This is a genomic window from Streptomyces sp. ME02-8801-2C (assembly GCF_033793965.1).
Classification (GTDB): Bacteria; Actinomycetota; Actinomycetes; order Streptomycetales; family Streptomycetaceae; genus Streptomyces.
In genome coordinates, this window is record NZ_JARAXP010000003.1 from 895,097 (window position 1) to 1,003,114 (window position 108,018).

100 protein-coding genes and 3 pseudogenes (1 of these 103 running past the window's edge) are annotated in these 108,018 nt (G+C 70.5%); 56 read left to right on the forward strand and 47 right to left on the reverse strand.

The window, feature by feature from the left end:
• Positions 1-424, forward strand: partial view of a C40 family peptidase gene (locus tag PV396_RS12940; RefSeq protein ID WP_319203844.1) — the 3' portion only. The gene continues 50 nt to the left of window position 1, outside the view; 424 of the gene's 474 nt are visible here — the last part of the coding sequence; the start codon falls outside the window, past its left edge; its stop codon occupies positions 422-424.
• Between the two features lie 114 nt (positions 425-538).
• Here the strand turns inward: PV396_RS12940 and PV396_RS12945 are convergent, their stop codons facing one another.
• On the reverse strand, positions 539-1,000 hold the full coding sequence (locus tag PV396_RS12945; protein WP_319203846.1) for an ATP-binding protein: 462 nt from the start codon (positions 998-1,000) through the stop codon (positions 539-541).
• 212 nt (positions 1,001-1,212) lie between these two features.
• Between PV396_RS12945 and PV396_RS12950 the strand changes: the two genes are divergently transcribed.
• Together PV396_RS12950 and PV396_RS12955 are read left to right on the forward strand one after the other, a co-directional pair.
• Positions 1,213-2,070 (forward strand): helix-turn-helix transcriptional regulator, encoded by an 858-nt coding sequence (locus tag PV396_RS12950; RefSeq protein WP_319203847.1) that lies wholly within the window; start codon positions 1,213-1,215, stop codon positions 2,068-2,070.
• A 9-nt stretch (positions 2,071-2,079) separates the two neighbouring features.
• Positions 2,080-2,304: a DUF397 domain-containing protein gene (locus PV396_RS12955; protein ID WP_319203848.1), complete on the forward strand. Its 225-nt coding sequence runs from the start codon at positions 2,080-2,082 to the stop codon at positions 2,302-2,304.
• 78 nt (positions 2,305-2,382) lie between these two features.
• Here PV396_RS12955 and PV396_RS12960 read toward each other — a convergent pair whose 3' ends face one another.
• From PV396_RS12960 to PV396_RS12970, 3 genes are all read right to left on the reverse strand, one after another.
• Positions 2,383-3,510 (reverse strand): 8-amino-7-oxononanoate synthase, encoded by a 1,128-nt coding sequence (locus PV396_RS12960; protein WP_319203850.1) that lies wholly within the window; start codon positions 3,508-3,510, stop codon positions 2,383-2,385.
• A gap of 586 nt (positions 3,511-4,096) precedes the next feature.
• On the reverse strand, positions 4,097-4,222 hold the full coding sequence (locus PV396_RS12965; protein WP_319203852.1) for a hypothetical protein: 126 nt from the start codon (positions 4,220-4,222) through the stop codon (positions 4,097-4,099).
• A 517-nt stretch (positions 4,223-4,739) separates the two neighbouring features.
• Positions 4,740-4,934, reverse strand: a complete 195-nt coding sequence (locus tag PV396_RS12970; RefSeq protein ID WP_319203854.1) for a hypothetical protein — start codon at positions 4,932-4,934, stop codon at positions 4,740-4,742.
• Here PV396_RS12970 and PV396_RS12975 point away from each other — a divergent pair.
• Positions 4,933-5,565 carry a LamG domain-containing protein gene (locus PV396_RS12975; protein WP_319203856.1) on the forward strand — a complete coding sequence of 211 codons (633 nt, stop codon included), beginning with the start codon at positions 4,933-4,935 and terminating at the stop codon, positions 5,563-5,565. The genes PV396_RS12970 and PV396_RS12975 overlap by 2 nt on opposite strands.
• Before the next feature lie 413 nt (positions 5,566-5,978).
• On the opposite strand, the gene PV396_RS12980 is transcribed toward PV396_RS12975, so the two are convergent.
• The gene (locus PV396_RS12980) at positions 5,979-6,200 is read right to left on the reverse strand and encodes a hypothetical protein (RefSeq protein ID WP_319203858.1); all 222 of its coding nucleotides are present in this window, start codon (positions 6,198-6,200) and stop codon (positions 5,979-5,981) included.
• Between the two features lie 77 nt (positions 6,201-6,277).
• Here PV396_RS12980 and PV396_RS45100 point away from each other — a divergent pair, with 77 nt between their 5' ends.
• Positions 6,278-6,550, forward strand: a complete 273-nt coding sequence (locus PV396_RS45100; protein WP_416071395.1) for a flavin reductase family protein — start codon at positions 6,278-6,280, stop codon at positions 6,548-6,550.
• 162 nt (positions 6,551-6,712) lie between these two features.
• Here PV396_RS45100 and PV396_RS12985 read toward each other — a convergent pair whose 3' ends face one another.
• On the reverse strand, positions 6,713-7,801 hold the full coding sequence (locus PV396_RS12985) for an alkene reductase (RefSeq protein ID WP_319203861.1): 1,089 nt from the start codon (positions 7,799-7,801) through the stop codon (positions 6,713-6,715).
• Positions 7,802-8,029: 228 nt separating this feature from the next.
• On the opposite strand from PV396_RS12985, the gene PV396_RS12990 reads away from it, so the two are divergent.
• The 7 genes and pseudogenes from PV396_RS12990 to PV396_RS13020 all read left to right on the forward strand — a co-directional run bounded on the left by PV396_RS12990 (position 8,030) and on the right by PV396_RS13020 (position 16,455).
• The gene (locus tag PV396_RS12990; protein ID WP_319203863.1) at positions 8,030-8,653 is read left to right on the forward strand and encodes a TetR/AcrR family transcriptional regulator; all 624 of its coding nucleotides are present in this window, start codon (positions 8,030-8,032) and stop codon (positions 8,651-8,653) included.
• Between the two features lie 1,031 nt (positions 8,654-9,684).
• Positions 9,685-9,933 (forward strand): annotated as a pseudogene (locus PV396_RS12995) (alkene reductase); the annotation flags it as partial.
• A 219-nt stretch (positions 9,934-10,152) separates the two neighbouring features.
• The gene (locus tag PV396_RS13000; RefSeq protein WP_319203865.1) at positions 10,153-10,638 is read left to right on the forward strand and encodes a (2Fe-2S)-binding protein; all 486 of its coding nucleotides are present in this window, start codon (positions 10,153-10,155) and stop codon (positions 10,636-10,638) included.
• Positions 10,635-11,630 carry a xanthine dehydrogenase family protein subunit M gene (locus PV396_RS13005; RefSeq protein WP_319203867.1) on the forward strand — a complete coding sequence of 332 codons (996 nt, stop codon included), beginning with the start codon at positions 10,635-10,637 and terminating at the stop codon, positions 11,628-11,630. The genes PV396_RS13000 and PV396_RS13005 overlap by 4 nt, the downstream gene beginning before the upstream one ends.
• 115 nt (positions 11,631-11,745) lie before the next feature.
• On the forward strand, positions 11,746-13,929 hold the full coding sequence (locus tag PV396_RS13010) for a xanthine dehydrogenase family protein molybdopterin-binding subunit (protein WP_319203869.1): 2,184 nt from the start codon (positions 11,746-11,748) through the stop codon (positions 13,927-13,929).
• A gap of 126 nt (positions 13,930-14,055) precedes the next feature.
• The gene (locus tag PV396_RS13015; protein ID WP_319203871.1) at positions 14,056-15,246 is read left to right on the forward strand and encodes an XdhC/CoxI family protein; all 1,191 of its coding nucleotides are present in this window, start codon (positions 14,056-14,058) and stop codon (positions 15,244-15,246) included.
• A gap of 144 nt (positions 15,247-15,390) precedes the next feature.
• The gene (locus tag PV396_RS13020) at positions 15,391-16,455 is read left to right on the forward strand and encodes an ABC transporter permease (RefSeq protein ID WP_319203873.1); all 1,065 of its coding nucleotides are present in this window, start codon (positions 15,391-15,393) and stop codon (positions 16,453-16,455) included.
• 139 nt (positions 16,456-16,594) lie between these two features.
• Here PV396_RS13020 and PV396_RS13025 read toward each other — a convergent pair.
• Together PV396_RS13025 and PV396_RS13030 are read right to left on the reverse strand one after the other, a co-directional pair.
• Positions 16,595-17,097: pseudogene (locus PV396_RS13025) on the reverse strand (enoyl-CoA hydratase/isomerase family protein); the annotation flags it as partial.
• Positions 17,098-17,686: 589 nt separating this feature from the next.
• Positions 17,687-18,310 carry a transposase gene (locus PV396_RS13030; protein WP_319204102.1) on the reverse strand — a complete coding sequence of 208 codons (624 nt, stop codon included), beginning with the start codon at positions 18,308-18,310 and terminating at the stop codon, positions 17,687-17,689.
• A 105-nt stretch (positions 18,311-18,415) separates the two neighbouring features.
• On the opposite strand from PV396_RS13030, the gene bioB reads away from it, so the two are divergent.
• From bioB to bioD, 3 genes are read left to right on the forward strand one after another with little or no spacing between them, the layout of a single operon-like run.
• Positions 18,416-19,627 (forward strand): biotin synthase BioB, encoded by a 1,212-nt coding sequence (gene bioB, locus PV396_RS13035; protein ID WP_319203875.1) that lies wholly within the window; start codon positions 18,416-18,418, stop codon positions 19,625-19,627.
• Positions 19,620-20,909 carry an adenosylmethionine--8-amino-7-oxononanoate transaminase gene (locus PV396_RS13040; protein ID WP_319203877.1) on the forward strand — a complete coding sequence of 430 codons (1,290 nt, stop codon included), beginning with the start codon at positions 19,620-19,622 and terminating at the stop codon, positions 20,907-20,909. The genes bioB and PV396_RS13040 overlap by 8 nt, the downstream gene beginning before the upstream one ends.
• 2 nt (positions 20,910-20,911) lie before the next feature.
• Entirely contained in the window at positions 20,912-21,625 is a 714-nt protein-coding gene (bioD, locus tag PV396_RS13045; protein ID WP_319204104.1) for a dethiobiotin synthase, read from the forward strand.
• 60 nt (positions 21,626-21,685) lie between these two features.
• On the opposite strand, the gene PV396_RS13050 is transcribed toward bioD, so the two are convergent.
• Positions 21,686-24,061 (reverse strand): helix-turn-helix transcriptional regulator, encoded by a 2,376-nt coding sequence (locus PV396_RS13050; RefSeq protein WP_319203879.1) that lies wholly within the window; start codon positions 24,059-24,061, stop codon positions 21,686-21,688.
• A gap of 116 nt (positions 24,062-24,177) precedes the next feature.
• On the opposite strand from PV396_RS13050, the gene PV396_RS13055 reads away from it, so the two are divergent.
• Together PV396_RS13055 and PV396_RS13060 are read left to right on the forward strand one after the other, a co-directional pair.
• A complete protein-coding gene (locus PV396_RS13055; protein ID WP_319203881.1) occupies positions 24,178-24,864 on the forward strand; it encodes an esterase/lipase family protein in 687 nt (228 codons plus the stop codon).
• 78 nt (positions 24,865-24,942) lie between these two features.
• A complete protein-coding gene (locus tag PV396_RS13060) occupies positions 24,943-25,638 on the forward strand; it encodes a class I SAM-dependent methyltransferase (protein WP_319203884.1) in 696 nt (231 codons plus the stop codon).
• On the opposite strand, the gene PV396_RS13065 is transcribed toward PV396_RS13060, so the two are convergent.
• Positions 25,633-25,971: a fic family toxin-antitoxin system, toxin component gene (locus PV396_RS13065; RefSeq protein WP_319204106.1), complete on the reverse strand. Its 339-nt coding sequence runs from the start codon at positions 25,969-25,971 to the stop codon at positions 25,633-25,635. The two genes, PV396_RS13060 and PV396_RS13065, sit on opposite strands and share 6 nt — an antisense overlap.
• A gap of 49 nt (positions 25,972-26,020) precedes the next feature.
• Positions 26,021-26,260: a toxin-antitoxin system HicB family antitoxin gene (locus PV396_RS13070; protein ID WP_319203886.1), complete on the reverse strand. Its 240-nt coding sequence runs from the start codon at positions 26,258-26,260 to the stop codon at positions 26,021-26,023.
• Positions 26,261-26,429: 169 nt separating this feature from the next.
• Between PV396_RS13070 and PV396_RS13075 the strand changes: the two genes are divergently transcribed.
• The 6 genes from PV396_RS13075 to PV396_RS13100 all read left to right on the forward strand — a co-directional run bounded on the left by PV396_RS13075 (position 26,430) and on the right by PV396_RS13100 (position 33,840).
• Positions 26,430-27,266, forward strand: coding sequence for an ABC transporter ATP-binding protein (locus tag PV396_RS13075; RefSeq protein WP_319203888.1), 837 nt, complete (start codon positions 26,430-26,432; stop codon positions 27,264-27,266).
• A gap of 6 nt (positions 27,267-27,272) precedes the next feature.
• Positions 27,273-29,840, forward strand: a complete 2,568-nt coding sequence (locus tag PV396_RS13080; RefSeq protein WP_319203891.1) for an ABC transporter permease — start codon at positions 27,273-27,275, stop codon at positions 29,838-29,840.
• A gap of 356 nt (positions 29,841-30,196) precedes the next feature.
• Positions 30,197-30,703, forward strand: coding sequence for a hypothetical protein (locus PV396_RS13085; protein ID WP_319203893.1), 507 nt, complete (start codon positions 30,197-30,199; stop codon positions 30,701-30,703).
• 126 nt (positions 30,704-30,829) lie between these two features.
• Entirely contained in the window at positions 30,830-31,513 is a 684-nt protein-coding gene (locus PV396_RS13090; RefSeq protein ID WP_319203895.1) for a class F sortase, read from the forward strand.
• A gap of 96 nt (positions 31,514-31,609) precedes the next feature.
• A complete protein-coding gene (locus PV396_RS13095) occupies positions 31,610-32,689 on the forward strand; it encodes a nitrous oxide reductase family maturation protein NosD (RefSeq protein WP_319203897.1) in 1,080 nt (359 codons plus the stop codon).
• Positions 32,690-32,763: 74 nt separating this feature from the next.
• The gene (locus tag PV396_RS13100; RefSeq protein WP_319203899.1) at positions 32,764-33,840 is read left to right on the forward strand and encodes a methyltransferase; all 1,077 of its coding nucleotides are present in this window, start codon (positions 32,764-32,766) and stop codon (positions 33,838-33,840) included.
• A 66-nt stretch (positions 33,841-33,906) separates the two neighbouring features.
• On the opposite strand, the gene PV396_RS13105 is transcribed toward PV396_RS13100, so the two are convergent.
• The 7 genes from PV396_RS13105 to PV396_RS13135 form a co-directional block, all read right to left on the reverse strand.
• Positions 33,907-34,239 (reverse strand): TcmI family type II polyketide cyclase, encoded by a 333-nt coding sequence (locus PV396_RS13105; RefSeq protein WP_319203901.1) that lies wholly within the window; start codon positions 34,237-34,239, stop codon positions 33,907-33,909.
• 25 nt (positions 34,240-34,264) lie between these two features.
• Positions 34,265-34,741 (reverse strand): SRPBCC family protein, encoded by a 477-nt coding sequence (locus PV396_RS13110; protein ID WP_319203903.1) that lies wholly within the window; start codon positions 34,739-34,741, stop codon positions 34,265-34,267.
• Positions 34,742-34,743: 2 nt separating this feature from the next.
• Positions 34,744-35,004 (reverse strand): phosphopantetheine-binding protein, encoded by a 261-nt coding sequence (locus PV396_RS13115; RefSeq protein WP_319203905.1) that lies wholly within the window; start codon positions 35,002-35,004, stop codon positions 34,744-34,746.
• A 35-nt stretch (positions 35,005-35,039) separates the two neighbouring features.
• Positions 35,040-36,296 (reverse strand): ketosynthase chain-length factor, encoded by a 1,257-nt coding sequence (locus PV396_RS13120; RefSeq protein ID WP_319203907.1) that lies wholly within the window; start codon positions 36,294-36,296, stop codon positions 35,040-35,042.
• A complete protein-coding gene (locus PV396_RS13125) occupies positions 36,293-37,561 on the reverse strand; it encodes a beta-ketoacyl-[acyl-carrier-protein] synthase family protein (protein WP_319203909.1) in 1,269 nt (422 codons plus the stop codon). The genes PV396_RS13120 and PV396_RS13125 overlap by 4 nt, the downstream gene beginning before the upstream one ends.
• The gene (locus PV396_RS13130; RefSeq protein WP_319203911.1) at positions 37,558-38,040 is read right to left on the reverse strand and encodes a cupin domain-containing protein; all 483 of its coding nucleotides are present in this window, start codon (positions 38,038-38,040) and stop codon (positions 37,558-37,560) included. Before PV396_RS13130 ends, PV396_RS13125 begins: the two co-directional genes overlap by 4 nt.
• 76 nt (positions 38,041-38,116) lie before the next feature.
• Entirely contained in the window at positions 38,117-39,241 is a 1,125-nt protein-coding gene (locus tag PV396_RS13135) for a SchA/CurD-like domain-containing protein (protein ID WP_319203914.1), read from the reverse strand.
• A 304-nt stretch (positions 39,242-39,545) separates the two neighbouring features.
• Here PV396_RS13135 and PV396_RS13140 point away from each other — a divergent pair, with 304 nt between their 5' ends.
• The 5 genes from PV396_RS13140 to PV396_RS13160 all read left to right on the forward strand — a co-directional run bounded on the left by PV396_RS13140 (position 39,546) and on the right by PV396_RS13160 (position 45,336).
• Complete coding sequence (locus tag PV396_RS13140) at positions 39,546-41,207, forward strand: FAD-dependent monooxygenase (RefSeq protein WP_319203916.1); 1,662 nt, start codon at positions 39,546-39,548, stop codon at positions 41,205-41,207.
• A 315-nt stretch (positions 41,208-41,522) separates the two neighbouring features.
• Complete coding sequence (locus PV396_RS13145; RefSeq protein ID WP_319203918.1) at positions 41,523-41,948, forward strand: GNAT family N-acetyltransferase; 426 nt, start codon at positions 41,523-41,525, stop codon at positions 41,946-41,948.
• Between the two features lie 154 nt (positions 41,949-42,102).
• Positions 42,103-43,467 carry a hemolysin family protein gene (locus tag PV396_RS13150; protein WP_319203920.1) on the forward strand — a complete coding sequence of 455 codons (1,365 nt, stop codon included), beginning with the start codon at positions 42,103-42,105 and terminating at the stop codon, positions 43,465-43,467.
• On the forward strand, positions 43,464-44,501 hold the full coding sequence (locus PV396_RS13155; protein WP_319203922.1) for a hemolysin family protein: 1,038 nt from the start codon (positions 43,464-43,466) through the stop codon (positions 44,499-44,501). Before PV396_RS13150 ends, PV396_RS13155 begins: the two co-directional genes overlap by 4 nt.
• Before the next feature lie 61 nt (positions 44,502-44,562).
• Positions 44,563-45,336, forward strand: coding sequence for an SGNH/GDSL hydrolase family protein (locus tag PV396_RS13160; RefSeq protein WP_319203924.1), 774 nt, complete (start codon positions 44,563-44,565; stop codon positions 45,334-45,336).
• Positions 45,337-45,625: 289 nt separating this feature from the next.
• On the opposite strand, the gene PV396_RS13165 is transcribed toward PV396_RS13160, so the two are convergent.
• Positions 45,626-46,912 (reverse strand): transposase, encoded by a 1,287-nt coding sequence (locus PV396_RS13165; protein ID WP_319203927.1) that lies wholly within the window; start codon positions 46,910-46,912, stop codon positions 45,626-45,628.
• A 23-nt stretch (positions 46,913-46,935) separates the two neighbouring features.
• On the opposite strand from PV396_RS13165, the gene tnpA reads away from it, so the two are divergent.
• From tnpA to PV396_RS13190, 6 genes and pseudogenes are all read left to right on the forward strand, one after another.
• Positions 46,936-47,364 (forward strand): IS200/IS605 family transposase, encoded by a 429-nt coding sequence (gene tnpA / locus PV396_RS13170; protein ID WP_319203929.1) that lies wholly within the window; start codon positions 46,936-46,938, stop codon positions 47,362-47,364.
• A gap of 116 nt (positions 47,365-47,480) precedes the next feature.
• Positions 47,481-48,923: an adenylosuccinate lyase gene (gene purB, locus PV396_RS13175; protein WP_319203931.1), complete on the forward strand. Its 1,443-nt coding sequence runs from the start codon at positions 47,481-47,483 to the stop codon at positions 48,921-48,923.
• Entirely contained in the window at positions 48,920-49,468 is a 549-nt protein-coding gene (gene mug / locus PV396_RS13180) for a G/U mismatch-specific DNA glycosylase (RefSeq protein ID WP_319204108.1), read from the forward strand. Before purB ends, mug begins: the two co-directional genes overlap by 4 nt.
• A 161-nt stretch (positions 49,469-49,629) precedes the next feature.
• Positions 49,630-49,756, forward strand: a pseudogene (locus PV396_RS45105) (alpha/beta hydrolase); the annotation flags it as partial.
• Positions 49,757-49,962: 206 nt separating this feature from the next.
• Positions 49,963-51,558, forward strand: coding sequence for a hypothetical protein (locus tag PV396_RS13185; protein ID WP_319203933.1), 1,596 nt, complete (start codon positions 49,963-49,965; stop codon positions 51,556-51,558).
• Positions 51,559-51,581: 23 nt separating this feature from the next.
• The gene (locus tag PV396_RS13190) at positions 51,582-52,520 is read left to right on the forward strand and encodes a hypothetical protein (protein WP_319203935.1); all 939 of its coding nucleotides are present in this window, start codon (positions 51,582-51,584) and stop codon (positions 52,518-52,520) included.
• Between the two features lie 310 nt (positions 52,521-52,830).
• On the opposite strand, the gene PV396_RS13195 is transcribed toward PV396_RS13190, so the two are convergent.
• Both PV396_RS13195 and PV396_RS13200 read right to left on the reverse strand, forming a co-directional pair.
• Positions 52,831-53,556 carry an ABC transporter permease gene (locus PV396_RS13195; RefSeq protein WP_319203937.1) on the reverse strand — a complete coding sequence of 242 codons (726 nt, stop codon included), beginning with the start codon at positions 53,554-53,556 and terminating at the stop codon, positions 52,831-52,833.
• Between the two features lie 2 nt (positions 53,557-53,558).
• Complete coding sequence (locus PV396_RS13200; protein ID WP_319203939.1) at positions 53,559-54,506, reverse strand: ABC transporter ATP-binding protein; 948 nt, start codon at positions 54,504-54,506, stop codon at positions 53,559-53,561.
• Between the two features lie 107 nt (positions 54,507-54,613).
• On the opposite strand from PV396_RS13200, the gene PV396_RS13205 reads away from it, so the two are divergent.
• From PV396_RS13205 to PV396_RS13215, 3 genes are all read left to right on the forward strand, one after another.
• On the forward strand, positions 54,614-55,780 hold the full coding sequence (locus tag PV396_RS13205) for a histidine kinase (protein ID WP_319203941.1): 1,167 nt from the start codon (positions 54,614-54,616) through the stop codon (positions 55,778-55,780).
• Between the two features lie 4 nt (positions 55,781-55,784).
• A complete protein-coding gene (locus PV396_RS13210; RefSeq protein ID WP_319203943.1) occupies positions 55,785-56,459 on the forward strand; it encodes a response regulator transcription factor in 675 nt (224 codons plus the stop codon).
• A 214-nt stretch (positions 56,460-56,673) separates the two neighbouring features.
• Positions 56,674-57,831, forward strand: a complete 1,158-nt coding sequence (locus PV396_RS13215; RefSeq protein ID WP_319203945.1) for an ROK family transcriptional regulator — start codon at positions 56,674-56,676, stop codon at positions 57,829-57,831.
• A gap of 105 nt (positions 57,832-57,936) precedes the next feature.
• Here the strand turns inward: PV396_RS13215 and PV396_RS13220 are convergent, their stop codons facing one another.
• Together PV396_RS13220 and PV396_RS13225 are read right to left on the reverse strand one after the other, a co-directional pair.
• Positions 57,937-58,698, reverse strand: a complete 762-nt coding sequence (locus PV396_RS13220) for a GntR family transcriptional regulator (RefSeq protein ID WP_319203947.1) — start codon at positions 58,696-58,698, stop codon at positions 57,937-57,939.
• A gap of 110 nt (positions 58,699-58,808) precedes the next feature.
• The gene (locus tag PV396_RS13225; RefSeq protein WP_319203949.1) at positions 58,809-59,711 is read right to left on the reverse strand and encodes an RNA polymerase sigma-70 factor; all 903 of its coding nucleotides are present in this window, start codon (positions 59,709-59,711) and stop codon (positions 58,809-58,811) included.
• A 143-nt stretch (positions 59,712-59,854) separates the two neighbouring features.
• On the opposite strand from PV396_RS13225, the gene PV396_RS13230 reads away from it, so the two are divergent.
• The 4 genes from PV396_RS13230 (at position 59,855) to PV396_RS13245 (ending at position 65,673) form a co-directional block, all read left to right on the forward strand.
• Complete coding sequence (locus tag PV396_RS13230) at positions 59,855-60,697, forward strand: alpha/beta fold hydrolase (protein ID WP_319203951.1); 843 nt, start codon at positions 59,855-59,857, stop codon at positions 60,695-60,697.
• Between the two features lie 268 nt (positions 60,698-60,965).
• Positions 60,966-62,555 carry an alkaline phosphatase D family protein gene (locus tag PV396_RS13235; protein ID WP_319203953.1) on the forward strand — a complete coding sequence of 530 codons (1,590 nt, stop codon included), beginning with the start codon at positions 60,966-60,968 and terminating at the stop codon, positions 62,553-62,555.
• 113 nt (positions 62,556-62,668) lie between these two features.
• The gene (locus PV396_RS13240) at positions 62,669-63,949 is read left to right on the forward strand and encodes a GNAT family N-acetyltransferase (protein WP_319203955.1); all 1,281 of its coding nucleotides are present in this window, start codon (positions 62,669-62,671) and stop codon (positions 63,947-63,949) included.
• 32 nt (positions 63,950-63,981) lie between these two features.
• Positions 63,982-65,673 carry a DUF885 domain-containing protein gene (locus PV396_RS13245; protein WP_319203957.1) on the forward strand — a complete coding sequence of 564 codons (1,692 nt, stop codon included), beginning with the start codon at positions 63,982-63,984 and terminating at the stop codon, positions 65,671-65,673.
• Positions 65,674-65,771: 98 nt separating this feature from the next.
• Here PV396_RS13245 and PV396_RS13250 read toward each other — a convergent pair whose 3' ends face one another.
• On the reverse strand, positions 65,772-66,266 hold the full coding sequence (locus PV396_RS13250) for an immunity 21 family protein (RefSeq protein WP_319203959.1): 495 nt from the start codon (positions 66,264-66,266) through the stop codon (positions 65,772-65,774).
• A 76-nt stretch (positions 66,267-66,342) separates the two neighbouring features.
• On the opposite strand from PV396_RS13250, the gene PV396_RS13255 reads away from it, so the two are divergent.
• Complete coding sequence (locus tag PV396_RS13255) at positions 66,343-67,137, forward strand: ATP-grasp domain-containing protein (RefSeq protein ID WP_319203961.1); 795 nt, start codon at positions 66,343-66,345, stop codon at positions 67,135-67,137.
• Positions 67,138-67,178: 41 nt separating this feature from the next.
• On the opposite strand, the gene PV396_RS13260 is transcribed toward PV396_RS13255, so the two are convergent.
• Positions 67,179-67,661 carry a rhodanese-like domain-containing protein gene (locus tag PV396_RS13260; protein WP_319203963.1) on the reverse strand — a complete coding sequence of 161 codons (483 nt, stop codon included), beginning with the start codon at positions 67,659-67,661 and terminating at the stop codon, positions 67,179-67,181.
• A 138-nt stretch (positions 67,662-67,799) separates the two neighbouring features.
• Here PV396_RS13260 and PV396_RS13265 point away from each other — a divergent pair, with 138 nt between their 5' ends.
• Positions 67,800-68,246, forward strand: a complete 447-nt coding sequence (locus PV396_RS13265) for an Lrp/AsnC family transcriptional regulator (protein ID WP_319203965.1) — start codon at positions 67,800-67,802, stop codon at positions 68,244-68,246.
• A gap of 39 nt (positions 68,247-68,285) precedes the next feature.
• Here PV396_RS13265 and PV396_RS13270 read toward each other — a convergent pair whose 3' ends face one another.
• Both PV396_RS13270 and PV396_RS13275 read right to left on the reverse strand, forming a co-directional pair.
• Entirely contained in the window at positions 68,286-71,270 is a 2,985-nt protein-coding gene (locus PV396_RS13270; RefSeq protein ID WP_319203967.1) for an SMC family ATPase, read from the reverse strand.
• 40 nt (positions 71,271-71,310) lie between these two features.
• Positions 71,311-72,474: an exonuclease SbcCD subunit D gene (locus tag PV396_RS13275; RefSeq protein WP_319203969.1), complete on the reverse strand. Its 1,164-nt coding sequence runs from the start codon at positions 72,472-72,474 to the stop codon at positions 71,311-71,313.
• A gap of 289 nt (positions 72,475-72,763) precedes the next feature.
• On the opposite strand from PV396_RS13275, the gene PV396_RS13280 reads away from it, so the two are divergent.
• The 4 genes from PV396_RS13280 to PV396_RS13295 are packed head-to-tail and all read left to right on the forward strand — an operon-like array spanning position 72,764 to position 76,266.
• Complete coding sequence (locus PV396_RS13280) at positions 72,764-73,741, forward strand: ABC transporter substrate-binding protein (protein ID WP_319203971.1); 978 nt, start codon at positions 72,764-72,766, stop codon at positions 73,739-73,741.
• Positions 73,738-74,610 (forward strand): ABC transporter permease, encoded by an 873-nt coding sequence (locus PV396_RS13285; protein ID WP_319203973.1) that lies wholly within the window; start codon positions 73,738-73,740, stop codon positions 74,608-74,610. Before PV396_RS13280 ends, PV396_RS13285 begins: the two co-directional genes overlap by 4 nt.
• Positions 74,611-74,614: 4 nt before the next feature.
• The gene (locus tag PV396_RS13290; protein ID WP_319203975.1) at positions 74,615-75,406 is read left to right on the forward strand and encodes an ABC transporter permease; all 792 of its coding nucleotides are present in this window, start codon (positions 74,615-74,617) and stop codon (positions 75,404-75,406) included.
• Between the two features lie 14 nt (positions 75,407-75,420).
• Complete coding sequence (locus tag PV396_RS13295; protein ID WP_319203977.1) at positions 75,421-76,266, forward strand: ABC transporter ATP-binding protein; 846 nt, start codon at positions 75,421-75,423, stop codon at positions 76,264-76,266.
• 84 nt (positions 76,267-76,350) lie between these two features.
• Here the strand turns inward: PV396_RS13295 and PV396_RS13300 are convergent, their stop codons facing one another.
• From PV396_RS13300 to PV396_RS13315, 4 genes are all read right to left on the reverse strand, one after another.
• Positions 76,351-77,349 (reverse strand): alpha/beta hydrolase, encoded by a 999-nt coding sequence (locus PV396_RS13300; protein ID WP_319203979.1) that lies wholly within the window; start codon positions 77,347-77,349, stop codon positions 76,351-76,353.
• 318 nt (positions 77,350-77,667) lie between these two features.
• Positions 77,668-79,323: an IclR family transcriptional regulator domain-containing protein gene (locus tag PV396_RS13305; RefSeq protein WP_319203981.1), complete on the reverse strand. Its 1,656-nt coding sequence runs from the start codon at positions 79,321-79,323 to the stop codon at positions 77,668-77,670.
• Between the two features lie 111 nt (positions 79,324-79,434).
• Positions 79,435-80,217 (reverse strand): phosphotransferase enzyme family protein, encoded by a 783-nt coding sequence (locus tag PV396_RS13310; RefSeq protein WP_319203983.1) that lies wholly within the window; start codon positions 80,215-80,217, stop codon positions 79,435-79,437.
• Positions 80,218-80,312: 95 nt separating this feature from the next.
• Positions 80,313-80,942 (reverse strand): YigZ family protein, encoded by a 630-nt coding sequence (locus PV396_RS13315; protein ID WP_319203985.1) that lies wholly within the window; start codon positions 80,940-80,942, stop codon positions 80,313-80,315.
• Positions 80,943-81,107: 165 nt separating this feature from the next.
• Here PV396_RS13315 and PV396_RS13320 point away from each other — a divergent pair, with 165 nt between their 5' ends.
• On the forward strand, positions 81,108-83,108 hold the full coding sequence (locus PV396_RS13320) for an amino acid transporter (protein ID WP_319203987.1): 2,001 nt from the start codon (positions 81,108-81,110) through the stop codon (positions 83,106-83,108).
• Between the two features lie 10 nt (positions 83,109-83,118).
• Here the strand turns inward: PV396_RS13320 and PV396_RS13325 are convergent, their stop codons facing one another.
• Positions 83,119-83,619, reverse strand: a complete 501-nt coding sequence (locus PV396_RS13325) for a histidine phosphatase family protein (RefSeq protein ID WP_319204110.1) — start codon at positions 83,617-83,619, stop codon at positions 83,119-83,121.
• A gap of 236 nt (positions 83,620-83,855) precedes the next feature.
• Complete coding sequence (locus PV396_RS13330; protein WP_319203989.1) at positions 83,856-84,617, reverse strand: hypothetical protein; 762 nt, start codon at positions 84,615-84,617, stop codon at positions 83,856-83,858.
• Positions 84,618-84,989: 372 nt separating this feature from the next.
• On the opposite strand from PV396_RS13330, the gene PV396_RS13335 reads away from it, so the two are divergent.
• Positions 84,990-85,397, forward strand: coding sequence for a CoA-binding protein (locus PV396_RS13335; RefSeq protein WP_319203991.1), 408 nt, complete (start codon positions 84,990-84,992; stop codon positions 85,395-85,397).
• A 27-nt stretch (positions 85,398-85,424) separates the two neighbouring features.
• Here the strand turns inward: PV396_RS13335 and PV396_RS13340 are convergent, their stop codons facing one another.
• On the reverse strand, positions 85,425-86,924 hold the full coding sequence (locus PV396_RS13340) for an alginate lyase family protein (protein ID WP_319203994.1): 1,500 nt from the start codon (positions 86,922-86,924) through the stop codon (positions 85,425-85,427).
• Between the two features lie 178 nt (positions 86,925-87,102).
• On the opposite strand from PV396_RS13340, the gene PV396_RS13345 reads away from it, so the two are divergent.
• Positions 87,103-88,275 carry a 4-hydroxybenzoate 3-monooxygenase gene (locus PV396_RS13345; RefSeq protein WP_319203996.1) on the forward strand — a complete coding sequence of 391 codons (1,173 nt, stop codon included), beginning with the start codon at positions 87,103-87,105 and terminating at the stop codon, positions 88,273-88,275.
• Positions 88,276-88,303: 28 nt separating this feature from the next.
• Here the strand turns inward: PV396_RS13345 and PV396_RS13350 are convergent, their stop codons facing one another.
• Positions 88,304-88,858, reverse strand: coding sequence for a YbaK/EbsC family protein (locus tag PV396_RS13350; RefSeq protein WP_319203998.1), 555 nt, complete (start codon positions 88,856-88,858; stop codon positions 88,304-88,306).
• Between the two features lie 44 nt (positions 88,859-88,902).
• Entirely contained in the window at positions 88,903-89,475 is a 573-nt protein-coding gene (locus tag PV396_RS13355; RefSeq protein ID WP_319204112.1) for a helix-turn-helix domain-containing protein, read from the reverse strand.
• A 163-nt stretch (positions 89,476-89,638) separates the two neighbouring features.
• Here PV396_RS13355 and PV396_RS13360 point away from each other — a divergent pair, with 163 nt between their 5' ends.
• The gene (locus tag PV396_RS13360; protein WP_319204001.1) at positions 89,639-90,496 is read left to right on the forward strand and encodes an EamA family transporter; all 858 of its coding nucleotides are present in this window, start codon (positions 89,639-89,641) and stop codon (positions 90,494-90,496) included.
• Positions 90,497-90,521: 25 nt separating this feature from the next.
• Here PV396_RS13360 and PV396_RS13365 read toward each other — a convergent pair whose 3' ends face one another.
• The gene (locus tag PV396_RS13365) at positions 90,522-91,313 is read right to left on the reverse strand and encodes an acyltransferase (protein ID WP_319204002.1); all 792 of its coding nucleotides are present in this window, start codon (positions 91,311-91,313) and stop codon (positions 90,522-90,524) included.
• A gap of 107 nt (positions 91,314-91,420) precedes the next feature.
• Between PV396_RS13365 and PV396_RS13370 the strand changes: the two genes are divergently transcribed.
• Positions 91,421-91,948 carry a gamma carbonic anhydrase family protein gene (locus tag PV396_RS13370; RefSeq protein ID WP_319204004.1) on the forward strand — a complete coding sequence of 176 codons (528 nt, stop codon included), beginning with the start codon at positions 91,421-91,423 and terminating at the stop codon, positions 91,946-91,948.
• Between the two features lie 192 nt (positions 91,949-92,140).
• Here the strand turns inward: PV396_RS13370 and PV396_RS13375 are convergent, their stop codons facing one another.
• The 3 genes from PV396_RS13375 to PV396_RS13385 all read right to left on the reverse strand — a co-directional run bounded on the left by PV396_RS13375 (position 92,141) and on the right by PV396_RS13385 (position 95,945).
• Positions 92,141-92,785: a DedA family protein gene (locus PV396_RS13375; RefSeq protein WP_319204006.1), complete on the reverse strand. Its 645-nt coding sequence runs from the start codon at positions 92,783-92,785 to the stop codon at positions 92,141-92,143.
• Between the two features lie 129 nt (positions 92,786-92,914).
• Complete coding sequence (locus tag PV396_RS13380; RefSeq protein WP_319204008.1) at positions 92,915-94,882, reverse strand: RICIN domain-containing protein; 1,968 nt, start codon at positions 94,880-94,882, stop codon at positions 92,915-92,917.
• 625 nt (positions 94,883-95,507) lie between these two features.
• A complete protein-coding gene (locus PV396_RS13385; protein WP_319204114.1) occupies positions 95,508-95,945 on the reverse strand; it encodes a DUF4442 domain-containing protein in 438 nt (145 codons plus the stop codon).
• An 85-nt stretch (positions 95,946-96,030) separates the two neighbouring features.
• On the opposite strand from PV396_RS13385, the gene PV396_RS13390 reads away from it, so the two are divergent.
• Positions 96,031-97,146 (forward strand): hypothetical protein, encoded by a 1,116-nt coding sequence (locus PV396_RS13390; RefSeq protein ID WP_319204010.1) that lies wholly within the window; start codon positions 96,031-96,033, stop codon positions 97,144-97,146.
• Positions 97,147-97,295: 149 nt separating this feature from the next.
• On the forward strand, positions 97,296-98,597 hold the full coding sequence (locus tag PV396_RS13395; protein WP_319204012.1) for an MFS transporter: 1,302 nt from the start codon (positions 97,296-97,298) through the stop codon (positions 98,595-98,597).
• A 216-nt stretch (positions 98,598-98,813) separates the two neighbouring features.
• Here the strand turns inward: PV396_RS13395 and PV396_RS13400 are convergent, their stop codons facing one another.
• Together PV396_RS13400 and tuf are read right to left on the reverse strand one after the other, a co-directional pair.
• A complete protein-coding gene (locus tag PV396_RS13400; protein ID WP_319204116.1) occupies positions 98,814-99,605 on the reverse strand; it encodes a fused MFS/spermidine synthase in 792 nt (263 codons plus the stop codon).
• 154 nt (positions 99,606-99,759) lie between these two features.
• Positions 99,760-100,929, reverse strand: coding sequence for an elongation factor Tu (tuf, locus tag PV396_RS13405; RefSeq protein WP_319204014.1), 1,170 nt, complete (start codon positions 100,927-100,929; stop codon positions 99,760-99,762).
• Between the two features lie 455 nt (positions 100,930-101,384).
• Between tuf and PV396_RS13410 the strand changes: the two genes are divergently transcribed.
• Positions 101,385-102,170: a TVP38/TMEM64 family protein gene (locus PV396_RS13410; RefSeq protein WP_319204016.1), complete on the forward strand. Its 786-nt coding sequence runs from the start codon at positions 101,385-101,387 to the stop codon at positions 102,168-102,170.
• Between the two features lie 174 nt (positions 102,171-102,344).
• On the opposite strand, the gene PV396_RS13415 is transcribed toward PV396_RS13410, so the two are convergent.
• The 3 genes from PV396_RS13415 to PV396_RS13425 all read right to left on the reverse strand — a co-directional run bounded on the left by PV396_RS13415 (position 102,345) and on the right by PV396_RS13425 (position 105,276).
• On the reverse strand, positions 102,345-102,959 hold the full coding sequence (locus PV396_RS13415; protein WP_416071396.1) for a cupin domain-containing protein: 615 nt from the start codon (positions 102,957-102,959) through the stop codon (positions 102,345-102,347).
• Positions 102,960-103,072: 113 nt separating this feature from the next.
• Positions 103,073-104,008, reverse strand: a complete 936-nt coding sequence (locus tag PV396_RS13420; protein ID WP_319204021.1) for a PmoA family protein — start codon at positions 104,006-104,008, stop codon at positions 103,073-103,075.
• Entirely contained in the window at positions 104,005-105,276 is a 1,272-nt protein-coding gene (locus PV396_RS13425; protein WP_319204022.1) for a Gfo/Idh/MocA family oxidoreductase, read from the reverse strand. The genes PV396_RS13420 and PV396_RS13425 overlap by 4 nt, the downstream gene beginning before the upstream one ends.
• A gap of 348 nt (positions 105,277-105,624) precedes the next feature.
• Between PV396_RS13425 and PV396_RS13430 the strand changes: the two genes are divergently transcribed.
• The gene (locus PV396_RS13430; protein ID WP_319204024.1) at positions 105,625-106,500 is read left to right on the forward strand and encodes an undecaprenyl-diphosphate phosphatase; all 876 of its coding nucleotides are present in this window, start codon (positions 105,625-105,627) and stop codon (positions 106,498-106,500) included.
• Between the two features lie 310 nt (positions 106,501-106,810).
• Here the strand turns inward: PV396_RS13430 and PV396_RS13435 are convergent, their stop codons facing one another.
• Together PV396_RS13435 and PV396_RS13440 are read right to left on the reverse strand one after the other, a co-directional pair.
• Complete coding sequence (locus PV396_RS13435) at positions 106,811-107,002, reverse strand: carbamoyltransferase N-terminal domain-containing protein (RefSeq protein WP_319204026.1); 192 nt, start codon at positions 107,000-107,002, stop codon at positions 106,811-106,813.
• A gap of 611 nt (positions 107,003-107,613) precedes the next feature.
• The gene (locus PV396_RS13440; RefSeq protein WP_416071388.1) at positions 107,614-107,943 is read right to left on the reverse strand and encodes an integrase core domain-containing protein; all 330 of its coding nucleotides are present in this window, start codon (positions 107,941-107,943) and stop codon (positions 107,614-107,616) included.
• Between the last annotated feature and the right edge of the window lie 75 nt (positions 107,944-108,018).

A 108,018-nucleotide genomic window follows, 5' to 3' on the forward strand; every position in this document is an offset into this window, starting at 1 on the left:
CTCGGCTCTCACCCTCGCCGCTGTGGGCGGCGGTCTGGTGCTCCCAGGCGTCAACACGGACGCCGCGGCGGTCACACCACAGACGAAGGCACTTCAGATCGCGGCCTCCAAGAAGGGCTCCCCGTACAAGTACGGGGCCGCGGGACCGAAGAAGTTCGACTGCTCCGGTCTCACGCAGTATTCGTTCAAGAAGGCGGGCAAGTCCCTGCCGCGTACGGCGGCCGCCCAGTACAACAGGACCAAGCACATCTCCGCCAAGAGCCGCAAAAGCGGGGACCTGGTCTTCTTCCACTCGGGCAAGAACGTGTACCACGTGGGCATCTACGCCGGGAAGGGAAAGATCTGGCACTCCCCGAAGACCGGGGATGTCGTGAAGCTCCAGAAGATCTGGACGAAGAGCGTCTGGTACGGCCGGGTCAGCTGACCTGCGCGGGGCGGGAGCGGCGGCCTGGCCTGGACCCGCCGCTCCCGTCCCGTTGCCGTTTCATCAGGCCGGGCTGCGCAGCGGACGCAGTACGTGTGCAGTGCCGCCGAACCGTTACGGCTCCTGCTGGCCCGACGCCGTTACCGGGGGCCGGACGGGGGCCGTCCACGGGAGTTCGATCGATACCGTCTTTCCGCCCTCCCGGGTGGGCCGCACGCACAGTCTGCCGCCCGCCTCCGCGGTCAGCCAGCGGATGATGACCATCCCGCGGCCGTTGTCCTGCTGGACCGCTGCGGGCAGCCGCTTGGGGAAGCGCGGGTGACTGTCCGTGACGCCGATGCGCAGGTTCTCGTCACGGTCGAGGGCGATGTCCACCGTGAAGGCGGGTGACAACCCGAAGGTGTGCTGTACGGCGTTGGTGGCGAGTTCCGAGACGATCAGACGGATGGTGTCGGCGGCTTCGGTGTCACCCCGCAGGCCCCATTCCGCCAGCACATCGGCCACATACGCGCGGGCGGCGGAGACCGAGGCGGGATCGCTCGGCAGAGTGACGGATGCTTCCAGATGGTCTGCCATGGCGAGGTCGTCCCTTTCCCACGGAACCGGAGCCCGACACGGAGCGGCTGGTTCGAGTACGGTCCCGGACTGGTGCTTCGCGCCAGACTGCCATTCCCGCGCCGGTCACGGGGTGCGATCCACCAAGATGTGCATATATCTGTCGCTCGAAGCGGTGAACTCTGCGACCCCAGAGCGTATTTGCGCGGCTCATAAGGAGTAAGGAGTGGCCCATGCAGTACGGTCCCGCGGTGCGCCGCCGAAAGCTGGGTGACGAACTGCGCGCACTGCGCTCCAGGGCCGGCCTCACAAGCGGTGAGGCGGCGCGTCTGATGGGCTGGCACCAGTCGAAGGTGAGCCGCATCGAGACCGGCGCGAGCGGGGTGAAGCCGGCCGACGTACGGTTACTTCTGGACGCGTACCGGGTTCCGGAGGGCGAGTCGCGTGAACTGATACTCGTGCTGGCGGGCGGCGAGGACGGCGGCCGGCACCACTGGTGGCATGCCTACCGGGGCGTGCTGCCGCCCACCTACCGGGACTTCATCAGCCTGGAGTCGCAGGCCAGCACGATGCGCACGCTGGAGACCTCGGTGGTGCCGGGGCTGCTGCAGACCCCGGAGTACGCGCGCGCGATGACCCGGGCCGCCGTGGACGGCGTGGAGGAGACCCGGCTCGACGCACTGGTCGAGGTGCGGCTGGCCCGGCAGGACGTACTGCGTTCGGATCCGCCGCTGGCGCTGAGCGCGGTCCTCGACGAGGCGGTGCTGCGCCGTGAAGTGGGCGGTCCTGAGGTGATGACACGTCAGCTGGGGCGCCTCATGGAAGCGGCCAGACTGCCCCAAGTGCGGTTGCAGATCCTGCCGTTCACCGCGGGGGCATACATCGGCATCACCGGCCCTTTCGTTATCTTCTCCTTTCCGAGCACTTCTGACTTGGATGTGGTTGTTCTCGACCAGATGATGAGTAGCCTCTACCTCGAACGGAAAGAAGACCTCCGGGCCTACAGCGAGGCCTTCAACACCCTTCAGATCCACGCCCTTTCGCCCGAGGATTCGTTGGATTTCATCGCCGGTCTGAATCACGGCGGGTAAGGAGGCGCCATGTCCGCAATGCCTCGAAACGTACCGTCCGTCGTCGAACCGCCCGGTGTTCAATGGCTGCGCAGCAGCTACAGCACCGGCGCGAACAACTGTGTGGAGACGGCCCGTCCGGACACCGGAGTCCGGGCAGGTCGGCTCGCCGTACGCGACTCCAAGAACGTGGCGGGGCCCGTCCTGCTCTTCTTCCCCGAGAGCTGGAAGGGCTTCCTCACCGCGTTGAGGTGATCGCCCAAGGACGCACGGCCGCGGTTCGCCGACTCATGGTCGCGTGTCACTGATCAACGACCCTGTGGATCTACACGTCTACGGTCGGTTCTCGCCGATCACCTGTACCGCACGCGCGATCTGTTCCTCGGCCAGGTCCGCGCGGGCGGTCAGCCGCAGCCGGGACACTCCGTCGGGCACGGACGGCGGACGGAAGCAGCCCACGCCCACGCCGGCGGCCCGGCAGTCGGCCGCCCATCGCACGGCCCCCTCCGGGGAGGGTGCGCGCACGGAGACGACGGCCGCGTCCGGCCGTACCGCCGACAGCCCTTGTGCGCTCAGCCTGGTGTGCAGCTCACGCGCCACCGCACGCGCCCGTGCGGCCCGTTCGGGCTCGCGGCGCAGCAGGGTGAGGGCCGCGAGGGCCGCGCCCGCCGCCGCCGGGGCGAGGCCGGTGTCGAAGATGAACGTACGGGCCGCGTTCACAAGGTGCTCGATCACCCGAGCGGGGCCCAGCACGGCGCCCCCCTGGCTGCCGAGCGACTTGGACAGCGTGACCGTCACGACGACGTCCGGCGCGCCCGCGAGCCCGGCCGCGAACGCCGACCCCTGCCCGCCCTCGCCCAGGACTCCCAGCCCGTGCGCGTCGTCGACCACCATCCCCGCGCCGAACTCCCGGCAGGCGGCGGCGAGTTCGGCGAGTGGTGCCGCGTCCCCGTCGACCGAGAAGACCGTGTCGGACACGGCGACGGCCGACCCGCTGTGGGTGCCGAGCGCCTTGCGGAAGGCGTCCGGGTCGGCGTGGCCGACGACCTGGGTCGTGCCCCGGGCCAGTCGGCAGCCGTCGATGAGCGAGGCGTGGTTGCCCGCGTCCGAGACGACGAGGGAGCCGTGCGGTGCGAGCGCGGTGACCGCGGCGAGGTTGGCCGCGTATCCGGAGGAGAAGACCAGCGCGGCCTCGAATCCGCAGAAGTCGGCCAGTTCGCGTTCGAGTTCCGCGTGCAGTTCGGTGCTGCCGGTGACGAGCCGCGAGCCGGTGGCACCGCCGCCCCAGCGCCGGGCGGCCCGGGCCGCGCCCTCGGTGACCTCGGGGTGGCGGGCCAGGCCCAGATAGTCGTTGCTGGCGAGGTCGAGGAGCGGCGAGTCGGCGGGACGCGGGCGCAGGGTCCGTACGAGTCCGGCGCGGCGGCGCGCCTCGGCCTGCTCGTCGATCCAGCCGAACGCCATGAGTCCTCCGCGCAGCTACGTGTTGTAGGCAGTGAACAGACCCTAACCTCACCCTCTGACACCCATGATGTGGCAATACCCACATCCGGTTTTGTCAAGCAAGGAAAACGCCCAGGTCAGATGCTATATCACGTCCTCTCGGGGTGATCGTCTCTCACTGCACGGACCGGCCGCGCGCCCAGGCGGAGCCGACGCGAGTCAGTGGCTGCTGCTGCGCGACCGCACAGCGAAGCGCCTGTAACCGGCGCACCACCAGCAGCCTCACTTCAGGAACGCGTCAGTCGCCCAGGTCGCCGTCGAGGCAGTCCTGCACCGGCCCGTACAGGCCGCGAGGAACGAGCCTGTGGCCCTCTGACGGCGCTTGGGTTCTAACGGTCCTCGCAACACCCCAGACGAAGCGGTGCGATCGGCTTCGAGACCCGGAAGAACCGCGAGGCCAGTGACGGGAAGAGGCCGGTTCCGGGAGCGGGCCGCATACTCCCATCTCATGGAGCAGGGCTACAGCACTCGGGAGGCCGCACGGATCGTCGGTACCAGCCTGCGCACGCACTCTCCTGGGCGGGCATCGTCGCCGGCCTTCTCGACCTCACCGGCACCGCGCCGACAGGCCGCCATCGACGGGGAGGCAGACTCCGTTGACGTAGGCCGCCGCGGTCACCGGCATCGGGTTCATCGGGTCGCCGTAGACCGCCGTCCTGTGCGTGGTCGTCACGATGTGTCAACCAGAAACTGCCGCGACATCTCCATGTCAGGAACCGGAGCAGCCGCTCGTTGAAGAGGTCGGGCTTGTTCATGTGCGGCTCGTGACCGCTGTTCTCGAACATCGAGTAGCTGCCGCGCTGGACCTGCTGGGCGAACCACTCCATTCCCTCATCGCATCGGCCGGCGCAGAAAACCGGTGCTCCGCACGACTGTTGGCAGACGAGAAGTACCGGTGAATCCCGCTCGGAGAGAGGTCTGATGAGCATCGTTGGTTGGACATACACATCTTTTGACTTCGAGGTGCTGTTCCCTGAGACGGACCGCATCGAGGCGCCGCTGGCCGAATGCGGTCCGGTCGGAGTCGCCGTGGTTTCGCTGATCGATGTTGATCACGCGGTACCGAGCGGAGCCTGTGGGAAGGGGTCCGCTGAGCGAGGCGCACCCGCACCCGGCGGCCGAACCGGCGGACGAATTACGTGTATGTGCCTTGCAGTTGTTCGCACCGGTTCGCCGTGACAAGGGCAGAGTCACGGGTGGCGAAGCCGTCCGCCGGGAAAGGGGCCACGGACGCACCGCGCCGAGGCCATCAGCAGGTCGTGGTCCAGCTCGACGACGAGCATCTCGTCACCCTCGGTCGAGCGGGTGATGCCCATGATGCCGTCGTTGCGTCCCACCGTTTCGTCGACGGGTCCGGTGACAAGAGCCTGGCCAACGGCATACATGGGCGCGGGCCGGGTTCTCGATCGCCCGGGAAACCGGCTTCGGCCAGTACCAACTGACCCTCAGCGTCACGGATCGACATTCCCACCTGGGTCGTCACTGGCCGGCGCAACCCGTACTACCACGCTCGAGAGCGACCACACCGCGGTCGACACCCTCGCCGACTACACGGTCTCCGCCTGGATGAAGCTCGACTCGGCGGACAACCCCGCCACCGCCATCTGCGAGGGGACCAGCCAGCACCAGGCGTTCTACCTCGGCTACGACCGGGGCAACCAGGGCTGGATGTTCCAGACCACGACCACCAACGACGAGAACTCCGACTTCCCCACCGCCGAAGGAGACAACAACACCGGCCCCGTCAACACCTGGACCCATCTCGTCGCGACCTACAAGGCACCCGTCGCCGGTGACTCCACCACCGGTGTCATGGCCCTGTACCAGAACGGCACCCTGATGGGGACGGCCGCCAACCTCAGCCCCCAGTACGACTCCTCACTCCCCCTGACCGTCGGCGGCTGCGTCAACAGTGCGGCGGCCACGACCCCGTACATGGTGTTCCCCGGTTCCGTGGCCGACGTCCACGTCTACCCGCGCAAGCTGTCGTCGACGGAGGCCATCGCACTGCACTGACCGACACAGCCATCCTTGGCCCCCGCCGCTCGCACCAGGAGCGGCGGGGGCCGAGTGGTTCCGGTCGGCCGGTGGGGGGAGTTGTCCGGTACAGGAAGCCGGACGGAGTGTCATGACGCCGGGCGGGAACACGGTTCTGGGGCTCGCCCAGCAGCCCATGACGTTCCGTCTGCTTCACGGCCCGGTGGGAGATTCCGCGTGGCACGCGGCGCCACGCAAGCGGCGTCCGCGCCGTCGCCTGGAGCAGCTGATCGGCGTGGCCGCCACCGAAGGCAACGACCGGGCGTCATATCTGCCCGCTCCTGTACGGCGGAGGCGTCGCGGTGGGCCGCCTCCGCCGTACGTCGTCGTGAGCGTGCCGGGCGCGGTACGCCGCCCGGTGCGGGGTCGGCCCCCGTGGGCGGAAGCGGCGGTCAGCCCATGTGGACGGGCGCCGTGCCCTCGGTGTGCTCCTGCTTGCCCGTGTTGCCGAGCCCGACCGCGGTGACGAACATCGCCGGCAGCAGATGTCCGGCGTAGGAGGAGTCCGGCTCCAGGCCGGCGAACCAGAGCATGCCGCCCGCGCCGACCAGCAGGCCCGGTCCGGCGATCAGCCGGGGAGACAGGCGGGTGACCAACTTCAAGGACGTGCTCACTCAGCCCGTCGAGCCCGGCCGGTTCGGCGGGCTCCCTTCGGCCGGAGCACCGCGGGTCCTTCCCCTCCGGCGTCACCATCGTCACCACCGCCGACGAGGCCGGACAGTGGCGCGGGTTCACGGCGACCTCCTTCTGCTCGGTCTCGATCGGCCCGGGCGCGCAGAGCTGCAAGGAAGGCGAGTTCGGTCTCGTCGAAGTCCCAGAGCTCCTCGTCGCACTCCTCCGGGTCCTCAGCCTGAAACCAGGTGCTGTTGTCCACAGGGAGTCTAAAACCGGGGAGTGTCCCGGGAATCAGGGGCGGAGCCATCATCGAATCGCCGCGGTCGTGACGGTGCCATGGGAGACGTAGGCCCTCTGTCGTAGCGGGTGGCCACGGCCCGGCAGTGACGCCGGCCCAGTGTCGCCCTTTGCTGACGGCTCGTCAGCGAAGGGGGGTAAGGCGTTCCACGGATGGTGTCCGTCAAAGCGGGACAAGCTCACCTTGTCCCAACGGTGGTGACTTCTTTTCAGGTCACGCGCTGTCGGTGGGGAGTGTGGGGTAGTCGGTGTAGCCGCGGTGGTCGCCGCCGTAGAAGGTGGCCGGGTCGGGGGTGTTGTAGGGGCCGCCGGCGGCGAGGCGGGCGGGCAGGTCCGGGTTGGCCAGGAACAGCGCGCCGAAGGCGATGATGTCGGCGGTGCCGTCCTCGATGTGGGCGAGGGCGTCGGGACCGGTGGTCTCGGGGTGGGTGAAGGGGTTGAGGATGAACGCCGTCGGCCAGTCCTTGCGCAGCCGGTTGGTCAGGTCGCGGTCCGGGCTCTCGAGCAGGTGCAGGTAGGCGAGGTCCAGCCGGGCGAGACCGGCGATCAGGGTGGTGTAGGTCTCCAGAACGTCCGCCGGGTCGGTCTCGGCGATGTCGTTGTAGGGGTTGCCGGGCGAGATGCGGAAGCCGGTCCGGTGGCCGCCGATCGCCTCCGCGACGGCCCTGGCGACCTCGATGCCGAAGCGGACCCGGTCCGCAGGCCCGCCTCCCCAACTGTCGGTGCGCAGATTGGTGTTGGGGGCGAGGAACTGGTGGATCAGGTAGCCGTTCGCCCCGTGGAGCTCCACGCCGTCGAAGCCGGCGGCGATCGCGTTGCGCGCCGCTGCGGCGAAGTCGGCGATCGTCCGGGTGATGTCGTCCTGGTCCAGCTCCTTCGGCGTGACGAAGTCCTGGAGGCCCTGGTAGGTGAACACCTGGCCCGCCGCCGCGACGGGAGAAGGGGCGACGGGGGTGAGGCCGTCGGGCAGCAGGCTGGGGTGGCCGAGCCGGCCGGCGTGCATCAACTGGGCGAAGATCGTGCCGCCCTGGGCGTGGACGGCGTCGGTCACCTTCCGCCAGGCGTCGACCTGCTCGGTGGTGTGCAGACCGGCGGTGTTGGTGTAGCCCTGGCCGGCGACCGACGGCTGGATGCCCTCGGTGATGATCAGGCCGGCGCTCGCGCGCTGGGCGTAGTAGGTGGCCATCAGGTCTGTCGCCGTGGCTGCGGGGGCGTCGGCGCGACTGCGGGTCATGGGCGCCATCGCGATGCGGTTGGCCAGCGCCTTGCCGCTCAGGTCGATCGGGTCGAACACGGTGGTCATAACAGCTTCCTTCACAGCATGGATCGGGTGGGAGAGGCGGCGGGCGACAGCCTGGCGGGGTGCCGGTTCCCAGCACTCCGTCGGAAACGAAGCCTCCGAAAGGAGACTATACATCTATTTGAGACTAAGTCTCAAGATGGCTTTCCGCCCGGCTGTGCGGCATGGGTGAGATGCTGCTCTCGATCGAGACTACGTCTCAGGTTGAGTCGTAGCGGTAGCATGGCTCCTATGACTGACTCCGCCGGCACCGCCAAGCACACTCCGACGAAGCCGCCCGGTCTGCGTGAACGCATGCGGGCGACGGTCCGGGCGGAAGTCACCGAAGTAGCGCTTCGGCTCTTCACCGATCAGGGCTTCGGCCGGACGACCGCCGACCAGATCGCCGCCGAAGCGGGGCTCTCGCGCGCCAGCCTGTTCCGGTACTTCGGAACCAAGGAAGACATCGTGCTGGTCGGTCTGGAGGGCAATGGCCAGCAGGTCACGGAAGCGCTCGCCGCCCGCCCCGACGAGGAGCGGCCCTGGGTGGCGCTGCGCCGGGCCTTCGACGTCCTGGTGCGGGTGAACAAGGAATCACCCGAGCGGGCGCTGAGCCTTCTGAGCCTGCTGCACGAGACGCCGTCACTGCGCGCCCGGCACCTCGAGAAGCAGCTGACGTGGCAGGAACAGATGGTGCCCGAGATCGCCAGGCGACTGGACGTCAGACCTGAACGGCCGGAGGATCCCAGGGCGGCCGCACTGGTCGCAGCCGCCCTCGCCTGCCTGGACGCGGCCGCGAGAGGATGGGTCGCCAGCGAGGGCACGGTCCCCCTCGCCGACCTGCTCGATCAGGCCATGGGCGCACTGACGGAGTAACCACCCGCCCAAGACCGACGACCTGCGTTCACCAACCGGGACGGCGAGCCACGGCTGTCCCGTGCCACGTCGCACAGCGCCAGGGGGTTCGGCCGAAGCGGGTAGCCGACCGATAACCGGGAAGAGATCGTCCAGCTCGGCGACAGCAGGCACCGCGGCTCTCATGCCGGCCGCACCTCCCCCGGCCACCCCGACATGGACGACCCTGCCCACGCGCCGAAGTCGGGCGGGCCCGACACCGGGTCGCGCTCGGGCATGTCGACCGACAGCCCGGGCGACTCGGTGGGGACAACGAAACAGGAGACGCCGCCGCGGGTCCGATCATCTGAGGTGCGGGCCATCAGCTGGTAGTAGTCCGAGTGACCGCCATGGGCGGTCGACGCCTGCAACCGTGCAGGACGTAGACGTCGCTGTCCCGCCGGGCACGGGTGCGCATCGCGGCCGGGTCGGCGCCGACATGCGACCCCGACAGGCAGGGGCGCCGAGCAGCAGGTGCCCGAGGTGACCTGCGCGGTCGACTGCTCGACATGGCCGGGCGGCCGGCCCGGCCATTACCCGCCCGGTGCCGGGCCCGCCCCTGACGCCGCGGGAACTCGACGTCCTGGCACAGGTGGCGCTTGTCTGCAGCGGGCTCCAGGTCGCCGCTTCCCGGGCACGCGGCGACAGTCACGTGGCCAGGTGGACCGCGCCAGGCAGGGGCTCCGGCGTGGGACCGCCATGCGGACTTCTGCGCGCACGCGTTCACACAGGCCCGGAGGTCTCGCCGGGGTGTGGCCGGCGGAGTCGGCGGAGTCGGCCATACAGGGAACATACCTATGCAGCTCGATTTGCGACTCAGCCTCGATCGAGAACTACATCTCACCTGCACACATTGCCGCAAGCCGGACAGCAAATCAATTACGAGACTTAGTCTCATGCGGGTGTAGAGTCTCCTGTCGGAGGCTTCATTTCCGACGGAGTGCTGGGAACCGGTACGCCGCGAGGTCGCCGCCTGCGTCTTTCACCCGACCCGTTATGTGAAGGAAGCCGCTATGACTACCGCGTTCGACCCGATCGACCTGAGCGGCAAGGCGCTGGCGAACCACCTCGCGATGGCGCCGTTAACCCCCAGCCGCTAACCCCCCGTCCGTGCCGATGCTCCCGCAGTCACGGCGACAGAGCTGATGGCCACGTACTACGCCCAGCGCGCGAGCGCCGGCCTGATCATCACCGAGGGCATCCAGCCGTCGGCGGGTCGGCCTGGGCCGGCGCAACACCCCCACGGCTTGCACACCGCCCAGTAGGTCGACGCCTGGCGGAAGGTGACCCACGGCTCTGCTCGTCAACTGCGGGTGACCTGAGCAGAGATCACCATTCGCGAGCACGACCAGAAAGAACGCGGCGTTCCAGGCCGCGCGGAGTTCCAGGCCGCAGGCCAGAGACTTCTGATCCAGCCCTTTGTGCCTGATGGCGCCCCCCTCAAGAGAACGAGCCCTCGGGCGAACTGGAGGAATGACACGGTGGAGATAGAGCTGCGGATCAACGGGTCCGCCCGAAGACTGGACGTCTCACCGCAGGTGAGTCTGCTCGACGCGCTGCGCGAGTACCTGGGCCTGACCGGTACCAAGAAGGGCTGCGACCAGGGCGCGTGCGGTGCCTGCACGGTGCTGGTGGACGGCAGGCGGATCAACTCGTGCCTGGCGCTGGCGGTGCAGTACGAGGGCCGTGAGATCACGACCATCGAAGGCGTCGACCATCCGCTGCAGGCGGCGTTCGTCCGTACGGACGGGTTCCAGTGCGGGTACTGCACGCCGGGCCAGATCTGCTCGGCGATCGGCATGCTCGCCGAGCACAAGGACGGCGCGCCCAGCGCGGCGACCGAGCATCTCGCCGACGGCGGCGGGGAGTTGGACGAGGCGGAGATCCGGGAGCGGATGAGCGGCAACCTGTGCCGCTGCGGCGCCTACAACGGCATCGTCTCGGCGATCAGGGAGGTCGCGAAGTGAAGTCGTTCTCCTACCTCAGCGCCCCGGACACGGCCACCGCACTGCGCACCATCGCGGACAGCGAGGACGTGAAGTTCCTCGCGGGCGGCACGAACCTCGTCGACCTCATGCGCGAGGGCATCGAGCACCCGGCGACGGTCGTGGACATCACCCGCCTGCCGCTGACCGGGATCGAGGAGCTCCCCGACGGCAGTCTGCGTGTCGGGGCGCTGGTGAGCAACAGCCGGCTGGCGGCGGACCCCCTGGTCGGGGCCCGCTATCCGGTGCTGGCGCAGGCGATCCTGCTGGGGGCGTCCGCCCAGCTGAGGAACATGGCGACCGTGGGCGGGAACCTGCTGCAGCGCACCCGCTGCATGTACTTCTACGACGAGACCTCCGCCTGCAACAAACGCGAACCCGGCAGTGGCTGCGACGCGATCGCCGGGTTCTCCCGGGGCAGTGCGGTGCTGGGGGCGAGCGAACACTGCAACGCGACGCACCCCTCCGACATGGCGGTGGCGCTGGTGATGCTCGACGCGGTCGTCGAGGTCGAGAGCGTACGCGGCATCCGGCGTATCCCGGTCGCCGACTTCCACCAACTGCCCGGCGACACCCCGCACATCGAGACAGTGCTCGCCGCCGACGAGCTGATCACGGCCGTCGAGCTGCCCCCGGTGCCGGTCGCGGCGAACTCGCGCTACCGCAAGGTCCGCGACCGCGCGTCCTACGCGTTCGCCCTGGTCTCCGTCGCCGCCGCGCTGGCCGTCGAAGACGGCGTGATCACCGAGGTCAGGCTCGCGCTGGGCGGCGTCGGCACCAAACCCTGGCGCGCCACCGAGGCCGAACGCGCGCTGCTTGGCCGGCCGGCGACCGAGGAAGCCTTCCGGCTGGCGGCGGAGGCCGAACTCGCCGCCGCTGAGGGGGGACCGCAGAACGCTTTCAAGATCGAGCTCGCGCGGCGCACGATCGTGGCCACCCTGCGGCAGCTGCTGACCGACGGGAGCGGCGCCTGATGTCGAGGTCAAAGGCAACCGGTTCACGCCCGGTCAGTGTGACAACCATCCCTGCCCGGCCTGCGCGGCTTTCGCGTGATGTGCGCTCGGGCCGTACTGAGGAAGGCGGGGCGGAATGACTACGATCGGACAACCGCTCGACCGTATCGACGGCGGCGTCAAGACGACGGGTGCGGCGAAGTTCGCCGCCGAGCATTCCTATACCGGCCTCACGCACGCCGTGCTCGTGCACGCCACCATCAGCCGCGGCCGGGTCACCGCCCTGCACACCGACGAGGCGAGCGCGGTGCCGGGTGTGATCGCCGTCCTCACCCACCTCAACGCACCCCCCATGAAACCGGCGCAGCTGCCCGGAACATTCAACTTCGCCGGTTTGTTCTCCGGGACCTCGGTGAACTACTTGCAGACCGACGAGGTGCACTGGGAGGGGCAGCCGATCGCGGTGGTGGTCGCGGAGACCTCCGCCGCCGCCCGGGAGGCAGCCGCGCTGGTGCGCGCCGAGTACACGGTGACGAAGTCCGTCGTGGACTTCGAGGGGGCCGAACAGGACGCACAGCCGCAACAGAACGACTCGTTCTTCCCCCGGGGAGCAACCAGGGGTGATGCGGAGGCGGCGCTGGTTACCGCGCAGGTGTCGCTGGACCTGCGGTACACCACCCCGCCGCACAGCCAGAACGCGCTGGAGCTGCACGCCACCACCGCCGTCTGGGACGGCGACCGGCTGACCGTCCACGACGCGACGCAGTCGATCGACTGGCTCCGCACCCACCTCGCGCTGCGGTTCTCCGTGCCCAGGACGAAGGTACGGGTGCTGGCGCCCTTCGTCGGCGGCGCTTTCGGCGGCAAGGTCTCGATGTGGCCCGGCACCATCCTCGCGGTGCTGGCGGCCCGGGCGACCAAGAGGCCGGTGCGGCTGGTGCTGTCGCGGGAGGCGGTCTACCGCACGGTGGGCGGACGCACCCCGTCCATCCAGCGGGTCGCGCTGGGAGCGGACCGCGACGGGAAGCTGACCTCGCTGCTGCACACCAGCGTCACCCGCGCCAGCGAGATCGGAGGTACCTTCGAGCAGGTCACCTCTGCGTCCCAGCATCTGTACGCGTCCGAGAACATCCTCGCGCGGCATGACCGCGTCCAACTCGACCTGGTGCCCAGCACCTTCATGCGGGCGCCGGGCGAGGCCGTCGGCACGTTCGCGCTGGAGTCCGCGATCGACGAACTGGCGTACGAGCTGGGTATGGACCCGATCGAGCTGCGCCTGCGCAATGACACCGAGGTCGACCCGATCGACGGCAAGAAGAAGTTCTCCCACCGCAAGCTGCCCGAGCTGTACGCGCTGGGCGCGGAGCGGTTCGGCTGGCACGAGCGCAACCCCGAGCCGCGTTCGACGCGCGAGGGGCGGTGGCTGGTCGGGACGGGTGTGGCCACGGCGTTCCACCCGGCACTGTCGATGCCGGTCAACGTCATGGTCCGGCTGTCGGCGGACGGAAGTGTCCTGGTGCGCTGCGCCTTCCACGAGATGGGCATGGGCGCGGCCACGGCCCAGGCCCAGATCACGGCCGACGCATTGGGTGTGCCGTTCGGCGCCGTGCGTGTGGAGTACGGCGATTCCGATCTGCCGATGGGGCCGGCCGCCGCTTCCTCGGTCCAGACAGCGAGCACCGCCGCCAGTGTGCTGGAGGCGTGCGAGGAGCTGAAGCAGACGCTGAAGTCCATGGCCCGCAAGACCGGCGGCGACAGCCACGAGGAGATACTCCGGCGCGCGAAGGTGCCGCACATCGAAGCCAAAATCGGATCCGAGACGCGGCTGGGCCGCATCGCCGGGCGGGCACGTTTCCTCCCGGGCTTCCTGCTCGGCGCCCAGCGGTTGATCAAGGCTGCCTCCGGTGTGCAGTTCTGCGAGGTGCGCGTGGATGCGGAAACCGGCGAGACGCGGGTGTCGCGGTGGGTCGGCGTGTTCGACATCGGCAGGGTGATCAACGCGAAGACGGCGGCCAGCCAGGTGCGCGGCGGCATCGTGATGGGCCTGGGCCTGGCGATGGCCGAGGAGACCCTCGTCGAGCCGAGCACCGGACGCATCATGAACCCCAGCCTGGCCGAATACCACGTCCCGGTGCACGCGGATGTCCCGCCGATCGACGTGTCCTTCCTCGACGACCCGGATCCGAACACGCCCCTCGGCATCCTCGGCGCGGGCGAGGTGGGCATCACGGGTGTCGGAGCGGCCGTCGCGAACGCCGTGTATCACGCGACCGGCAAGCGGGTGCGGGACCTGCCGATCACGCTGGACAAGCTGCTCTGAGGCGACAGCGGTCCAAAAGCCCTCGTCGCGGCGTGCCCGTTCGGGCGGCTGCGGCGCGACGAGGGCTGAGCCGCCTCATGGCAGATCCGCGCCATCCGACTCCGACCACCACGAGAAAGAAACAGCATGCTGGACATCGCGCGCGAGCTGAGCCGGTGGCTCGATGAGGGACGCGATTTCGCCGTGGCCACTGTCGTGGGCGTCAGCGGCAGCGCGCCGCGTGGGCCGGGCGCCGCGCTGGCCGTCGACGCCGACGGCACGGCCATCGGCTCGGTCTCCGGCGGCTGCGTGGAAGGCGCCGTCTACGACCTGTGCACTCAGGCGCTCGCCGACGGCGAGACGGTGCGCGAGCGGTTCGGCTACAGCGACGAGGACGCCTTCGCCGTCGGCCTGACCTGCGGCGGCGTCCTCGACATCCTGGTCACCCCGATGCCCGCCGACGGACCGGGCAGGAAGGTGCTCCAGGTGGCGCTGTCGGCAGCCGCCCGGGGTGGGGCGGTGGCGCTCGCCCGCGTGACCCGCGGCCCAGCAGAGCTGCTCGGGCGGCCGCTGGCAGTGCGCCAGGACGGCTCCTACGACGGTGAGCTCGGCGGGCATCCCGACCTGGACCGCACCGTTGTGCAGGAAGCGCGCTCCCTGCTGAACGCCGGCCGCACCGGCACCTTCGACATAGCGCAGGACGGCTCCCACTGCGAGCCGGACCTGACCGTGTTCGTCGAGTCGAGCGTGCCGCCGCCGCGCATGCTCGTCTTCGGCGCCATCGACTTCGCCGCCGCCCTCGTACGCGTGGGCAAGTTCCTCGGCTACCACGTCACCGTGTGCGACGCCCGCCCCGTCTTCGCCACCCGCACACGCTTCCCCGAGGCCGACGACATCGTGGTCGACTGGCCCCACCGCTACCTGCAACACACCCCGACCGACGACCGCACGGTGATCTGCGTCCTCACCCACGACGCCAAGTTCGACGTACCCCTCCTTCAAGCGGCCCTGCGCCTGCCGGCCGCCTACATCGGTGCGATGGGCTCCCGCCGCACCCACGAGGACCGTGATCGCAGACTCCGCGAAGTCGGCCTCACCGAAGCCGAACTGACCCGCCTGCACTCACCCATCGGCCTCGACCTCGGCGCCCGCACCCCCGAGGAAACCGCCCTGTCCATCGCAGCCGAGATCATCGCCTCCCGCCAGGGCGGAACAGGCCTGCCCCTGAGCGACTCACACACCCCGATCCACCATGACCGAACCGACCGCCAAGTCCACGGGAACACCTCACCCGCCCCGACTGCAGGCGTCACATCTGCCGGGGTGCTCACAGTCTGAGGGCCCGGTCGGAACAACCCCCAGGGCTCTCGTTCGCACCGCCGATCCCATGAATGCGGTGCCGATCACCGACCGGAAGCACACATCACCGGCAGCTACTCACTCGTACGCCTCGTTGACCCCACATCGAACGGACAGGCCCCAGTGTCCACCAGATCAACACCCCTGCCGTCAACAGCGCGCTCCAGGCATCATGATCATGTCCTGGACGCCGTCCCGCCGCAGCGCCCTGCCGACGGGCTGAAGGGCGTGCTGCTGCCCGTTGCCATCGTGCTGCTCATCGGCTCCATCTTCGTCAGCGTGTACCTCGCGGCTTTCCACGCACCCGAGCCGCACGACCTGCCGGTGGCCGTCGTCGGCACCGCGCAGCAGGCCCGGCAGACAGCCGACGGCCTGGAGCGCGGCCTACCGGGTGGCTTCGAAGTGAAGCGGTATACCGACGAGAGCGCGGCCCGTCACGCCGTGCAGGACCGGACGGCGTACGCCGCGTACGTCACCGGCGCTGACGGCCCGCCCGAGCTGCTGTATGCCGGTGCCAACGGGCCGTCGGTCACCTCCACGGTCAGCAGTGCTTTCTCGGCGCTCGCCCAGTCGAGCGGGCGCACGCTGGTCGTGAAGGATGTCGTGCCGGCGGCGGACGGCGACACTCGCAGCATGTCGGTGTTCTACGCCGCCTTCGGTCTCGTCCTGGCCGGCTTCCTGTTCGGCATGATGACCTACCAGATGGCTCCCCGCCTGGAGTTCCGCCGACGCATGTTGAGCCTGGCCTCCTTCAGTGTGCTCGGAGGCGTGATCGTGGCCCTGCTGACGGGCAGTCTCGGCTTCGGTGCTCTGCCCGGTCCCTTCCTCGGAATCGCGGGGCTCGTCGCTCTGATGGGTGCCGCGGTCGGCAGTGCGACGATGGCGATCATGCGGCTGTTCGGCCGGGCCGGCCTGCCCTTGGCCTCCGTCATCCTGCTCACCCTGGGCAACAGCACGAGCGGCGGCACCCTGCCGGCCGCCTACCTGCCGGGCTGGCTGCGCCCGCTGTCAGAGATTCTCCCGGTGGGTGTCGGAGTGCGCGCCGTCCAGGGCCTGTCCCACTTCGACAACGACGGCCTCGTGCAGGGCATCACCATCCTGGCCGGGTGGACCGTGCTCTGCGCCGGTCTCGTCTTCTGGCGGGACGCCCCGGCGCGGCGCCCCACGGCGACAACCCAACAGGCCTGACAAGGTGTGGGGAGGGTGTCACCGCGGACGAGGTTGCTGTGGCGCGCGGCGAGACACCTCCTTGAGCCTCTGGAGCACCTTCTGCCCAGCAACATGACTCCACCGGAGCCGGGGGCACCTCACTCACAGGAATGTCGCCTTCGAGGGTGAGACCGGTGTCGATGTGGGCCTCAAGGCCCTCATCGATCGACTCCTTGGCGGCCCGCAGCGCGAGGGCCGGGCCCTTGGCCAGCCGGGCGGCCCAGGCGTGCGCTGTTCGTACACCTCGGCGGCCGGGACGACACGGTCGACCAGGCCGATGCGGCAGGCTTCGTCGGACTTGACCATCCGGCCGGTGAAGATGAGGTCCTTGGCCCTGGACGGCCCGATGAGCCGGGACAGGCGCTGGGTGCCGCCCGCACCGGGGATCAGCCCGAGCAGGATCTCGGGCTGGCCGATCCTGGCATCGTCCGCGGCGATCCGGTAATCGGCGCACAGGGCGAGCTCGCAGCCGCCACCGAGCGCGTACCCGGTGATGGCGGCGACGAGGGGCTTGGGGATGCGGGCCACGGCCGTGAAGGAGTCCTGGAGCGGGCACGAGCGCTTGATCACCGCGACCATGCACGCCCGAACGTCCGCGGACGTCGTGGTAACGGCTCTGCCCACTCCGTGTCTACGGCAACGTGGTGATCAACACAACGGAAACGTTCCTGACAGGCGGCACCGTGGTGCTGATGGAGTGGGTCGCCCCGGCTGAGGCGCTGTGGCTGATCGGGAGAGCCGCCGATACATGGTGTGCAGCGTGACGTCGCCGAAGTGGGCAGCGATCTCCGCGGGTCTCCACCGGCGGGTCGGGTCGTCCTGCAGCAGGGCGAGAGTGCGATGCCGTCGGCGCTGGGCTGGGCGGTGTGGCGGTCATCGCGGGAGGCTGTAGGCAAAGACGGCTGTTGGGGGCCGGGTTCGAGAACGGTGACGGTGAGGTGGGTAACGATGCGGCTGCGATCGGGACGGCCATCGTCGCGTCGCTCGCTGTAGCGGGACATCGGGGACTTGACCTTGCGGGTGCCGGTCCGGTGACGGCGAGGCGCAAGGAGTCGGTCCAGCACCCGCCGGCCGATCAGTCCGAGAGGGCCGGGCTCGTCGGGGACGATCCCGGTGGCCTGGACGACCTGGTCACGGGCGGTCTGCAGTGCCACGGTGAAACTGCAGCGGTCGGGGTCGGGGTCGGGGAGGGACTCGGCGGCCTCGACCATCACGATGCGTAGGGCCTGGTAAAGGGCGAGCAGGGCCCACATCTCCTGTTCGAGGCCGACCGCGTCGCCCGAGCGGAGGTGCCGGCCGGCGAGGAGCGTGGGGCGGAGCGCGTAGTACGCGCTCTCACGTCCCAGCGCTCGTGGTAGAGGCCGATCAGCGTCCTGGCCGGGTGCCGGCGGTGGTCGGTCACAGTGGTGGCCAGCCGGTAGGAGCCGGTGAAGACGGTGCCATCAGCGTAGGCCACCGTGATCTCGGCGTCGATGATCCGGACTGCGACAGTGCCGATCACCGACAGGTAGGAGCCGTCGTCGAGACGGGCCAGGACCGGGGTGCGCCGGTTGCTGCGGAGCCGGCCCAGCACTTTTGCGCCGGTCGTGGTCACCTGGGCAAGGAAGTCGTTGGCGTCGAAGCCCTTGTCCCACAGCACCAGCATGTCCGGCCCGAGCAGGTGCAACAGGCGACGGGCATAGGCAGTCTCACCCTCGTCGGTAGGGCCGAACACCGCGCCGATCAACGCTCTCGTCCCGGTCTCGACCAGCGTCATCAGGTCCGGCGTGGGATAGCCGTGATGGGCCGTCCGCCCGAGCCAGGCCCGGTTACGAGTCGAATCGGGTACACGCAGCTAACTGCAGCCGTCGATCATGTTACATACCCCACACATCGAAGCGCCTCTGTTGTACCAACCCTCCTTTCGCTCGGCCCGTCGGATACGTCAGGATCGGCTCCCATGGACCTGCTGACGACGCTGGTGGACAAGGGGCTGCGGCGCGAGTTGCCGACCCGTGAAGAGGCGCTGGCCGTACTGGCCACCTCCGACGACGATCTCCTCGATGTGGTGGCCGCCGCCGGGAAGGTGCGCCGGCACTGGTTCGGGCGGCGGGTGAAGCTCAACTACCTGGTGAACCTGAAGTCGGGCCTGTGCCCCGAGGACTGCTCCTACTGCTCGCAGCGCCTCGGCTCGACCACCGGCATCCTGAAGTACACCTGGCTCAAGCCCGACGAGGCATCGAAGGCTGCGGCGGCCGGGCTGGCCGGGGGCGCCAAGCGGGTCTGCCTGGTGGCGTCCGGGCGCGGCCCGACGGACCGTGACGTGGACCGGGTCGCCGGCACCATCAAGGCGATCAAGGACCAGAACGAGGGCGTCGAGGTGTGCGCGTGTCTCGGCCTGCTCTCCGACGGCCAGGCGGAGCGGCTGCGCGAGGCGGGGGCGGACGCCTACAACCACAACCTGAACACGTCCGAGGCCACGTACGGCGACATCACCACCACCCACACCTACGAGGACCGCGTCGACACGGTCCAGAAGGCGCACGCGGCCGGGCTGTCCGCCTGCTCGGGCCTGATCGCGGGCATGGGCGAGAGCGACGCCGACCTCGTCGACGTCGTCTTCTCCCTCCGTGACCTCGACCCGGACTCGGTTCCGGTCAACTTCCTCATCCCGGTCGAGGGCACCCCGCTGGCCAAGGAGTGGAACCTCACCCCGCAGCGCTGTCTGCGCATCCTGGCGATGGTCCGGTTCGTGTGCCCGGACGCGGAGGTACGGATCGCGGGCGGCCGTGAGGTCCATCTGCGCTCGATGCAGCCGCTCGCCCTGCACCTGGCCAACTCGATCTTCCTCGGCGACTATCTCACCACCGAGGGCCAGGCGGGCAAGGCCGACCTCGACATGATCGCCGACGCCGGTTTCGAGGTCGAGGGCGCCGACCAGGTGACGCTGCCCGAGCACCGGGCGGCGGTGGGCGGGGGATGCGGGTCCCACGCGTCCACGGGTGGTGAGTGCGGGTCCCACGAATCCACGGGTGGTGGGTGCGGCTCACACGAGGGCGGTGGCGTCTGCGGTACGGCCGCCCCCGCCACTCCGACGGTGAGCGAGCCCCGTACGGACCTGGTGACCGTACGCCGTCGAGGTGCCGGAACGGACCTCGCGCCCAATGCCTGACCTGGCTGACCTGCCTCTGTCCCAGCTGCTCGACCTGGACCGGCGGCACGTCTGGCATCCGTACGGGCCCATGCCGGGCCGGGTCGAACCGCTCGTCGTGGAGTCGGCGAGCGGCGTGCGGCTCCGCATGGCGGACGGCTCGGGCGAGCTGGTCGACGGGATGTCGTCCTGGTGGTCGGCGATCCACGGCTACAACCACCCGGTGCTCAACGAGGCGGCGCGCGAGCAGCTCTCGCGGATGAGCCATGTCATGTTCGGCGGGCTCACCCACGAGCCCGCCGTGCGGCTGGCGAAGCTCCTTGTCGACTTGTCGCCTGATGGACTCGAGCATGTCTTCCTCGCCGACTCCGGTTCGGTGTCGGTCGAGGTCGCGGTCAAGATGTGTCTGCAGTACTGGCGTTCGGTGGGCCGCCCGGCGAAGCAGCGTCTGCTGACCTGGCGCGGCGGCTACCACGGCGACACCTGGCAGCCGATGTCCGTGTGCGACCCCGAGGGCGGCATGCACGAGCTGTGGCAGGGCGTCCTGCCCCGCCAGGTCTTCGCGGACGTGCCCCCCACGGAATACGACGAGTCGTACGCCGACCATCTGCGCTCGACGATCGAGCGGCACGCCGACGAACTGGCCGCCGTGATCGTCGAACCGGTGGTGCAGGGCGCGGGCGGGATGCGGTTCCACTCCCCCGCGTATCTGCGGGTTCTGCGCGAGGCGTGCGACGCGTACGGCGTACTGCTCGTGTTCGACGAGATCGCGACCGGGTTCGGCCGCACGGGCACGCTGTTCGCGGCGGAGCACGCGGCGGTGACCCCGGATGTGATGTGCGTGGGCAAGGCGCTGACCGGCGGTTATCTGACGATGGCGGCGACGCTGTGCACGGCACGGGTGGCGCACGGCATCTCGCGCGGCGAGGTCCCGGTACTCGCCCACGGCCCGACCTTCATGGGCAACCCGCTGGCGGCGGCTGTCGCCTGCGCCTCGATCGGCCTGCTGCTCGACCAGGACTGGCAGGCGGAGGTCAAGAGGCTCGAGGCCGGACTGCGCGACGGACTGGCCGACGCGGCACAGCTCCCCGGAGTCCGGGACGTACGTGTGCTGGGCGCGATCGGGGTGGTCCAGCTCGACCACGAGGTGGACATGGCGGCTGCCACCGCGGCGGCGGTGCGCGAGGGCGTGTGGCTGCGGCCGTTCCGCGACCTCGTGTACACCATGCCGCCGTACGTCACCGGCGACGCGGACGTGGCCCGGATCGCGCGCGCGGTGTGCGCGGCGGCCGAGGAGGGATGAACATGCCGATCCTGGTGATCACGGGGACGGGCACGGAGGTCGGCAAGACGGTCACGACGGCCGCCGTCGCCGCCACGGCCCTCGCGGCGGGCCACACGGTGGCCGTGCTCAAACCGGCGCAGACGGGAGTACGCCCCGACGAGCCCGGTGACGCCGACGAGGTCGCGCGGCTCGCGGGCCCGGTACACGCGGTCGAACTCGCCCGCTATCCGGACCCGTTGGCCCCCGCGACAGCCGCCCGCAGGGCCTCGCTCCCGCCGGTGCGACCGGCCGAGGTGGCGGAGGCCGCCGCGAAACTGGCCGCCGAGTACGACCTGGTACTGGTGGAGGGCGCCGGCGGACTCCTCGTACGGTTCGACGACGAGGGCAAAACCCTGGCGGACGCGGCGGAGTTGATGAACGCGCCCGTACTGGTCGTCGCTTCGGCGGGCCTGGGCACCCTGAACACGACAGAACTGACGGCCCGTGAACTCTCCCGCAGAAACATCGACTTGACAGGCATCGTCATCGGCAGCTGGCCCGACGAGCCGGATCTGGCGTCCCGTTGCAACGTGGCCGACCTGCCGGTGGTCGCCGGGGCACCTCTACTCGGAGCACTACCTGCGGGGGTGGGAACCCTCCCTCCGGCCAACTTCCGCACGATGGCAGGCAGTTGGCTGGCCCCACCGTTGGGCGGAACATGGAACGCGGCGCAATTCGACGCCGGGCGTTTTTAGGGGCGCGGGGAACTGCGCGACAAGCCCCCACCGGCCCGCAGCCAACTCACAACTGACAACTCACAACCCCTCCTCCCCCAACAACCGCACCAACTCAACCCGAGACCGAATCCCCAACCGCGAGAAAACCCCCCGCAGATGATGATCAATCGTCCGCGGACTCAAAGCCAGCCGCACGGCGATCTCCCGGTTCGTCGCCCCCTCCGCCACCATCCGCGCCACCATCAACTGCTGCGCCGTAAGCCGCGCAGCGACCTTCACCGGCCCCGACACCACAGTCACCGGCGCCCCCAGCGCCCGAAGCTCCGCCCGTGCCTGCGTCGCACAGTGCGGCGCACCGAACGTCTCGAACGCCTCCAGCGCACTGTGCAGCCGGTCCCGCGCCTCGGTGCGTTGCCGCAGCCTGCGCAACGCGCTGCCGAACAGCAGCTCGGTACGGGCGCGTTCGAAGTCGCGTGTGCCGTGTGCGTGCAGGTCGAGGGCGGTGCGGTAGTGATCGACCGCTTCGGCGCCGGGGGCGAGCAGGGCGCGGCAGCGGGCGCTGAGGGCCAGGTCGTCGGGGCTGCGGACGGCGGTGGCCCAGCGGTCGTAGTCGGCGTGGGCGGCCCGTGCGACGCGGGTGTCGCCGGTGCGGACGGCGGCCTCGACATAGTGCGGGGTGGCCAGGTGCCGGATGGCCCGGTGGCCGTGGCCGGGGCCGAATCCGGCGAGGGCGCGCAGCCGGGCGGCGGCGCTCTCGAAGCGGCCCGTGGACAGATCGAGGAAGGCGAGCGCCCACAGGGCGAGGGCGGCGGGCAGTCCCAGACCGTGGGCGCGGGCGTGGGTACGGGCGGCCTCGGCGCGGTCCCGGCAGACCTCGCCGTCTCCGGTCACCGCGGCGAACATGGCGAGGGCGGCCTGAAGATGACAGGCGCCGTTGTCCTGGCCGGTGGCGTACGCCTGCCAGAGTGCGTCGGCCGCGGCGGTCTCGGCGGCGCGTGGGCGGCCGGTCCAGAAGTCGGCGTAGGCCCGGAACTCCATGGCCTGCGGGACGGTCACCGTCTCCCCTCGGGCGCGGGCGGAGGCGGCGGCCCGGACGGTGGCGCGTTCGGCGCCGGGGTGGTCGCCGAGGAGCAGTGCGGCGATGCCCGAGTGGATGAGCAGGGTGGGGTCGCCACCGGGGCCGCAGCGCCCGGCGGCGGCCTTGAGGAGGTTGCGGGCGTCCTCGTACCGGCCCTCGACGGCGGCGGCGAGTCCCGCGAGGGTGCCGGGCGGGATGATGCCGAGCCGTGCGGACACGGTGGCCGCCTCCCGGCAGCGGCGCAGGTCACCGGTGTACATGGCGGCCTCGGTGGCACGTGCCAGCAGGTGCACGGCGACGTCCAGGGCGGGGTTCGGGACGCGCTGCGACGACTGAGAGTCCGGGTGCGGGTACGGGGGTCCGTAGGGGTACGGATACGGGCCGTCCGGCAGATCGGAGCCCGGCTGTCCCTGATCTCCGGCGGAACGATTCAGCGCGCTGCCCCGCTCAGGCATGCGCCCCTGATCAGGCGTTCGCCCCTGCTCCAGCGCGGCTCGCGCGTGCCGGACCGCGGCCGTCAGCAGCCCGTCGAAGGCCTCGGTCGCGTTGCCCGAGCGCAGGGCGAGCATGCCGCTCAGCGCGCTCTCGTCCGAGGACGCCACCAGTACCAGTCCGCGGGCCCGGTCGCCGTCACCCCGGTGCCAGGCGTCGGCGGCTGCCCGGGAGAGCAGCCGGGACCGGTCTCGCGGGTCGGGCGAGAGGGCGGCGGCGCGTTCGGCGAGGGCGCCGGCCAGGAGGTGGTCGCCGAACTCACGCGCCTCGTGCGCGGAGGCGCCGAGTTCGCCGGCGAGCCGTGCGCTGGGGCCGAGGGCGCCGGCGCCCCGGTGCCAGGACCGCCGGGGTGTCTCGCCGTCGCCGTGCAGGACACGGGCCAGCAGTCGGTGTGTGTCGCGGCGGTCCGCCGAGGATCCGGACTCGTAGGCCGCGACGCGCGTCCACGCGTCGCGGAAGACGACTCCGTTCGCCGTCGCTTGGGCGATTCCGGCCGCCTCGGCTGCTTCGATGGCCCGGGTGTCGAGGTGGCCGGCGGCGACCGCGCGCAGAAAGGCGCAGGTCGGTACCGGGTGCTGGTCGGCGGCGGCGAGGAGGAGCAGCAGCCGGGTGTCGTCGGGCAGGGCGCGGATCTCCCGGCGGTGCGCCCGCAGCAGTTCGGGGGCGAGTTCGGCGGGATCCGACGGGAGCGGGTCGAGGCCCGCCGCCTGCCGTTCGGTGAGGCGCGGTACGAGTTCGGCGGCGGCGCACGGATCGCCGTACGCGGCGCGCAGGACGCGCACGCGGACGCCTTCGGGGAGCGGGGGGCCGAGCTGCTGCCACGCGTCCGTGAGCTGCGGTGGCGAAATACGCGGGAGAGGCGGGGGATTCACCGAGGTCACCACACCACTCACGTTACTGGCGAGTTAGAAGGTGCGTAAAGACCGGCGATTTCACCGATGCGGCGCGCGTAGACCCGGCCTGACACTCCAGCCAACCCCGCCCCATATCAGGAGGCACCATGCAGCGCCGTATGCGACGCATCACAGCAGCCTTCTCGGCCGTCGTGTCCTCGATGCTTCTGTCCCTCTCGCTCACCGCGACACCCGCCCACGCCGCCACTCACAATCCGATCGTCTTCGTGCACGGCCTCAGCAGCTCGTCGAGCAGCTGGGACGACTGGGTCGCCGACTTCAAGGCCGACGGCTACACGGCCTCCGAGCTGGACGCCTGGTCGTACTCGTGGTCCCAGTCCAACGTCACGACGGCCCAGCAACTGGCCACCGAGGTCAAGAGAGTTCTGGCCGCGACCGGCGCCTCGAAGGTGGACCTCGTCGTCCACTCGATGGGCGCGCTGAGCGCTCGCTACTACCTCAAGAACCTCGGCGGAACCGCCTACGTCGACGACTTCGTCTCCGCGGCCGGCGTCAACCACGGCACCACGGTCGCCTCCTGGTGCTCGTGGCTGTACACCTCGTGTGCCGAGATGTACACCGGAAGTTCGTTCCTGACCTCGCTGAACTCGGGCGACGAGACGCCGGGCAGTGTGTCGTACGCCAGTTACTGGTCGAACTGCGACGACGCGCTCACCCCGGACACCACCGCGATCCTCAGCGGCGCCACGAACGTCGAGGTCGGCTGTATCTCGCACGACGAGATGAACAACGACTACGGCGTCTACCAGCAGGTGCGCAACTTCATCGCCTGATCCCGCCGACAGCGAGGGTGCGCGGGTCCCGCGAGAGGGGACAATCGCGGTAAGGCCAGTCCTCCCCGGGAGGTCCCCATGCCGCTACGGTCCGCCCCCGGCTCCGTGAAGGTGCCGCGGGATCCCGTGCACCATCCGCTGTTCGCCCGTTACTACGCCCGGCTCAGCGCCGCCGCCGAGACCGGCATGGGGCTCGGCGCCCTGCGGCACCGGCTGCTCGCCGGGCTCTCCGGCCGGGTGATCGAGATCGGCGCCGGCAACGGACTGAACTTCGCGCGTTATCCGGGCACCGTCTCAGAGGTCGTCGCGATCGAACCCGAGCGCCTGCTGCGGCAGTTGGCCGTGGAGGCGGCGATGCGCTGCGAAGTGCCCGTCGATGTCGTGCCGGGCGTGGCGGAGGCGCTGCCTGTGAAGGCGGAGGCCTTCGACGCGGTGGTGCTCTCGCTGGTGCTGTGCGGTGTCCGGGACGTCTCCCGCGCGCTCGCGGAGGTACGGCGGGTGCTGCGGCCCGGTGGCGAGGTGCGGTTCTTCGAGCACGGCGTCGGCGGCGGGCCCGCGATGCGCTTCACCCAGCGCGCCCTCGACCGCACGGTGTGGCCGGCGCTCGCCGGCGGCTGTCATCTGTCCCGGGACCCGGTCGCCGCGTTGCGGGACGCCGGGTTCGAACTCGGCCCGTACCGGCGGCTGTTGCTCGCCAAGAAGGTGCCGCGGCTGCCCATCTCGTACTGCGTGATGGGCAGCGCGTGGCGTCCCCCGGAGCCGGATGCCTCATAGGCTCCACTGGCGAAGCTCGTGCGCGATGTCCTGCACCGAGGCGTCGCCCGTCTTCACCAGCCGGGCGAGCTCACGCACCTGCTCGGGCGAGGTGACGACCTTGACCCCGCTGGCGATCAGGTAGGCGTAGGCGACCGCGGAGGCGAACAGCGCGTTGGAGCGCTCCAACGCGGGCACGTGCAGGAGGAGTTGAAGCAGGGCGGCGGCCCTGGCGTGCGGGTTGTCGTAGACGGGGATGTCGAATATCTCGGCCTCGTGGCGGGCGACGGCGGCGACCAGAGCGCCCCAGTCGGAGACCTGGGGGTCTCCGGGCGTCTTCCGTTCGGCGATCATGAGGAGCCAGGCGAGGTCGATCCTGAGGTTGCCGGAGTTGTCCAAGGGGTCAGTGACGACCTTCGCGCTTGCCTTCACGGTCCGTGCCGAACTCCTCGGCGAAGACGGACTCGTACTGCTTCATGAAGTCGGCGGCGGCCTCCACGAAGGTGTGGCCCGCCTCGCCGGTGTCATGTCTGACCAGCTCTTCGATATAGCGGTTGACGCTCATCCCACGGGCGAGGGCCTGTTCGCGCGCTGCCCGGGCGGTGCCCTCGTCCACCCGGACGTTCAGCTGAGTCTTGGGCATACCTCGAAGCTAGCGCGTGAGTGCTAGCACCGGCAAGAGGGCCCCCGGGGAGTGAAAAGGGATACCGGGTGTGCGCCTCGTCACACTACGCTCGGCCGGGACAAGGAACGAGGGACGTCGGTACGACATCGGGCCGGCCACGACCAGCAAGCCACTGAAGGAGGCAGCCTTGTCCACACCTGCTGCGGAGCACGCCCCCGGGCACGCGGAGGCGGACGGGACCGCGGCCCGCGCCCGTGCCCTGACCAAGGCGTATGGCTCGGGCGAGACCACCGTGCTCGCCCTCGACTCGGTCGACGTGGACATCGCGCGCGGGCGCTTCACCGCGGTCATGGGACCGTCGGGGTCGGGCAAGTCCACGTTGATGCACTGTCTGGCCGGGCTCGACACCGTGTCGGCGGGGCAGGTGTGGCTCGGCGACACGGAGATCACGGGGCTGAAGGAGCGCGATCTGACCCGGCTGCGGCGTGACCGGATCGGGTTCATGTTCCAGTCGTTCAATCTCATCCCGACCCTGAACGCGGTCGAGAACATCACCCTTCCCATGGACATCGCGGGCCAGAAACCCGACCAGAAGTGGCTGGACCAGGTCATCGACGCGCTGGGGCTGCGGGACCGGCTGAAACACCGCCCGGCGCAGCTGTCCGGCGGGCAGCAGCAGCGCGTGGCCTGTGCCCGGGCGCTCGCCTCGCGGCCCGAGCTGATCTTCGCGGACGAGCCGACCGGCAATCTCGACTCCCGCGCGGGCCTCGAGGTCCTCGGCTTCCTGCGCGACGCCGTCGACGATCTCGGCCAGACGGTCGTCATGGTGACCCACGACCCGGGCGCCGCCGCCCACTCCGACCTGGTGCTCTTCCTCGCCGACGGACGGATCGTCGACGAGATGGCGCGGCCCACGGCGGAAGCGGTCCTGGAGCGTATGCGCCTCTTCTCCGGCGGACAGGGCCAATCTCAGCCGGCCGACCCCGAAGCCCCGTCCCTCACCAAGCCCACCGACGAGGACTGACGCCCCGTGCTGAAGGCAACGCTCCGGAGTTTCCTCGCCCACAAGGGCAGACTGCTGCTCTCCGCGCTGGCCGTGGTCCTGTCCGTGGCGTTCGTCGCGGGCAGCCTGATCTTCTCCGACACGGTCACCCGTACCTTCGACCGGCTCTTCGCCTCCACCTCCGCCGATGTCACCGTGAACCCCCGGAAGGACTTCGAGTCGTCGGTGCCCTCCGGCGAGGTCCTGACCCTGCCCGCCTCGCTGGCCAAGCAGGTCGCCGGTGTCGCCGGTGTCGCGGACGCCCACGCGGACGCGTCGGTCGACAACCTCACCGTCGTCGACGACCGGAACAAGTCGGTCTCACCGACCTCGGGCGCCCCCACCATCGCCACCGACTGGTACCTCACCGACCGCAGCCCCGTGAAACTCACCTCCGGCCACGTCCCCCGGGGCGACGACGAGGCGCTGCTCGACGCGGACACCGCCGACAGCAAGGACGTCGGCATCGGCGACACACTCACCGTCCACGCGCAGCCGGGGTCGTTCAAGGTCAAAATCGTCGGGATCGCCACCTTCACCACCACCAACCCGGGCGCGGCGCTGCTCTTCCTGGACACGAAGACCGCGCAGACCCGGCTGCTCGGGGCGCCGGACCGGGCCACGAGCATCTCGGTGACCGCCGCGAGCGGGGTGAGCGACGCCGAGCTGAAGAGCCGTATCGCGAAGCGGATCGGCACCACGGACTACGAGTTGCAGACGGCCTCCGAGCAGGCCGAGTCCGCCGCGGAACAACTCGGCGGATTCCTCGATGTGATCAAGTACGTGATGCTGGGCTTCGCCGGGATCGCGGTGCTCGTCGGGGTCTTCCTGATCGTCAACACCTTCTCCATGCTGATCGCCCAACGCACCCGCGAACTGGGCCTGTTGCGGGCGCTCGGCGCCGACCGGCGGCAGGTGCGCCGGTCCGTGCTGACCGAGGCGGTGCTGCTCGGCCTGGTCGGTTCGACGCTCGGCCTCGCCGCCGGGATCGGTCTCGCGGCCGGGCTGATCCAGCTGATGAGCGCGTTCGGCATGAACCTCACGTCGGCCGACATGGTGGTGGGTTGGGCCACGCCCGTGTCCTCGTACGCCGTCGGGCTCGGGGTGACCTTCGTGGCGGCCTATCTGCCGGCCCGGCGGGCCGCGGTGGTCTCCCCCATGGCCGCGCTCTCGGACGCCGAGATCGCCGGGGTGGGCAAGCCCTTGCGGGTACGGGCGGTGGTCGGCGCGATCTTCGGGGCGCTCGGGGCCGCCGCGCTCGTGGGCTGCGCCACGGCCGACGAGACGTCGACGTCCGCTTCCCTGCTGGGACTCGGGGTCGTCCTCACACTCATCGCCACGGTCATCGCGGGCCCGCTGCTGGTCCGGCCGGTCATCCGGGTGCTGGGCGGCGCGTTCCCCGCGCTCTTCGGGCCGGTCGGCCGGATGAGCCAGCGCAACGCCCTGCGCAATCCCCGCCGTACGGGGGCCACGGCCGCCGCGCTGATGGTGGGCCTCGCCCTGGTGGGCGGGATGTCGGTGGCCAGCGCCTCGATGACCAAGTCCTTCGACCAGCAGATCGACAAGACGCTCGGCGCCGACTTCGTCGTGCAGAACGACAACTTCGTGCCGTTCCCGCAGGAGCTCACCGACAAGGTGCGGGACACGAAGGGGGTCGGTCTCGTCGTACGGCAGCGGTTCGTGCCGGTCGCGGTGCGCTTCCCGGACGGCAAGCGTCTGGAGACCACGGCCGCCGGGTACGACGCGCGGCTCGACGACGTCGCCCATGTCACCTACGCGCAGGGCGACACGTCCGCCGCGCTCGCGGACGGCCATCTGGCGCTGTCCGCCGACTACGCCAAGGACCACGGCGCCCGCGTCGGCACCGTGCTGCCGGTGCAGTTCCCCGACGGCGGACGGACCGAGCTGACGGTCGCCGCCCTCACCGACCAGGACAGCGCCGAGGGGTTCGGCACGCAGGGCGGGATCTACTTCGGGATCGCCGTCGCCGAGCGGTTCGTGCCCGGCGGTCAGGAGTCCGCGCTGTACGTCAACGCGTCCGACGGCACGAGCGTGGACCAGCTGCGTCCCGCGCTGGAGCGGACCCTCGAGCCGTATCCCCAGGTCAAGGTGCGTGACCAGGCCGACTACAAGGAGCTGATCCGCAACCAGATCGCCGTGCTGCTCTACCTGGTGTACGCGCTGCTGGGCCTCGCGATCGTCATCGCGGTGCTCGGGGTGGTCAACACCCTCGCCCTGTCGGTCGTGGAGCGCACCCGGGAGATCGGGCTGCTGCGGGCGATCGGGCTGTCACGGCGTCAGCTACGCCGGATGATCCGGCTGGAGTCGGTGGTCATCGCCGTGTTCGGTGCGGTGCTGGGGCTCGGGCTGGGGCTGGTGTGGGGCGTGTGCATACAGCGGGTGCTGGCGCTGCAGGGCATGGAGGCACTGGCGATTCCCTGGGGCACGATCGTCCTGGTGGTGGTCGGCTCGGCGGTCGTCGGGATCGTCGCGGCGCTGCTGCCCGCGCTGCGCGCGTCCCGGATGAACGTACTGGCGGCGATCGCGCACGAGTGAGGGGAAGCGCGGCGCCGGGTGCCTCCGCTCCCGGCGCCGGGCTTCGCGTACCGCTGTCGCTCGGCCAAGTCCCCTGGCGATGCGTGCAGTCGTGTCACCGCCGATCGGGTTGTACGTACGGCGGCGCGCAGGACGGGAAGTGACTGCAGGTCAGCCCATCAAATGCCTGGTCAGAGCTCTGTCGCCGACGCCGGAAGAGGGTGGGCGGCCGGTCCCCGTGCCGCCGTACGGGTCAGCCGGGCGGGCGGCTCGAGTGGTGGGTCCGGCGGGTCTGGCTGACGGTGGATCACGTCGAGGTCGGGTCTCGTCAGCTGACATCACGTCAGCGCCCCGGCCGCGGCGGAAGGACTTCGATCATGCGCTCTGCCCGCCTGCTCCTCGCTACCGCGACGGCCACGGCCGCTCTCGCGATCGCCGCACCCGGCGCCCTCGCCGCCGACGGCGGCGACTGGGACCACGGTGACTCTTCCTACAGCAAGGAGCACGACAAGGACAGCAAGCACGACAAGCCGAACGGTGGCATGCACACGGGCGGCGGTGCGCTCACCGCGGTGAACGAGGGCGACTGGAGCAAGGGCGACAGCGCGGACGAGAGCAAGAAGGGCGACTGGGAGGCCGACAAGGAGGAGGGCGGCAAGGGTTCCTGGAACTCCGCGGACAAGGAGGAGAGCGGCAGCAAGGGTGACTGGGGCGGCAAGGGCGAGTGGGGCGGCAAGCACGAGAAGCCCAGCGGCGGCATGCACACCGGTGGCGGCGCGCTCGCGTCCCCGGGTGTCACGGCCGGCGGGCTGGCGGCCCTGGCGGTCGTCGGCGCGGGTGCGTTCGCGATGCGTCGCAGGAACGCGGCCGACGGGGTGTCCTGACCGTTGCCTGACATAGCAGCCGGGGCCGTCGCGTGCGCACATCCGCCTGTGCGCACTGCGGCGGCCCGGCCGGTTTTGTCCCCCTCCCCTCCGTACCGTGCCCGTGTTCCAGTGAGGTGGTTCCCGATGGCAACCCGGTTGTCCTCCCCTGTCGAATCCCCGTCGGCGCCGCCCAGGCGGCGCCTTGTCGTACGTCTGATCGCGTGGTCCGTGGTCCTCCTGATCCCGGTGCTCTTCCTCTTCTCCGGGAACGACGAGCCGTCCGACGACGCCCGCGCGCCCCGGGTGGCCGTCGCGCACGCCCCGTCCGTGTCGGCCACCCCGAAGGCCTCGGTCGCCCCGAAGGGCGGAAAGCATCTGCCGCGGGCGCAGCCGACGCGGCTGCGGATCCCGGCCATCGGCGTGGACGCCCCCTTCGTCGGCCTCGCCATCGGCGCCTCGGGCCAGCTCGAGCCCCCGCCCGCCGACGACGTGAACCTGGTCGGCTGGCAGGCCAACGGCGTGTCGCCGGGTGAGGCGGGGACCGCGATCATCGCCGGGCACGTCGACACGGCGACCTCCCCCGCCGTCTTCGCCGGGCTCAGCGAAGTGGAGAAGGGCACCCGCTTCTCCGTCAACCGGTCCGACGGTCGCACGGCCGTCTTCGTGGTCGACAGCGTGGAGACGTTCGCGAAGGACGCCTTCCCCGACGACCGGGTGTACGCCGACACCCCGCAGGCCCAGGTCCGGCTGATCACCTGCGCCGGTGACTACGACCACTCGGTGAAGGACTACACCGACAATCTCGTGGTCTTCGCCCACCTCGTCTGACCCCGCGCGGCCCGTCCCGGCCCGTCGGGGTCCCCCGGGAGCCCACCTGGGCGATCAGCGGTGGCGGGCCGGAACACCCGCTCCTAGCTTCGGCATATGACCAGACGACAGATCACCCACCTCGTATGTACGGCGGCTGTTGTGGCCTCAGGGCTGGGAGCGGCCGCTCCGACCGACCACCGCACTGCGCAGCAGCTGCTCCGTGTCCACCGGGTGCAGCCCGGCGAATCGATCCAGCGGGCGGTGAACGCCGCACTGCCGGGGGACACCGTTGTCCTCTCCCCCGGCACCTACCACGAGAGCGTCAGCATCACCGTGCCCGACCTGACCCTGCGGGGCTCCCTCGCCGGGCACGCCGTCATCGTCCCCGGCCCGGCCTCCGCCGACGGCACCTGCGCCAAGGCGGGCAACGGCATCTGTGTGACCGGCACCAAGAGCAGTCCCGTCAAGGGCGTCACCCTGCGCTCGCTGACGATCCGGAACTTCACCAAGAACGGCCTGTGGGCCTCGTGGACCGACAAGCTGAAGGTCCAGAACGTGACCGCCGAGAAGAACGGGCAGTGGGGCCTCGCCCAGGAGAGGTCCGTACGCGGCGTGTTCAGCCGCAACCTCGCCCAGCACAACGGTGACGCCGGGCTCTTCGTCGCCAACACCGTCGACCGGGAGGACGGCGCCCAGGACTCCAAGGGCACCGTCGTCAGCCACAACCGTCTGGTCGGCAACCGCATCGGCCTCACAGTGCGGCGGCTGCGGAATCTGACCGTCGAACGCAACGAGGCGACCGGCAACTGCGCCGGGGTGTTCGTCGTCGGCGACGAGGGCACACCGCGCGCCGGGGCGATGACCGTACGCCGCAACCACGTCCACACCAACAACAAGCTGTGCCCGAAGACCCCTCGCCTGCCCTTCCTGCAGGGCTCGGGCATCGTCCTCACCGGCACCGAGAAGACGCTGGTGACGAAGAACCGGGTCGAGGACAACGTGGGCGCCTCCCCGCTGTCGGGCGGCATCGTGCTGTTCAAGAGCTTCGTGGGCGCCCCCAGCGAGAGCAACGAGATCGTCGACAACGTGGTGCGGCGCAACAGCACCGCGGATCTCGCCAACCGGGACACCGGCAAGAACAACACCTTCCGCGGCAACAAGTGCGGGGTCTCCGAACCCGCGGGAATGTGCTGACGCCGACCCGACTCGAACGACTCCCTCACCCACTCCCCCACACGCACGGCACGACGACAGAGGCGAGGCAACAGATGACGACCGTTGATCCGGCTCCGCCGGCTTCCCCCACTCCCTCCGCTCCCTCCTCTCCCCCAGCCCCTCCGGCGCCCATGCGTCTGAGGGAACTCGTCTTCGGGGCGGCCTGTGCCGCCGCCGTACGCGCCGCCGCCCGCCTGGGCGTCGCAGACGCCCTGGACGACTCCCCCAGGAGTGCGGAGGACCTGGCGGCGGCGGTGAAGACCCGGCCCCACACCCTCAGGCGGCTGCTGCGCGCGCTGACCTGCCAGGGCGTGTTCGAGGAGCGCCCCGACGGCACCTTCGTCCACACCGAGATGTCCCGGCTGCTGCGCGAGGACGATCCGCACAGCCTGCGGTACATCGCCCTGTGGTGCACCGAGCCGTGGACGTGGAGCGTCTGGCCGCAGCTGGACGAGGCGGTGCGCTCGGGCCGGAACGTCTTCGAGGACATGTACGACCGGGAGTTCTTCTCGTACCTCAACGAGGAGGCCCCCGAGTCGGCCTACGTCTTCAACCGGGCCATGACGACGTCCAGCGAGCAGTCGGCGCGGGACGTCGCGAACCTGCTGGACCTGACCGGGGTGTCCTCGGTCGCGGACATCGGCGGCGGCCAGGGCCGGGTGGTGGCGAGCCTGCTGGAGAAGCACCCCGCGATGCACGGCACGCTGCTCGACCTGCCCGGCGTGGTGGAGAACGCCGACCCCCGGCTGCGCGACGGCGGTTCGCTGGCCGCGCGGGTGAGCATCGTGGCCGGGGACTGCCGGGAGGACATCCCCGTACAGGCGGATGTGTACATCATCAAGAACATCCTGGAGTGGGACGACGACAGCACCCGCAGGGCGCTGGCGAACGTCCGGAAGGCGGCGCGGCCCGGTGCTCGGGTCGTGGTCATCGAGAACCTCGTGGACGACACGCCCTCGATGAAGTTCACCACCGCCATGGACCTGCTGCTGCTCCTCAATGTCGGCGGTGCCAAGCACACCCGGCAGAGCATGGTCGACCGGCTGACCGAGGCAGGTCTGGTCATCGGTGAGATCCGTCCGGTCAACGCGTATCTGCACGCCTTCGAGTGCACCGTCCCCGACAACTGACCGACCGCCACAAACCCCGAGGCCGGTACCGCGAGTGACGCGGTACCGGCCTCGGGGTTTCGGCGCTCAGGAGCGGGCGTCCCGCTCCCACTGGTAGAAGCAGTGCGCCATGGCGTCCTTGGGGCTGCGCCAGGTCTGCGGGTCGTACGCGGAGACGTACGCCGACAGCTTGTCGCTGATGCCCCGGAACTCGGGGTGTCCGGCGACCTTCGCGATGGCGGGCGCCGGGTCCTGGTCGGCCTCGATGAAGTGCAGGTACACGTCGCCGTACTGGAAGAGGCTGCGGCGGGTGACACCGACGAGGTGCGGGAGTTCACCGCTGTCGGAGGCGGCGAACAGGTCGGCGATCGCCGGCGCCGAACCGGGTGCCATCCGGGCGACGATCAGGGCGTGGTGCATCGGGTGTCCTTCCTGGGCCGGTGGGTCAGCGGGGCAGGGGCGCGTTCTGGCGTTCCCGGGCGACCTGCTCGATGCGGTCCCGGATGAGCGCCATCTGCGTACGGGAGTTGCGGTTGATGTTGTCCGTCATCCACTCGTCGTCGACGGGGGCGTCGGGCTTCATCGCGAAGTCCTGCGTCCAGCGCATCTGGGTGCCGCCCGGCAGCTCCGTGTACTCCCACAGGATGTTCATGTGGGCGAAGGGGCCCGTCTCGATCCGGCGGGCCCGGACGATCCGGTTGGCGCGGTCGACGGTCCGTTCCGAGATCCAGCTCCAGACCTTGCCGTTGTCGTCCGGGTACATGGTGAGGCGGAACGCCGTGGTGTCGCCCTCGCGGGAGAGCACCTCGAGGGAGGAGTACTCGGTGAAGAGCTGCGGCCAGTTCTCGATGTCGTTGGTGATGTCCCAGACGAGGTCGAGGGGGGCGTCGACGGTGACGGTGTTCTCGGTGTGTCCTGACACTTTCAGGCTCCAGCCTTGAGGGTGCTGTTGACGAGGTCGAGGAACTCCTGGGGCGTCTTGCAGCGCTCGGAGTCGGGGGGCAGCGAGCGGCCGTACTGGTTCTCCAGTTCGCCGACGATGCCGAGCAGGCCGAGCGAGTCGAGGCCGAGGATCCCGAAGGGGGTGTCCGAGGCCCGTTCCAGCTCCCGGGGGTCGACGGTGACTCCGGCGCCCCTCTTCATGAGGGTGGCCAGTTCGTCGTAGGTCACTTGGGTGGTGAGCATGCGGGTGTTCTCCTTACCGCCCGGTGCTGTCGGGCTCAGGCGTCTGCGCGGCGCACGATCAGCGCCGCGTTGGAACCCATCAGTCCCCGGCTGAGGACCAGGGCCGTGCGCGGCTCGGCGGGGCGAGCGCGGGACATCACCAGGTCGAGGTCGTGGCAGATGTCGAACACGTTGGGGGTGGGTGGGATCAGGCGGTGCTCCATGGCGAGCACCGCGGCGGCGATGTCCAGCACGGGCGCCCCGCAGTAGGCGCGCCCGATACCGGTCTTGGGCGCGGTGACGGGGACCTTGACGCCGTGCTCCCCGAGCGCGTCGGCGATGGCGCCGGCCTCGGCGCGGTCCGCCTCCGGCACTCCGAGGGCGTCCGCGAACACGACGTCGATCTCCTCGGGGGCGCAGCCGGCCTCGTCGAGGGCGGCCCTGATCGCGTGGGCGAGCCCTTCCCGGGACCGGTCCCAGCGGGAGGCACCGGTGAAGGTGGCGCCGTGTCCGGCGATGACGGCCCGGACAGGCGCTCCGCGTTCCCGGGCGCGGTTCTCGTCCTCGACGACGAGCATGGCGCCACCCTCGGCGGGTACGAAGCCGCAGGCTCTCGCCGTGAAGGGGCGGTAGGCGCGGGCCGGGTCCTCGACGGTGCTGAGTTCGGCGTAACCGAGCTGGCAGACCATCGAGTAGGGGGCGAGGGGTGCCTCCGCGCCGCCGACGACGACCGCGCCGGTGCCGCGCGCCACGGCCCGGGCGGCGTGGGCGACGGCGTCCAGACCGCCGGCCTCGTCGCTGGCGACCACTCCGCAGGGGCCCTTGAAGCCGCCGCGGATGGAGATCTGGCCGGTGCTGGCGGCGTAGAACCAGGCGATGGACTGGTAGGGGCCCACGTACCGCGATCCCTGGCCCCACAGCTTCTGAAGTTCGCGCTGGCCGAACTCGCCGCCGCCTGATCCGGCAGCGGTGACCACACCGATGTCGTAGGGCTCGGCGGGCTCGCTCCGGGCGATTCCGGCGTCGTCGAGGGCGAGTGCGGCGGCGGCCATGGCGAAGTGGCTGAACCGGTCGGTCTGGACAAGGAATCGCTCCTCGATGAGGCCGGCGGCGTCGAAGCCCCGGACCTCGCCCGCGACGCGGAGCGGCAGATGCCCGCAGCCCTCGCGGGTGATCCCGTCCAGGACGACGAGTCCTTCGCCGACGGCCTTCCAGTAGGAGTCGGCCCGCAGGCCGTTGGGCGCGATCACACCGATCCCGGTGATGGCCGCGCGCGAGGTGCGCGGGGTGTGCTGGGTCTGCCGAGTGCTCATCGGGTTCTCCCTCCCGCCCCGGTCAGCAGTACGGCCGACTGGAAGCCGCCGAATCCGCTGCCGACGGAGAGCACGTTCCTGAGCTTTCGCTGACGCGCGGTGCGCGGCACGTAGTCCAGGTCGCACTCGGGGTCGGGTGTCTCGTAGTTGGCCGTCGGCGGCACGACCTGGTGCTTCATTGCCAGGACGCACGCGACGACCTCGATCGCGCCGATCGCGCCGAGTGAGTGGCCCACCATGGATTTGATGGAGCTCATCGGTGTGTCGTAGGCGTGGGCGCCCAGGGACCGCTTGACGGCGGCCGTCTCGTGCCGGTCGTTCTGTTTGGTGCCCGAGCCGTGCGCGTTGACGTAGTCGATCAGCGTGGGGTCGAGGCGGGCCTGGTCGAGCGTGGAGTCGATCGCCCGGGCCATCTCCAGCCCCTCACAGGTGAGACCGGTCATGTGGTAGGCGTTGCCGAACGTGGCGTAGCCGCCGATCTCGCAGTAGATGTGCGCGCCGCGGGCCCGGGCGTGCTCGTACTCCTCCAGGACGAGGACCGCCGCGCCCTCGCCCATGACGAAGCCGTTGCGGCGGGCGTCGAAGGGCCGGGAGGCGTGTTCGGGGTCGTCGTTGTTGTCCGAGGTCGCCTTGATGGCGTCGAAGCACGCCATGGTGATCGGCGAGATCGGCGAGTCCGCCGCGCCGGCGATGCAGATGTCGGCGCGGCCCTCCTCGATGGTGTGGAAGGCGTAGCCGACCGCGTCGATCCCGGAGGTGCAGCCGGTGGAGACCGTCTGCACCGGGCCCTGGGCGCCGAACTGCTCGGCGACGACCGAGGCGAGGGTGCTCGGCGAGAACGCCCGGTGCAGTTGCGGCTCGGCGCGGCGGTGGTCGACGTCCCACCGCTGTCCGACCTCGCTGACCTTGACGTAGTCGTGTTCCAGACGGGTGGTGCCGCCGACGGCGCTGCCCAGGGAGACCGCGACACGCCAGGGGTTCTGCGTGCCGGTGTCGAGTCCGCTGTCGCCGACGGCTTCGGCGGCGGCGACCATGGCGAACTGGATGTAGCGGTCGGCGTGCTGGCTCACGTCCGGGTCGAGGCCGTGTGCGAACGGGTCGAAGTCGCATTCGGCGGCGATGCGTGAGCGCAGGCCCGCCGGATCGAACAGCGTGATACCCCGGGTCGCGGTGCGGCCGCCGGCGAGGAGGTCCCAGAACGCCGTGGCGCCGGTGCCGCCTGGAGCGACCACACCGATACCGGTGACAGCCACCCGCCGGGTCACCGTATGGCCCCGCTTCGTTCGGACGGCTGTCCGTGGTCCGGAGCGAGCCCGCCCGGCCCGCCGACGGCGAACTCCGTGCCGGGTACGGCGGTTTCGGTGACCTCCGTGTCGACGTGACCGAGGCTGGGACGCGGTGCGAGCGGGCCCAGGTGGAAGACCATACGGGCCTCCACGTCACCGACGTTGCGGAAGCGGTGGCGTACGTCGATCGGGATCAGGAGCCCCTGATCGGGCCTGAGGGCGTGGGTCTCGCCGTTCAGGTCCACTTCGAGACTGCCCGCGACGACGTACACGAACTCCTCGGAGTACGGGTGGTAGTGCTCGCCGATGCGCTCTCCGGGCTGGACGATCGCCAGGCCCATGAAGCCGCTGGTGGAGCCCACCGTGGCGGGCGTGAGCACGGCCCGCAGGTCGCCGCCGCGTCTGCGGTTGGGTTCTGTCTCGCTCAGATCCACGATGCATGGGTGGTGCTTGTTCATGGTTGACACCTCCGGGGGTGGCAGGGACGTCGTCCGGGCGGGCTGGGAGCGGCTCGGACCGCGCCGCGGCGGTCCGTCAGGAACGCGCCGAGCTGCGGTCGGTGACGGGCATCATGTCGGCGTGCGACAGGAGGCGGTTGATGTTGCGGTCCGCCTCCAGGGAGCCCTCGACACCGATCGCGGCACCGTCGAGGAGACGCTCGAACTCCGCCGCCTTCCCGGGGCCGTTGAGGCCGAGGGAGGACATGGGGTCGGCGTCGAGGTCACCGGTGAGGTCGACCAGGCGGACAACGATGTCATCACGCTGGAAGAGGGTGCTGCCGTACACCGGGCTGCGCGGGTCGTCCGCGGCGGCCTCGTCCTGGTGGGCGAGCAGCCGGGCGAGGTCCATGCCGCGGCCCTCCTTCGCCGGGTAGTACAGCGCGTGCCGCCGCAGTCCGGCGGGTGCCTTCGGCCCGGAGACGACGTGGTGGACGGCGGGGAGCGCGGCCCGGGTGAAGAAGACCCGCGCCGAGTCGGGGTCGCTGAGGTCCCGGTCCTGTTCGAGGTACGGGTTGATGGCCTCCTCGACCGCCCGGACCTCGGGCTGGCGGGCGACGTGTCGGAGCGCCGCGAGGAGGTCGCCCTCGACCTCGACGGCCCGTACGACCCGGTTGCCGTGCATGAAGAGGGAGGTGCGGCGCAGCCGGGTGGTGTCGTCGACCTGCGCCTCGGGCGAGGTGTAGCCGGCCAGGAGCTCGGCGACCTTGGACTCCGAGCCCGGCTTGACGGTGAAGGTGAGCGCGTGGCGTGCGACACCGTCGCCGACGCGGGCCTCCACCTGCATGCCCGCCTTCGCCGACTCCAGGGTGAGCGGCGCGTTGGGGGTGGTCTCCCGGAGGATGCTGTAGCGCATGGACCGGGTGTCCCGGACGCAGCTGTGCATCGGCCGGACGGTCTCGACGTGCTCCTCGCTGTTCACCCAGGCGAGGAAGGGCGGCGCGCTCTCCCACTCGCTGGTGATGAGCCACTGCGAGGGGTTCTCGATCGACTGGCAGAGCTGGTCACTGAGGTGACCGGGGACCGACGCGACCTGGTTGCGCATGTGCTCGTACGCGTCCAGGAACTGCTGCTGGGCTCCTTCGTACAGGTCGAGCAGCAGAATCACCCGCAGCCTGGAGCCGTCGAACGCCGACTGCGATATGCGTCCCGAGATGGTCATCCGGCGCACCTCTCCTCTTCGTCGTGGAAGTCCTTCGTCATGGAAGGCGGGGAGCGGCCTTCGTGGCCGAAACCGGGGCCGCCATGAGCCGATCGTTGACGGGACTCGCGAAGTGCGCGACTCCCGCGGGGTCGGGCGGGTGAACCGTGCGCCATCCGGGTGCTCCCGGCGGGCGGATCGATTGCCGGGGATGCACTGTGCAGGGGCAATCGCATCGCCGACCCGCGTCCCGGCACAGACCGGCGAGGACGTGTGCAGACCGGCGGAGAAACCGGCAGAGACCGGCTGACCCTGGAGGCATTCAATGAACCGCGCGGAAGAGACCGACGGCAAAAGCGACCACCACACGCCCGTCCTGATCGTCGGCGGCTCCCTGGTGGGCCTGTCCACCTCCCTGTTCCTCGGTCGTCTGGGGGTGCCGCACACCCTGGTGGAGCGCCACTCGGGCACCTCGATCCATCCCCGGGGGCGCGGGAACAACGTGCGCACCATGGAGTTGTTCCGGGTGGCCGGGGTGGAGCGGCGCATCGAGGAGGCCGCGTCGGTCCTGGCGGACAACCACGGCATCCTGCAGACACCGAGCCTGGTGGGTGACGTGGGCGAGTGGCTGTTCAAGGAGATCGACCCGGGCGGCGGACTGGCCCGCTTCAGCCCCAGCGGCTGGTGCCTGTGCAGCCAGAACGACCTGGAACCGGTCCTGCTGGAGAGCGCGCGGGCGCTCGGCGGGGATCTGCGGTTCTCGACCGAGCTGATGTCGTTCGAGCAGGGCCCCGAGGGGGTGACCGCGCAGGTCAAGAGCCGGGAGACCGGTGAGCACACCACCATCCGGGCGGACTATCTCGTCGCGGCGGACGGTCCGCGCAGCCCTGTCCGGGAGCAGCTGGGCATCGGGCAGAGCGGTCCGGGCGACCTCTTCCACAACGTGAGCATCACCTTCACCTCGCGCGCTCTCGCGGGCGTGGTCGGCGACCGGCGTTTCATCGTCTGCTACCTGACCAGCCCGGACGCCGACGGCGCCCTGCTGCCGGTCGACAACCGGGAGCGCTGGGTGTTCCACGCGCCCTGGCACCCCGAACACGGCGAGACGCTGGAGGAGTTCACCGACGAGCGGTGCCGGGAGCACATCCGGCGGGCGGTCGGTGTACCGGATCTGGACGTGGAGATCACCGGCCGGGCTCCCTGGCACGCCGCCCAGCGGGTCGCCGAACGGTACGCGGAGCGCAGGGTGTTCCTCGCCGGCGACTCGGCCCACGAGATGTCCCCCACCGGGGCCTTCGGCTCCAACACCGGTATCCAGGACGCCCACAACCTCGCCTGGAAGCTGGCCGCCGTGCTGGGCGGCTGGGCGGGGCCGGGTCTGCTGGCGTCGTACGACCTGGAACGCCGGCCGGTCGCGGAGGCGACGAGCGCCCGTGCCTCGGCGCGCTCGGTGGAGCACAGCCACCCTGGGTACACGCCCGCTCCCGGAGCCGGTGGCCCCGGCGGCCGGAAGGGCGGGATCCTCAACGTGGCCCTCGGCTACCGCTATCTCCGGGGCGCGGTCGTGGGCGCGGACGCGGCGGTGCCGGTGGTGCCCGAGGGGGTACGGCTGACGGGTGAGCCCGGGAGCCGTGCGCCGCACCTGTGGCTGAACCGCGCCGGTACCCGGATCTCCACGCTCGACCTGTACGAGGGTTCGCTGGTGCTCCTCAGTTCGGCGGGCGGCGCCGGCGGCTGGCACGACGCGGCGACGGCCGTCGCGCGGGAGCTGGCGGTGCCGCTCGACTCGTACCGGATCGGCAGCGGGCCGGACGTGGAACTGTCGTCCGCGAGCGACCTGGAGTGGGCGGAGGCCCATGGCGTCGGCGCGGACGGCGCGGTGCTGGTGCGCCCCGACGGGTTCGTGGCCTGGCGGTCCGTGGGGGCGGCGGCGGACCCCAGGGCGACGCTGCGGGAGACCCTGTCGTCGATTCTCGACCGGAGCTGACCGTTCGGTGCGGAGCCGCGCGGCTGCCTGCTCGTCCTCAGGGGCCCACCGGTTGTCGGTGAGGCCCCGGTCCAGCCGCCGACCTTCCAGCCGGGGGCCTGGGACAGCTTCTCCGGGTGGAACTCCTCCGGCACCGCCGAACCGTTCCTGGCAGCAGGGCCTCTTGGCAGCAGGCAAGGCATCCACGCCAACCGGCGCGCCAGGAGGCCCTGTTGTCGCGGTCGTACGCGCCGCCTGCGAGAAGGGGCCGCTTCGGTCGCCACCGAGGCATGCCGCGCCGTTCCGGCCGACTTACCGTCGTGCTTGACTCGTCCCATGAGCGATCTTCACATCCGCCACGCCACCCTCTCGGACATCGACGCCGTGCTGCGGTTCTGGCGCGACGCCGCGGAGGGTACGAGCATCAGCGACGACCACGACGGAGTCGCCCGGCTCATCACACGGGACCCTGAGGCCCTGCTCCTCGCGACCCGTGACGGTCTGCTCACCGGAACCGTCATAGCCGGCTTCGACGGATGGCGGTGCTCCGCCTACCGGCTGGCCGTGCACCCCGACCACCGTCGGCAGGGCATCGCCACCGCCCTCCTGGAAGCAGCGGAACAGCGTTTCGCCGCCCTGGGCGGCCGACGCGTCGACGCCATGGTGCTGGAGGCCAACGAACGGGCCCACCAGGCCTGGGCCGCCACCGGATACCACCGCGAGGACCACTGGCGACGGTGGGTGAAGCCCCTCACCGACTGAGTACTTTGCGCATCCTTTACTATTGTTGGACCAGTTGATTCTCTGAGGAAAGGTGTGAGCGTCCGCCCATGGGCGAGCCTCCCAGTAGCAACAGCACCACTCGACGTCGAGCGATCCCGCCGGCCCTGCCCGATCCTGGGACGGAGGTGAACCGATGACAGAAGTGCTCCTCCTCCTGGTCGCGATCCTGCTCTCCCTGGCCTGTGGCGCCTTCGTCGCGGCGGAGTTCTCCCTGACGACGGTCGAGCGCAGCGAGCTGGAGCGCGCGGTGGAGCGCGGCGAGCGGGGTGCCGCCGGCGCACTGAAGGCCGTACGGAACCTCACCTTCCAGCTCTCCGGCGCGCAGCTCGGCATCACGGTCACCAACCTCGTGGTCGGCATGCTCTCCGAGCCGTCGATCGCGGCGCTGATCTCGGGCCCGCTCGAGTCGCTCGGCGTGTCGGCCTCGGCGTCGTCCTCCCTTGCCCTGGTGCTCGGTACGGCGCTGTCGACCGTCTTCCTGATGGTCGTCGGCGAGCTCGTGCCCAAGAACTGGGCGATCTCCTCACCGCTGGCCTTGGCCAAGCGGGTGGCGACACCGCAGCGCCTGTTCAGCGCCGCGTTCCGGCCCTTCATCACGCACCTCAACAACACGGCGAACCGCATGGTGCGCCTCTTCGGCATCGAGCCCGCCGAGGAGCTCGCCTCAGCACGCGGCCCCCAGGAACTGGCCGCACTGGCCAGGCACTCCGCCAAGGCGGGCGCCCTGGAGCCCGACACCGCGGAACTGTTCGTACGGACCCTGAACCTCGCCGACCTCACCGCGGAGAACGTGATGACACCGCGCGTCCAGGTCGTCGCCCTCGACGCCCAGGCGACCTGCGAGGACGTGGCGAACGCGACCCGGGCGACCGGTCTGTCCCGGTTCCCCGTCTACCGCGGCAACCTGGACTCGGTCGTCGGTGTCGCACACATCAAGGACTGCCTCGCGGTGCCCGCGGAGCGTCGTCCCCGGGTGTCCGTCGCCGAACTGATGCGCGAACCGCTGCTGGTCCCCGAGTCGCTGACCGTCGACCGGCTCCTCGACCGGCTGGGCGGCAAGCGCACCATGGCCGTCGTCATCGACGAGTACGGCGGCACGGCGGGCGTGGCCACCCTGGAGGACATCGTCGAGGAGGTCGTCGGCGAGGTACGGGACGAGCACGACCCGCACGAGCTGTCCGACCTCGCCCCGGCAGGCACCGACGACGAGGGCCGCGCCCTCTACTCCGCGGACGGCGCCGCCCGCACCGACCAGCTCGCCCGCGTCGACCTCTGGCTGCCCGAGGGGCCGTACGAGACGCTCGCCGGCCTGGTGGCCACCGAGCTCGGCCGTATTCCGCGGGCCGGTGACACCGTCGAGGTGGCCGGCTGGCGCCTGGACGTGGTGGACGCCTCGGGCCGCAGGGCCGCACGCGTCCTGCTGCACGCACCGCACGCGTCGGAGGAAGCGCCAGAAGCCGAAGAAAAGAAGGAACAAACGGAAGGGGAGGCGAAGTGACCACGATCCAGCTGCTGATCGGTCTGGCGACGCTGGTCGTCAACGCCTTCTTCGTCGGCGCCGAGTTCGCGCTGATCTCCGTACGCCGCAGTCAGATCGAGCAGTACGTCACGGAAGGTGCCGGCGGAGACCGCGCCGACGGCGACCGGCGGGCGAAGAGCGTCCTGTGGGGCCTGGAGCACGTGTCCGCGCTGATGGCGGCGGCCCAGCTGGGCATCACCCTGTGCACGCTGGTCCTCGGTGTGGTCGCGGAACCGGCGATCGCGCATCTGCTGGAACCGGTGTTCCACGCGGTGGGCGTCCCCGAGAGCGCGGGTCACGCGGTGTCCTTCGTGATCGCCCTCTCCCTCGCGACGTATCTGCACATGCTGCTCGGCGAGATGGTGCCGAAGAACATCGCGCTCGCGGAACCGGTGCGCAGCGCCCTGCTGCTCGGCCCACCCCTGGTGGCCCTGGCCCGGGCCCTGAAGCCGGTGATCTTCACGATCAACGCCTTCGCGAACACGCTCCTGAAGCTGCTGCGCGTCGAGGTCAAGGACGAGGTCGCGGCGACCTTCTCGGACGCCGAGCTGGCCCGTCTGGTGCACGACTCCGGCGAGGCCGGGCTCATCGACGACCGGGCCCGGGAACGGCTGAACGACGCCCTGGAACTGGGCCGCCGACCGGTGCGTGACGTCGTGCTCCCGCTGGAGAGCGTCGTGTACGCGCGCGTGGGTGTCACTCCGGAGGAGCTGGAGCAGCTGTCGGCCGAGTCGGGCTTCTCGCGCTTCCCCGTGGTGGACGAGGAGCGCCGGATCGCCGGCTATCTGCACGTCAAGGACGCGCTGGACGCGGCACCCCGGGACGTCGCCTTCCAGGTCCAGGACATGCGTCCCATCGCGAGCGTACGGGCGGACACCCCGCTCGACGACGTGCTCACCGCGATGCGGCGCAGCCGTACGCACCTAGCGGCGGTGCAGGGCGAGGACGGGCTGCTCGCCGGGCTGGTGACGATGGAGGACGTGCTGCGCGAGCTGTTCGGACAGCCGGCGTAGAGATCGCGCGAAGAGGTCGACCGACCGCCGGGTATGTGAACGGGCTATCATCTCTGTCGCCATGCAGACGAACGCCACATACACCAGCCTTGTCGCGGTCGGCGACTCCTTCACCGAGGGCATGTCGGACCGGTTGCCGGACGGTACGTACCGGGGCTGGGCCGACCTCCTCGCGGCCCGGATGGCCGCCCGTGCCCCCGGTTTCCGCTACGCGAACCTCGCCGTGCGGGGCAAGCTGATCGGGCAGATCACCGCCGAGCAGGTGCCGGTGGCGGCGGCCATGAAAGCGGACGTGATCACCCTGGTGGGCGGTCTCAACGACACGCTCCGCCCCAAGTGCGACATGGGGCGGGTGCGTGGGCTTCTGGAGGAGGCCGTCGAGCAACTGGCGCCCGCGTGCAAGCAGCTGGTGCTGATGCGCAGCCCCGGCCGCCAGGGGCCGGTCCTGGAGCGGTTCCGGCCGCGCATGGAGGAACTGTTCGCCTGCGTCGACGACCTGGCGTCCCGGCACGGCGCCCTGGTGGTCGACCTGTACGGCGCGCCGTCGCTCAGCGACCCCCGCATGTGGGACGTCGACCGGCTGCACCTGACCGGCGAGGGCCACCGGAGGGTGGCCGAGGCGGTCTGGCAGACGCTCGGCTACGAGGCGGAGGACCCGGAGTGGCGCACCCCGGTACCGGCCACGCTGCCGCCCGGCTGGGCCGCCCGCCGGGTCGCGGACGCCCGCTTCGCACGCCAGTACCTACTGCCGTGGATAGGCCGCCGACTGACGGGCAGGTCATCGGGGGACGGCCTGCCCCCGAAGAGGGCGAATCTGTCCCCGTACGAGCACTGACCCTCAAGGCTTTTCCTCGCCCCCGCCGCCCCTACCCGTTCCATCCTTCTGGGGCTCCGCCCCAGACCCCGCTCCTCAAACGCCGGAGGGGCTGGATGACGCCGGCCGGGGCTTGATCTTTCAGCCAGTCCGGCGTTTGAGGACGAGGCCGTTCAGGCCGAAGCGGGGGTCTGGGGGCGGCAGACCCCAGTGGGGGTCCCCCCTCTGACGGAGGGACGGGTAGGGGCGGCGGGGGCGAGATCCTCGGGCCATTGAAGTGCTCTCCCGGCTGAAGCCGGGAGATTCCTGCTTACCTTGCGGCAGCGGGCTTGACGCGATTGGCGCGCCTGACGACTACCCTCCCGGCAGCCGGGACGAGCGCGAGGCCCATCCGGTACAGGTGCAGGACGTTGCGGGCCGCGTTGTGGTCGGCGTTGCCCGACCAGCCGCAGTCCGGGTTCCTGCACACGAACACGGCCTGGGACTCCCGACTCCCCAGCGTGGTGACACCGCACGCCGAGCAGCGCCGGGAGGTGCCAGGAGCGGGGACCTTGACCAGGGTGCCGCCGAGCCGGGCGGTCTTGTAGGCCAGCATGGTGACGGTGCGCCCCCACGCCTCCCCGCTGATGGAGCGGTTCAGCCCGGTCTTCTGGGCGACGTTCTTCCCCGGCTCTTCCACTGTTCCCTTGGCGGACTTGACCATGTTCGTGATGGTGAGTGCTTCGACCACGACCGTGCCGTAGGTGCGGGCGATGGCGGTGGTCGTCCGGTGCTGCCAGTCCAGGGCCCGGCGCTTGGCTTTCGCGCGCAGGTCTGCGATCTGGTCGTAGGTGTGGTGCAGCCGACGGCTGGTGCGCTCTCCAGGCTTGCGGTGCTGCTTACGCTGTGCGGCGCGCCGCTCCAGGTGCAGGAGCCTGTCCTTCTCCTTCTCCTTCTCCGTCAGCCATGCGCCGTGTTCGTACGTTTGGCCGTCCGAGAGGGCGATGGGCACGCTGACGCCCACGTCGATACCGATGTCCGGCCCCTGATGGGGATCGGGCCCGGCCTCCTGGGTCTGGACACGGAAGGCGATGTGCCAGCCGAGCGCGTCCTTGATCAGTCGGGCCCCGGTGATCCGGTTGTCCGTGTTGGTGTGCTTGCCGACCGGAAGGTCTTTGGTCCACCGGAAGCGGACCCGGCCCACCTTGGGAAGGTTGACCATGCCCCACCGGCGGTGCACGCGGACGATGTTCAGGTCGCGGCCCTGCGGAATGTCCACGGACATCACCGTGCGCAGGCGGCCCTTGAAGTCCGGGGCGTCGGCGCGGCCCTCCCAGCAGTTCTTCCACGCCCGGAAGTACGTCTTGAGCACTGCTTGCGCGGCCTGCGCGGGCAGGATGGCGAGGAAGTCGATGTCCTTGCGGGCCTGGCGGATCGCGGCGTCCGCGTTCGCGAGGGTCCGCTTCTCCTTCGGCATCATCCGCCACCACGCGTGCAGCAGGTTCCACATCGTGCGGGCCGCGTGCGCCTGGTCATCCGCCGCGCGAATCCCGGCAGGAGACAGTGCGAGTCGGGCGCGGTGCCCGAACTGCCGCTTGACCAGGGTGGCTTGGCTCACGATCGAGAATCTAGCATTGGTTTATGTCACCCCGATGGAACCCTCATCCCGATGTCAGAACCGGTCGCCATGTTGTCTACAACCTGCACGTTCACTTGGTTTTTGTCACCAAATACCGGCGGAACGCGCTCACCGACGCCATGCTGACCCGCACCGAAGAGATCATGCGGGAGGTCTGCACCGACTTCGAGGCCGAGCTGAAACAGTTCAACGGCGAACAGGACCACGTCCACCTGCTCGTGCATTACCCGCCCAAGGTCCAGCTCTCCAAGCTGGTCAACTCCCTCAAGGGCGTCAGCTCCCGCAGACTCCGCCAGGAATACGACAGCCACGTCCGCCGGTACCTGTGGGGCGGACACTTCTGGTCCGGCTCCTACTTCGCCGGATCATGCGACGGACCACCCCTGACCGACGTCAAGCAATACATCCAAAACCAGCAACGACCCGCCTGACCATCACCCCGAAAACGCAGAACACTCCGGCGCTCCGCGCCTCCGACCCAACCATGGCCTTCACCCCCGCCCTGAAGGCGGAGCACTGGCCAAGACCAGAGGTAGAATCCGTACACGTGACCGCCGCACCCGCAAAGCCCCGCATCCCGAACGTCCTCGCCGGACGTTACGCCTCCACCGAGCTCGCCACGCTCTGGTCCCCCGAGCAGAAGGTGAGGCTCGAGCGCCAGCTCTGGCTCGCCGTGCTGCGGGCACAGAAGGACCTCGGCATCGAGGTGCCCGACGCCGCCCTCGCCGACTACGAGCGGGTCCTCGACACCGTCGACCTGGCGTCCATCGCCGAGCGCGAGAAGGTCACCCGGCACGACGTGAAGGCGCGGATCGAGGAGTTCAACGACCTCGCCGGGCACGAGCACGTCCACAAGGGCATGACCTCCCGCGACCTCACCGAGAACGTGGAGCAGCTGCAGATCCGGCTCTCGCTGGAGCTGGTGCGCGACCGTACGGTGGCCGTCCTGGCGCGGCTCGGCAAGCTCGCGGGCGAGTACGGCGAGCTGGTCATGGCCGGCCGCTCGCACAACGTGGCCGCGCAGGCGACCACCCTCGGCAAGCGCTTCGCGACCGCCGCAGACGAGCTGCTCGTCGCGTACGGCCGGCTCGAGGAGCTTCTCGGCCGCTACCCGCTGCGCGGCATCAAGGGCCCGGTCGGCACGGCCCAGGACATGCTGGACCTGCTCGGCGGGGACGCGGCCAAGCTCGCGGAGCTGGAGCAGCGGATCGCCGGGCACCTGGGCTTCTCCACCGCGTTCACGTCCGTCGGTCAGGTCTATCCGCGCTCGCTGGACTACGAGGTCGTCACGGCTCTCGTCCAACTGGCGGCGGCGCCGTCGTCGACCGCCAAGACGATCCGGCTGATGGCCGGGCACGAGCTGGTGACCGAGGGCTTCAAGCCCGGCCAGGTCGGCTCGTCCGCGATGCCGCACAAGATGAACACGCGGTCCTGCGAGCGCGTCAACGGGCTCATGGTGATCCTGCGCGGCTACGCCTCGATGACGGGCGAGCTGGCGGGCGACCAGTGGAACGAGGGTGACGTGTCCTGCTCGGTGGTGCGCCGGGTGGCCCTCCCCGACGCGTTCTTCGCCCTGGACGGTCTGCTGGAGACGTTCCTGACGGTTCTCGACGAGTTCGGCGCCTTCCCGGCCGTCGTCGCGCGTGAGCTCGACCGCTACCTCCCCTTCCTCGCCACCACCAAGGTGCTGATGGGCGCGGTGCGCGCGGGCGTGGGCCGCGAGGTCGCGCACGAGGCCATCAAGGAGAACGCCGTCGCCTCCGCGCTCGCCATGCGTGAGCAGGGCACCGAGCGCAACGAGCTCCTCGACAAGCTCGCCGCCGACGAGCGCATCCCCCTGGACCGCGCGCAGCTCGACGCCCTGATGGCCGACAAGCTGTCCTTCACGGGCGCCGCCGCCGACCAGGTCGCCGTCGTCGTCGGCCGGGTCGAGGAGATCGTCAAGCAGCACCCCCAGGCCGCGGCCTACACCCCCGGAGCGATCCTCTGACCCGCTTCACCCAGGCCGAACTGGAGGCCGCCCGCGACCGTCTCGTACCTGACGTCACCGCGGACGGCCTCCATGTCCTGTTCTGCGGCATCAACCCGGGCCTGATGACCGCCGCGACGGGACACCATTTCGCCCGCCCCGGCAACCGCTTCTGGCCGGTCCTCCACCTCTCCGGGTTCACGCCGAGGCTCCTCAAGCCCGCCGAGCAGGACGAGTTGCTCTCGTACGGGCTCGGCATCACGAACGTCGTCGCCCGGGCGACCGCACGGGCCGACGAGCTGACCCCGGAGGAGTTTCGCGAGGGCGGCAGGCTGCTGGCCGCGAAGGTGACACGGCTGCGGCCCCGCTGGCTTGCGGTCGTGGGCGTGACGGCGTACCGGGCCGCCTTCGACGACCGCAAGGCCCAGGTGGGCCCACAGGAACGACGGTTCGGCGACACACGCGTGTGGGTACTGCCCAACCCGAGCGGCCTGAACGCGCACTGGACGGCGGCGACGATGGCGGAGGAGTTCGGACGGCTGAGGTCGATGGCGGCCCGGTCGTAGACGCGGTGCCCCTTCGCCCCCGCTCCTGCCGACAGCTTCTGCCAGACTCGCTCGGGCAGCTTCTTGACCTCCGTTGCCGCAGAGGCCCTGGCCCGGTTGCCGGCCGACGGTTCCGACCTCCATGAGGGGCCGCCGGGCCGGGCGGGAAGCGGGGTTGGCGACAGCTGGCGCCGGAGCACCCGTACCCCGCGCCCATCGAGGCGGATCGTGATCGCGGGGGCTGGCACGGGTGGCGGCATGACGGCCGCGCCGGCGCTGCTCCTCAGAGACCGCAAGGTTCCGCGGCCCACAGACAGTCCAGGTGACGTGGCTGAGTCGGCTGCTAGCGGCGTAAGGCGGCCCCCTGCCCCTGAGTGCAAAGCGGAGCGCCTACGGCCGATCAGTGATCACCGCCTGTAACGTGCGGACAAATGGGCGGAAATAATCTTCGCGGCCCGACCGATGACCCGTCTGGCGAGGATGTCGGCGCAAGCCCTCGTGTCTCACGTACGTGGGTGGTGGTCGCAGGTATCAGTCTGGCGCTGGCGGCATCGCTCGCACTGGCCGCCGCGCTCGGCGCGCGGCCGGGGCGAGTGGCGACCTTCGTCGGCGTACTGGTCGGGGTGAGCGGCTTCCTGGGGTCGCTCGGCCAGTTGCTGCGGGAGAGGTTCGCCGGGGTCCCTCGCTGGAAACGCGTCGCGTTCGCCGCCGGGACCGCGGGCGTCTTCATCGGCGCCGTCGTCCTCCTCCTCAGCTTCCAGGCACCGCCCCCTCCACTGCACCGGCTCACCGGTCCCCGGGATGTGGCTGTGGTCGGCTTCAAAGGCAACGGCCCCGGGCAGGACCAGCGGGTACTGGACGATGTCTCCGCCACCTTCGCCCGTGATCTGAGCAAGGTTGTCGAGGACACGACCGTGCGCGACTACGCGACGGAGTACGCTCTGCCGCTCGCCGAACTCCTGCGCCCCGACCACCACGGCCTGGAGACGCGGACAACGAAGTTCGTCCAGCAGTCCAACGCGGCGATCCTGCTCGGCGGGATCGTCACGTCCGGCGATGCCGGACAGACTCTCGTGCGGCCGGCCGTCTACGTGCGCCCGGATCAGGTGATGGACGCTCCGGAGCTCGCCGGATGGTACACGGGCGAGTCACTCCCCATGGACGCCGGCTGGCAGTCCGCGTACAGCCGCAGGGCCATGGTGTCCGAACTGGTCCGACGAGCCCGGGGTCTGACCGACTTCACCTACGCGTTGGACGCCTGGCGGCAGGGGAACGCGGTACAGGCCGACCGTGCACTCGCCCGGCTGCTGCCGGGCGGCGGCAGCCCGACGTCCGAAAGCGGAACCGGATTCGTCACTCCCGACCTAGTCCATCTCTTCCGGGGCCACACGTTGGAGGACGTCGCCCTGAAAGACCCGGACAACGTCCGCCGTTCCGAACTCGACGCCGCCCGCGACGAGTACCTGGCCATCGCGAGCTCCTCCCCGATCCGGCTGCGTGCGCAGATCAGCCTGGCCTACAACACCTATTTGCGGGCGCTGGGAGAGCATCCCCGTTGCGAACCGGGCACCGTCGGAGCGGCGGAGCTCGCGAAGGCCTCCGCGGCCTTCCGGCGACTGGCGGACGATTCCGGCTTCACACGGCTGGGCCGTCTCAAGGCTTCGTACGACCTGGCCCAGGTGGAATTCTGCCGCGTGAACGCCGAGCTCGTCGCCGACGACGGCACGATCGACCGCGCGCTGCGGCGGGTACGTACCGCCAGGCGCACGGAGGATGTCAAGGAGCTCGTGGCGCTCTCGGCGGCCCTGGCGGCCCAGCGCGAGGTGAAGTACGAACGGTACGACGCGGCGATCTCCTACCTCAGGCAGGCACTCGCGCTGGAAGCGCGCTTCGCCTCGCGCGCTTTGTGGGAAACGGAGCTGGCGGACATCGCGCTCGCGCAGTGCGATTTCGCGACCGCCGCCACCGCTCATCAGGAGTCCTTGCGCCAGCTGAGCAGTGCCATCCGTACCGGCACGGCTCCCAAGGAGCGCTACCAGACGTACCGGACGCACTACGAACATCAGCTGTCCGAAGCCCACGCGACGTGCGGGGCCGGAAGCAGCGGGTGAACCATGGAAGGTAGCTCCACGCGATGAGACATCCACAACTAGTCTGCTGGCTCGCACTGGTGTGCCTGGCCGCCACGACCGCATGCGGCTCGAGCGGCAGCCAGACGAGTCGGACTGAGGACACAGCGACCCGGGCGCGGTCCGCGAGCCCGGCCGCAGACCAGGCCATCGGCGCGCGTCCCACCAAAACGCAGAAGCCGAAGAAGAAGAAGAAGCGCAGGAAGGTGCTGGCGGGTCAGCTCGTGGCGCACCCCGGCGGCGGCGGCCGAGGCCCCGACTGTGTCTCCGACCTGCCGGAGCTGCCGTCCGAATTCGCCACCTCGTCGGCGGTCTGGCTGAGTGGCATGAACGGCCCCAAGAACGTTCCGCTCGCATTTCCTGCCGCGCTCTGCCTGCACGGCTTCTCGGAGGACCAGCCAGTCACTGTGACCCTCACAGCCGGTACCCGCAGCTACCGCACAACAGTGGTGCCGGCCTCCGGCAAGGTCTCTGTGAGCCGGTTCGAACCCCCGGAGACACTCTTCAATGGGCGCCGGCTGCGAGTGTTCGACGTAGGCGCGGGCCTGCTGGAGAGCAACGAGTGGGGCTTCGTGCCGCCTTCCCCCGCCCGCGACGCCATCGTCACGGCCGGCGCCGTCACCCTTGACGCCGAACAGGCAGGAACGAGCGCCTCGCACCGGCAGGCGGTCACCGTGGCCACCCCTCCGGGACAGGACTGGATCCCTGGCCAGAGGCACCAGTTGGTCATTTTCGGTTTCCAGCAGGACGAGGAGGTTCCGGTCGGGCTCTACCGCAGGACGAGCCAAGCCCAGACTTTCACATTGGTGCGCGAGATCGGCGCGGTGACAATGCCCCGTTCGCGGATCGCCGTGTTCACCGTCCCCGGGGCGGTCACCGTCACGGGAGACGGGTACTGCGTGTCAGCGCCACTGGACACGGTGATCAACTGCCCCGCTCCCTGAAGCGTTCCTCCGGCGAAGCCGAGGTCCGGCCCATACAGGCGGTCCCCGGCTCACCCTGGAAGCGGGTGAAATATGCGAGGACCGGAACCCTGCTCTCAAGCACGCCGTCCTGAAGTTCCTGGGCCTTGCGTCGCAGGTTGAGAAGGCAGTGCTCGCACCCTCGGGCCACGGTGGCGCCGTGGCCCGAGGGTGGGCTCGATCAGCTCGTTGATGATCTGTGGCTGGCGCATGCGGAGATTGATTCGGCAGCCAGATCCGAGCCCGCGGCGAGCCTGCCTTCACTACGACTGTGCCAGGGTATGCACGGCCGTCACGCGTCCCGGCGCCGCACGCTCCACGCCCCCGCGAGCAGCGCGGCGCCCGTCCAGAGGGCGGTCACCGCGAGGCCGGTCCAGGGGCCGAGGGAGCTGTCGGACGTCTCGTAGAGGATCACCTGGCCTGCCCGGTCGGGCAGGAAATCGGTCAGCCCGCCGGCCACGTCCCCGATCACGAACGAGACGATGAGGACGAACGGGATCAGGATGCTGAGCGTGGCCACGCCGCTGCGCAGCAGGGCGGTGAGTCCGGCCGCGAGCAGCGCCATCAGCGTGAGGTAGATGCCGCAGCCGACGACGCCACGCACCTGTTCGCCCGCCGTGAGTCCGCTTGCCGCCTCCCCCAGGCCCGCTCTCGCGGCGGCGAGTGACGCGAAGCCGGTGACCAACCCCACCAGCAGGGCCGGTACTCCGATCGCCACGATCTTCGCCGCGAACCACCGCCCGCGCTGCGGCACCGCGGCGAGGGAGAGTCGCAGTCCGCCACCGTGGAACTCGGACGAGACGGCCGTCGCGCCGAAAGCGATGGCGGCGATCTGGCCGGGCCCGGCTCCGGAGAGCGCCATGAACAACGGGTCGAACTCCGGGTCGGAGGTACTGGAGATCCCGGCGAGCGCGGAGAACCCCGTAGAGACGGCGAACACTGCCAGCAGTGCCCCGCAGAGTGAGCGGAGCGTACGGATCTTCAGCCACTCGGAGCGCAGTACGGGTGCGAACGGCATGGTCAGGCCTCCTGAGGCTGCGCTGGGGATTGCGCCGGTGACTGCTTGGCGGTGAATTCGGTCTCGGACGTGGTCAGGTCCAGGTAGGCCTGCTCCAACGTGCCTTCCTCCGCGGCCAGTTCGAGGACCGGAACGGCGGCTTCCGACGCCAGCCGCCCGATGTCCTCCACTCGCGCGTGGCTGACGGTCAGATGCCCGTCCGCGTGTTCGACGGCCTCGTATCGGTGGCGTGCGAGGGCCTCCTTGAGCAGGGCGCCCTTTGTCGTGCGCACCCGTACTCGCGGCTGTACGCGCGCGTGGATGAACTCGCGCACCGGGGTGTCGGCGAGAAGGCGGCCGCGGCCGAGGACCACGAGGTGGTCGGCGAAGGACGCTGTCTCGTTCATGAGGTGGCTGGAGACCAGGACCGTCCGGCCCTCGCCGGCCAGGCGGCGCAGCAGCTCCCGGATCCAGATGATGCCTTCGGGGTCGAGGCCGTTGGAGGGCTCGTCGAGCAGCAGCACGGGCGGATCGCCGAGGAGAGCGGCGGCGATGCCCAGGCGTTGGCGCATGCCGAGGGAGTACGTCTTCACCCGGCGCCTCGCGGCGGGGGCGAGCCCGGTCTCCTCCAGTACCTCGTCCACCCGGCGCTCCGGGATGCGGTTGCTCGTCGCCAGCACCCGCAGATGGTCACGTGCGGTACGTGAGCCGTGGGCGGCCTGGGCGTCGAGGAGGGCGCCCACGTGACGCAGTGGTTCGTCGAGCGAGGCGTAGGCGCGCCCGCCGATCGTGGCGGTGCCGGACGTCGGCCGGTCCAGGCCGAGCACGAGCCGCATCGTGGTGGACTTTCCGGCGCCGTTGGGGCCGAGGAAGCCGGTGACGCGGCCGGGCAGGACACGGAAGGTGAGGTGGTCGACGGCTCGTGTGGTGCCGTACTCCTTGGTGAGGTTCTGGACGTCGATGCTGGTCATGGGAGCAGCGTGGCGGAGCGGGTGGTCGCGCTGCCTCCCCCGCGGGTGGGAAGCGTCTCCCCCGTCCGGGGGAGGTCGTTGTCAGTGGTGGCTGTCACGATGTCGTCATGGCCCGCTTTCTGCGCCCGCTGCTGCGGGGGACGACGTACACCCGGTTACTGCACCTGTGGGTGCCGATGCTCGTCGTGTGCGTGTGGCTGTTCGTCGACATGTCGATGCCGTGGGTCCCCGCGGTGGTTCTGCTGCCGGTCGGGCTGATTCCGGCCGTGCGGCTGGGCGAGGGGGTGCAGGCGCGGCTGCTGCTGATGCCGGGCGCTCGCGAGTCGGCGATCTCCGTGGCTCCTTCGGCGAGTTGGCGGGACCGGCTGCGGACGGTGCTGTGGCTGGAGGTGCGATTGGCTCTCGGGGTGGTGGCGGCGGGGGCGAGCGTCTGGCTGCCGATGACCACCGTCGATCTCGTCCTGGCCGCGGCCGGGAACCCGCCCGAGCACAACCCGTTCGTGCCGACGGCACAGCCGGGTTGGGTGTACGCCCTGCTGTCGCCGCTGCCACTGGTCGCCTTCTACGGCGTGGCGGTCGGCCTGGGCGAGCTGGTCACCGCCGTCGCACGCGGGCTGCTCGGCCCTTCGCCCGCCGAGCGGCTGGCCGCGCTGGAGGAGCGCACCGAACAACTTCTGGAGCGCAACCGCATCGCCCATGAGCTGCACGACTCCATCGGGCACGCGCTGACGGTGGCGGTGGTGCAGGCGGGCGCGGCCCGTGCGGCGGGTGATCCCGCGTTCACCGACCGGGCGCTGGACGCCATCGAGGAGACCGGCCGGGCCGCGCTGGAGGACCTGGAGCGTGTCCTCGGCGTGCTGCGCGAGTCGGACGGGCCCGCGAGCAGACGGCCGGCCCTCACCGAGGCCGACCGTCTTCTGGAGTCCGCGCGTTTCTCCGGTGCGAAGGTCGCCATGGAGGTGACCGGTCCTCTGGACGGGGTGCCGGGCCCGGTGTCCCGCGAGGGCTACCGCATCCTCCAGGAGTCGCTCACCAATGTGCTGCGGCACGCGGGGCCCGTACCTGTCCGGGTCCGGATCGGGGTCGCGGACGACACCCTCGCCCTGGAGGTCCGCAACCCGCTCACCGCCGCGATACCCGGCCCCGACCGGGGCAGTGGCCTGCGCGGCATACGGGAGCGCGCGGCGCTGCTGGGCGGCCGTGCGCGCACGGGGCCCGACGCGGGCGACTGGCAGGTTCACGTCGAGCTGCCGCTGCGCGCTGATCTACGCTGACCGGATGCCCGTAACCGTGCTCCTGGTCGACGACGAGCCCCTCGTACGCGCGGGTCTGCGGGCCGTGCTGGAGGCTCAGCCCGATATCGAGGTCGTCGGGGAGGCGGCGGACGGGGCCGCTGTCATCCCGTTGGTCAGGCAGTTGCGGCCCGATGTGGTCGCGATGGATGTGCGGATGCCGTTGATGGACGGCATCGAGGCCACGCGCGCGGTGCTGCGGACGGTGCCGGAGCCGCCGAGAATCCTGGTGGTGACGACGTTCGAGAACGACGAGTACGTGTACGAGGCCCTGCGGGCCGGTGCCGACGGGTTTCTGCTCAAGCGCGCCCGGCCGGCCGAGATCGTGCACGCCGTGCGGCTGGTCGCCGAGGGCGAGTCGCTGCTGTTCCCGACCTCCGTACGGCGGTTGGCGGCCGAGTACGGGGACCGGGGCCGGGACAGGGGCGGGAACCGGGCCGCCCGGGTTGTTCTGGAGCGCGCGCGGCTGACCGGGCGCGAGGAGGAGGTGCTGCGGCTGATGGCCCGGGGGCTCTCCAACGCGGAGATCGCCGCTCGGCTGGTCGTCGGGGCCGAGACCGTGAAGTCGCATGTCAGCGCCTTGCTGGCGAAACTGGGGGCCCGGGATCGTACGCAGGCGGTCATCGTGGCGTACGAGTCCGGGTTCGTGGCGCCCGGATGATCCCGGCCTGCCGGAGAGATCTGGTGTGCCCGGCTCTCGCCGGGGTGCTTCGCGCCGAGTACGATCCGCCCGACACCTGCATTGAGCGCTCCGCTGGAAGCGCTGTGATGAACCCGCGGGCCGGTGGGGCATGGTCGCGCAGTTCCCCGCGCCCCTCTGGGGGCGAGGTCGCGCACCCGCCCTCACCAGGTCGGCTTGGCTGGGAGGACGTACGTTGGGGCAGCTGACCGGTGGGGATCCCTCGCTGCTGCGAAGGATCAACTCCGCGGTGGTGCTGCACGCGCTGCGTGCCACGGACTGCGCGACGCTGACCGAGATCACCCGGGTGACGGGGCTGTCCCGGCCGACCGTCGAGGGCGTGGTCGAGGGGCTGATCGAGGGCGGGCTCGTCGTCGAGAAGGCCGCGGACGAGAGTGTCGCCCGGCGGCAGGGGCGGCCCGCGCGGCGGTTCAGGTTCCGGGCGGAGGCCGGGCATCTGCTGGGGCTGGAGATCGGCTCCCATCGGGTCGCCGCGCTGCTGTCCGACCTCGACGGGCGTTTTCTGGGGTCGATCTCGAAGGACGTCGACGAGGCGGCGCCCGCCGACGAACGGCTCGAGCGGTTGCGGTCGGCGGTCGCCGAGTTGCTGCGGCGGGCCGGGGTGGCCCGTGACTCGCTGCGGGCCGTGGGTGTGGCCACACCCGGGATCGTGGAGGCGGACGGGGTCGTACGGCTGGGCACGGCGCTGCCCGAGTGGACCGGGCTGCGGCTCGGTGAGCGGCTCAGCCGGTCCTTCAAGTGCCCTGTGCTGGTGGAGAACGACGCCAACGCGGCTGCCGTCGCCGAGCACTGGAAGGGCGCGGCGATCGACTCCGACGACGTCGTGTTCGTGCTGGCCGGGCTGAGTCCGGGCGCCGGTTCGCTGATCGGCGGGCGGCTGCACCGGGGGTACGGCGGAGCGGCCGGGGAGATCGGCGCGCTGCATCTGCTGGGCCGGGGAGCGACGCCGGAGGCGCTGCTGTCGACGACGGGCGAGCCGCTGCACCCACTCGACGAGGTGGCGGTCGCCGGGGTGTTCCGCCGCGCCCGCGAGGGAGACGAGCAGGCCCGCGCGGCCGTCGACCGGTTCATCCAGCGGCTGGTCCACGACGTGGCCGCGCTCGTCCTGGCCCTCGACCCCGAACTGGTGGTCGTCGGGGGCTGGGCGGCGGGGCTGGACGGCGTACTGGAGCCGTTGCGCGACGAGCTGGCGCGCTACTGTCTGCGCCCGCCCGGCGTGGCCCTGTCGCTCCTAGGCGAGGCGGCCGTGGCGACGGGTGCGCTGCGGCTTGCTCTCGACCATGTCGATGAGCAGTTGTTCGCGGTGGAGGGGACTGTGACGGCCCGCCGCTGAGAACTCCGCAAGGGGCGCGGTTTCAAGAGCTGCGGGTCCGTCGTGGCTGGCCGCGCCCGCGCGGCGGAGCCGCAAATTGACCCAGCCCCGCGCCCCTCTGGGGCGTCAGGAAGCCCGGCGTTCCGGGCCGTGGTGGATCTCCACTCCTCCGGTGTCGCCGAAGGTCAACCGGCACGTGTCAGCGCGATAGGTCGCCACCGAGAGCGCGGCTGTGCGGCCCTGGGCGAAGAAGCGGGTCGTGACGACGAGGACGGGCGCCCCGGGGAGCCGGTCCAGCTCCTTGGCGTCGTCCGCGCGCGCCGAGCCGAGTTCCACGGCGCGGTCCTGGCCCTCCAGTTCCAGGCGCTGGAGTTCGCGCAGCACCGCACGCGCGCGCGGGGCGCCGGACGGGGCGTCTATCGCCGACAGGTCGGGCACGGACGCGGACGGCACGTAGAGCAGTTCCGCGGCGACCGGCTGGCCGTGCGAGACGCGGGAGCGACGCACGGTGTGGACGGCCTCGTCCGGGACCGTCTCCAGGGCGGCGGCCACTCCCGCGGCCGGTACGGTCAGTCCGCTGTCGACGGGCTGCCAGGCGTCGCCCGCCGCGCCCGGCCACGCGTGCTGGGCCGTGCCGACGGCGACGCCCATGCGCGGCGGGGCGACGGTCGTACCGACACCGCGGCGGCGCTGGAGCCGGCCTTCGAGTTCGAGCTGTTCCAGTGCCTGGCGGAGCGTGGCACGGGCGACGCCGAAGCGGGCCGCGAGGTCGCGCTCGTTGGGCAGGATCTCGCCCACCGTGAACTCGGAGTCCAGTGCCTCACTGAGCACGGTCTTCAGATGCCAGTACTTCGGCTCCGGCACCGTTTCCAACTGCGTGGTCCCCACGTGTCCTCCGCAATCGCCGTCGTCCAGCGGCGTTTTGATGCCCTTGTTTATTAAAGGTTGTTGCACTTTCCTGCGACCATAGGGCGGCCCTGAGGCTTGGTCAAGACCAATCAGCCTTCCTGGGGAGTGGCCAGGGAACGCACCTTGTCCGGGTTGCGGATGATGTACACGTACTGGATCCGGCCGTCCGCCACATCCATCTGGAACACGGCGTCGGGCTTGCCGCCGTCCAGGATCAGCACGGCGAAGCCGCCGTTGACCTCCAGGAAACGGAACGAGGCGTCCTTGAGGCCCTTCTCGGCGGTGCCGATGACGAATCGGCCCACGTGGTCGGCCGACTCCAGGATGCGGCGCGGCGACTTGGCCAGCCCGCCGCTGTCGGCGACGAGGCAGACGTCCGGGGCGAGGAGTTCCATGAGGCCCGCGAGATCGCCTTGTTCGGCGGCGACGAGGAAGCGCTGGGTCAGGTCGCGGCGCTGGGAGGGATCGACGTCGTAGCGCGGGCGCCGTTCGTCGACGTGCCGACGGGCACGTCCGGCGAGCTGACGCACCGCCGGTTCGGAACGGTCGAGCATGCCGGCGATCTCCGCGAACGGGTACCCGAAGGCCTCCCTCAGGACGAACACCGCGCGCTCCAGCGGCGAGAGGGACTCCATGACGACCATGACGGCGAGGGACACGGTGTCGGCGAGCACGGCCCGCTCGGCCGCGTCCGCGACGGTGCCCGTTCCGTCGGCGAGGTCGGTGACGTAGGGCTCGGGGAGCCACGGGCCGACGTACGTCTCGCCACGCGCCTTCACCTGGCGCAGCCGGTCGATGGCGAGCCGGGTGGTGACGCGCACGAGGTAGCCACGCGGTTCGCGTACGTCGGTCCGGTCGGCGCCCGACCAGCGCAGCCACGCGTCCTGGACGACGTCCTCGGCGTCGGCCACCCGGCCGAGCATGCGGTAGGCGACGCCCATCAGGACGGGCCGGTGCTCTTCGAAGACGTCGGTCACGGTGTCGGCAGTCATTGCTCCATCCCAACCCGGTTGCGAGGGGCATGTCCAGCGAGTTGAGAGCCAAGGCCCACCAGGGGCTACCGGCCAGTAGCAATTACTGACAAGCTGTCTACGCAGATACGCACATACGCAGACGCGTACGTTGAGGAGAGCCCATGTCCGCCACCGTCGCCTTCGAGGTCCACTCTCCGTACGGCCCGGAGACCGAGACCAGGACCGTGACCCTGTCGTACGCGCGCGTGGGCGCCGGCGAACCGCTTCTGCTGCTGCACGGCATCGGGCACCACCGGCAGGCATGGGACCCGGTGATCGACATCCTGGCCACCGAGCGGGAGGTGATCGCCGTCGACCTCCCCGGGTTCGGCGCGTCCCCCGCGCTGCCGGACGACTTCGTGCACGACCTGCCGACGATGACCGCCGTCTTCGGCGGCCTGTGCGACGCGCTGGGGCTGGACCGGCCGCATGTGGCGGGCAACTCGCTGGGCGGTCTGCTGGCCCTGGAACTGGGGCGCGAGAAGCGCGTACGGTCCGTCACCGCGCTCTCCCCGGCGGGATTCTGGTCGCAGGCGGAGCGGCGGTACGCGTTCGGTGTGCTGCTCGCTATGCGGCGGGCCGCGCGGAGCATGCCGCTGCCCCTGGTCGAGCGGCTGTCACGCTCGGCGGCGGGGCGGAGCGTGCTGACGAGCACCATCTACGCCCGCCCCGGCCGCCGTTCACCCGAGGCCGTCGTCGCCGAGACGCTCGCCCTGGCGAACGCCCAGCGGTTCGGCGAGACCCTCAGGAGCGGCCGGGACATCCGCTTCACGGACGACATCCCGGGCCTGCCGGTCACCGTGGCGTGGGGCACCCGGGACATGCTGCTCGTGCGCCGCCAGGGCATCCGCGCCAAGCAGACCATCCCCAAGGCCCGCCTGATACGGCTCCCCGGCTGCGGCCACGTACCGATGAACGACGACCCGGCCCTGGTCGCCCGGGTCCTCCTCGACGGCAGCCGCTGACCGGCGAGGACGCACAAGGGCCAACGCCCCTGATCCCAGGGCGCTTCCGGCGGCCTGAACGATGGCGTAGGAGCCCGTACTGACGAGCAGGGCGGTGCGGGCAGCGGCGACAGGGATGAGCCCGGAGAACAGCGTGGCGCGCTCCGCGCCGCGGCCACTGTCCCTGCTCGCGGGAGCAGTTGTTCACTCGCGGTTCGTGTGGGCGCTGCGGTGTCCCAGTAGTTGTGGCTGTGCACATTCGCCGGATCCCGTCCCCGGAGGCACGCCCATGTCAGCTTCTCCCCTGCCCGGTCGTCGCAGCGTGCTGCGCGGCTCGCTCGCCGTCTCGGCCGCACTGACCCTGCCCGCCGTCATCGGGGCCGCGGCACCCGCGTTCGCGCTGTCCGGACGGCCGAAGGCCGGCTGGGGTGTCCAGACCGGTGATGTGACCGCCGACTCGGGGCTGGTGTGGGTGCGGTCCGACCGGCCCGCCCGGATGGTCGTCGAGACGTCCGCCACCGGGTCGTTCCGCAACCCCCGCCGCTGGCACGGGCCGTTGCTCGGCGTGGACACCGACTTCACCGGTACGACGCGGCTGCGCGGGCTGCCGCCGGGCGAACAGATCCACTACCGGGTGCTGCTCGCCGACCCGGACGACCCGCGCCGCACCGGCGAGCCGGTGACCGGCACCTTCCGTACGGCACCGGTGCGGCGGCGCGACGGGGTACGGTTCCTGTGGTCGGGGGACCTGGCAGGGCAGGGCTGGGGCATCAACCCGGACCTCGGCGGCTACCGGATCTACGACGCGATGGGGAAGCTCGACCCCGACTTCTTCCTGTGCAGCGGCGACAACATCTACGCCGACGGCCCGATCGCCGCGACCGCGGCGCTGCCCGACGGCGGCACCTGGCGGAACATCACCACCGAGGAGAAGTCGAAGGTCGCCGAGACGCTCGCCGAGTTCCGCGGCAACTTCCGCTACAACCTGCTCGACGAGAACCTTCGGCAGTTCAACGCCCAGGTCCCGTCGATCATCCAGTGGGACGACCACGAGGTGCGCAACAACTGGTATCCGGGGCAGCGGATCCTTGACTCGGACACGCGCTACACCGAGAAGAGCGTCGACGTCCTCGCGGGCCGGGCCCGGCGGGCCTTCAGCGAGTACTTCCCGATCTCGACGCTCCGCCCGGGCGCCCGGGACGGCCGCGTGTACCGCGTGCTGCACCAGGGCCCGCTGCTCGACGTGTTCGTCCTCGACATGCGGACGTACCGCAACGCCAACTCCCCCGACGACCAGACCGTCGACCCGCAGGGCATCCTCGGCGGCGAGCAGTTGGAGTGGCTCAAGCGGGAACTGTCCTGCTCGCGTGCCGTGTGGAAGGTGATCGCCGCCGACATGCCGCTGGGCCTGGTCGTACCGGACGCCACCGAGGGCAGGGCCAACATCGAGGCCGTCGCGCAGGGCGACCCGGGCGCGCCCCTCGGGCGTGAGCTGCAGATCGCCGAGCTGCTGCGGTACATCAAGCACCGGCGGATCACCGGCACGGTCTGGCTGACCGCCGACGTCCACCACACCTCGGCGCAGCACTACCAGCCCTCAAGGGCCGCCTTCAGCGACTTCGAGCCGTTCTGGGAGTTCGTGTCGGGCCCGCTGAACGCCGGGGCGTTCCCCGCGAGCGCGCTCGACGGTACGTTCGGTCCGGAGCGCGTCTTCGTGAAGGCGCCGACCGCGGCGAACGTCTCGCCCGCCGGCGGCTATCAGTTCTTCGGCGAGGTCGACATCGACGGTGGCAGCGGTGAGCTGACGGTACGGCTGCGCGAGCAGGACGGGACCGTCCTGTTCACGAAGGTGTTGCAGCCGGGGCGAGTGGGGCAGTAGCACCAAGTCGGCCAGTAGTCGTACAGGAGTAAACAAAAGGGGCGGAAAGCAACTTAACCCTTCGGTCACAGTCCGTTCGTGATCACGCAACACCGTTGGCGCATGGTGATTGCATGACGCGAAAGATATCCGAGGAATCCGCTGTGACCGACGGGCGCCCCGTGCGCCACTGGCGCCAGGACGTCGTCGAGCTCGCCGCCTTGCTGCGCACATGGTGGGCAAGCCGCCACGGTCACGCACCGCCGGACGCCACCGGCGCCGCAGCCGACACCGGGATGGACCCCGGCGCGAGTGTGCTGTGGCGGATGCGGACGACGGTGAAGGACCAGCCGGGATCGCTCGCCTCGCTGTGTATCGCCCTCGCCGATCGACGTATCGACATTCTCAGCCTCCAGACGCATCCGCTGGCCCGGGGCACGGTCGACGAGTTCCTGCTGCGCGCCCCTCGTGACCTCACCGCCTCCGAGATCTCCCAGGCGGTGTCCCGGGCGGGCGGTGAGGGGACGTGGATCGAGCGGGCGGACACCCACGATCTCGTCGACGCGCCGACCCGGGTCCTGGGCCTGGCCACCCGTACGGCCCTGGATTCGGCCGAACTGCCGCTCGCGTTGCGCCAGTTGCTCGGCCGGTGCGCGATCCGGTCGCTGCCCGGCGGTGACCCGGCGGCGCTGGAGGGCGTACCGGCAGGGGGTGCGCTCGAGGAGACGGACACGGTGATGCGGCTGCGCGCGCCGGAAGGCGGAGTGATCATCGTGGAGCGGCCGTATCTGCCGTTCACCCCGACCGAGTTCGCCCGCGCGCGGGCACTGGTGGAGCTGGACGCGCGGCTCGGGCTCCGGGTCCCGCACGGCCAGGACGTGCTGACGCTGCCGCGGGGCAACGCCATCACCGTACGGCGCGCCGACGCACGCGACCTGGACGCGGCCAAGGCGCTGCACGAGCGCTGCTCACCACGCACCCTCTCGCTCCGCTACCACGGTCCGATGGGCGACGCCGACCGCTATCTGGGCCATCTGCTCAGCCCGCGTTACGGCCGTACGCTCGCCGTACAGACGGCCTCGGGGCGGATCGTCGGCCTGGGTCACCTCCTCTGGGACGGTGAGGAGACCGAGATCGCGCTGCTCGTCGAGGACGAGTGGCAGCGGCGCGGCATCGGCGGGGAACTCCTGCGCCGCCTGGTCGCGATGGCACGCGAGGCGAACTGTGAGCACGTGTACGCCGTCACGCAGTCCTCCAACACCGGCATGGTCGCCGTGATGCGTGGCCTCGGCCTGCCCCTCGACTACCAGATCGAGGAGGGCACCCTCGTCATCACGGCCCGTCTGGAGACGACCTCGGTCGGTACCCCTAGGTCGTACGACCGCAGCACACGCGGTGGCGCCGAATCGACGTGACGCCGACTGCCGTCGCGTACGAGGATGGGGCCATGTCAGACACCAAGAACCCGCTGCCCCGTGAGGTCGCCGACGCCTATGTCGACGACCTCATCGCCCTCGACCCGGTCACCGGTACGTACCTCGGCGTGAAGGAGAGTTCCAGCAGGCTTCCGGACACCTCGCCCGCGGGCCAGGAGGCGCTGGCGGAGCTGGCGCGGACGACGCTGGCCCGGTTGGACGAGGCGGAGCGGCGGCCCGGCGCGGACAGTGACATCGAGCGGCGCTGCGGGCGGCTGCTGCGCGAGCGGCTCACCGCCGAACTCGCCGTGCACGAGGCGGGCGAGGGTCTGCGCGCGGTCGGCAACATGCACACGGCCGCGCACTCGGTGCGCGAGGTGTTCACCGTGACGCCGACGGAGACGGACGAGGACTGGAAGGCCGTCGCGGAGCGGCTGCGTGCCGTGCCGGACGCGCTGCTCGGCTACCGGGAGAGCCTGACGCTGGGCCTGGAACGCGAGCTGTACGCGGGTCCGCGTCCCACCGCCACGTTCATCGGGCAGCTCGGCGAGTGGTCCGACCTGGACGGCAAGGGCATCGGCTGGTTCGCGGACTTCGCGTCGGCCGGTCCCGAGGCGCTGCGCACCGAGTTGGACGAGGCGGCCCGGACCGCGGACGAAGCCGTCGTCGAACTCCAGGGCTGGATGCGGGACGTGTACGCGCCGGCCGTCGAGGGCAAGCCGAACACGGTGGGCCGGGAGCGGTACGCGCACTGGTCGCGCTACTGGAACGGGACGGATCTGGACCTGGACGAGGCGTACGCGTACGGCTGGGCCGAGTTCCACCGCCTCCTCGGTGAGATGAGGCTGGAGGCCGAGAAGATCCTGCCGGGCGCCGAGACTCCGTGGGTGGCGCTGGCGCACCTCGACGAACACGGCACGCACATCGAGGGCGTCGACGAGGTCCGCGAGTGGCTCCAGGGCCTGATGGACCAGGCGATCGAGCAACTGGACGGCACGCACTTCGAACTCGCCGAGCGGGTGAAGAAGGTGGAGTCCCGCATCGCGCCCTCCGGCAGCGCGGCGGCGCCGTACTACATGGCCCCCTCGGAGGACTTCTCCCGCCCCGGCACCACCTGGCTGCCGACGATGGGCCAGACCCGCTTCCCCGTGTACGACCTGGTCTCGACCTGGTACCACGAGGGCGTCCCCGGCCACCACCTCCAGCTCGCGCAGTGGGTGCACGTTGCCGAGAACCTCTCCCGCTACCAGGCCACCGTGGGCGGCGTCAGCGCCAACTGCGAGGGCTGGGCGCTGTACGCGGAGCGGCTGATGGACGAGCTGGGGTATCTCACGGACGCCGAGCAGCGTCTCGGCTACCTCGACGCGCAGATGATGCGGGCGGCCCGGGTCATCGTCGACATCGGCATGCACGTGGAGCTGGAGATCCCGGCGGACTCCCCGTTCCACCCGGGCGAACGCTGGACCCCGGAGCTGGCCCAGGAGTTCTTCGGCGCCCACAGCAGCCGCCCCGCGGACTTCGTGGAGAGCGAGCTGACCCGCTATCTGACCATCCCCGGCCAGGCGATCGGCTACAAGCTGGGCGAACGGGCGTGGCTGCTCGGCCGCGAGAACGCCCAGCGCCGCCACGGCGACGCCTTCGACGCCAAGGCCTGGCACATGGCCGCGCTGTCGCAGGGGTCGCTGGGACTGGACGACCTGGTGGACGAGCTGTCCCGGCTGTGAACTGAGTCGCGGGCCCGCAACTGAAGTACGGAGTAGGGGAATTGGGGGTGGGGAGTCGAGGGCGGGGGTACGCTCCGCACCCCCTCCCCTCTCTCGTCTCAGTCCGGCAGCCGCCGCAGCTGTACGAGCCCCACCCATGTCTCCGGTCCCGGCTCCACGTACGCCGCCCGTACCGCGTACCGTCCCGGCCTCAGCTCGACGCGCAGGTGATCGGTCCGGTCCGTCTCCTTGCCGGGCCAGGCCGAGTCGAAGAGGAGCACGTCGCCCGGGGTCTCCCACGTCCGGTCCGGCTCCCACTCCGCGATGGCGAGCGCGGCCGGGACGCAGGCCAGCAGCTCGTCCTCGGAGTCGGCCGCACACCACCGTACGAAGGTGTCGTGCTCCGGCAGGAACGCGGTCGAGGCGGGTTCGTCGCCGAGGACGAGGGCCGTGGTGTCACCGACGGGCACGAAGCCGATGAGGCCGTCCACGTCACAGGCCCGGTCGTAGTCCGTCGACAACTCGTCGCCGTCCGCCCCCGCCCAGAACGGCAGCACCGCTTCCGGTACCGCGATGAGCGGCCCGCCACCCGACTCCACCCACTCAACTGCCATGCGCAGCAACCTACACGCTGTACGCGCTCGTAAATTCGCTGTCCCACGGCCCGGCCCATGAGCCACCCTCTTTTCCATGAACGCCCGAACTCTGTTCCTCTCCCCCCGTGCCACCGCGACGGGCCACGCGCTGGCCGACTCGGCCCGCCGACGCGCCATGCGTGTCGAGGCCCTGCACGAGTGGCGCGTGCCCGACGAGTGGCGCGCCGTCGAGGGCGCCTCGCTCTACGCCGGGCCTCTGTTCGCGGACGCGGTGGGCGCCGAGCTGGGCCTCGGGCTGCTGGAGGCGGCGCCGGACTGGCTGGCCCGGCTGCCGTACGAACTCACCGGCAGGGAGATCGAGTTCAGCACCCTCGCCGAGGCCAGGCAGCTGCGCCGGCCCGCTTTCGTGAAGCCGCCCAACGACAAGAGCTTTCCCGCGCGCGTCTATCCGGACGGGAGCCGGCTGCCGGGCCCCGACGCGGTCGACGACGGTACGCCGGTGCTGGTGAGCGACATCGTGACGTTCGCCGTGGAGTACCGGCTGTTCCTGCTTGACGGTGAAGTGCGTACCGGCAGCCGGTACTTGACGGACGGCGACCTGGATGTCGCCCCGCTCGACGGGGACCCCCGGCGGGCGGAGGTGCTGGCCTTCGCGGAGCAGCTGTCGTCCCTCGACCTGCCGAGTGCCGTCGTCGTGGACGTCGGTCTGCTGTCGGAGGGCTTGGAGTGGGTCGTCGTCGAGGCCAACGCCGCGTGGGCGAGCGGGCATTACGCGTGTGATCCGGACGCCGCCCTCGATGTCGTCCTGCACGCGGCCCGTCCGGAGGGGGAGTTCGGCCCGGCGGACCGTGCCTTTCTGCGTCCGCTGCCCGAAGTCGTGTGGGACTAGGGCCGGTTGAGCATCGGGCGGATCTCCGGTCGGTGTTTGCTTCAGCAGCCGCAGTCCGCCGCGTCCACCGGGGCCGTCAGCTCGTCGGTGGCGCGGCGCTCGCGGCCCTCCCAGGTCTCGAACTCGAAGCCCTCGCGCGCCCAGTACTCGAAGCCGCCGAGCATCTCCTTTACCTGGTAGCCGAGTTGGGCGAGGGCGAGGGCGGCGCGGGTCGCCCCGTTGCAGCCGGGGCCCCAGCAGTAGGTCACCACCGGTACCGACTTCTCCAGCAGCCGGGCGGCCTGCTCGGGGATCAGGGCCGTGGGCAGGTGGAGGGCGCCCGGGATGTGCCCCTGGTCCCAGGACTCGGTGGACCGCGTGTCGATGACGGCGAAACCGGGGTCGCCGTCAGCGGCGAGCGCGGCGGCCACGTCCGAGACGTCGGCGTGGAAGGCGAGGCTCGCAGCAAAGTAGGCGGCGGCCTCGGCCGGGGAGGCCGGGGGCACACGCAGGACAGGGTTGGTGAGGGGCGTACTGACGCTCATGAGCCGGCCTTTCGCAGGTGCGGGGCCCAGGTCGAGCCCTCCGTGGGCAGAAATCTACGGCCGATGATCACTGACCTGAAGGTGTGATCCACGCCCTTTCCCTTGATCGGCCGGGGATTCCCCTGCTATTGCTCGGGCATGAGCACGTTTTCCCCGGACGCCACCGACTGGCGCATTCTCGATGTCCTCCAGCGCGACGGCCGCGCCAGTTTCGCCGAGCTGGCGCGTGCCGTCGCGATGTCCCCGAGCGCGGTCACCGAGCGGGTGCGGCGACTCGAGGAGGCCGGCGTCATCCAGGGGTACGCGGCGGTCGTCGACCCGGAACGGGTCGGCCTGCCGATCCTCGCCTTCGTGCGGCTCAGATACCCGAACGGCAACTACAAGCCGTTCCACGATCTGGTCGCCGTCACGCCCGAGATCCTGGAGACGCATCACGTGACGGGCGACGACTGCTTCGTCATCAAGGTCGTCGCCCGTTCGATGCGGCATCTGGAGGAGGTGTCGGGCAAGATCGGCGCGCTGGGGTCGGTGACGACGAGCGTCGTCTACTCCTCGCCGCTCCCCCGCCGCCCGGTCGGTCAGTGAGCGGCTGAGGGCCACCGACCGGCGGTCCGGCCGCCGGGCTCACTCACCGGCCCGCTGCCGCACCACCGACCCCGATCTTGCCTTCACCACCTCGAGCTGGGCGTGGATCCGGCGCCGCAGGTCCGGCACATGGCTGACGATGCCGACGCTGCGATCTCGTTCGCGCAGCGAGTCGAGGACGTCGAGGACCTCGTCGAGTGTCTGGTCGTCAAGGCTGCCGAAGCCCTCGTCGATGAAGAGGGTGTCGAGGCGGACCCCGCCGGCCTCGTCCGTGACGACGTCCGCCAGGCCCAGCGCGAGGGCGAGGGAGGCAAAGAACGTCTCGCCGCCGGACAGGGTCGCCGTGTCCCGTTCGCGGCCGGTCCAGGCGTCGACGACGTGCAGGCCGAGGCCACTGCGGCCCCGGCCGGCCCGGTCGTCGGAGTGGACGAGGGTGTAGCGCCCGGACGACATGCGCCGCAGCCGTGCCGTCGCGGCGGCGGCCACCTGTTCCAGACGGGCCGCGAGTACGTACGACTCGAGCCGCATCCTGCGTTCGTTGTCGGCCGACGTGCCCGCCGTGAGGGTGGCGAGGCGGGCCACCCGGTCGTGGGCGGCCCGCAGCGGCGCGAGCCGCCTGACCGCCGCGATCGACCGCGCGGACAGCCGGTCGAGTTCGGTGCAGCGGCTCACGGCGGCGTCGCGCGCGGAGGCTGCCTCACGCAGTCGCCGGGCGGCGGCCGCGGCGGCCTGCTCGGCGCCCGCGAGGTCGGCGGGCGGCTGCTGAGCGGCGGCCACGGTCTCGGGCTCGGCGAGGGCTGCCCGGACGGCGGCCTCCTCGGACTGCCGTTCGTCCAGGCGCCGTTGGAGTTCCCGGTGCGCCGCGTCGTCCAGCAGGGCGTCCGCCGCCGCGCGCGGTGTGTCGAACCCGGCGCGGTAGGCGGCGTCGGCGAGGCGGGCGTCGGCGTCCTTGAGACGCTGGGCGGTGTCCTCGGCGGCGCGGGCGGCCTCGGCGGCCTCGGTGAGCAGCGCGGTCCGGCGTTCCAGCTGAGCGGCCCGCACGGCGACGCTCTCGGCGTCACCCCGGGCCTGCGTCAACTCCTCCTCCAGAGTGGCCCGTTCACGCTCGAGGGTGTCCCGGCGGGCAACCCTGGACGCCGTCCTGAGTGCCGCCTCCTGCTGGGCGGCGGTACGGCGCTCGCGCTCCTGCTCGGCCCGGCGCAGTTCCTCGTGTGCGGCGTGCAGCCCGGAGGCACCCCGCCGGGCCTCCTCGTACCGCCGCTCCAGCTCTTCGGCCTGTTGAGTGAGTTGCTCGGTCGGCGTGTCACCGGCCTCGGCGGTGGCAGCCGCCAGCGCCTCGCGTACGAGGCCCAGTCGGCGTTCGTCCTCGGCGCGCCGCTCGTCGGCCCGCTGGTAGGCGGCCAGCGCCCGTTCCTCCGCCTCCCGGTCGACATGTCCGGCGATCTTCCGTGCGGGCGCCGGATGTTCGGTGGCTCCGCAGACGGCGCAGGGTTCGCCGTCGACCAGGCTCGCGGCCAGCTCGGCGGCGATGCCGTTGAGACGCTGTTCCTTGAGATCGAGCCAGTGGGCCCTGGCCTCCGTGGCCCGCTCGCGCGCGGCCAGTACGTGTGTCTGGGCCTCGTCCGTGTCCCGGGCGAGCGTGTCCCGCTGGCGGGCGGCCCCGAGCCGGCTCTGGGCGGGTTCCCGCTGGACGGCGAGCTGTTCGGCCCGGGTGGCGGCCTCCTGCGCCGACTCGATCCGGGTCTGCAGGGCCGCCCGGGTCGCCTCCCACTCACCGAGCCAGGTCTCGGCGTCGTGCAGGACGTCCTCGTCGGCGCGCTCCTGACGGTCCAGGTCGGCACGTTCGGCGACGAGTCGACCCAGCCGCTGTTCCGCGCGGCGGGCCGATTCGAGGCCGCCCAGCTCCTCGGCGGCCCGGCGTGCGGCGGCGGCCAGTCCGGCGGCGCCCGCGTCCGCGAAGGTGTCCGGCAGCAGGGCACGCGTGCGTGTCTCGGCGTCGGCCGCGCGCCGGTGCTCGGTCTCGGCGATCTCCCGCAGCTCCAGCGCGGGCGCCACCACCTCGGCCTTGCGGGCCCGCTCCATCCGCGTCCGGTCCGCCCGGTGCGCGTCCGCCCGCTCCTCCAGCCGCCCGGCGCGCTCCCGCGCCTCGGCGAACCGGCGCTGCAACCGCGCCGTTTCGCGTACGTCGGCCAGTGCCGTGTCGGCCGCGACCTGCGCGGACTCGGCGGCGGCGCGGGCACAGTGGGCGATGGTGAGCAGCTCACGCGCGGTGCAGCGGGCGACGGCGGCGGCGCCCGTGATGGCCTCGGCCAGCCCCGGTTCGCCCGGCGTGAGGCCGGGCAGCTCCATGGCGTCACCGGCGGCCTGCTGCATACGGTGGGCGTCGGCCAGCAACTCCGCGTCCCCGGTGCGCACTTCGGCCTCGGCGGCGCGTCGGCGGTCCGCGAGGCGTTTCTCGACCTCGGCGAAGCGATGCGTGTCGAAGAGGCGGCCGAGCAGCTTGCCCCGGGCCTCGGCGTCGGCCCGCAGGAAGCGCGCGAAGTCCCCCTGGGGCAGCAGCACGACCTGGCAGAACTGCTCGCGGCTCATCCCGAGCAGTTGGGTGATCTCCTCGCCGATCTCCTGGTGGGAGCGGCTGAGGTCCTTCCAAGCACCGGCGGAGGCGTCGTACTCGCGCAGCCAGCTCTGGGCCTTGTCCAGTGTCGTGCCCGCGCCGCGCTTCTTGGGGCGCTCCCAGGGCGGCTGCCGGGTCAGTTCCAGTCGGCGTCCCGCGACGGTGAGTTCGAGGGTGACCTCGGTACGGGTGCCGGGCTCGGCGTGGTCGCTGCGCAGCGAGCCGCCCTGGCGGGCGCCGGGCACCGAGCCGTACAGCGCGTAGCAGACGGCGTCCAGGACCGAGGTCTTGCCCGCGCCCGTAGGACCGTGCAGGAGGAAGAGCCCGGCGGCGGACAGCTCGCGGAAGTCGACCCGCTGGGCGCCGCCGAAGGGCCCGAAGGCCGTGATGTCCAGCCGGTGCAGCCTCACCGGGCGCCCTCCGCGTAGTCCGTACTCCCGTGAGCGCGCCTCACTGGGCCACCTCCCGTACCGTCTCGTCCGCCCGCACCGCGTCGAACGCGTCCCGCAGGACGGCCCGTTCGTGCTCGTCCGCTCCCGCGCCCCGCACATGGAGGACGAAGTCCTCCGCGATCTCCTGGTCGTCGCGCCCCGCCAGGCGCCGTGCGTAGGTCACGTCCGGGTCGCCCGGCGTGCGCTGAGGATCGAAGGCGAGGGCGAGGGTGTGCGGGAACCGTTCCATGAGCCGGGCCATGGGGTCGGCGGGGCGCACCGCGTCGGTGAGGGTCGCCTCGACCCAGGCGTCCTGGTGACGGGCGAGGCCGGGATCGGCGAGCAGTTCGTCCAACACCCCCCGGATACGGGCGAGCGGGCGCGGCACCGGGCAGTCGACGCGCTCCGAGGTGAGCGAGCCGTCGCCCGCCAGGTCGATCAGCCACATGCTCTTGCGGTGGTCGGCCTCCGAGAAGGAGTACGGCAGCGGGGAGCCCGAGTAACGCACGCGCTCGGTGATGGTCTGGCAGCCGTGCAGATGGCCCAGCGCCACGTAGTCGACGCCGTCGAACACCCCCGAGGGCACGGCGGCGACCCCTCCGACGGTGATGTCCCGTTCGCTGTCGCTGGCCTCGCCGCCGGTGACGAAGGCGTGGGCGAGGACGACGGAGCGCGTGTCCCGCGCGCGGGTGGCGAGGTCGGCGCGGACCCGGTCCATGGCGGCCGCGAGGACACTCTCGTGGTGTGCCTTCTCCACCCCGAACTCGTCCTTCACCAGGGCCGGTTCGAGATAGGGCAGACCGTAGAAGGCGACCTCGCCGAAGGCGTCCCGGAGCACGACGGGGGTGCCGGCGGCCGACGGGGCCGTGCGCAGATGGATGCCGGCCCGGTCGATGAGGCCGGCGCCGACGCCGAGGCGGCGGGCCGAGTCGTGGTTGCCGGAGATCATCACCGTCGGCACCCCGAGGTCGGCGAGCCGGTGCAGCGCGTCGTCGAAGAGCTCGACCGCCGCCAGCGGGGGTACCGCCCGGTCGTACACATCGCCCGACACGACCACCGCGTCCACCTCGCGCTCCCGCGCCACGGAGACGAGACGGCCGATGAACTCGGCCTGCGCCTCAAGCATGTTCACCCGGTGGAAGGCGCGGCCGAGATGCCAGTCGGACGTGTGCAGAAGCCTCAAGACGCTACTCCGACCTGCATGTTTCCCCCTACTTCGCCCCTGGACCCAGCAACGAACCAGCACGGTTCCCGCTTTCAGCACCGACCACGCTAACGCCTGTCAGTACCTGGTCCATCACGGGCCTCAGTCTGCCACCGGCATCTGGCGTCGGGTGGCCGTTGTTGTCCGGCCGGGCTACCTGTACGCCACCTATTGACGCACCTCGGGCGGGGCCATAGCCTCCGCACGTCTTGTTCGGTACGCGGACAAGATTTCGCACTGCGCACAATCAGTCTCGCCAGGAGGGGCCATGAGAAGGCGCACGTTTGGGTTTGCCGCAGCGGTGGTGACGGTCGCGGTCGCGACCGGATGCGGATCCTCGTCTTCATCGACCGGCGGGGCGTCGCCCTCGGACGGGAGCAAGACCACACAGGTCAAGGTAGGAGTCATCCCCATCGTCGATGTGGCGCCGCTGTACCTGGGGGAGAAGAAGGGGTTCTTCAGCAGTCGCGGTATCAAGCTGGAGATGGTGACGGCCCAAGGTGGAGCCGCGATCATCCCTGGTGTCGTGAGCGGCCAGTTCCAGTTCGGGTTCAGCAATGTCACCTCGTTGATGATCGCCCAGACCAAGGGGGTGCCGGTCAAGTCCGTGGTCAACGGTGCCGCCACCACCGGTGTCGCCGGCAAGGACCTCACCGGGGTGGCCGTCAAGAAGGACAGCTCGATCAAGTCCGCCAAGGACCTCGCCGGAAAGACGGTGGCGGTCAACACCCTGCAGAACATCGGTGACACCACGGTCCGCGAGACGGTGCGCAAGGACGGCGGCGACCCCTCGAAGGTCAAGTTCGTCGAGATGCCGTTCGACCAGATGCCGGCCGCGCTGGACGGCGGCCAGGTCGACGCCGCCTGGATGGCCGAGCCCGCACTGGCCATCGCCAAGAGCCAGGGCGCCCGTGTCGTGGCGTCGCCGTTCGCCGACACCGATCCCAAGCTCACCGTCGCGACCTACTTCGCCTCCACCCAACTGACGAAGCAGAACCCCGACTTGGTGAAGAAGTTCACCGAGGCGATGACCGAGTCGCTCAAGTACGCCTCCGACCACCCCGACGAAGCGCGCCAGACGCTCACCACCTACACCAAGATCAGCGGCGACGTGCTGAAGAGCCTGACGCTGCCGAACTGGCCGGCGCAGTACGACATGGCGTCCCTGGAGAAGCTGGCCTCCCTCGGCGAGAAGGACGGCATCTTCGGCGACAAGAAGCCCGATCTGAACGCCCTGTTCTCATGAGCGGTCGCGGAAGCACTCCTGTGCTGCCGAATACCGTCGGCGCCGCCGGGACCGATGTCGGTCCCGGCGGGCCCGGGTCCGGCCAAAAGCGGCGCATCCGGCAGAAGGCCGCCACCCCGTTGCGCGGGGCAACCGGCCTGGTCGGGCTGGCGGTCCTGCTCGAAGTGCTGCCGCACACCGGTCTGGTCTCCGCCGACTACCTCCCGCCCGCGTCCGAGATGGGCCGGGCTCTGTGGCATCTGCTCGGCGAGGAAGCGTTCTGGACCGCTCTCGGCGACACCCTGACCGGGTGGGGCATCGGGTTGGCCATCTCCGTCGTGGCCGGCGTGGCAGCCGGCATCGTGATCGGGTCGGTGCCCCTGCTGCGGGCGGCCACCGCCTCGACCATCGAGTTCCTGCGGCCCATCCCGTCGGTCGCCCTGATCCCGCTCGCGGTGCTGCTCTACGGCACGGACCTGAGGTCGAAGCTGCTGCTGGTGGTGTACGCCTCCTTCTGGCAGGTGATCGTCCAGGTGCTGGCCGGGATGCAGGACGTCGACCCGGTCGCCGAGGACACCGCCCGCAGCTACCGGTTGGGGACCTGGGGGCGGGTGCGCCACGTCATGTGGCCCACCGCGCTGCCGTATGTGATGACGGGTGTGCGGCTTGCCGCCACCGTGGCTCTGGTCCTGGCGATCACCGCGGAACTCGTCATCGGCGCGCCGGGCCTGGGCAACCAGATCGCCGTCGCCCAGACCTCCGGTGCCGTGCCCGACGTCTACGCCCTGGTCCTGGTCACCGGACTGCTGGGAATCGCCATCAATCTGGTGGCACGGGCCGTGGAGCGCCGGACGCTGCACTGGCATCAATCCGTGCGCAGGGAGGGGTAGTCGAATGATCCGGACATCTGTCCTCAACATGGCCCGACGGGCCCTGCTGGTCCTCGGCCTGCCACTGACGCTGTTCTGTGTGTGGTGGTTCGCCACGGCCGGCAGCACGGACTTCTACGTCCCGCCGCTGTCCACCATCCTGCAGAAGTTCCCGGAGGTCTGGACGGGTGAGCGGCTGGCCTCGGACGTGGTGCCCAGCCTGGTCCGCTTGACCACCGGTTACCTACTGGCCGTTGTCATCGGGGTCGGCCTCGGACTGGTGGTCGGCACGAGCCGCGTCGTGCGGGACGTCCTGGAGCCGGTCCTGGAGCTCTTCCGGGCCATTCCGCCTCCCGTGCTGGTACCGGTGATCATGCTGTTCGCGGGCATCGGCGACACCATGAAGGTGATCGTCATCGTCAGCGGCTGCGTATGGCCGATCCTGCTCAACACCGTCGAAGGCGTCCGCGCCGTCGACGAGGTGCTCAGCGACACCTGCCGCTCCTACGGCATCACCGGCCCCTCCCGTCTGTGGCACCTGACGCTGCGCTCGGCCAGCCCGCAGATCGTCACCGGCATGCGGCAGTCGCTGTCCATCGCGATCATCCTCATGGTCATCAGCGAGATGTTCGCCGCCAGCAACGGGCTCGGCTTCACCATCGTGCAGTTCCAGCGCACCTTCGCCATCCCCGAGATGTGGAGCGGCGTACTGCTGCTCGGCCTGCTCGGATTCGCCCTGTCGCTGCTCTTCCGGCTCGCCGAGAACCGGGTCCTGGCCTGGTACCACGGCCTGCGCCGCGCCCAGCGCAACCCCTGACAAGGAGACGAGCGATGCTCGACGTACGCAACCTGCAGAAGATCTACACCGGACGGCACCGCAACGTCGAGGCCCTGCGGGACCTGACCTTTCACATCGGTGCCGGTGAACTCGTCTGCCTGGTGGGCCCGTCGGGATGCGGTAAGACCACCCTGCTGAAGTGCATGGCCGGACTGCTCACCCCCACCGCCGGCGAAGTGCTCCTGGACGGACGCCCGGTCGACGGACCCCCGCCCGGCATGGCCGTCGTCTTCCAGGAGTACGGCCGCTCCCTGTTCGCCTGGATGAACGTCCGCGACAACGTCGCCCTGCCCCTGCGCAACAAGAAGCTCGGCAAGGCCAGGACACGGGAACTCGTGGACCACGCGCTGGAGGTGGTCGGTCTGGCCGACGCCCACCAGGCCTACCCCTGGCAGCTCTCCGGAGGAATGCAGCAGCGCGTCGCCATCGCCCGCGCCGTCGCCTTCGAACCGAAGGTGCTGCTCATGGACGAGCCCTTCGCCGCCGTCGACGCCCAGACCCGCGCCGAACTCGAGGACCTCATCCGGCGGTTGTGGCGCGAACTCGGCGTCACCGTCCTGTTCGTCACCCACGACATCGACGAGGCGGTCTACCTCGGTCAGCGCACCATCATCCTGTCCAAGTCGCCGACCGTCGTACAGGAGGACCTCACCATCGACCTCCCCGACGAACGCGACCAGTTGCACACCCGCTCCAGCCCCCGCTTCGCCGAACTGCGCGCCCACGTCTACGAACAGATCCAGAAGGCCAAACACGGTCCCAGGGACGCCGGCGCATCGCCGGTCGCCACCGGTGAGGACCTCCCCCAGGACCTTCGCCTGCAGCGATCGGAATCCTGACATCCGGCCGATCGCCTGAACGGGCACAGGCCTCACCACAGCGGCCGCCACCGACCACATGATCGGTGGCGGCCGTCGGCCGTTCTAGCGTGCGCTGGGGCGCAGTTGGGCCTCAAGGAAGGTGACGATGGTCTGCCAGGACGGGGTCACCGGACGAGGCGGTGTGGTGTGACCTTCCCATGTGGTCTCCTCGTAGGCGTCCTTGCGGGTGTCGGGGTCGCTCAGCATGTCGAAGAGCGGGCCGTGGCCGGCGTGCGGGAAGGAAACAAAACGCACCTCGTCGCCTGCGGAGGCCAGGGCGTCGCGGAGCAGCCGGCCCTGGTGATAGGGCACCAGAGGATCCTGCTCGCCGTGGAAGATCAGGAACGGCGGTGCGGTGTGCCTGCCGACGTAGGTCAGCGGGTTCGCGGCCGCGACCTTGTCCGGGCAGTCGTTGATGGGGCAGCCGAGCAGCAGCGACTCGGGCGAACGCGCGTCCTCATGGCAACCGGTGAGTCCCAGGACGGTGTTGAAGAACGTGCAGTTGTCCAGCATGTGCGCGTCCATCTGCGAGAAGTCGGTCGGCGGGTAGAACGGCAGGGCCGCCTGAACCGCGCTCGAGGGACCGCGTACACCGACATCGCCCTCCAGCGCTGGAATGTTCCCGGTGACCCCGGCCATCGCCGCGGTCCAGCCGCCGGAGGAGTCACCCATGATCGCGAAGCGCTTGGGGTCGAGGTTGTAGGTCTTCGCGTGCGCGCGCAGCCACCGGATGGCGCCCTTGATGTCATAGAGCTGGGCCGGGAACTTGGCCTGCGAGTTGGAACGGATCGACACACCCGCGACCGCGAACCCGTACGGGTTGAGCTCGGCAGCGACCTTGTCGGCCCCTTGGCGGCCGTTGTCGGCCATCCACGCCGAGCCGGCGGAGAAGATCACCAGCGGTACCGGCCGCGACGACTGCGGGACATAGAGGTCCAACAGGTGACCCTGGCTGTCGGCCGGCTGGGCAGGCGCGTAGGCGACGTCCTTGGTGACATTCACCCCCGTCGCATGCGTGGACGGGGTCGCGAATCCGGATGCGGCGGTCATCGCCACCGCCATGATCCCTCCTGCGAGTGCCAGCAGGACTCGGCTCCTCGGCACGGCTGGTAGTAGACGCCGGAACCTCATGTTCACTCCTCTTCGAGTGGGGCGCAGTCGGCGGATGCCGTCGTCGGAGCCGACGGAGCGGCGGGTGACGGCGGGCTGGCGTACAGACGTTTCGCCTGGCGAGAGGTGCGCACGAAATACGGGCTGAAGGGGCCGACTGCGTGAGGCCCCCCACCGCCCTGATGTTCGCCTAGCGAAATTGATTTCGCTGTACGGTGTGCATGAGTGTGGGACCGACGCGCGTCGGTGTCAATGGTGAAGAAGGGAGCCTCAGGTCAGCTGGAGACGACCGGAGTTGGGGACGGCGGAGAGATCGCCCTCGACCGCTTCAGCCGTTGCGAGGAGGCCGGGCAGGACCTGCTCGAAGCACTCGGCGATGGTGCGCCGGCTGGGGTGCATGGCCACGTTGATCGCGGCCAGCACCTCGCCGTCCTTGCCGCGCACGGGTACGGCCATCGAGCGCAGCCCGACCTCGAGTTCCTCGTCGACCAGGGCGTAGCCGCAGTCGGCCGTCCTCTCGAGAAGCCGGAGAAGTTCGTCGACTTCCGTCACCGTGTTCGGAGTGAGCCGTGCGAGGGGCGAGGCGGCGAGCAGTGCGGCACATTCGTCTCTGGGAACGTCGGCGAGCAGGACCCGGCCCATGGAGGTGGCGTAGGCGGGCAGACGGGTGCCCACGGAGGCGTCGACCGTCACCAGCCGGACGGTGGCGGCACGGGCGACGTAGACGATCTCCGAGCCGGAAAGCACTGACATCGAGACGGAGTCCGAGAGCCGACGGGACAGCTCCGTCAGATGGGGCCGGGCCAGCTGCGACAGTGTCAGACGCGACAGCGGGGCGTAGCCGAGGGAGAGGATCGCGGCGCCCGGACGGTACAGCCCTCCCCGGTTCGTGATGTAGCCGAGGTGCTCCAGGGTGATGAGAGCACGCCGCGCGGTGGCACGCGGCAGACCGGTGATACGAGCGACGTCGGAGCTCTTGAGGGCGGGGCGGCCCTCACCGAAGGCTGTCAGCACGCTCAGGCCGCGGGCGAGGGATTCGACGAAATCGCGGCCGGTCGTGAGAGTCCTGGTGTTCTCCCCCCGCCTGCCCGTGGGTTCGGCACGCGACACCGGTTGCTGTGCGCCCAGTTCGCGCTCCATGTCCGCCGCGGCACGGCGGGCGGCCGGCAGTGCGGCCCGCGCCAGGGCTTCGGCGCTCGGAAAGCGCCCGATGAGGCTGACGACGTTCACCACACAGAGGAGGTCTCCGTCGGGACCGTGGACGGGGACGCCGAAGGCGATCAGGCCCGGTTCCAGCCACTGGTCGTCGAGGGACCAGCCGGCGGAGCCGGCGGCGGCGGCACGTTCGCGAAGATCATTCGTACACGCCTGAGCGTGCTCCGGCCCGCGCACGCAGTTGTGCTCCGCCTGATGCCGTTCCCACTCGTCAGAGCCCCAGGTGGCGGCCAGCAGAGCGCCGGGCGCCGAAGCGTCGAGCGGCATCCGGTCGCCGATCGTGCAGACGATACCCATCCGCCGGTCCCGCTTGGACGAGTGGACGAAGTGGGCGCCGTGCCGGTCCGGGACGGTCAACGTGACGCCCTCGTCCAGTTCCTCGGCCAGAGCGTCGGCGTGGGGCCCGAGGAGCTCGGGAATCCGCACGGCGGACAGGTAGGCATTGCCCACTTCCATCAACGGGGGTGCCAGCATCACCTCGCGTCCCTCGATACGGAGGTAGCCGAGAGAGTCCAAGGTGCTCGTGATGCGGTCGAGAGTGGCCCGGGGCAGGCTCGTACGATGGGCGAGTTGCTGCAAGTCCTCTCGCCCGCCCGCGTCCGTCAGCGCCCTGAGGACGGCGATCCCACGCATCAGCGGACCGACCACCTCGGCAGGCGCATGCTCCGTTACGAGCTCGTCCACCCCCCGGGCTACGACCTCGGCCGCCATGCTCTCTCCTTGCTTCCGTGCGGGCCACGGTACATCGGCGTCGACGGGGGCCACCGTCAAGGACCAGATGAGCAGATTCGAGGCCGGGAGCCAGGCACGGGCGCTGAGGCCTCAGCCGGCGAGCAGGGCCTGCATCCACTGCTCTTCGCGTTGCTCGATGTATTCGGCGTCGTTTCGCCAGGCGTCGCCGTGGCCTTCGGCCCACAGTCTTGCCCAGGGCTGGGCTCCTTGGGCTGCCTGGTCGCGCAGGAAGTCGTGCATGGAACGCGTACGGCGCCCCAGTAGAGGGACCAACTGGCGGCGTTCGGACTCGGCCAGACCGTAGGCGTCGGCGAAGACTCGCAGTCGGTCCGCCGCGTCCGGGCTCTGCCAGTCCGGATGCGCGGACAGCGGGAGGAACCCGTGAATGGCGTACGCGACATCCCACAGGCGCGAGCCGGGACCCGCACCGTCCCAGTCGATGAAGGCCCACCGCGCCTCGTCTGCGACCACGAGGTTCCAGGGAGCCAGGTCGTGGTGGGCGATGATGTCACTGCCCTCAGGGGGGATCAGCGTCTGCCACCGTGCGTCGGAGGGCGGCGTGAAGTCCTGCACGGCGTCGTGGAAGTCCCTGATCAGCCGTGCCACGCGACCCAGTTGACGAGCGGGTTCCAGCAGCGAGAACCGGTCGGGCCAGACCACGTCGCCCGGCATGAAGGTCAGGACCTCACGCCCCTGATCGTCGATGCCGAGCGGACGAGGCGCCGCGCCGAATCCCACCTCGTGCAGGTGGGCGAGCAGGGCATGCACAGCGGGAGTCCATGGTCCGGCCGGACGGCGAACGGTGTCCCCGACGCGAACGACACCATCACTGACGTTGCCACCGGACAAAGCCTGTTCATCATCGTGCCGCATCGAACCAGTGTGTCGGATCAACCCGTCATGATCACCCCATTAAAGGGACTGCGAAAGCAGGGACGGAGGCTGAGGAACAAGCCTTGCGGCGACGCTCATGAGACGTCTCCGTACGCCTCTCCGCCGAGTTCGAAAGCGGCCGTCCCCGCCGTCACGTCCGCCAACCAGGCCTGGAACGCCTCCACATCGGCGTCCGGCAGGCCGATCTCGATCGTGACGGCCTCCCCGTAGCGCACGTCACGCACCTCGCGGCCGGTCGAGCGCAGGTCGTTCTGCACCTTTCCGCCCCGCTGGTGGTCGACGGTCACGGTGGCCAGCCGGAAGCGGCGGCGGGTGCGGGTGCCGAGTGCGTCGAGGGCTTCGCCGACCGCTCCTCCGTACGCCCGGATCAGGCCGCCGGCGCCCAGTTTTACGCCGCCGTAGTAGCGGGTGACGACGGCGACGACGTACCGCATGTCCCGGCGCAGCAGCATCTGGAGCATGGGGACTCCGGCGGTGCCGCCCGGTTCGCCGTCGTCGCTCGCCCTCTGTACGGAGGCGTCGGCGCCGATGACGTACGCGAAGCAGTTGTGGGTGGCGTCCGGATGCTCCTTGCGGACGGCGGCGATGAACTCCTGGGCCTCCTGCTCGGTGGCGGCGGGGGCGAGGGCGCACAGGAAGCGGGAACGGTTGACCTCGGTCTCGTGCACGCCCGCGTGGGCGACTGTGCGGTACTCGTCGGGCATCCGGCCACCCTACGGGCGCGGACGTGGTGGATACTCACTCCTCGTTGCCAAAAGCCCGCAGGCCGGGCCGAATGCACAGAGAAGTAACAAAGAAGTAAAAGAAGCAATCAGCACGCAAAGAAGACCCCAAGAAGTCACCCCAAGAAGACTCGAGGAGATCACCGCATGACCGGCGTCGAGATGGATCGCGTGGACAGCACCGGGCCCGCGGGCCGGGGGCCCTCCGTGTCCGTGCCGTCCGTGCCCCGCTGGCGTGCCTGGCTGCTGGAGGGGCTGACCGAGCGGCCGGCCCGGCATCCGGGGCCGCACGCGACTCCGGCCGAGGACCACCGGGGTCACACGTGGTGGCGTGTCATGTGTCTGACCGGCGTCGACTACTTCTCGACGCTCGGCTACCAGCCGGGCATCGCCGCCCTCGCGGCCGGTCTGCTCTCGCCGCTGGCGACCCTCGTACTGATCGCGCTGACACTGCTCGGGGCGCTGCCGGTCTATCGCCGGGTCGCGCGGGAGAGTCCGCACGGCGAGGGGTCGATCGCCATGCTGGAGCGGCTGCTGCCGTGGTGGTCGGGGAAGATCTTCGTCCTGGTGCTGCTCGGGTTCGCGGCCACCGACTTCATGATCACGATCACACTGTCGGCAGCGGACGCCTCCGCGCATGTCGTGGAGAATCCTTTCGCTCCGCACTGGATACACGGCGGGAACGTGTGGATCACGCTCGTCCTGGTCCTCGGACTGGGCGCGGTGTTCCTGAAGGGCTTCAAGGAGGCCATCGGTATCGCCGTGGTGCTCGTGGGCGCCTATCTCACCCTCAATGTGGTCGTCCTCGCCGTCTCCGCCTGGGAGGTGCTGAGCCACCCCGTCAGGATCGGTGACTGGACCGACGCGATGACCGCGGAGCACTCCTCGCCGATCGCGATGATCGGCGTGGCGCTGCTCGTCTTCCCGAAGCTGGCGCTGGGCATGTCCGGCTTCGAGACGGGTGTGGCGGTGATGCCGCAGGTCAAGGGAGACGAGAGGGACACCTACGAACGCCCCGAGGGGCGGATCCGCGAGACCCGCAAGCTGCTCACCACCGCCGCCATGATCATGAGCTGCTTCCTGCTGCTGTCCAGCCTGGCGACGACGATCCTGATCCCGCAGTCCGCCTTCGAGAGCGGCGGCCCGGCGAACGGGCGCGCGCTCGCCTATCTCGCCCACCAGCACCTCGGCGAGGCCTTCGGCACGGTCTACGACGTCTCGACGATCGCGATCCTCTGGTTCGCGGGCGCCTCCGCGCTCGCCGGTCTGCTGAATCTCGTACCGCGCTATCTGCCGCGCTACGGCATGGCGCCCGAATGGACGCGGGCCGTCCGGCCGTTGGTACTGGTGTTCATGGCGGCGGCCGTGTTCATCACGCTGTGGTTCAACGCGAACGTCGACGACCAGAGCGGCGCGTACGCGACCGGTGTACTGGTGCTGATGCTGTCCGCGTCGTTCGCGTCGGCGGTCGCCGTGCACAAGCGCGGGCATCGGGCCGCCACGACCGGCTTCGGCGCGATCACCGCCGTGTTCGCCTACACACTGGTCACGAACGTGATCGAACGGCCCGACGGCATCAAGATCGCGCTGATCTTCATCGTGGCGATCCTCGTGACGTCGTTCGCCTCCCGGGTGCGCCGCGCCTTCGAACTGCGGGCCGCCGAGGTGACGTTCGACGAGGCCGCGGTCCGCATCATCGACGAGGCAGCGGCCAGTGGCCCGCTTCTGCTGGTCGCCAACGAGCCCCAGGAGCACAGCACCCGGGAGTACCGCGCCAAGGAGCAGAGCCAGCGCGAAGAGACCCATATCCCGGACGGCCGTCCCGTGCTGTTCCTCGAGGTGTTCGTGCGGGACTCCTCCGACTTCACGGCCGATCTCGCCGTGCACGGCGACGAGAAGCACGGCGCTCGTCGACTGCGTGTGGAGGGCGCAACCGTACCGAACACCATCGCGGCGGTGCTCATGCAGCTGCGCGACCGCACCGGCCAGGTCCCGCACGCCTACTTCAACTGGACGGAGGGCAACCCCTTCAGCCACCTGGTCCGCTTCCTGATCTTCGGCCACGGCGAGGTCGCCCCGGTGACCCGCGAGGTCCTCCGCCGCGCCGAACCGGACCTCGACCGGCGCCCACGCGTCCACGTGGGCTGACCGGGACGGTTCAGCGGGGCGTGCGCCCGCGCGGCACGATCAGGCTCGTGAGCAGGGCCGTGCCGGGCGCGAGGTCGGGCCAGCCGTCCCCGTGCCAGGCCAGGACGGCGATCGCGGAGGTCGGGAACTTCGTCCGTACGTCGTCCAGCGCGTCGTCGAGCGAGTCTCCGGCCAGCTCCAGCACCAGTTCCTCCAGGCCGGGGTTGTGTCCGACCAGCAGCAACGTCCCGACGGCGGGCGGGACTTCGTGCACGAGGGCCAGCAACTCCCGTACGTCGGCGCCGTACAGCTTCGGCTCGGGCCGGACCGGCGGTGGGGTGTCCCACGCGGCCGACGCCAACTCCCAGGTACGGCGGGCGCGTTCGGCGGTGGAGCACAGGACGAGGTCGGGCAGGCAGTCGGCCTCGGCGAGGGCACGTCCGGCGGCCGGGGCGTCGCGCAGACCGCGCGGACCGAGGGGGCGGTCGTGGTCGTCGACGCCCACCGGCCAGGCGGACTTGGCGTGCCGCAGGACGACGAGGCGACGGAGGGGGGTGGCGCCGGGCTGGCCGGCGCTGTGTTGGGCCGCGCGGTAGGGGCTGGGGCTGTCATGGGCAGCGCTGGGCCGGCCGGCGGCGGGCTGGGTCGCGCTGTGCTGGGTCGCGCGGTAGTGGCCCGCGCTGTCGTGGGCCGCGCTGGGTTGGGTCGCGCCGGGCTGGTCGGCGCCGGTGTGGTCGGCGCCGGTGTGGGCCGTGCCGTGCGGGGTGGTCACGTCAGCGATCCGATCTCGCGGGTGAGTTCGAGGCCGAGGATGCGATCGGCGTAGGCGTACGTCTCGAAGCGGGCGCCGTCCGGCACGCCGTCGAGGGTCTCGACGCGTCGCAGGACGTCCAGTACGGCGGGCACGTCGAGGTCGTCCTCCCAGGCGGCGCGCAGATCCTGGCGTACGGCTTCGGGCACCGGCCGGGACGGTCGCTCGGCCCACACCGCGACCGAGTGGCGCCAGTGCGCGAGCTCGCTCCCCGCGTCGGCCAGGGTCTCCGGGGTCAGACGGACGGTCTCGGAGCGGGGGCGGGTGAGGAGGGCGAGGCGGAGGGTGGCGGGGTCGATGTCGCCGGGCGCAGTCGCGGTCGCGGTCGCGGTCGCGGAGTCGGCCGGAGAAGCGGTTGGGGAGTCGGCGGGGGCGACGGCGAGGCGGATGCCGTCGGTTGTTCCCTCGTCGCGGCTCACCACCTCGATCAGCTGGGCCCCCGCGAACTCCGGCCCGACATCGCCGCGGTCCTCGAAGGGCCGGATGCCGAGAGCGGCGGCGGCCGCCCGGAGTTCGGCCACCTGCTCGCCGCCGGTCAGCACGGGCCAGACAGGGGTGCCACCGACTTCGAGGGCACGGATGAGGACATCGGCGACCAGGAGCACGCGCAGGGCGGTGGGGTCGAAGCGGGGCGCGTGCGCCTCGACACGGGTCAGGGCCCGGCGGGCCGGGGCGGCGACCTTGGGTTTGTTGGTTCGGGCGTCGAGGATGCGGAGCACGGTGCCGAGGGTAACGCTCCGCTGGGTTGGGGGGTTGTTTTTGCTCGGGTCGGGTGGGGGTGGCGCGGTGTTCCTCGCGGGCACTTTCGGCGGTGGTTCGTTCGGCTTGCGGGCGGTGGGGGGCTTTCGCGCAGTTCCCCGCGCCCCTAACGGTGGCGGTGGTGGTTTGTTCGGCTTGCGGGCGGTGGGGGCTTGGCGCGCAGTTCCCCGTGCCCCGGGTGGGCGCGCTCCTGGCGGGGCTGCCCGGCCATTCAGCGGGCCTCGCCGCTCCCGCCGAACGCCACGCAGGGAATCAGTGCGGGCCCGTCACTGTTGTCGCGCACAGCAGCTGCTGCTGTGACTGCCACCGTGCGAATCTCGAGGAGGCCGGGCGTGTACGGCGACCCAGCTACCATCCGCAAGATCCTTACCGAGCTCGGCGACACCTGGGCCATCGTGGGTCTGTCGTCCAACCCCCAGCGGGCCGCGTACCGCGTGGCCGAGGTCCTCCAGCGGCACGGCAAGCGGATCGTCCCCGTTCACCCGAAGGCGGAGACGGTCCACGGCGAGCAGGGTTACGCCTCACTGGCCGACATCCCCTTCGACGTCGACGTCGTCGACGTGTTCGTCAACAGCGGCCTCGCGGGCCCGATCGCCAACGAGGCCGCCGCCATCGGCGCCAAGGCCGTCTGGTACCAGCTCGACGTCATCGACGAGGCCGCCTACGACCGCACCCGCGCCGCCGGGCTCGACATGGTCATGGACCGCTGCCCGGCCATCGAGCTGCCCCGCCTCGGCTGACCCGCGAACAGCCGGATACCGGCGACCTCACTGTGCGGGCCCATCGGACCGGCCCCGCCGACGCAGCAGCAGAAGACCGCCCGCGAGCGCGGTGATTCCGGTCGCGGCGGTCCAGGCGACGACGTCGGTGGCACCGCTGGCTGCCAGATCCTCGCCCTTGCCGCCCTTGCCGCCCCTGTCCCCCTGACCGGTCGCCCGGGCCGAGGGCGTTCCGCCCGTCCCACTGACGTCCGCGCCCTCCGCACTGGCCGTCGGCGTCGCACTCGGGCTCGCGCTCACCACCGCCTTGCTCGTCTCCCTGTCCTTTTCCCGCGTGAACGCCAGCGTTCCGAAGCCCAGTTGGTCGTATCCGCCGCTGTTGGGGCCGTAGTCACCGCCGCCGCCCTCGGGGGACGCCTGGGCGGCGATACGGGTCAGATAGGTCGCGGACAGTCCCCGGCGTTTGGTGTAGTGGTTGGCGATCATGGCCCAGATGGGCCGGGTCATCCCCGGGTCGACAGCCGCGGCGCGGCTCGCGCTCTCGCTGCCCGACCAGCCGCCCACCGCACCCTTCCTACGGGTGTTCGCCGTGTACGGCACCTCGCCGCCCATGCTCCACTTCGCCACGTACTGGGCGCCCTTGAGGAAGCGGCTGTCGTCGTAGCCGTACAGGTCGATGCCCTGGTTCCAGGCCATCTCGCAGACGGTCCCCATCAGGCCGACGCCGAGCAGGGCGTGCCCCTGGTCGCGGCCCGCCTCGATCCATTCGCCGAGCCCCTGGTCGTCGTACACGACCGGGATGGCGTTCCTGACCGAGCCCATGCCGGCGCCGTGCTTGAAGTACTCGACGGCGCGGTCGATCTTGGCGCGGTCGTCGCACAGGATGCCGATGGCCAGGACGCAGGCGACGGCCGTGAGGTCCCAGTTGGCCCAGTAGTTGGAGATGACGGCACCGTTGTGGTTCGCCAGGAAGTCCTCGCTGAGCGGATGGAAGACGTCCAGCATCATCCGCTGGAAGCGGGCGAGGTCGAAGTCGGCGTGGTCGCGGACGAGTTCGGCGGCATTGGCGAACTGGTAGCCGTACAGGCCCGCCGCGAGGAACCGGTCGGCCGAGCCCGCCAGCCCGGTCAGTTTCGCCGACCAGGCGTTGAGGATCGCCACGGCGGTGTCCCCGTACGCGCTCTCACCGCTGACGTGCCAGCGCAGGGCGTTCTGGTAGGCCGCGTGGATGTCGTTGTAGAGGATCGCGTAGTTCTGCGGCGAGCCCGCGCCCCGGTAGACCGTGGCCTGCGGGTTGGCCGTCCAGCCGCTCTGTGCATGCCTGTTGGCGGTGAGCCGCGCGAAGCCCGCTGTGTACGGCGCCGCGCCGGCCTTCACCTTCTTCGCCATCCGGTCCAGATCCTCCCGGGTGTGCAGCATGCCCGGGTGTACGAGGCTCGCGCCCGCCGCCGTGGCCTGTGGGGCGGCGAGGGTCGTGCCGATGGTGGCGGCGCCCGCTGTCGCGCCGGTGAACTTCAGCAAGCCGCGACGGCTGATCCGTGTGTTCAAAGCTTCGGTCCTTGCGGAGGGATGGGAGGAGAGGACGGAGAGGAGACGAACCCCGGGGTCGCCGATAACGAAAAGTGCGGGTCGTGCCGTCGGCGCGGCCCGACATAATGCTCGAGTGACTTTCGCCTCACCTCCCCCCGGCTTCACGCCCAACTCCTCATCAGTGCAGGCCTTTCCTGTGGTGATAGTGGGCGCCGGGCCCGCCGGGCTCACCGTCGGGAACATCCTGCGGGCCGTCGGTATCGACTGTGTGGTGCTGGAGACGGAGAGCCGGGAGTTCATCGAACAGCACCCCCGGGCCGGGTTCATCGAGGAGTGGGCGGTACACGCACTCCAACAGCGAGGCCTGGCCGACGCGTTGCTCGAGCGGGCCGGTACGCACACGAGGTGCGAGTTCCGGTTCGGCGGCCGGCGCCATAGGTTCGAGTACGCCGAACTGTCGGGACACCGCCACTTCGCCTACCCCCAGCCGCTGTTGGTGACGGACCTGGTGCGCGAGTACGCGGACGTACGGGGCGGCGACATCCGGTTCGGTGTGCGGGACGTCCTTGTGCACGACCTGGACACCGACCGGCCCGCAGTGTCGTACGTCTCAGCGGAGACAGGTCAACGGGAGTATGTACAGGGCGAGTTCATCGCCGGATGCGACGGCGCCCGGGGAGTGACCCGGACGGCGATACCGGCGGCACACATCCGGATCGCGCGGCACGACTACGGCATCGGCTGGCTGGCCCTCCTCGCCGAGGCGCCGCCGTCCAACGACTGCGTGATGTTCGGCATCCACCCGCGAGGCTTCGCCGGGCACATGGCCCGCGGCCCCGAAGTCACCCGCTACTACCTGGAATGCCCGCCCGGTGACGACCCGGAGAACTGGCCGGACGACCGTGTCTGGGCCGAACTCCACCAGCGACTCGACGCGTTGGGGGCACCCCCGCTCAACGAGGGGCGGCTGATCGAGAAGCGCGTTCTCGACATGCACAACTACGTGGTGGAACCGATGCAGTTCGGGCGGCTGTTCCTGGCCGGCGACGCGGCCCATCTCACCGCTCCCATCGCCGCGAAGGGCATGAACCTCGCCCTGGCGGACGCCTTCCTGCTCGGCGACGGACTCGTCACGTACCTCACGAAGGGCGATCCGGCCGGCCTGAACGGCTATTCGGAGGCGGGTCTGCGGCGCGTCTGGCAGTACCAGGAGTTCTCGCTGTGGCTGTCGGACATCTACCACGGCGCGTCCTCGGGCGATCCGTTCCGCTCCGGCGCGTCTCTGGCCCGGCTCCGCCGCATCCTCAACTCCCCCGCCGCCGCAGCCGCGTTCGCCGACGTCTACATCGGCAGGGACGCCGACCACTGACGTCGGCCCACCAGCTGTCCCGCCGGCGTCAGTCGACGCCCAGGCCGTCCACCACCACACCCGGGAGTTCGGCGAACACCTTCCCGGGCACCAGCAGCTTGCCGCGTCGCCGTCCGCTGCCGTCCAGTACCCAGGGCAGGTCGACGACGGCCGCGTCGACCAACAGGGGCCAGGAGTCCGGGAGTCCGAGCGGAGTGATGCCGCCGTACTCCATCCCGGTCTCCCCGACGGCCGTGTCCATCGGCGCGAACGAGGCCTTGCGGGCGCCGAGTCGCCGGCGCACCACGCCGTTCACATCGACCCGGGTGGTGGACAGGACGACACACGCGGCAAGGGTGGTCTCACCGCCGCGCTTGCCGGCCACGACCACGCAGTTCGCCGACTGTTCGAGCAGCTCCCGAGCGTAGTGCTCGACGAAGACGGCGGTGTCGGCCCATCGCGGATCGGTGTCGACGTACAGGATCTGGTCGGCGGGCACGGTGCCGGTCCAGCCGCGTACGGCGTCGGCGACCGGGCCGACGAGTTCGCCGAGGCAGTCGGGGGCGGGAGTGGCGGTGTCGAAGTCTCCGATGGGGGCGCGCATGACGGCACGCCAACAGCCGTGAGCCGGGGTCCCGGCCGGGCGGCTCAGCTCACCGGCGGGACGGACACCGACATCATCATCTCCATCGGTTCGGCGCCGTCGTTGCCGTACGTGTGGGGGACGTCGGCCGCGAAGGTGGCGCTGGCGCCCGCCGGGACACGGTGTTCGACTCCGTCGACCGTGAGCGTCAGTTCGCCCGCCGTCACGTGGAGGATCTCGAACGTGCCCGGCGGGTGCGGGTCGGACAGGCTGGTGTCGCCGGGCATGAGGTGCCAGTCCCACAGCTCCAGCGGGCCGGGGGCCTCGGTGCCCGCGAGGAGCCGGTTGAAGCTGCCGGCGTCCGTGTGCCACAGCCGTACGGCCTGGTCGGCGGGGACGATGCGGACCTTCGGGCCCTGTTCGTGCTCAAGGAGGGTGGTGATGCTGACGCCGAGCGCGTCGCCGATCTTCACGACCGTGCCGAGGCTGGGGTTGGTGCGGGCCTGCTCGATCTGGATGAGCATCCCGCGGCTGACCCCGGCACGGGCGGCGAGCGTCTCCAGGGTGAAGCCGCGCTCGGCACGCCAGCGCTTCACGCTGCGCGCCAGCGACTGGGTCAGCAGGTCGAGGTCCGACACGGTTCCGTCCAAGTTCTCGTCCGCCACTCTTGTCTGCACCTCATCCTGCCGCACTCCCCGCAGTCCCCCGCATAGTGCAAAATTATGAATGACAGAGTTCACTTCACTGCACTACCGTGTGGTGCACCAACCCGTTCACTCCACTGTACTGCGAGGCGTCCTCATGACCGCATTCTTCGCCCTGGTCACCAGCCTGCTCTGGGGGCTGGCCGACTTCGGGGGCGGACTGCTGACCCGGCGCATGTCCGCGCTGACGGTGGTCGTGGTGTCGCAGTCGATCGCGGCGGTCGTACTCGGCACCATCGTGGTCCTGACCGGCGGCTGGAGCGAGGCCGGTCCCCGCCTGTGGTTCGCGGTCGGCGCGGGCCTCGCCGGGCCGGTTGCCCTGCTCGCCTTCTACAAGGCGCTCGCTCTGGGTCCGATGGGGGTCGTCTCCCCGCTCGGCTCGCTCGGCGTGGCCGTCCCCATCAGCGTCGGGCTGTTCCTCGGCGAGCGCCCCGGGCTGCTTCAGTTCGCGGGGATCGCGGTAGCCGTCGTCGGGGTCGTGCTCGCGGGCGGACCGCAGCTCAGGGGCGCGCCAGTGCAGCGGCAGGCGATCCTGCTCACCCTGCTCGCGGCGTTCGGTTTCGGCACGGTCTTCGCCCTGATCGCGGAGGCGTCGACCACCCTCACCGGTCTGTTCCTCGCGCTCTTCGTCCAGCGCCTGACGAACGTGGCCGTCGGCGGCGCCGCGCTGTTCGTCTCGGTCCGCCGGGGCGGCGCCGCCCTCCCGGCGGGCGGCTTCCCCTGGCGGACGCTCCCGGTGCTCGCCTTCGTCGGCCTCGCCGATGTCGCCGCCAACGGCACGTACTCGATCGCCGCCCAGCACGGCCCGGTCACCGTGGCCGCCGTACTGGCCTCGCTCTACCCGGTGGTGACCGCCCTCGCCGCGCGCGGTTTCCTCAGCGAGCGGCTGCGCGCGGTCCAGGCGGCGGGTGCGGGCCTGGCTCTGGTGGGCACACTCCTGCTGGCGACAGGCTGACCACCGGCCACCTCGGCGACCCGGATCAGGACTCGGCGCGTACGTCCCCGGCGTGCTCCTGGGCGTCCAGCTCGGCCAGTCCCGCCACCGCCACCGCGTCCAGCTCCGCCAAGGCCTGCAACTGCTCCGGTGTGGTCCCTGCCGGGATCGGTGTCGGGGCCGGTGTCCGCAGCGGGGGCAGCCAGCCCTCGGCCTGCGTCCAGCGGCGTACGACCTTGGCCGGAGCCCCCGCCACCACCGCGTGGTCGGGCACCGTCCCGCGTACGACCGCACCGGCCGCCACCACCACGTTCCGCCCGATCCGCGCCCCCGGCAGGATCACCGCACCGGTGCCGATCCAGCAGCCGGGGCCGATCTCGACCGGCTCCATCCGCGGCCACTGTTTGCCGATGGGCTGGTGCGGATCGTCGTACGAATGGTTGGTGGACGTGACGTACACATACGGCCCGAAGTAGCAGTCGCTGCCGATGGTGACCGTCGTGTCGGCGATGACATGGCTGCCGCGGCCGAGGACGACGCCGTCGCCGATGCGCAGGATGGGGTCGGGGCCGAGGTCGAGGTCCGGCATCAGGCCCGCCGTCAGGGTCACCTGCTCGCCGACGATGCAGTGGGAGCCCAGCTCGATCCAGGGTTCGCCGAAGACGGTGCCCAGCGGGAAGGCGAGCCTGGTACCTGTTCCCATCGCCCGGAAGGCCAGCCGCCCGGGGTTCTCGGCGGTCACGGAACCCGTGCGCTGCACCCAGGCCCAGCCCGCGTGCACCGCGCGCTGCGCCAGCCGACGCCGCCATGACGAGAACGTGTTCTTGGGCTTGGGCATCCGCACACCGTACTCAGGGCCGGCCGGGCCCAGCATGCCGCACACCTGTGATCTTCGCCCCACAGCGGTGGCGTACGGTCTGACGTACTCGAGGACCAGGAGGCGAGATGACGCACAAGGCGTTGATCACCGGTATCGGCGGCAGGGAACCGAAGGTGGACGAGGAGGCGTTCGTGGCGCCCACGGCCTCGGTGATCGGGGACGTCACCCTGGAGGCGGGCGCGAGCGTCTGGTACGGGGCGGTCCTGCGCGGCGACGTCGAACGGATCTCGGTCGGTGCCCGCAGCAACATCCAGGACAACTGCACCCTGCACGCCGACCCGGGCTTCCCGGTCACGATCGGCGAGCGGGTCTCCGTGGGCCACAACGCGGTGGTGCACGGCGCGACGATCGGGGACGACTGCCTGATCGGCATGGGCGCGACGGTGCTGAACGGCGCGGTGATCGGCGCGGGTTCACTGGTGGCGGCCCAGGCACTGGTACCGCAGGGAATGGAGGTCCCGCCGGGGGTGCTGGTGGCGGGGGTGCCCGCCAAGGTCAGGCGTGAACTGACAGCGGAGGAGAAGGAGGGAATCTCCCTCAACGGCACGATGTACGCGGACCTGGCAAAGGCCCACCGCGAGATCCACCAGTAGCCATCAGCCCCAAGGAGCGACGGCACGTAGCAACTCCCCGCACTCACCCCACCCAGGGGCGCGGGGAACTGCGCGACAACTCCGGGCCCTTCGCGACTCCCCGCACCTCAACCCACCCAGGGGCGCGGGGAACTGCGCGACCAGCCCCCACCGAACCGGCACCCACCCGACCACCGAAGCCGAACAGGCACCTCACTCACCGGCGCCGACAGCCTCAACCTCCCGCACAGCCCCCTGCGCCTTCTTCGCCTTCCGCTTCAGCACCAGCATCGACGTCACCCCGAACAGCACCGCCAGCACCAGCCCCAACCACGAGAACCGCTTCAGCCACGACTCGGCGACGACACCCACGTAGTAGATGACCGCGGTCGTACCGCCCGCCCAGATGATCCCGCCCAGCACATTGGCGATCAGGAACTTCCAGTACGGCATCCGCAGCACCCCCGCGAGGGGCCCGGCGAAGATACGCAGCAGCGCGACGAAGCGGCCGAAGAAGACCGCCCACATGCCCCACTTCTCGAAGGACCGCTCGGCCGTGGCGATGTGCCCCTCACCGAAGTGCTTGGGGAACTTCGCCCCGAGCCAGGCCAGCAGCGGCCTGCCCCCCTTGCGGCCGATGGCGTAGCCGATGGAGTCACCGATGATCGCGCCGGCGCTCGCGCAGGCGCCGAGGACGACCGGGTTGATCTCACCGTGCTGGGAGGAGAGCAGCGCGGCGGAGACCAGAATGATCTCGCCGGGCAGCGGAATGCCGAGGCTCTCCAGCCCGATGACCAGTCCCACCAGCGCGTAGATACTGACCGCGGGGATCGTCTCCAGCCATTCCTGCACGTGCAACGCCGGTTCCTTCCGATCTCGCCGTACGCCCGGTACGTCTGCGTCCCCGGCACGCGCCCCGCCGCGGGCGCACGCCGGGAAGCCTACCGGGTCGGGGTGACAGACGGAGCCGACGATGACTCGTGCCAGTCATCGGCCGAACGGACCGATGATCCCCGTGAGCGGCCCCATGGCCTGTGCCAGCGGGACGACGACCGGCTGCACCGGGGCCGGCTGCTGCGGCAGGGCCGGCGCCGGGGCGGGCACGGGCTCTTGGCCGCCGTCGTCCACGACGTACCGCGTCTCGAACTGCTGGCCGCTGGTGGGATCGGACGAGGGCGCGACCGTGGGTGTGGGGGAGGGCGAGCCGGCGAGTCCCGAAGCCCCGCTTCCGGCATGGGGCCCGGCCCCCTGCTGCGTACCGTCCGTGCCGCCGCCCTCCCCCTTCTGCTTCTGCTCCTCCTGGCCGGATCCCCCGCCCTGCGTGCCCTTGCCGGCCTTGCCGTCCTTACTGTCCTTGACGCTCTTGTCGTTCTTGCCGCCCTTCGCCCCGACTCGCTCCTGCCCGTCTCCCGTCCTGGCGGAGTCGTCGGTCGCGGACGGGTCGGGGTCGAGCGTCCATTTCTCGCTCGCCGCCCCGGACCTGGTCGTGACCACGACATCCGCGCCCGGGCGGAGCGAGACGGGTGCGACGGCCAGTTCCTCACGCCAGTGGGGCAGCAGTTCGCCCTGGACGGTGAGGTCGTAGCGGACCTCGTCGGCGTTTGACCCGACGCAACCGGAGAGGAAGACATGTCCGTCGGCGGAGTGGGAGTCCAGGCACAGCCTGGGGTCGGCGAGGCTGCGCAGCAGACCGTCGTCCTCGTACGACCACTGCTGGGTCACGGCGGACGAGCACACGGCGAGCCGGGTCCCGACGCCGGCCACGACCCGGCCGTCGCGGATGTCCAGGCACAGGCCCGTGGCGAGGTGGCGCAGCCTGCCGCGTTCCGTCACGCCGGGATAGCCGGCAGAACCGGCCGACGGCGAGTCACCGGCCTGCGGCGAGGCACTGACCGACTCCCGGCCTGCGGAGGGCGAGGCGGACGCCTTTCCGGTCGAATAGCCGCTCACCGCGCCCCAGTTGGCCATGGGCATGGTCCCGTCCGACCGGCCGCGGACGCCGATCACGCTCGCGACCAGCGCGAAGGAGAGGACGCCGACCCCGACGACCACGGCCCGGGTGCGGGCTTTCGGGAGGGTGTAGCGCTCGTCGGGCAGCGGGAAACGGGCCATGAGGCGATGCCGGCCACCGCCGCCGGGGCGTCCGCCGCTCCGGCCGGACTGTCTGTGGGGAGCGACGCCCGGGCCACCGCGTCCCGGGCGGGAGTCGAGATAACGGCGGGCTCCCCAGCCGAGCACCGCCTCGGCGAGCAGTATCCCCAGCTCGCCCTCGAAATGGCTGAGTTGCTCGGCGGCGTGCCTGCAGTGAGAGCACCCCAGCAGATGCTGTTCGACATCGGGCAGCAGGGCGCCGCCGCGCCGGATCGGGACGTCGAGGAGGCGGTTGTAGAAGCGGCATTCCTTGGACGGCGCGAGTTCACGGTGGGCGTGCACACAGGCGGTGCGGAATTGCTCGCGGGCCTGCTCGAGTGCCGTCGCGGCGCTTGTCGAGTCCACCCCCAACAGACCAGCCGGTACGGAAAGGGGCTCGGCCTCGACCTCGGTATGCCAGAGCAGGCACTGGGCCGCTCTCGGCAGGACGCCGAATGACCGCTCGGCCAGTTGCCGATTCTCGGATGTCCGGGCCCTCGCCGCGCGTAGACCACGCGCGCCAGTGGGTTTGCGGAGTTCCGGAAGCAGTCCCGAAATACCGTCGTCGGCGGACCACTCCCGGACAGTTTCCCTTACCGCGACGAGGAGTTGGGGTCGCAGCGCCTGATTCGACTCACTGCGCTCCAGCCGCCCGAGCACCCGGTGAAAGGCCGACGTGGCGGCCATGGTGGCGAGGTCCCCCTCGACCGCCAGACAGATGACCGCGTAGTCGTACGTCGACTGCCAGTGCCGCGCGAGCAGCAGCGCGACGGCGTACGCGCCCTCGCCCTCGCCCCTCCCGCGCAGTTGCGCCGCGAGGTTCATGTCGGATTCCCCGGTACTGATGCCGGGACGCGGAGGGTAGGGCGGACGCGGGGGGTGAGGGGATTGCACAGAACCCATTCCTTCCAAGCCGCAGGACGGCACCAGCGAATTGCACATCCACGGGAAAGTAATGCCGATTGGTTCGTACCTACGACTCGTCACCTGGGGAGTTCGGGTCGACCGGCACGGAATCCCGAGCGAGAAAAGGGGTCCGACCTCCGCCCCCGCGCGAGTTGGCCCACACTCGCACACCCATCTCGCAGTAAACAAGGAGTTCGAGTGACCGAAGTTCAAAACGAGAGCAATTCAGATGTGTTACCGGCGGTATCCGCACCGGCTTTCGAAATAGCGCTCCGCGCGAGCACCGAGTTGTGTGCACGAGCACCCGGGTGGCACACACAATCTTCAACTTTCGACCATGTGGGGATGCGGGCCCCGGAGCACGTCTCCACCCACTCGAAGAACCGGCCGGGGAATGCAACTCACCGAAAGCGCAAAGGAGTTGATGACCGGCACCGGCCATGACGGTCCGTCGCCGCCCCCAAGAGCGAGACCCGGCAGGTCCGTGGACCTCCGGGTCGTGGCGACTCCTGAGAGCCGGTCAACTGTGACGGGACGACGACTGTCAGCTGTTCGGGCGAAGAGTCCAGACAACGGTCATCTCGCCCGTAATGGCACCGTCTTCACGCTGGATGGCGACGGTCACCGGGAATTCGGGGCGCTTGCCCTCGTCGAGTTCGGCGACCACCTCGGCGACAGGGCGGCCGAGGGTCGCGGTGGCCTTGACGGGACCGAGTGCGATCTTCCTGAACGCGATATCGGCGGTGACCGGCAGCGGTACGGCACGGGAGAACTGATCACCGAAGGCCGCGAGAACGACAGCCCCGCTCGCGGACTCGCCGAGCGTGAACATCGCCCCCGCGTGCGGCCCGCCGACATGGTTGCGGTATTCGCCCTGGTCCGGCAGGGCCACCACGGCCTTCTCCGGCGTGGTCTCCAGGTATTCGAGGTTCAGCGTGCGAACCATCGGCACCGTGGCGGTGAGGCGTTCACCTATCGACATCTGATCTTCGCTCATGGCGTCATGTTACCCATGAGTAGCCTGGTCGGCCAGATCCGGCCCGCCGACCGCCGTATCGTTACCGGCCATGTGGCCAGAACAGCAGCCGCCCGGGGGCGAGCAGAACCCGCAGGACCCGCAGCAGGCACAGGTCCCGCCGCACAATCCCTACCAGCAGCCGGGCTATCAACAGCCGAATCCGTACCAGCAGCCCGGCTACCAGCAGACCGGTTATCCGCAGCAGCCCAACCCCTATTCCCAGCCCGCGCAACCGGGTTGGGGCCCTCCGGTCCCGACCGGCGCACCGCAGCCACCGCGACAACCGCAGCCGCCGTCGGGCGGGGGCGGGAACCGGACGAAGATCACCGCGATCGTCGCGGCCGCGGCGGTCGTGCTCACTGCCGGGGTGACCGGATTCCTGGTCCTGGGCGGTGACAAGGACGAGCAGGCGGGCTCGGACGGCAACGACAAGCAGTCCGGCCGGTCCGCGTCCGCCTCGACGCCCGCCCCGGAATCCGCGGATCCCAGCGATTCGGCCTCGGCGTCCGCATCGGCATCTCCGTCCGACGACAACCCGCGCGGCTCCGCGGCCGAGCAGCCGACGATCGCCGGCTGGAAGGTCGTCGTGAACCCGAAGTGGGGCACGGCCTTCGACGTACCGGCGGACTGGGAGGTGAAGTCGCCGGGCACGCTGATCGGCTTCGAGGACGACAACGCCAAGGCCGGTGCGGCACCGCTCATCACCATGTCGGCGCCCGCGTACTACAAGTCGAAGTGGTGCGTGTCGGACGACGACAAGGACGGCCGTACGTCGGACACCGCGCTCGCGGCCGTCGGCACCAAGGGCGCGAGCGGCGCGAAGACCGCCGACGAGGTCGCCGTGAACCAGGTCCCGTGGTGGGTCTACGGCGGCTACACGCAGCCGGACAAGAAGAGCCTCGTCTTCGACGAGAAGGCGACGCCGTACACGACGAAGTCCGGGATCGCGGGCAGCCTCGCCCGGGCCCACTCGAAGAACACGCCCCAGAAGGGGAAGTGCGCGAGCGACGGCAAGGCCATCACGTTCGGTTTCAAGAACTCGGCCGGCGACTACGTGGCGTGGAGCCTGTACGGCGCGACGGGCGTCTCCGGCGAGGTCCCGGAGAAGACGGTCATGCAGATCCTGAGCACGGTACGACTGCACGGGGACCCGACAGGCGCGTGAGGCCGGCGCGGGTCGGGGCACGACGGGCGCCGGTTCCGGTGATCACTCGCGGCCCACCCTCACTCACGATCGGCTGAATCCGACCGGTATTGGTCGGGGCGGGGCGGAATTGGATTGGCAAGTCGGTGGCGGGCGGCGATAGTCGCCCCGTGCCCTCCACCGACTCCCCCTCCGTACGCCCGCGCCGCCCGTCCTGGGCCGGCCGCAACTACAGCCTGCTCACCGCGTCGGCGGTCGTCACGAACCTCGGCAGCAACGGGGCCGTGATCGCCGCCGCGTTCGCGGTACTGGAGGCGGGCGGGGACGCCGGTGACGTGGGGCTGGTGGCGGCGGCACGCACATTGCCGCTGGTGTTGTTCCTGCTGATCGGCGGCGCGATCGCCGACCGGCTCCCCCGGCACCATGTGATGGTCGCCGCCAACGCCCTCAACTGCCTCTCGCAGGCCGCTTTCGCGGTGCTCGTCCTGGCCGGGGAGCCACAGCTGTGGCAGATGATGCTGCTGACCGCGCTCGGCGGCACCGGGCAGGCGTTCTTCGGCCCGGCGGCCGAGGGCATGCTGCTGTCCTCGGTGGAGGGCGACCAGGCCGCCCGCGCCTTCGCCGCGTACCGGATGGCGATGCAGAGCGCGGCGCTGGGCGGCGCGGCCCTCGGGGGCGCTATGGTCGCCGCGCTCGGGCCCGGCTGGGTCCTCGCGGTGGACGCGGTGGCGTTCGCGGTCGCCGGGGCACTGCGCTCCTTCCTCGACGTGAGTCACATCCCGGCCCGCGCGGCGGGCGGAGGGTTGCTCGCCGATCTGCGGGAGGGCTGGCGGGAGTTCGCCGGGCGGTCGTGGCTGTGGGTGATCGTCCTCCAGTTCGCCGTCGCCAACGCGGTCATCGGCGCCGCCCAGTCGGTCTACGGCCCGCTCGTGGCCCGCGACAGCCTCGGCGGGGCGGGGCCGTGGGGACTGGCGCTGGCCTCGTTCGGGGCGGGTACGGTCGGCGGCGCGTTGCTGATGATGCGCTGGAAACCCCGCAGGCTGCTGCTCGCCGGCACGCTCTGCGTGTTCCCGCTGGCCCTGCCTGCCGCCGCGCTCGCCGTACCGGCGCCGCTGGCCGTGCTGTGCGCGGTGATGTTCGTGACGGGTGTGACGCAGGAGGTGTTCGGCGTGAGCTGGATGACCGCGCTGCACCAGGAGATCCCCGAGGACAAGCTCTCGCGCGTCTCCGCGTACGACTGGTTCGGCTCGGTCGCGATGCTCCCCCTCGCCACGGCACTGGCCGGCCCGGCGGAACACGCCTTCGGCCGCACGCCGGCCCTGTGGGGCTGCGCGGCCCTGATCGTGGCGGTGACAGCGGCGGCCCTGTCCGTACGAGACGTACGAAACCTCACCCGCCACACAAAGAGGGTCACCCGGGAGACACCCCAGAAGACGCCGCCGAAAACCGAGTTGGAGAACACGAGCGGCTGAACACAGCCCCTCACCCGTGACGCCCACCCCGAACGCCCCGCGGCGACACGGCAACGGCACCGCGTCCTCGTCACGCGCACCGGGGCGCGACACACCAACGCGGTCACCCAGAGCGCGCCCCAAAAGACGCAGCTGCAGGACGAGTTGGAGAACACAGGCGGGCTGAACGCACCCGCTCCAGCCCCACCCGCCCCCGTTCCGACCACGCCCCCGGCCTCACCCGATCCCGAACGCCCCCTGCGGCGGCTCCGGTGACGGCACCGCGTTCTCGTCGTGCACAGGGGCGGCGTCCCCGGTGAAGTCCCGTAGTGCGGGACCGTGTTCGAGGCGGGCCGGGAAGGCGTCGGAGGCGACGCGGCGGGCCAGGGCGGCGGTGTCCAGGGGGCGGTGCGCGGCGACGAGTACCGCGTTGCCGAAGCGGCGGCCTCGCAGGACGCCCGGTTCGGCGATCATTACCAGCTCCTCGAACACGGCCGCGAACGTGGCGAGTTGGGAGCGCAGAAAGCCGAAGGGCGCCGCGTCGGCCAGGTTGGCGAGGTAGACACCGTCTCCGCGCAGCACCCGCTCGGCCTCTTGAGCGTACGCAAGGGTCGTCAGGTGGGCCGGGACGCGCGAGCCGCCGAACACGTCGGCGACCAGCACATCGGCGCGGCCGTCGGGCGCGTTTTCGAGCCAGGCGCGGGCGTCGGCCGCGTGCAGGTCGACGCCCGCTCCGGCGGGCAGCGGAAGGTGTTCGACGACCAGGTCGAGCAGCCCACGATCGGCCTCGACGACGTCCTGCCGGGAACCGGGCCGGGTCGCGGCGAGATACCGGGGCAGCGTGAGCGCACCCCCACCGAGATGCACCACGTCCAGCGCCCGCCCCGGCTCCGCGACGGTGTCCAGCACATGCCCGAGCCGACGCGCGTACTCGAACTCCAGGTACGTCGGCTCGTCCAGATCGACGTATGACTGGGGCGCCCCGTCAACCGTGAGCAACCAGGCACGCTCACGATCGATGTCGGGCATGAGCTTGGCGAACCCGTGATCAACGGCACGGGCAACGGGTATCGACTCCTGGTTCACTTCCTCATTGTGCCTGGGGGAAGCGCCGATAAGGGGCGCGGGGAACTGCGCGACCAGCCACAACCGGCCCGCAGCCCCCCACGCACACAAACAACCCTCACACGACGGCAGTCACCGTCCCCGCCCCCACAGTCCGCCCACCCTCACGAATGGCGAACCCGAGCCCCGGCTCCAACGGCACCTCACGCCCCAGCTCGACCGTCATCGAGACGGTGTCCCCGGGCCGCGCGACAGCGATCTCGCCGAGATCGACATCCCCGACCACATCCGCCGTACGGATGTAGAACTGCGGCCGATACCCCGTCGCGACCGGCGTCGTACGCCCGCCCTCACGCCCCGACAGCACGTACACGCGCGCGGAGAACCGCCGGCTCGGTACGACACTGCCGGGCGCCGCGACCACGTGCCCGCGTCGGACCGCGTCGCGCGGCACCCCACGCAGCAGCAGGGCCACGTTGTCCCCGGCCTGCGCCTCCTCCATGGGCTTGCCGAATGTCTCCAGCCCCGTCACGACGCTCTCCAGACCCGCGCCGAGCACTTCGACCCGGTCCCCCACGTGCACCGTGCCGCGCTCGACCGCGCCCGTGACGACCGTCCCCCGGCCGGTGATGGTGAGCACGTTCTCCACCGGCAGCAGGAACGGCGCGTCCAGGTACCGCTCGGGCATGGGCACATACGTGTCCACCGCGTCGAGCAGCGCGTCGATCGACGCCGTCCAGCGCGGGTCGCCCTCGAGCGCTTTGAGACCGGACACCCGTACGACGGGCACCGCGTCGCCGCCGTAGCCCTGCGCACTGAGCAGTTCGCGTACCTCCAGCTCCACGAGGTCGGTCAGCTCCTCGTCGCCCGCGTCGGCCTTGTTGAGGGCGACCACGATGTGGTCGACGCCCACCTGCCGGGCCAACAGCACGTGTTCGGCGGTCTGCGGCATGATCCCGTCGAGCGCGGAGACGACGAGGATCGCCCCGTCGAGCTGCGCGGCGCCGGTGACCATGTTCTTGACGTAGTCGGCGTGGCCCGGCATGTCCACGTGCGCGTAGTGCCGGGTGTCGGTCTCGTACTCGACGTGCGCGATGTTGATGGTGATGCCCCGCGCGGCCTCCTCCGGAGCACGGTCGATCCGGTCGAAGGGAACGAACGTGCCGGAGCCGCGCTCGGCGAGCACCTTGGTGATGGCGGCGGTCAGGGTGGTCTTGCCGTGGTCGACATGGCCCATCGTGCCGATGTTGAGATGCGGTTTCGTGCGGACGTATGCGGTCTTGGACATGGCGATACCTCGAAGCCTTTGCCAGCGGTACTGAGTGAAGGCCCGGCGCGGAGAACGCGGCCGGGACGGGGACCCCGAGGAAGTTCGCCGACCCTCCCCCTACGGGGTCCGCCGGACGATCCGGGAAGGGTCAGCTTCGAGCGCCGTCGACTGCGGCCACGAGGATCGGGACGGCAGCCTTCGGGGCATCCGCGACTGCGGATGCTGCGAGGAGGAAGGCGTACCGGAACATGAGGCGATCATCGCCGACGCGTCAGCGCACGTCGAATGGTTTTCCGGCGGGCGCGGGCTCCGGGAGCCCGGAGAGGTCCCGCACAGTGGCGCATGTCACGGCGTGACGTTTCCGCAGCTTATGGATGCACGTGTCACCTGACGCGCCTCGAGTTCCCCTGGTTGTTCCACCGTTGAGCCGAACCATACGGCGATCACACATATCCGTCGGTTAGTGTCACCGAATGCTCGATGCCACCACCCGCTCTGGGGGCACCGCCACGGCCTCTCCCCGGGCCATCGCCACGGAGCTCTCCCCGCTCTCCCCGGCCGTCATCGTCGTCACCCCACCCGGCGGCCTCGCCGCGCGCTGCACGAGAGCACTGCTCTCGCCGTGGTCGCGGCTGTCGCTCCTGGTGCTGCTGCTCGGCGCCGCCGCGTCCTGCGTCCTGCTCTTCGAGCCCCAGCGGCTGCTTGCCGACGGCTGGCCTCCCCAGGTCGGCGGCGCAGCGGCGGCGGTGCTCTTCGGAGCGGCGTACGGAGTGTGCACCGTGGCGTTCGTGCCACGCCCGCTGCTCAACCTCGCGGCGGGTGCGCTGTTCGGTTCCCAGACGGGCCTCGCCGCGGCGCTCGCGGGTACGGTCCTGGGCGCCGGGCTCGCCTTCGGCCTGGGCCGCGTCCTCGGCCAGGACGCGCTGCGCCCGCTGCTGCGCGCCCGCTGGCTCCAGGCGGCGGACGGCCAGCTCAGCAGGCACGGCTTCCGCTCGATGATGGCGGCGAGACTGTTCCCCGGGGTGCCCTTCTGGGCCGCCAACTACTGCGCCGCCGTCTCCAGGATGGGCTGGCTGCCGTTCCTGCTCGCGACGGCCCTCGGGTCCATCCCGAACACCGCCGCGTATGTCGTCGCGGGCGCCCGCGCCTCGTCGCCGACCTCCCCCGCCTTCCTGATCGCGATGGCCTTCATCGCCGTACCGGCGGTAGCCGGCACCGCGGTGGCCTGGCGTAAACGCCACCACCTACGCGGCCACTGACTCCCAGCCCGTCTGGGGGTCCCCCTCTGGGGGAGTTTGAGGACGAGGCCCCTTCAGGGCCGAAAACGGGGGTCTGGGGGCGCAGCCCCCAGGGATGGGAAGGGTAGGGGCGGCGGGGGCGAGGAAAAACCACGGCGCTGCTATAGCCGCCCAGGCGCCCCTCGGGCGTCCCGCCTAGCTGGTCCCCCGATACACGTCCAGCCGCCCGCACATCCCGAACTTCCCGTGCGCCGAGGGCTGCTGGGCCCGTGCCACGGCGTCCGCCAGATGGGACGTGTCGCCCCGTTCCAGGCGGTCGAGCTGCTCGCCCGTCGCGGCGGCCGCCGCCTCCGCGCCGCGCCGCCAGCGCTCGCGCCAGTCGGCCAGCCGGGGCCGTACGAGAGCGGCGGCCGCCTCGTGGAAGGCCGCCAGAGCTTCCTGCCCCTCCGCTTCCCGCAGCGCCCGGTAGCCCTCGAGTGCGAGATCGCGTCGGGCCCGGGCCACCCGCTCCTGCTCGGCCACGGGCGCGCCTGCCGGGATCACGGTCGCGGCGGCGTACGTCTCCGGATCGGTCAGGTAGCGCGGCGGCAACGTGAGTACGGCGTCCCCGGCCTCCGGGAGCCCGCTGTTCTGCATGAGGACGGTGATGCGCAGGTCGTCCTCGTTGACCAGCCGATGGATCGTGCCCGGCGTGAACCAGGCGACCGTACCGGGCGCGAGCGGCGTCTCCTCGTACCCGGACGTCGTGAGCGTCTGGACCGAACCCCGCCCGCCCGTGACGACGTACGCCTCCGAACAGGTCAGATGCATATGGGGAGTTCCGCCGCACACCCCGTCGTCGGCCGGCCAGTCGTAGACGGCGAGGTGCGAGACGGCGACGCCGCCGGGCAGGCCCGCGAAGGCCGCCGCGTCGGGTGTCGGGCTCACCAAGGGTGCGTCTCCAGATACTTGGCGACGCCCTCGCGCTCCCACTCCCCGTCGACGACGACGACCCGGTAGCGGCGCGTCAGCGTGTCGCCGGGCGCGAGCTCCAGCTCGTCGTAGAAGGCCCAGGAAGGGGCGACGGCGGCGAACGGCTCGTTGCGCACGAACCAGTGGGCGGGATGGGCGCCCTCGCTCCCCAGGTGATCGTTCTCGGGCGCGTGTGCGAAGACCAGCGTGGCGTGGCCGTCGGCGCCGTCGAACTCGCCGGAGTACGCCAGCCACGGCGCCTGCGCGCCCATCAGCTCCGGGCCCTCGGAGTCGGGGCCGAGGATGCGCCCGTCCCGGAAGGCGCGCGGGCCGCGCCAGAACAGGCCGGTGTAGCCGGCGGACTCGCGCCCGGCGGTGGTCGGGCTGCCGAAGAGCAGCGGCACGTCACGCCGGTTGGTGATCGCGCTCGTCCAGGTCAGTGCCCAGGATCCGGCCGCCGGATCGACGTCGTGCACCTCGACCCGTCGCGCCTCCTCGGCCCACAGCTCCCCGCTGTACGGGTGCCAGGTGAGCCGCTCCGCGATGACGGCCCGGCCCCCGTCCGAGGCGACCTCGTCGAAACCGACGTGGGCCATCGAGCCGACGCGCTCGGGAAGGGCGAGATACCCCTCGCCGTGCACGTACGAGTTCCCGCCCCACAGGTTCGCCCCCGACAGATGTGAGGCCGTCAGCTGGAGCCCCTTGTGCCAGCGGTGGTCGTTGGGCCGGTAGTCGGTGACGACGTTGCCGGCGAGCGTCCGGACCGGGTGCAGATACGGCTTCGGCGCCTCCCAGGCCGCCTCCGCCCCGTACACGTAGCTGAACAGCTCGACCCCGGTGACAGGTTCGGTCACGGTGATGCGGTCGCCGTGCGCGTGGACGATGCGCAGGTCCTCGGACGTGGTCACGCGGACGCCTCCTCGATAGCGGAACCGGAAATGTCGCCATCATCGTCGCCGTGGCCGTCGTTCGAGGGCGCCCAGCCGGGCGCGCCGCCGTGCAGCGCGGCGTAGTAGGGGTCGCCCGGGCCGATGTCGCCGGCCCTGACGGTCGTGTCCGTGAAGGCGGACTTGTAGAGCGCTGTGATCAGTTCCAGGCTGGTCCGCCCGTCCGCCCCGCTGCTGCGCGGCCGTTCACCGGCGCGCATGCTCACCACCAGCTCGCGCAGCTGCGCGAGGTGCGAACTCGGCTCGTCCACCCCGAAGTCGCGCCAGGCGGCCACCTCCGCCTCCGGTACGTCGGGCGCGGGGGTGATGGTCCAGTTGTCGTTGGAGTGCCCGTACAGATGGGTGAGTTCGACGGTGGCGCGCTCGCAGTCGATGCGGATACGGCTGACCTCGTCGGGGCTCAGCACGCTGTTGACGACGGTCGCGAGCGCGCCGTTCGCGAACCGGACAAGTGCCGTGGAGACATCCTCGGTCTCGACGTCGTGGACAAGCCGCCCGGCCATGGCACGAACCTCGCTCCACGGGCCGAGCAGATCGAGGAGCAGGTCCATCTGGTGGATGCCGTGCCCCATGGCGGGCCCGCCGCCCTCGGTCTGCCAACGTCCGCGCCAGGGCACGGCGTAGTAGGCGGTGTCGCGGTACCAGGTGGTCTGGCAGTGCACCACGAGCAGCCGGCCCAGGGCTCCCTCGGCGAGCAGCCGCCGTACATGGGTGGCGGCGGAGCCGAAGCGGTGCTGGAAGACGATCGAGGCGTACGGGCCGCCCCCGAGCCCCTCCTCCGCCTCGATGGCGTCGAAGTCTGCGAGCGTCGGCACCGGCGGCTTCTCGCACCACACCCAGGCCCCGGCGCGCAGCGCGGCCACGGTCTGCTCGCGGTGCAGGGTGGGCGGCGTACAGATGGTGACCAGGTCGGGCCGCTGCTCCCGGAGCATCTGTTCCAGGTCGGTGTACGCGTGCGGGATCCCGCTCTCCGCGCAGAACGCCTTCACCGCGTCGGCATCGATGTCAACGGCGGCGACGACCTCCGTCTCGCCCTCCTCGGCCAGTCGGGCGAGCGCCGGCAGATGCGACCCGCGCCCGATGGCGCCGGCCCCGATGATGGCGGCGCGGATACGACGCCCGGTGAGCGGGGGGAGCGTGGCGGGCGAGGCCTGGGTGGCGGGGCCGACGACAGAAGGGCTCCCCGGGGTGGCCGGGGAGGTGTCGGGGCTCGCTGCGGGTGTGGTCATGTGCGGGATCAGCACTCCATCGGACGCGTTGTCTGACGTGGGCCGACGCGTGTTGACTCCGGACCTCCGGTTACAGCAAGCGCTTTCCCCACGCTGGCAAACTATGTTCCGCCCGAGTGGTCGGTCAACACCACGTCGCGGGTGTTCACGGGGTGGATGGTCCGGCCGCGCAATACGGAGAACCCCGCCCTTTACCACCCCTTGACCCCGGCCCCTGTGCTCGGCCCGTCCCCGGGGGCCGCTAGGCTGCCCCCAACACACCTGATCCTCGCCGCCCTTCGCCTCGCGAACGGCCTCCCGGTGTGTCCGTCGGCCCTCCCACGATCAGCGCTTGGACCACGTAACTTCATGTCTTGGTTTGAATCCCTCATCCTCGGACTCGTCCAGGGGCTGACCGAATTCCTCCCCGTCTCCTCCAGCGCGCATCTGCGCCTGACGGCCGCGTTCGCCGACTGGAAGGACCCGGGCGCGGCCTTCACCGCGATCACGCAGCTGGGCACGGAAGCGGCGGTGCTGATCTACTTCCGCAAGGATGTCGGGCGGATCCTTTCAGCATGGTTCCGCTCGCTCACCAACAAGGCGATGCGCAGCGACCACGACGCCCGGATGGGCTGGCTGGTGATCGTCGGTTCGATTCCGATCGGCGTCCTCGGTGTCACGCTCAAGGACCAGATCGAGGGGCCGTTCCGGGATCTGCGGATCACCGCGACGATGCTGATCGTCATGGGCATCGTCATCGGTGTCGCCGACCGGCTCGCGGCTCGTGACGAGACCGGCGGCAAGCACCGGGCGGCCAAGGAGCGCAAGGGCCTCAAGGACCTGGGCGTCAGGGACGGTCTGATCTACGGCCTGTGCCAGGCGATGGCCCTGGTCCCCGGTGTCTCGCGCTCCGGCGCGACCATCAGCGGCGGCCTTTTCATGGGCTACACCCGTGAGTCGGCGGCGCGTTACTCCTTCCTGCTGGCCATGCCGGCCGTGCTCGCCTCGGGCGTGTTCGAACTCAAGGACGCCTCGGAGGGCGGTCATGTCGACTGGGGCCCGACGGCGTTCGCGACGGTGATCGCCTTCGCGGTTGGATATGCCGTTATCGCGTGGTTCATGAAGTTCATCTCGCACAAGAGCTTCATGCCGTTCGTGTACTACCGCGTCGCCCTCGGAGTGGTGGTGATTGTGCTGGTCAGCATGGGTACGCTGAGCCCTCACGCGGGCGAATCCGGCGGCTGAACCAGGGCCGCACAGGCAGCGCTATCTAGCATTTCCTAGCGCCTGATTGCAGCACTCCGCCATGATCATCTCCCACTTGTCTCCCACCCAGGAGATCGGGAGACGATCAGCCAGAAGTGCGCACCTGCAAAATCGGGAGCAGGACGGAGGCCCACACAGCAACAGCTGTGCGGGCCGTTCTGCGTGGCGGCCGGCCCAGGTCAGTCGAGGCTGAGGCGTGCCAGCAGGCCCTGGACACGGTCGGCGGGCGCCTTCTCCGGGTTCGGGCTGATGGTGGCAAGCGCCACTGCGGCCGTCACGATGACGTCGCTCAGCTCCTTCCCGACGAGCCGCCGGCGCGGGCTGTGAGGAAGTCGAGGGTGTACCGGTCGGGGTTGCCGTAGCCGGCCAGGCCCATGATCTTGCCGGAGCTGGTCCAGTTGCCGAGTCCGAGGTGTTCGGCAACGGTCTCGTAGAACCAGCCCAACGACTGGCTGAACGGGAACTGGCGCAGGACCTTCACTCCGTCGGCAGTTGGCGCCTCAGCCTCTGGCTCCGGTACGACGGCTCCTTCTGGGATGCCTTCCAGCGCGAAGAGCGCATCGGCGGACGCAATCCCCCGCTCTACCGCGGCCGTTCGACGCACCGCATTCCCCGTGCTCATCCCCGCCCCCGCCAACCTCGGCACTCCCCAGGACACAGGGTAATGAGCCCAGCGCAATCTGCGCATGTCAACCCAAGTACCTGCCGCGGTACGGTCCGAGCCCAAAGAGCAGCGTGCCGGCACGCTACTTAACGGGTTGGGCGCGGTAGGCCTATACACCATTGGCTGACCTCAACACGACCAGGTTGGGGTGGTGGAGCCCGAACGGGCGACGGGAAGCGCTCTGAGGCTGCTCATCGGCCGTATCTTGGTGGAGCTGCCCGCAGTTCGTCGAGGTGGAGCCGAAGCTCGTGAAGTACACGCTGACCGAACAGCAAGCTGACATGCTCCGCCAGATCGCTGCAGCGTCCAGTGCCGTGTCCATTGCTCCCAAGAGTTCGAACACGGCTTGGGCCCTTGAACAGCGTGGGCTAATCAAACGGAGCTGGCGCGGTAGCGGGCACTGAACCGTACCGGGTTTGATCGAGACTCTAGGTCGTGACTGTGACCTGGTGTTTCGTGGTTTCGCGGTAGTACTTGGTTTCGTATTCGGCGGGTGGGATGTGCCCTATTTCACCGTGGAGCCGACGGTGGCAGTACGAGTCGACCCATTCGGCGGTTGCGAGTTCGACCTGCGAAAGCGTCTTCCAGGGTCGGCGGGGCTTGATCAACTCGGTCTTGAACAGGCCGATCGTGGACTCCATCAGGGCATTGTCGTAGGCGTCGCCGACGGATCCGATCGACGCGGCGATGCCTGCCCGGTCGAGGTGCTCGGCGAGCGCGAACGATGTGTACTGACCAGGTTCAACCAGTGGATGCAACACTGGCTTATTTCATCGATAGTAGATGGTCGTTGAGGGCTTCGGCGGGCGTCCTCCAACCGAGGCTCTTGCGGG

Bases quoted from the DNA above. Each gene is read 5' to 3' on its own strand.
- PV396_RS12945 (WP_319203846.1), bottom strand. From the start codon at position 1,000: ATGGCAGACCATCTGGAAGCATCCGTCACTCTGCCGAGCGATCCCGCC.
- PV396_RS12950 (WP_319203847.1), top strand. From the start codon at position 1,213: ATGCAGTACGGTCCCGCGGTGCGCCGCCGAAAGCTGGGTGACGAACTG.
- PV396_RS12955 (WP_319203848.1), top strand. From the start codon at position 2,080: ATGTCCGCAATGCCTCGAAACGTACCGTCCGTCGTCGAACCGCCCGGT.
- PV396_RS12960 (WP_319203850.1), bottom strand. From the start codon at position 3,510: ATGGCGTTCGGCTGGATCGACGAGCAGGCCGAGGCGCGCCGCCGCGCC.
- PV396_RS12975 (WP_319203856.1), top strand. From the start codon at position 4,933: ATGGGCGCGGGCCGGGTTCTCGATCGCCCGGGAAACCGGCTTCGGCCA.
- PV396_RS12970 (WP_319203854.1), bottom strand. From the start codon at position 4,934: ATGTATGCCGTTGGCCAGGCTCTTGTCACCGGACCCGTCGACGAAACG.
- PV396_RS12985 (WP_319203861.1), bottom strand. From the start codon at position 7,801: ATGACCACCGTGTTCGACCCGATCGACCTGAGCGGCAAGGCGCTGGCC.
- PV396_RS12990 (WP_319203863.1), top strand. From the start codon at position 8,030: ATGACTGACTCCGCCGGCACCGCCAAGCACACTCCGACGAAGCCGCCC.
- PV396_RS13010 (WP_319203869.1), top strand. From the start codon at position 11,746: ATGACTACGATCGGACAACCGCTCGACCGTATCGACGGCGGCGTCAAG.
- PV396_RS13015 (WP_319203871.1), top strand. From the start codon at position 14,056: ATGCTGGACATCGCGCGCGAGCTGAGCCGGTGGCTCGATGAGGGACGC.
- bioB (WP_319203875.1), top strand. From the start codon at position 18,416: ATGGACCTGCTGACGACGCTGGTGGACAAGGGGCTGCGGCGCGAGTTG.
- PV396_RS13040 (WP_319203877.1), top strand. From the start codon at position 19,620: ATGCCTGACCTGGCTGACCTGCCTCTGTCCCAGCTGCTCGACCTGGAC.
- bioD (WP_319204104.1), top strand. From the start codon at position 20,912: ATGCCGATCCTGGTGATCACGGGGACGGGCACGGAGGTCGGCAAGACG.
- PV396_RS13055 (WP_319203881.1), top strand. From the start codon at position 24,178: ATGCAGCGCCGTATGCGACGCATCACAGCAGCCTTCTCGGCCGTCGTG.
- PV396_RS13060 (WP_319203884.1), top strand. From the start codon at position 24,943: ATGCCGCTACGGTCCGCCCCCGGCTCCGTGAAGGTGCCGCGGGATCCC.
- PV396_RS13065 (WP_319204106.1), bottom strand. From the start codon at position 25,971: ATGATCGCCGAACGGAAGACGCCCGGAGACCCCCAGGTCTCCGACTGG.
- PV396_RS13070 (WP_319203886.1), bottom strand. From the start codon at position 26,260: ATGCCCAAGACTCAGCTGAACGTCCGGGTGGACGAGGGCACCGCCCGG.
- PV396_RS13085 (WP_319203893.1), top strand. From the start codon at position 30,197: ATGCGCTCTGCCCGCCTGCTCCTCGCTACCGCGACGGCCACGGCCGCT.
- PV396_RS13090 (WP_319203895.1), top strand. From the start codon at position 30,830: ATGGCAACCCGGTTGTCCTCCCCTGTCGAATCCCCGTCGGCGCCGCCC.
- PV396_RS13095 (WP_319203897.1), top strand. From the start codon at position 31,610: ATGACCAGACGACAGATCACCCACCTCGTATGTACGGCGGCTGTTGTG.
- PV396_RS13100 (WP_319203899.1), top strand. From the start codon at position 32,764: ATGACGACCGTTGATCCGGCTCCGCCGGCTTCCCCCACTCCCTCCGCT.
- PV396_RS13105 (WP_319203901.1), bottom strand. From the start codon at position 34,239: ATGCACCACGCCCTGATCGTCGCCCGGATGGCACCCGGTTCGGCGCCG.
- PV396_RS13115 (WP_319203905.1), bottom strand. From the start codon at position 35,004: ATGCTCACCACCCAAGTGACCTACGACGAACTGGCCACCCTCATGAAG.
- PV396_RS13120 (WP_319203907.1), bottom strand. From the start codon at position 36,296: ATGAGCACTCGGCAGACCCAGCACACCCCGCGCACCTCGCGCGCGGCC.
- PV396_RS13130 (WP_319203911.1), bottom strand. From the start codon at position 38,040: ATGAACAAGCACCACCCATGCATCGTGGATCTGAGCGAGACAGAACCC.
- PV396_RS13135 (WP_319203914.1), bottom strand. From the start codon at position 39,241: ATGACCATCTCGGGACGCATATCGCAGTCGGCGTTCGACGGCTCCAGG.
- PV396_RS13140 (WP_319203916.1), top strand. From the start codon at position 39,546: ATGAACCGCGCGGAAGAGACCGACGGCAAAAGCGACCACCACACGCCC.
- PV396_RS13145 (WP_319203918.1), top strand. From the start codon at position 41,523: ATGAGCGATCTTCACATCCGCCACGCCACCCTCTCGGACATCGACGCC.
- PV396_RS13150 (WP_319203920.1), top strand. From the start codon at position 42,103: ATGACAGAAGTGCTCCTCCTCCTGGTCGCGATCCTGCTCTCCCTGGCC.
- PV396_RS13160 (WP_319203924.1), top strand. From the start codon at position 44,563: ATGCAGACGAACGCCACATACACCAGCCTTGTCGCGGTCGGCGACTCC.
- tnpA (WP_319203929.1), top strand. From the start codon at position 46,936: ATGTCACCCCGATGGAACCCTCATCCCGATGTCAGAACCGGTCGCCAT.
- PV396_RS13190 (WP_319203935.1), top strand. From the start codon at position 51,582: ATGAGACATCCACAACTAGTCTGCTGGCTCGCACTGGTGTGCCTGGCC.
- PV396_RS13195 (WP_319203937.1), bottom strand. From the start codon at position 53,556: ATGCCGTTCGCACCCGTACTGCGCTCCGAGTGGCTGAAGATCCGTACG.
- PV396_RS13200 (WP_319203939.1), bottom strand. From the start codon at position 54,506: ATGACCAGCATCGACGTCCAGAACCTCACCAAGGAGTACGGCACCACA.
- PV396_RS13205 (WP_319203941.1), top strand. From the start codon at position 54,614: ATGGCCCGCTTTCTGCGCCCGCTGCTGCGGGGGACGACGTACACCCGG.
- PV396_RS13210 (WP_319203943.1), top strand. From the start codon at position 55,785: ATGCCCGTAACCGTGCTCCTGGTCGACGACGAGCCCCTCGTACGCGCG.
- PV396_RS13225 (WP_319203949.1), bottom strand. From the start codon at position 59,711: ATGACTGCCGACACCGTGACCGACGTCTTCGAAGAGCACCGGCCCGTC.
- PV396_RS13230 (WP_319203951.1), top strand. From the start codon at position 59,855: ATGTCCGCCACCGTCGCCTTCGAGGTCCACTCTCCGTACGGCCCGGAG.
- PV396_RS13235 (WP_319203953.1), top strand. From the start codon at position 60,966: ATGTCAGCTTCTCCCCTGCCCGGTCGTCGCAGCGTGCTGCGCGGCTCG.
- PV396_RS13240 (WP_319203955.1), top strand. From the start codon at position 62,669: ATGACGCGAAAGATATCCGAGGAATCCGCTGTGACCGACGGGCGCCCC.
- PV396_RS13245 (WP_319203957.1), top strand. From the start codon at position 63,982: ATGTCAGACACCAAGAACCCGCTGCCCCGTGAGGTCGCCGACGCCTAT.
- PV396_RS13250 (WP_319203959.1), bottom strand. From the start codon at position 66,266: ATGGCAGTTGAGTGGGTGGAGTCGGGTGGCGGGCCGCTCATCGCGGTA.
- PV396_RS13255 (WP_319203961.1), top strand. From the start codon at position 66,343: ATGAACGCCCGAACTCTGTTCCTCTCCCCCCGTGCCACCGCGACGGGC.
- PV396_RS13260 (WP_319203963.1), bottom strand. From the start codon at position 67,661: ATGAGCGTCAGTACGCCCCTCACCAACCCTGTCCTGCGTGTGCCCCCG.
- PV396_RS13265 (WP_319203965.1), top strand. From the start codon at position 67,800: ATGAGCACGTTTTCCCCGGACGCCACCGACTGGCGCATTCTCGATGTC.
- PV396_RS13280 (WP_319203971.1), top strand. From the start codon at position 72,764: ATGAGAAGGCGCACGTTTGGGTTTGCCGCAGCGGTGGTGACGGTCGCG.
- PV396_RS13285 (WP_319203973.1), top strand. From the start codon at position 73,738: ATGAGCGGTCGCGGAAGCACTCCTGTGCTGCCGAATACCGTCGGCGCC.
- PV396_RS13290 (WP_319203975.1), top strand. From the start codon at position 74,615: ATGATCCGGACATCTGTCCTCAACATGGCCCGACGGGCCCTGCTGGTC.
- PV396_RS13295 (WP_319203977.1), top strand. From the start codon at position 75,421: ATGCTCGACGTACGCAACCTGCAGAAGATCTACACCGGACGGCACCGC.
- PV396_RS13300 (WP_319203979.1), bottom strand. From the start codon at position 77,349: ATGGCGGTGGCGATGACCGCCGCATCCGGATTCGCGACCCCGTCCACG.
- PV396_RS13305 (WP_319203981.1), bottom strand. From the start codon at position 79,323: ATGGCGGCCGAGGTCGTAGCCCGGGGGGTGGACGAGCTCGTAACGGAG.
- PV396_RS13310 (WP_319203983.1), bottom strand. From the start codon at position 80,217: ATGCGGCACGATGATGAACAGGCTTTGTCCGGTGGCAACGTCAGTGAT.
- PV396_RS13315 (WP_319203985.1), bottom strand. From the start codon at position 80,942: ATGCCCGACGAGTACCGCACAGTCGCCCACGCGGGCGTGCACGAGACC.
- PV396_RS13320 (WP_319203987.1), top strand. From the start codon at position 81,108: ATGACCGGCGTCGAGATGGATCGCGTGGACAGCACCGGGCCCGCGGGC.
- PV396_RS13350 (WP_319203998.1), bottom strand. From the start codon at position 88,858: ATGCGCGCCCCCATCGGAGACTTCGACACCGCCACTCCCGCCCCCGAC.
- PV396_RS13360 (WP_319204001.1), top strand. From the start codon at position 89,639: ATGACCGCATTCTTCGCCCTGGTCACCAGCCTGCTCTGGGGGCTGGCC.
- PV396_RS13365 (WP_319204002.1), bottom strand. From the start codon at position 91,313: ATGCCCAAGCCCAAGAACACGTTCTCGTCATGGCGGCGTCGGCTGGCG.
- PV396_RS13370 (WP_319204004.1), top strand. From the start codon at position 91,421: ATGACGCACAAGGCGTTGATCACCGGTATCGGCGGCAGGGAACCGAAG.
- PV396_RS13380 (WP_319204008.1), bottom strand. From the start codon at position 94,882: ATGAACCTCGCGGCGCAACTGCGCGGGAGGGGCGAGGGCGAGGGCGCG.
- PV396_RS13385 (WP_319204114.1), bottom strand. From the start codon at position 95,945: ATGTCGATAGGTGAACGCCTCACCGCCACGGTGCCGATGGTTCGCACG.
- PV396_RS13390 (WP_319204010.1), top strand. From the start codon at position 96,031: ATGTGGCCAGAACAGCAGCCGCCCGGGGGCGAGCAGAACCCGCAGGAC.
- PV396_RS13400 (WP_319204116.1), bottom strand. From the start codon at position 99,605: ATGCCCGACATCGATCGTGAGCGTGCCTGGTTGCTCACGGTTGACGGG.
- tuf (WP_319204014.1), bottom strand. From the start codon at position 100,929: ATGTCCAAGACCGCATACGTCCGCACGAAACCGCATCTCAACATCGGC.
- PV396_RS13410 (WP_319204016.1), top strand. From the start codon at position 101,385: ATGCTCGATGCCACCACCCGCTCTGGGGGCACCGCCACGGCCTCTCCC.
- PV396_RS13415 (WP_416071396.1), bottom strand. From the start codon at position 102,959: ATGCATCTGACCTGTTCGGAGGCGTACGTCGTCACGGGCGGGCGGGGT.
- PV396_RS13425 (WP_319204022.1), bottom strand. From the start codon at position 105,276: ATGACCACACCCGCAGCGAGCCCCGACACCTCCCCGGCCACCCCGGGG.
- PV396_RS13430 (WP_319204024.1), top strand. From the start codon at position 105,625: ATGTCTTGGTTTGAATCCCTCATCCTCGGACTCGTCCAGGGGCTGACC.